The organism is Helicobacter apodemus (assembly GCF_003097575.1).
GTDB lineage: Bacteria > Campylobacterota > Campylobacteria > Campylobacterales > Helicobacteraceae > Helicobacter_D > Helicobacter_D apodemus.
The window spans coordinates 170,681-286,023 of the sequence record NZ_CP021886.1; the positions used below are offsets into that span (position 1 = coordinate 170,681).

Consider the following 115,343-nt stretch of genomic DNA (forward strand, 5'->3'; position numbering starts at 1 on the left):
TTGTTAGGATTTAAATAACTATAACCAAAGATTACTCCTTTAGTATGTCCTTTAGAAGTTAATCCTCCATTTAAAGAAGTATTACTCTTAGAGATATAAGGAAGCATAAAGGCTAAATGATTCTTATCTTTAGTTTCACTAGATCTAAGTAAAGCATCACTCCCTAAATTATCAAAGTTTGCATAAATAGCTCCTTCCTCATAAGCCTTATTAAAGTTAGAATACACATTAGCACTTCCTTGATTATGGATTAAATTCACCGCATTCATAGCATTACCCATTACAGCATTTACAAAGTTTGCTCTAGCTTGGGTATTACTAATGAGTGTTTTTCCTAATGCTGCTGCTGAAGTCTTAGCAGCATCAACAGAAAAGCTTAGAGTTTTACTTAAAGCATCAACATTAACATTAACACTAGGATCATTGGTTTTAAATTCTGCTTTAGCAAAGACTTTAGAATTAATCTCTGCAGGATTGCTTATATTAGTATCTTGAGAAGTATCAATATTAATAACATTTTTAGGATCTTGAACTAAAGAAGAGAGATTAGTAATATTTCCTGCATCAAAGGTAACATTAGAAACACTTACAACACTTAAATTAGTTCCTGTTATTTCTAAAGGTTTAACCTCTCCTTGAGAATTTGTAGAGACTAACCATTCTTCAACTTCTACTTTACCACTTCCATTGCTTTCTATTTTCGTAGTATCACTAACTTTACCTGTATTACTAATACTTAAACTACCACTTCCATTATTTTTAATATTAGCCCCTATACTAGCATTCCCTGTATTACTAAGGGAGAGATTTCCAGAACCAGAGTTAATAATATCTGATTGTAAGGTAGCATTCCCTTCATTTTTAATAACGATAGGAGCATTACCACTTACTTCAATATTTCCTGCAACCTTTGCATTATCAGAATTAGTAATACTAATAGGAGCATTACCACTAGCACTAACTCCACCTCCTAAAGTAGCATTCCCTTCGTTTTTAATAACGATAGGAGCATCTCCACTTACTTCAATATTTCCTGCAACCTTTGCATTATCAGAGTTAGTAATGCTTAAGGGAGCATTAGAGGAAGAAGTGATAGAGCCTCCTATGCTACTATTGCCAGAGTTAGTAAGGCTTAGGGCTACATTATCTTTAGCTTCAATACTTCCTGTAATATTACCATTACCAGTATTTTCTACACTAAAGTCTTTAACTTCATCAGAGAGTGTAATACTTGCTTGAATCTCTCCTGCATTAGAAATACCTGTTTTAGCTTCTATCTTTCCTGCTATTTCAATATTACCTGTGATATGGTTATTACGAGCTACTGCAATAGCTGCTCCATTCTCACTTTTTAGTGTTGCTCCTTTTTGGATTTCTATACCTTTTACTTCGGTTTTTTGACTATGGGTGTTAATGTTGATTGCATTTTTTTTAACTTCCATTACACTACCAAGAGCTAAAGTGATTTTGCCAATATCTCTTGGAGTGTTTATATTGTCGTAATTAAAGATTTTGATTCCATCTCCATTCTCTGATATTATCGTCCCTTTATTGATAATCTCTCCTATAAAGTTGGTGGCATCATATCTAATAACATCGTTTTTGGCTTTCATTACTCCTTCATTAACGATTTTGTCTATAGTGGTGTAAGACCAACCTGCTTCAACATAAATTCCAGTGCCTGGTGAATCTAAAGTCCCTTTATTTAAAAATGTTCCTATACTACCACCATATAGAAACAAAGAAGTTATAATTCCTTTGTTGTCATTATTAAGAGTTTCAATTTTAGCATCCGTGCTAAGACTTATACCATTTAGAGTTCCGCTATTCTTAAGATTTACTATAGTCGATCTTGTGGCAGACACGCTACGCATTATTAATCCCTTATTCTCAAAATTAGTAATGCTAGTCCCATTTAAGATATTAATCCCTACTCCTCTGTTACCCTCACTCTTAATAATTCCATTCTCACCATTAATAAAACTACTAATCGTAGCTTTATTAATATATACCGCATCCCTACCACTTGTCTCTTTAGCAAGAATAGTTCCTGTGTTGTTAAAATTAGTAATGGTAGTATTAGGTTGTAAAGCAATACCATAACCTTTAGAATCTATTATTCCACTATTGCTAAAGTTATCAATAGTTCCTTGAGTGATATTAAAGTTAAATTTACCAGTATTAGTATTAGTTATGGTTCCAATATTTTCAAAAGATTGGATAGAGCTTGTATTAATACTAATATTATGATTCCCACTCCCACTAATTAATCCTTTATTGGTAATACTCTCTATCGTAGCATTATTTTGAATATTGATAGCAAAGTTAGCATTTGTATTAGTAATACTCCCAGTATTAGTAATTTCTAAGTTTTTATATTCTTTAGTTTGTGAAGCAGAGATTTGTTTATTAGTAAGTGCTTTTGTTACTTTATTAGCATTAGTATCTGTTGTTGTATCTAAAGTATCATTATCTATTGCTACCCAATTATCTTTAGCACTAATACTATGAGGAATAGTTAATAAAACACTTGCACAGATTAAAGAGAGGAAAGAGGGGCTTAGAGATTTAGGATTTAATAATTTAAAATTAATATCTCTTATTTTAGGATTAGAATCTAATGTTTTAACATTAATCCTAGAGTATAGAGGTTTAAGATTAGAATTAGAATCTAAAAACTTAGGATTAAATAATTGAGAGATTAAACTTTGAGAATCTAAAGGTTTAGGATTCATAGCTTTTGTATTGAGATTAGAATCTAAAACTTTAGGATTTAAAAGTTTAGAATATTTATAATCAAAGTTCATATTTAAACTTTGAGAATCTAAAGGTTTAGGATTACTTTTAGAATCTAATGTTTTAACATTACTCTTAAAATCTAAGTTTAAAACATAATCTTTAACATTAACCTTGATAGTCTCTATAGGAGTATTATTGCCCCCCCCCCCAGAATTTATAATAGGGCTTACATAAAAAGATTTATTACTCATAATTTCTCCTTTTTTGCCCCCCCCCCCCCTAATATATATTATATTAGGAGATTTAGGCATTTTTACTATGTATTTGTCATAAGTTATTTTTAACATTTCTAGTATAGCATAAAATTTAAACTTTATTAAGTAATATTGGGATTATTGGTTGTATTAAATTTACGCAAGGATTTCTTTGTGTAATTTAGGCATTTTATGTAGTTAGGGATTTAATAACCTATTTAGCTTAAGTAAAGGTTAAAATAAACAATTCATTTTTATAGAAATCAAAAATTATAGCGAAGCTCTAAGCGGAATCTCTTTCGTTGTTCTTCTTGACTTTGTTTATTATCATCCCAAGCGGAAGTATTTTTTGTTTTTAATAAAATCTCTTTATCGCTTTTTGTATTTAACATAGCATAATACGCTGTAATTCGGATTTGTTTTGTATATTGGTAAGTGAGAATAGGTGTAATTTCTTGGAATTTGATTTGTGCATTATAGGTATCATTGCCTCTCCCTCTTTGGAATTGTGTTTTTCCATAAGCGTATTCTATTCCTACTTTTAAGTTTTTTGTGATTTCGTAAGTGGGATTAATATAGAAAAGATTTAATGAGTTACTTTCATTTCTAGCAGGGGTTTGTGTGCCGGTATTTGGTAGCATAGAAATTGTCATTCCTGTAGCAGAGTTTTCAAAAAAGATTCTCCCAATTGGCTCACTCATATAATAACCCTCGTTATCTAAAGAAACCGTGTAGCTATCTTGTGTGTTCCCCCAATACCCTATTCTTACTCTCAAAGGAATATGGAATTTATGGAATTTAGCGCCTAATTCTATCCCAAATAAATCCGCTTTGTTTTTGAATTTGTTAGTTTGTGGATTGAGTTTTTCATTATTGTAGAGAGGGTAGAGAATACTTGTATTGCTATTATCAAGATTTGCAAAAGAGTAAAATCCATTATAAAAGAAGATTCCTCTCTCCCAAGAGAGTTGTGTATAAAGTCCAGCTTTTAAGAGATCCTTAATGTGGAATCCCCAAATCTCTGTATGAAAATTTCCATATTTTGTTTGATAATTTCCTAATGTAGCTAAAGAAAAGAATAGTTTATCAATGGAGCGATTATCCCCAAGATACCCAATATATATATCATCAACACTCCAAGAATCAAAAATAGAAGCCATAAAAGTCCAATTTTGTATATCTGAATTTGTGATGATAGCTCCTGTTGCTCTATCGTGTAAAACATCGCTATATGGAGTGTTGAGAACCATTTTGCCTAGCTTAATGCTAGTAGTATCTGTAGGGGTTAGAGTCATATTGAAATTAGAAATCCCAAAGTGTGAATCTGCACCTGCTCCTAAACCTCTCCCTAGAAAAGCACCCGCTCCATTTGTGGGAGGGTTGGATTCTGGCAACCCTTTTCCGTGATTTACATTTTGTAAAGGATTGTGATAGAGCAATCCTAAATTAAAACTTATATTATTAACAGGAGCGGTTTTAAAATCAATCGCTGCTCGGTATTGATGCCTTGCCTTTCCATTTCCATTATTGTCTTTGATATTATTTTGATTTTCATAGCGATCATCGGTATAGCGATAACGCAACATCCCCCTAACATCTATATTTTTAATAGCACTTTGTAAATCTTGTGCTGGGCTTGTAGAAACTAACCCAATCCCTAATCCTAGAATTAATAAGAATTTTTTTGACACTTGAAACTCCTTAAAAACTTTTGAGGGGATTATATTGACTTACAGCTTAAGAAATAATATAATAATTATTATCATAAATTAAAAATGAATAGTGAGGTTTTAGAGATGAAATTTTTATGGCGATTATTTTTAGGGTTTTTAATGTTCTTTGGCGGAATTGCCTTTGCTAAAGAGGAGGTTATTGTTGATGTTTTGGGTAGGGAGGTAAAAGTTAATCTTCCAGCAAAACGCATTGCGTTAGGGTTTTATTATACAGATTATCTAGCAGTTGGTGGAGTCAAGGCATTAGATAATGTTGTGGGATTTTCTAAGTCTGTTTGGACAGATTGGACTCCAGCTAGTTGGGAAGTTTATAGTAAAAAACTCCCGCAACTTCATCGGTTAGAGGATTTTGGAGAAGTGGAAGTTGGGACATTTTCTATTGAAAAAGTGCTTTCTTTAAAACCTGATTTATTAATTTTGGCAAATTGGCAGTATCAAGTGTTAGAATTAGATTTAGAGCCTATTGAAAAGGCAGGGATTCCTATTGTGGTTTTAGATTATAATCGTGAGCTTGTGCCTTTGCATATCGCTAGCACTAGAATTTTAGGGAAAATTACGGGAGAGAATAAGAGGGCAGAGGAGTTAGTAAAATTTTATGAGGATATTGCTAATAAAGTTGCGAGTAGAATTGCTAAGGCAAATCTTCCTAAGCCTAGAATCTATATAGAATTTGGAAATAAAGGTCCTAATGAATACGGCTTTACTTATGGTAAAGATATGTGGGGTTCTTTGATTGATTTAGCGGGAGGGGATAATATAGCAGCTCCTTTTGTAGAGAAATGGGCACCTATTAATCCTGAACAAATTATCGTTTCAAATCCTGATGTTATTATGATTACTGGTAGAGAGACGGAATTGGAGAAAAACAAAGAATCTATGGTTATGGGGATTGGTATTAGCAATCAAGAGGTTTTAAGGAGATTAAACGCTTATAAGAAAAGGGCGGGGTGGCAATCCTTAAATGCAATTTCTAATAATCGTCTTTATGGTCTTTATATGGGGGCTTCTAGGACTTTAGCGGATGCGGCAATGATTGAATATATCGCTAAAGCTCTTTATCCAGATTTATTTGAAGATATAGACCCTATTCAAACTTACATTGATTATCATAAGAAATATCTTCCCATTGTTCCAGAAGGGACTTTTGGGATTAGGGCAAGTCAATAATAGAGTCTATTTATGTCTAAGCAAATTGAAGAAACTTTAAAAAATCATAGAAAAAGTGAATACCGCCGTTTGGTAATTATTCTTAGCTTTTTAGTGGTTGCTTTTATATCTTTGGTTTTTGATATTGTTACAGGTCCTTCTATGTTGCCTATTAAAGAAGTTTTTTTGGCTTTATTTCATCCCATTTTTCCACAAGAGGAGATTGATAAAATTTCTTTAATGATTGTGAATGATTTGCGGTTACCTATGGCATTAATGGCATTAATTGTTGGTGCAGCATTGGGGGTAGGTGGGGCAGAGATTCAAACGCTTTTAAATAATCCTATGGCATCTCCTTATACTTTAGGGTTAGCAGCCGCATCGGGGTTTGGAGCTTCTTTAGTGATTGCCTTTGGCTCTTTTGGATTGCCTTTAATTATAGCTGTGCCTTTGGGGGCTTTTGTAATGTCGATGGTTTGTGCGAGTATTTTATTTGGTTTTGCGGGTTTAAAGCAATTTAATTCCTCCTTATTGGTGCTTGTAGGGATTGCCTTATTATTTCTTTTTCAATCGCTCCTGTCTTTGGTGCAGTATGTATCTTCACCAGAAATTTCCCAACAGATTCTATTTTGGCTATTTGGAAGTTTGCAAAAGGCTAATTGGGTCAATGTAGTGGTTGTTTTTATGGTTACTTTTGTTTGTATTTTATTGCTTTTTAGGGATATTTGGGCATTAACTGCGTTGCGTTTAGGTGAGAGTAGGGCTATGAGTATGGGGGTAAATCTTAGTAGATTGCGTTTTAAGGTCTTAGTATTTGTTTCTATTATGACAGCTACGGCTATTAGTTTTGTCGGTGTTATTGGGTTTATTGGGTTGGTTGCACCCCATATCGCAAGAATCTTAGTGGGTGAAGATCAGCGATTCTTTTTGCCTAGTGCTATGCTAGTAGGGGCTGCTTTTTTATCTATAGCTTCTGTGCTTTCTAAAGTTATTATTCCTGGAGCTTTATTTCCTGTTGGGATTATTACCTCTTTTGTGGGAGTTCCCTTTTTCTTTTGGATTATTCTCTCAAAAAGGAAGTTGGTATGCTAGTTTTAAAGGATTTAAGTATTTATCGCGGTAAGTTTTGTGTGTTAGAGGATGCTAATCTTAGTTTGCAAAAGGGAAAGGTCTATGCACTCTTAGGTGCAAATGGAGCTGGAAAGTCTTCTTTGATGAAAGCAATTTTTGGGGAAATTAAGCATAAGGGCAAGATAAGCTTTGCAGGAGAGACTTTGAATTTTTTGCAACAATATACTTGGAGAAAATCCATTGGCTATATGCCTCAAGATAATAATGTCGATGTTAGCTTAAGTGTTTTAGAAGTAGTTTTATTAGGTTTAATGGATTCTTTGGGTGTTTATATAGAGGATGAGAAAGTGCGTTTAGCTGCTAAAATTATGCAAGAATTAGGCATTATTCATCTAGCCCAAAGGGATATTACGGATTGCTCTGGAGGGCAGAGGCAAATGGTGATGTTCGCACAAGTTTTAGTGAAGAATCCTAAACTCCTTTTGCTAGATGAACCCGTGAGTGCTTTAGATATGCGTTATCAATGTATCTTACTTAATTATGTGCGAAAATATACTATTAAAAAAGGTTTGATTACCCTAATGATTTTGCACGATATTTCTTTAGCGGCACAATTTGCTGATGAATTAATCGTTTTATCTGATTCTAAGATAGCAGCTAAAGGAAGTGCGAGATGTGTTTTAACGCAAGAGCTGATAGAAAAAGTCTATAAGGTTTTGGCAAATATCTTTTATGATGATAGGAATTTGCCTGTTGTGGTTGCTAAAGAAGCGATTTAATTTAAGGAGTTATTATGCGATTTATTGTATTGTTATTCGCAATATGTGTAGCCTATGCAAAAGATTATGAGGTGAAAATGCTAGATTTAGATAAACAGGGGAATACTATGGTATTTGAACCGGGGTTTATCCAAATACAACCCGGAGATACTATTACCTTTGTCCCAACGCATAAAACCCATTATGTGCAAAGTAAGTTAATCCCTGATGATGCGGAGCATTTTTTGAGTGGGCTAGATGAAAGAGCTACCTTTAAATTTGATAAAGAAGGGGTTTATATTTATGTGTGTCCTCCCCATCAAATGATGAATATGGTAGGTATTATTCAAGTAGGTAATGCGCTTAATATTCAAAAGATTAGAGATTCTGTGCCTAAGTTAGATAGGAGAGCGCAAGTTAATAGGGGGCGATTGATTGAATACGCAAAAGCTATCAAAGAGTAGGGATTATTCTTTTTTAATTGCTACTTGTGCTCAATATCCACAAGGCAATGAGGGGTTAGTGCAGCTAAAAATGGCTTTGGAGCAAAAGGGGTTTGCTTGTTGGTTGCAAAATTGGCAAGAAATACCCCTAGATTATTTAGATACTAAGACTATTATTCTACCTTTAGCCATTTGGGATTATTCCCTGCATTATTCGCTTTTTTTAGAATTTTTAGAGAAAATAGAAGAATCTTCTTTAAGGATTGTAAATCCTTCTGCATTGATTTTGTGGAATTTACAAAAAGATTATTTATTGGATCTACAAAAGAGGGATTTACCTATTATCCCTAGTTTGGCTCTTTATCCCCATACACCTTTTTGGGAGGAGAGGATAGGGCAAAAACAATGGAGCAATCCTGTTATTAAGCCTCTAGTTGGGCAAAGTGGAATGGGGGTAGTGCGATTCAATACACAACCTTTGAGGCAAATGGATTATCCCTTAGGGGCAATGGTTCAGCCCTTTATAGAGAGTGTTTATACACAAGGGGAAGTTTGTTTGGTGTTCTTTTGCCAAGAATACCAATACGCTATCCATAGGAAACCCGCTCCTAGTGAGTGGAGGGCTAATTCTCATTATAAGACAACTATTCACGCAATAGAACCTAGCGATCAATGGGTGGAGATTGCAAAAAAGGTCGTGGAAAATCTCCCTTTTAGGGCTTGTTATGTGCGTGTTGATTTGTTGCCCCAAGATAGTCAAAGAGCTTTGATTAGCGAAGTGGAACTCATTGAACCCTCTTTATATTTTGATTATTATCCGCAAACTTCTCTACAAAGTTTCATTACAAACCTTTTAGAGTTTTTAGGGGTGTAAAATCATTAATAGGTTTAAATTTATCTTCAATCCTTATAATGGGATTTAATAAGCCTAATAGAATATTGAACTTAACTATTTTAGGGTTTGTTATAAGGCTAGAATCCTTAGTGATTTATTGATTACAATAAAATTATAAAAAGGGGTTAATAAGTCAATAAGATTTTACAAACTTAATTTACCTTTAGTATTCAATGGCTTTAAGGGGATAAGATTGATTCTAAAGTGGCATGAATAGCCTTTTTAGGATAATAATTTATATAAGGTGGTATTTTATTTCAAAGTGCTAAATTGAGAAAGTGAGTAGGCTTGATTTTGTTTAAATGGTAATTTGTTTTTTGAAACACTTTGATTTAAAATGGAAATTAAGAAAGCTTTTTTCACAAAATATCACAAAATCAATCACAAAAACCCATCTAAAAAGCGATTTTAAAAGCGTATTAAAGCATTTACAAAAATCATTACAAATTTAGAGTGCAGGTTAAAGTAAGCTGCAACTTGCTTAGAAACTTCTAGTTTTATCCTCTAATTCTTATTGATTTATAATTATTTTATATAAAGTTTATTTTCTACGCATAATGCAAAGATTGCTATTATCTTTACCTAAAAAAGATTTGTTGATATGTTGTGTTTATTTCTAAAATATTACACACCTATCCTCTTGCACTTGCGGTTATACTCATATTGTTTAGAGACTTAGGGGAACTTTGGGTAATGGGATTTAAAATCGTTGAGAGTATATTATAGGCTCGTAAAAAATGATAAAAAATTTTGTATGAAGTTTCTAAAGTATGGATTTTAAAAGAGTTTTGAATATAGAAAATACATTTATAATTTATTTGAAGTGATAAAGTATATGGCAGAGAGGAAGGGATTCGAACCCTCGAAAGCTTGCACTTTACACGCGTTCCAGGCGTGCTCCTTCAACCACTCGGACACCTCTCTATATCCCCTCAAAAAAGGGGTAGATTATTTTATAGTTACCATTTTGCGACGCAAGTAGGCAATTTTGCTTTGAAGTGGGAGGTCTTTTGGGCAAACATCGTGACAGGCAAGTAAGCTCATACAACCAAACACACCATCATCATCGCCTACTAGCTCATAATAATCCTCATTGTTTCTTTCATCGTGTGGGTCAAGCATAAATCTCACAACACGATTAAGCCCTGCAGCCCCAACAAAGTCTTCACGCATTAATTTCGTCCCGCAAGCTGCTATACAACAACCACATTCAATACATCTATCAAGTTCAAAAATTTCTTGGGCTACTTCTGGTTCTACCCTTTCTTCTAGTTGGCTCATATGTTCCACGCTTTTTTCTTGTGCGTGAATCCAGCTTTCTACTCTTTTGCTCATACCATTAAACCAATTACCGGTATCCACAGATAAATCTTTAATAAGTTTAAAGGCAGGGAGTGGCATAAGGGTAATTACGCCATCGGGAAAGTCTTTAGTTAGGGTTCTACAAGCAAGTCTTGGGCGTCCATTAATCATCATTCCACAACTCCCGCAGATTCCAGCACGGCATACAAAGTCAAAGCTTAAATCGGGATCATATTGTTCCCTAATCATATTTAAGACAATAAATACGGTCATTGAATGTGCTTCTTGGAGTTTATACTCTACAAAATGGGGTTTTGAAACCGCACTATTTGGGTTAAACTTTAATACTTTAATTGTTAGCGTCCTACCGCTATTTTCTGTGGTTCCACTCATTGTTTATCTCCTATTCTTTCATTGCGGGTTTTATAATATGCTTGTAAATCAAAAGGCATTAATGCTTCTTGAATGGCATATCTGTCCTTTCCTTGTGCTTCCATATCAGAGCGTATTTTATCAATTTCTTCTTGTCTCCTTAGACTTTCTGGGTTTTCAATAATCATTCCCTTAGCACCATATCCGCGGAATCCCGGAGCAATTTCCATTGTCGCAATATCTAGGGACTCATAGGTGAGTGTTGGCAAGGTTTGATTGGGGTCTTCCCAAGAAGCTAAAGTTCTCTTTAACCAATTGACATCATCCCTTTTAGGGTAGTCTTCACGGCTATGTGCACCTCTTGATTCTGTCCTATCTAAAGCACCTTTAGCAACACAAAGAGCGATTTTAAGCATTTTTGGGACTCTATAGGCTTCTTCTAACTCTGGATTAGCTTCTAGTCGTTTGGTTTTAATTGCGATATTTTGGGAGCGGATATAGAGCTGCTCTAGCTCATCTACTGCTTCTTTAAGATGAGTCCCATCACGGAATATACCAACCTTTTCTCCCATAATTTCTTTCATTCTGTTTTTAATTTCAAAAACATTTTCTTTACCCTCACTAGCTAAAATGTTATTAAGGTAGGTTTGTTGTTTTTGGATAAATTCTTCCACCAATTTTGTTTCAATTGTGGCATAGGTGTTTTGGCAACTTTGTGCAAAATAATCTCCGATAATCATCCCTGAAACTACCGCTTCGCTGACAGAGTTTCCACCTAATCTATTAAATCCGTGTAAATCCCAACAAGCTGCTTCACCTGCAGAGAAAAGCCCTTCTAAGGCGGTTTCCCCTTTGTAGTTTGTGCGGATACCACCCATTGAGTAGTGTTGCATAGGCTTAACAGGAGCCCATTTTTCAGCAGGGTCAATTCCTGCAAAGCACTCACAAATTTCTTGCACATCTCTTAAATTCGTTTCGATATGTTGTCTGCCTAAGATAGAAATATCAAGCCATAAATGCTCTCCATAAGGAGATTGCACTCCTTTACCCTCTCGGATTCTTTGAATCATTCTACGTGCTACAACATCACGACTTGCAAGCTCCTTTTTTTCTGGTTCATAATCAGGCATAAAGCGGTATCCATCAACATCTCTTAATACCCCACCATCTCCACGACAACCTTCAGTGAGTAAGATACCACTAGGAAAAAGTGCGGTAGGGTGGAATTGCACCGCTTCCATATTGCCTAATTTTGCTACCCCTGTTTCAAGGGCGATGGCACTTCCTATTCCCTCACAAATAACAGCATTTGTAGTATCTTTATAGATTCTTCCATATCCTCCTGTAGCGATTAATGTGCCCTTTGCGACATAGCCGATTAACTCTCCTGTGATTAAGTCTCTTACAATCGCACCATAACATCGTTTATCCTTGTGGATAAGGGCAATGGCTTCTTTTCTATCGTGGATAGTAACATCGTGTTTTAAGGCTTCATTAGCTACTGCAAATAACATAGTATGCCCTGTCGCATCTGCTGTGTAGCAAGTCCTCCATTTTTTTGTCCCACCAAAATCTCTAGAATGGATTAAGCCATGCCGAAAATCTTCTTCTGTAATAGTTGTTTTTTGAGCGTTAATAATGGCGGTTCTGTCCCCTTTTTTGATTCTCGTCCAAGGGACACCCCAAGCAGCTAGTTGTCGGATAGCTTTAGGGGCAGTTGTAACAAACATTCTCGCTACTTTTTGGTCGCAACCCCAATCACTTCCCTTTACGGTATCAGCAAAGTGCAAATCCTCATTATCCCCATCACTCATTTTGGAGTTACCAAGACTTGCTTGCATACCACCTTGTGCGGCTGCAGAATGGCTTCTTTTTACGGGAATTAGGCTTAAAACAATAGTATTTAATCCCTTTGATTGACAAGCTACTGCAGCTCTAAGTCCTGCTAAACCTCCGCCAATTACTAGTGAATCGCAATATATAATTTTCATTTATAACTCCTCATTTTTTACCATAGAGTGTATGATCTAGAGTTTTCATATCTTCAATGCTTGTATTAGGGGATATATCTTGTGATAGCCCGATTTTTACATATGCCCCAAAGGTTAATAACCCAAGAGCGATAAAGAAAATACTCATACCCTTTTTGATATTTCTTAAAGTGTTTAAACCTAAGTTTTCAAACCAACCCCATTTTACACAGAGGCGGTATAAACCAATAGAGGCGTGTAATTCCACTGCAAAAAGTAAAAAGATATATAAAATCCAAAAATGCTGATGCACGAAGCGGTAAGCTGAAGCATTAGGTCCAATAGTATCTGGAGCTGTTAGCATCACAAATAAATGCACACTGGCTAAAAAGAATAATGCAAAGCCACTACAGGCTTGAATCCACCATAGTGATGTATCGCCGTGTTTCATTAGGGTTTTATGTGTTTTAAAAATACTGAATTGCTGAAAATTAATAGGAAATTTTCTTAATGCCAAAAAAGCATGGACAACAAAGGCTACAATCACAATTATTGCGACAATGCTAACGAGGAATGGTTGTTCTTTTTCTAAGAATACACTCCCTTCAAAAAATTTTGTTACTTTATACATAATTTCTTGACCCAATAAGATACTAGAGACAAAAAACATATGTGCTATCATAAAAAGTGCTAGAAATAAGCCTGTAGCACTTTGCCAAAAATCTAAACGCGCAGGAAGCTTGCTTTTTTTGCGCTCTGGAGTTATTTTTAAATAACCTTGGATAATTCCTTCATCATTTTGCATAAAATCCTCCCAAAGTGGAATATTTGAGTGCTTTCGCACGACATTTAGCTTAAAACTATAAAAACAGAGTATTATAAGACAAAATCAATTAAATTTTATTAAATATTTAAAATGTAGAGTGCAAAATTTATGTTTGTGTGGCTAGGGATGTTGATAAAAAATGTAACTTTTAAAGAAACTTAAAGGATAAAAAAGTATTATCCAGCTTGTTATAGATATTTGCATAGAAAAAAATTACTCTAAAGAATACGATTATATTTGTTAAGGAGATATTGTAATGATGCCTTTTAGTGATGAAGAATTATTAAAGCCTGTTGAGATTGTAATTGATAAAGTGCGTCCAATGTTAGTAGCTGATGGGGGAATGTAACTTTATTAAAAATTGAAGAAGGTAAGGTATATGTTCGTTTAGAGGGAGCCTGTAAAGGCTGTGCTAGTAGCTCTAGGACTTTGAAGTTTGGTATTGAACGGGCTTTAAAGGATGAGATTCACCCAGAAATAGAGCTTATTAATATCGCTTAAAGTAAAAATAATGGTTTATTACTGGAAAAATAAAATCAAAGAACACTTTATTAAACGGCGTTATTTAGAGGTTTTGAAAGATTGTTCTTATTTATATGCAAAAATTATAGCAGAGTTAGATTCTAAAATGGTAAAACAACAATCTAAACTCAATGAAATGAAAACCATTAAAGTGTTTTCTATGCTTGCAGATATGGCATTAGAGCACGAAGAGGAAGCAAGGGCTTTATTTGAATATTATCAAGTAACAAAAACAAAAAATAATTGGCAAGCTGAAGAGAGTATTATAGAGATGATTGGGAATTTTGATAAGAATCTCTGTGAGTTAAGTATGGTTATACAGAGTATTCAAGATATTGATATTGATAAAAATGATGGAATTTTGTATAAAGACTTTAAAGAATTAGAGAAAGATATTGGATTTAAGGAAGCTTTTGAAGATTTAATGTTTAGCTCTAAGATTATTTTTACCAATAAAAATGATTTTTTATATTTTGTTAAAAATCTTGTAAAGTTTGGTTATGAAGATATTGCGATGAATTATTTTGAAAATTCTGGCAGTTTTTTGTTTTTTGATAGAGATTTTTTAAATTTTTATAAAGAAATTTTACAAAATAGAAAGCATTAATGAAGTTTTTGCTACGAAACCCTAAAACCTTTTGTTTTATTAGTGATGATTCAAGGGAAGATTCTAAAGATTGTGCGTTTTTGGTTACACAAAGCTCTCAAAAATATTTGCAACACGCTAGAGAAAATGGTTTTAAAGATTTCTTGACACCGCAGGAGTTGGGGAAATATTTAGATTTAAATTTGAAAATTATTGGGATTACTGGCACTAATGGTAAAACAACAACTGCTGCGATGATTTATTCCATTTTGTTGGATTTAGGTTATAAAGTAGGGCTTTTAGGAACAAGGGGATTTTTTATCAATGAAAAGCAAAAGCGTCCTAAAGGCTTAACAACTCCTAGTCTTTTAGAGATTTATTCTGCTATTGATGAAGCGAGGTTAGAGAAATGTGAATATTTCGTTATGGAGGTTAGCTCTCACGCGATTATTCAAAATAGAATAGAGGGTTTAATATTTGATTTACGCATATTAACAAATATTACAAGCGATCATTTAGATTATCATAAGACTTTAGAAAACTATATTGCTACCAAAAATTCTTTTTTTATGAATCCTAATGATAAGAAGCTACTTAATAAAGATGAACCAAAAGCTCAATATGCCCTGCAAAATACGCTTACTTATGGGATTGAATCTAATGCAACCTTTAGCGTAAAAGCTTATAGTCTTAGAAATGGAATTACTGCACAAATTACCTATGGTAAAGAAGAAGCTACTCTTGATGTAGCTTTTTTTGGTAAGCATAATCTCTACAATGCTCTAGCAGCTATTGGGGCTGTTAAGATATTAGAGGATTTACCATTAGAGAGCATTATTGCTAAATTAGAGGGTTTTGGTGGGGTTAAAGGTCGTATGCAAGTGGTTAGTGAAAATCCACTTGTTATTGTGGATTTTGCGCATACAGAGGATGGAATGGAGAAAGTTTTTGAATCTTTTTTGCATAGGAAAATTGTTGTTGTTTTTGGTGCTGGAGGAGATAGGGATAGATTAAAGCGTCCAAAAATGGGTTTATGTGCGGCAAGATATGCCCATACACTTTACCTTACAAGTGATAATCCAAGAAGCGAAAATCCTTTGCAGATTATAGAAGAAATTTTATCAGGAATCCCCGAAGAGTTACGAAAAAAAAGGAATATTTATGTAGAAGAAAATCGTTCTTTTGCTATCAAAAAAGCCTTAGAAAATCTACAATTAGATGAGGTATTGCTTATCTTGGGTAGGGGTGATGAGAATTATCAAATTATTGGTGAGGAGACTTTAGAATTTGATGATTGCAAGGAAGTTGAAAAATATATCAAAAATAAAGTATTTTAGGGATTTATTGGGGTTTTATTGACTGGGATAGAGATAATTTTCTTTGACGAGTAATTCTACCACTTCTTTAAAGAGTGGAACGGCTGTCGTCGAAGCAAAATAGGCTTCTATTTCATTAGGTTCAAAAACACTAATGCCAATGGTGTATTCATTGCCTTTTGCGTCACTTACAAAGCCAAAAAATGAGCTATTATATTTGCGGACATATTTACCCCCCTGTGCTATATGTGCTGTGCCTGTTTTACCTCCTATGGTTAGCCCTTTAACTTGAGCACTTCTTCCTGTGCCTTCTTTGACGACTTTAATGAGCGTATTTTTAACTTCCATAGCGGTCTTATCGCTTAAAATTCTAAGGGGTTCTTGGTGTTTGAGTTTATAGCGGATTTGTTGAGGATCTTGTAAATATTCTACAATATAAGGATTATAAGCGATTCCGTGATTGACAATCGTGTTATAACCTTTTAGCATTTGCATAAAGGTCGTTCTTAAACCATAGCCATAAGAAACGGTTGCTTTATAAACTTCACTTCTAAATCGTCTTATATCCGGAATGGTTCCGTTTTTTTCATAAAGAAGATCAATGCCTGTTTGTTTTCCAAACCCAAAGGCTTGTAAGCTTTCATAATATTCTTGAGGTTCTAAACGTTGAGCGATTTTCGCCATTCCTATATTACTTGAGTAGAGCAAAATCTCCTCTACACTAGAGGATTGAAGTTTGTGTGTATCGGTAATATAGAAGTTGTGTAATTTATAACGTCCATTTTCTAAAAAAATATTTTCTGTGGGAGAAATGAGATTTTTATCTAATAAGATAGAATAAATAATAGGTTTTATAATGCTTCCAGGCTCATAAGAGTATTCAACGGCACTTGCATTTAAGGCAGGATAATCCTTTTTGGTAATGGCATTAGGGTTAAATCTAGCACTACTAGCTAAAGCGATAATTTTTCCACTTTTGCTTTCCATAATACCTACTAAGATTTCTTTTGCTCCTAATGCGATTTTATTTTTATCAGTTAGCCGTTCAATCTTTTTTTGGAGCTTTAGGGGAATACTTGAGATAATATCATACCCATCTATTCTATCTTGAAAATTAGAATCTTTGTTTAAAATCACATTAAAGCCAATATCTCTTTTACCTATCATTAATAAATCGTTAATAGGTTTTAATTCCTCATTAAAGCTTCTTTCAATTCCTTTAACTCCTGTTACACGAGTGATTCTCTTATCATTTTCTTTATAGATATAGCCTAGAATTGGCTCCATAGCATCATTATAGAGATAATCTCGAGATTCTCCGCTCTCAACAATGGATAATCCATATTTGAAAATATTTCCATTTTTATCTTCATAGGAGCGGAATACATTAAGTGTGTTAAGCTTGATATTGAGTTGTTTTAAGTAACTTGCACTTTTAGAATCAATATCATAAGAGAGGACAACATTCCCTTTTTCTTGGAGTTTTAATTCAATCTCATCGCGTGGAATTTTGCTATAAATAGAAAAAAGGCTAACAAATAAATCTTTTTTTTGAGGGTCGATATTGTAGGTATTCACAACGGCTTTATAGATTTTTTTGCTAGAAGCTAAGAGGAATCCATCACTGCTATAAATAGAACCTCTAATGGCACTTTCTATTTTTTTAGCTTGAAAGTTAGGGAGTTTTCTATCGGTGATAAGATGATAAAAGGTAGTGCCTAAAAAAAAGCAAAAACCCGCCCCTATACTAAGAAAAAGGAGTAGGATTTTTCCTGTTTTTTTAGAATCACAATTGTGCATTACATTTGAGTTTTAATAAGCTCTTTGTAAGCACTAATAGCTTTGTTTCTTACTTCTAGCATTAATTTCATACTATTTTCAGCTTTTCCTATAGCCACAGCGGCTTGGTGCAAATCTTTAATTTGCCCTGTTGCCATATCCGCCATAGCCTCTTCGCTAACTTTTTGGCGGGCATTGACTTCATCTACCGCTTCTTTTAACATATTCCCAAAAGTTTTATTTGAGGGGTTTAAATTATGGTTTGGCGATAGATTTGGGACATTTTGTAATTTTGATTCTAGCTTTTCTAAATCCATACCATATTTTTTAATTTCCATTTATATTCCTTTATGCTTGGAACATAGAAATAGCAGTGCTTGCCATATTTTTAGCACTTTGGAATGCAGCAACATTAGCTTGATAAGCTTTAGTTGCTTCAATCAAGTCTGCCATTTCCACGACAGGATTGATATTAGGATAGGCAACATAACCTTCCGAGTTGGCATCTGGATGGTTTGGCTCGTATTTCATTTTAGGTTGTGCGTCATCCCTGACAATCTTATCTACATATACGCTCATAAGCGTAGGTGTAGGCTCTAATCCTTTATCAAAAACATCCATTTCATCTAATGGATCTTCGTATTTTAGCAAATTATTACTTTTTTCATACTTTTGATTTAAAACTTTATCAAAATCAAAAGCCTTAAGCACTAATTCGCGTCTTCTATAAGGTCCGCCCTCATCAGTTCTTGTGGTATTTGCATTAGCAATGTTACTAGAGATTAAATTAACTCTTTGACGTTGTGCGGATAATCCATAGCCACTTATATCAAAGCTAGATAAAAACATTAAAAATCTCCTTAAATATTTCTTGAAGATTCAAGGGCGTAAGCATAAATTCCTGCTTGTTTCCTTAAAGCACCAACTAAAGCTTGATACATAATATCATTTTTTCCCATTTCGGTAGTTTCTATATCTATATCAACACTATTTCCATCATTTCTACTTAGGTGTCCATCACGATAAAAGATAGTTGGACGATTATTATTCTTATGTTCTAAAGGCAGGAGATGATTAGCATTGGTAATAGCGACTTTTAATTCTAGTTTTCTCTCACGATTAAATATTTCATCGGATTTTTTTGCTAGCATTTGTTCAAAATTTATATCTTTTGGGCGATACATAGGGGTTGAAATATTAGCAATATTGCTTGCAATCATATCTCTACGCAAAGCTCTATAATCGAGGGCTTCTTGTGCTAACTCTCTTGCTTGACTATAACTAAAAATACTCATTTTAAATCCCCTTTTAGAGATGAATAATATCTGTTTTTATGTAACCTAAGCAAGTATTATTCCAGTTTTAATAATACAAGTTTAAGCATAAAAACTATATCTTAACCTAAAGAAAAAAATTTTAAGAATCTAAGATAATTTTTAGGTTTGAGTGAAGTTAGAGAGTTCAAGCAATGGAGCAAAAATTAAAAGTTTCCCTAATCCAAATGCATAGTATCCCACAAAATGTTGAGGGTAATTTAGCACTTGCGTTAAATTTAGCCCAAAAGGGTGTTGAAAATGGTTCAAAACTTATCGTATTTTCAGAGCTTTTTGATAGTGGTTATTGCGTGGAATTAGAGGATTATAAATACGCAAGTGATTTTGAAAATTTTAAAGATTCTAAAACCTTGCAACCCCTTTTAAAGTTTTGCCAACAACATAAAGTCTATGTAGTAGGCTGTATCATTGAAAGAGATAGCAAACATAATACCTTTTATGATACCGCCTTTATTTTAAACCAAAAGGGCTTAGTGGGTAAATATAGAAAAATTTATTTGTGGGGGGATGAGAGCAGACGCTTTTGTAGGGGTGAAGATTATCCTGTTTTTAGTTTAGATTTTGGGGGCTTTAAAGTTAAAGTTGGTTTGCAGATTTGTTATGAGATAGGCTTTAGTGAAGGAGCTAGGATTCTAGCTTTAAAGGGTGCGGATATTTTGATATTTCCATCAGCTTTTGGAAGGGCAAGGCTTTATGCTTGGAATCTCGCAAGTAGGGCTAGGGCATTAGAAAATGGAGCTTTTGTTTTAGCGATTAATCAAAGTAAAAGCCAAAATAGTCAATTCACCCATCAAAAAATACATTTTGCTGCGAATTCTCAAGTTATTAATCCCCAAGGGAAGGTTTTAGCAAGAGCAAGAAAAAGCAATGAAGTTTTGATGTGTGAGCTTGATTTAGGAGAATGCACTAAACAAAGAAAAGCAATTCCTTATTTGCAAGATATTGATGTATCTTTGCAAATAAAAGCTCTACAAAGTTTAGATTAAACTTTGATTAAATAATTTAAGGAGTAAAAATGGCAAAAGAAATTTTAGTTGGTTATGGTATAGATATTGATGCAGTTGCAGGTTGGCTTGGAAGCTATGGAGGTGAGGATTCTCCTGATGATATTTCACGAGGATTATTTGCAGGAGAAGTTGGAATCCCACGACTTTTGGACCTCTTTAAAAAATATGATTTAAATACTACCTGGTTTGCACCTGGGCATTCTATTGAAACCTTTCCAGAACAGATGAAAATGATTGTTGATGCCGGGCATGAGATTGGAGCACACGGGTATTCACACGAAAATCCCATTGCGATGACTCCTAAGCAAGAGGAGGATGTTTTATTAAAAAGTATTGAACTTATTAAAGATCTAACAGGCAAAAAGCCCACAGGTTATGTCGCTCCTTGGTGGGAGTTTTCTAATGTAACCAATGAGCTTTTATTAAAACACGGAATTAAATATGATCATTCTTTAATGCATAATGATTTCACGCCTTATTATGTCCGCGTAGGTGATAAATGGACGAAAATTGATTATAGTGCAGAGGCAAAAGATTGGATGAAGCCTCTTATTAGGGGAGAGGAGACAGATTTAGTAGAGATTCCAGCAAATTGGTATCTTGATGATTTGCCCCCTATGATGTTTATTAAAAAATCCCCCAATAGTTTTGGGTTTGTTTCCCCCGTGATATTGGGCAGATGTGGATTGATCAATTTGATTGGGTGTATGAAAATATGGATTATGCGGTATTTCCTATGACTATTCACCCTGATGTAAGTGGTCGTCCGCAAGTGCTTTTAATGCATGAGAGGATTATAGAGCATATTAATAAGCACGAGGGTGTAAGGTGGGTTAATCTTAATGAAATGGCAGATGATTTTCTAAAAAGAAGCCCTAGAAAGAAATAAGGAGGCTTAAGCCCTCCTAATAGGAGATATTATGTGTGTTTTATGCGGAGAGTTGATTACTAATATACATTGGAGTGAGGGTGTAAGCTCTGATGAAAAAGAAGTGGTTGTAGGGGATAAGCAAAGAGATAGAATGCGTCAAAGATTGCAAAAGGTTCAAGTTGTGAATAAGGTTTTAAGCTTCTATGGTTTGCAACTAAAGGAGTGGAATGCTTCTAAATTTGTCTTAAGCGATAAAAAGGGAAATACCAAGATTATTAATCATTTAGGAGAACTTTGGGAGAGGGCAGATTCCCTAACTTCTAAAGATATTGATGTTTTAGATACAAAACTTTTGGGGTTTTTACAAGAACATTATGGCTAAGATACCACTTACTATTATCACAGGTTTTTTAGGAAGTGGTAAAACCACTTTTTTAAGTGAGATTTTACAGAACAATGCGGATAAAAAATTATCGATTATTGTTAATGAATTTGGTGAGGTAGGATTAGATAATACTATTTTAAACCAAGCCATTTATCACCTACAAGAAAGAACGATTTTATTGCAAGGTGGTTGTGTTTGTTGCAATAAACGCGAAGATTTGGTGCTTCAACTTAAAGAAATTTTAAATAATGCGGATATAGAGCATATTATTATAGAAACTACCGGACTTGCTAATCCCGCACCTATTATTTTTAGCCTTCTAACTGATAGTGTTTTGCAACACCACTTTTTTGTGAATGAGATTCTAACTTGTGTGGATTGTTTAAATGTATTTTCGCATTTACAGCAAGAGGAAGCAAGGCTACAAATTGCTACTTCTGATAAGATTGTATTAACTAAGCAAGAGCTTTTTGAGGGGGATTTTGAGGAGATTATAAATTGCGTTGCAAATCATAATGCCTTTGTTGAAATTCTGCCTAAAAATCGCATAGATTTTAAGGATATTCTAACCCCAAGAGAGACTAAACGTTTAATTCCTCTACAAAGGAATTTGCACCAAGATACTACTTATTCTCTCTCTATAAGTTTTCAAGGCTTTTTAGATTGGAGTGTTTTTAGTATATGGCTTAGTATGCTTTTATATAAATATGGTGAGAAAATTTTACGCTTTAAGGGTATTTTAGATACGAATGAGGGGTATCCTATCGCTATTAATAGTGTATTGCATATCATTCATCCACCTTTACACCTTAAAACTTGGGATAAAGAAAGAGGTTCGGAGCTAGTATTTATCTTTAAAGATATTCATAAAGAGGATTTATTGGAATCTTTTAAGGTTTTTGCGCGTTTATTGCAACAAAAAGTTGTGATTAGCATTCATTAGGTTTGTATTAAAAAGCTTATAAACTTAATCCCTTGTAAATTTATCCTCTTATGTTTAGTTCTTCTTGTGTATATGAGACTTGATAAATAAGTTTTTAATGGATTTAAAAATAATCTTTTGATAAAAAGCTAATTTAGCAAAAGAGCTATTGTAATTTAATGGTTTGTTATTTTTATATTTATTAAAAAATGTTAGAATTGCAAAGTTTTTAAGGAGAGAGAATGAAAGTGTTATTGTTACAAGATGTTAAAGGGTTAGGAAAAAAAGGCGAGATTTGCGAAGTAAAAGATGGCTATGGAAAGAATTATCTTATAGCAAAAAAAATGGCAGATTTTGCTACAAATACAGTAATTAATCGTTATAGGTCTGCACAAAAGAAAGCTTTAGAGATTGCCGCAGAAGAGAAAGCGTTAGTGGAAATGACCGCAAAAAAGATTGCAGAAATTACTTTAAAGATAAGTCAAAAGGTTGGTGCTAATGGCTCTCTTTATGGAGCAATTACTAAAGAGGATATTGCACAATCTTTGTTAGAAAATCACCACTTAAATATTGATAAAAAAACCTTAGAATTGAAAAATCCTATTAAATCTACAGGGGTTTATGAAGTTGAAGTTAAATTAGGGCAGGGCATTTGTGCTGTTTTAAAAGTGGATGTTGAGGGGATATAATGTTTAAAGCTACAACGATACTTGCATATAGGAATGAAAAGGGTGCAGTCATTGGTGGAGATGGGCAGGTAACATTTGGAAACTGCGTCTTAAAGGGAAATGCTACAAAGATTCGCTCCCTTTATCATAATAAAATTTTAAGTGGTTTTGCAGGTAGCACCGCTGATGCTTTTAGTCTTTTTGATATGTTTGAGGGGATTTTAGAAAACAAAAAAGGGGATTTATTAAAATCCGTAATAGATTTTTCTAAAGCCTGGCGTAAAGATAAATATTTAAGACGATTAGAGGCTATGATGATTGTTCTTAATAAGGAGCATATTTTTATCTTAAGTGGGACAGGAGATGTTGTAGAGCCAGAAGATGGTAGAATTGCAGCTATTGGAAGTGGAGGAAATTATGCACTTTGTGCTGCTAGAGCTTTAGATAAATTTGGTAATCCCTTAGAACCTAAAGATTTGGTTTTGGAATCTTTAAAAATTGCAGGTGAGCTTTGTATTTATACCAATGAAAATATCAAAATTTTAGAACTCTAAAGGGGATATTGTGGAAAAATTTGCAAATTTAACACCTAAAGAGATTGTTGCTTATTTAGATGAATATATTATCGGACAAAATGAAGCTAAAAAGGTCGTTGCTATAGCACTTAGGAATCGCTATAGGAGATTAAAACTTCCTAAAGAGATACAAGATGAGATTATGCCAAAGAATATTTTGATGATGGGTTCTACAGGTGTTGGAAAGACGGAGATTGCTAGACGAATGGCAAAGATTATGGGATTGCCTTTTATCAAAGTTGAAGCAAGTAAATATACAGAAGTAGGATTTGTAGGGAGAGATGTTGAATCTATGGTTAGGGATTTGGTGATTGCCTCTATTAATCTTGTTAAAGAGGAGTATCGCTTAAAAAATGCCGAGGATATAGAAAAATATGTTTTAGATAAAATCGTTCAAAAGCTTATTCCGCCTTTGCCAAAGGGTGCAAGTGAGCAAAAGATAGAGGAATATGAAAAAGCTGCTTCAAAGATGAAAATGCGTGTTGAAAAGGGAGAGATGGATTCTTTAAAAATCGAAATTGAAACCCCTAAACGCTCTTTAGAAATAGATGATAGCAACATGCCAGCAGAGTTTATTAAGGTGCAAGAGACAATAGCCAAAGTATTTGTTACTTCAAAAGAAAATCCCAGAAAAGAAGTTACTATTAAAGAAGCTAAAGAGATTTTAAAAATTGAAGCTAATGAAGCACTTTTGGATATGGAGAGTATCAAACAAGAAGGTTTAAAGAGGGCAGAGAGTAGTGGGATTATTTTTATTGATGAAATTGATAAGGTTGCGGTAAGTTCTAAATCCCAAGGCAGACAGGACCCTAGTAAAGAAGGGGTGCAAAGGGATTTGTTGCCTATTGTAGAGGGAAGTGTGGTAAATACAAAATATGGGAGCATTAAAACAGACCATATTTTATTTATCGCAGCGGGTGCTTTTAGCCTTAGTAAGCCTAGTGATTTAATTGCAGAATTGCAAGGAAGATTCCCTCTAAGGGTGGAGCTTGATAGTCTTGATGAAGAGGCTTTATATAAGATATTAACACAGACTAAAAATTCTATTTTACGTCAATATGAAGCACTCTTAGGGGTAGAGGAAGTTACTTTAAAGTTTGATGAGGAAGCCATTAGGGCATTAGCGTATTATTCCCAAAAAGCTAATGAAAAAACAGAGGATATTGGGGCAAGACGTTTGCATACAGTCGTAGAGCAGGTGTTAGAGGATATTAGCTTTGAAGCGGAGAAATACCAAGGTGAGGTGGTTAGTATTACCAAAGAATTGGTTAAAGAAAAGTTAGAAGAAATTGTTGCGAATGTTGATATGGCACGATATATTTTATAATATAGGAATAAATTGGATACTAAAGCAGGATTTATAGCGGTTATTGGACGTCCAAATGCTGGTAAAAGCACTTTTTTAAACACTCTCTTAGGGGAAAAATTAGCTTTAGTTTCACATAAGGTAAATGCTACAAGAAAAAGAATGAATCTAGTTTTTACTAAAGATGATGTGCAAATGATTTTTGTGGATACACCCGGGATAGATAAACAAAAAAAAATGCTTAATGCCTTTATGTTAAAAGAAGCTATGAAGGCTATGCAAGATTGTGATTTCTTGCTTTTTTTATCTCCTATTCACGATAAGATTAATTTTTATCAAGAGTTTTTAGAAAATATTGAGGATAAACCGCATATGCTATTATTAACCAAAGTTGATACAGCCTCTAAAGAAGAGATTCTAAAAAAAATAAAAGCTTATGAGAAGTATCAAGATTTCTATAAAGCACTTATCCCTATATCCTCTAAAGATAATGGAAGCTTAAAAAAGGTTATAGAGGTATTAGCTACATTTATGCCCAAAAATCCCTTTTATTATGATGATGCAATTCTAAGCCCTAATACTACAAGGGAAATTGTAAAGGAAATGATTAGGGAATCTTGTTTTAATAATTTAAGTGATGAATTACCTTATGAGAGTGATGTGATAGTGAGGACTTATCAAGAAAAGCTCAATATTGATTATATTAAGGCAGAAATTATTGTGTTAAAGCAGAGTCAAAAAGGTGTAGTCATTGGCAAGAATGCAACAACCCTTAAACGCATAGGAAAAGAAGCAAGAGGAACTATTGAAAAGTTTTTGAATAAGAAAATTTATTTAGAACTTATTGTAAAGGTGGTGCCAAATTGGAATAAACAAAAAGATAAACTTAAAAAAATTGGTTATAACTTTGAATATTGAAATGGAGATATTATGAGAATTATTTTGTTAGTTTTATTTGTAACATTTGTAGGTTATGCAAATCCCTATGAATGGATTGATATTTATCGCAATGGTGGCGTGAAAGCTTTAGAGAAAAAGATTGATGAAACTTTAAAAACCAAAGAATACTGGCAGGAAATTTTAAAGCAAAAAGATACCCGTTTTGGGTATTATGAGAATTTAAAATATTTATTTCTTGCCACTAAAGAAATACCTATATTAAAGCTCTATGAATTTGAAAATAATAAATGGCAAGAAAGATTAAAGGCTAATAGTTTAGTGGGTTCTAAAAAAGGTGATAAGTTAAAGGAAGGGGATTTAGCAACCCCTATTGGAGTTTATACCCTAAATGCTCGCTTAACGAATTTAGACCAATATTATGGACCTCTAGCTCTAACTACTTCTTATCCTAATCTTTATGACAAGCTACAAATGCGAACTGGTTATGGGATTTGGATACACGGAATGCCCTTAGATGGTAATAGAGAAAATTTAAATACAAGAGGATGTATTGCTATTGAAAATGATTTGTTAGTGGATGTGGATAAAATGATAGATTATAGAAAGTCTCTTTTAATCACTTTTGAGAATCAAATCAAAGAAGTCTCTAAAGAGGATTTAGCAACTATCTTAGCGGATTTATTTAGTTGGAGAGAATCTTGGATGAATAATGATGCTGAAGCTTATCTTTCTTTTTATGACGAGGAATTTATACGTTATGATAGACAAAAATATAAAGAATTTGCAGAAACTAAACGGAGAATTTTTAAGAAAAATGAAAGTAAAAGGATAGAGTTTAGCCAAATTAATATTTCCCCTTATCCCAATGATGAAGATAGGAATCTTTTTAGGATTAGTTATCGCCAAGATTATAAAGCGTATTTGGGTGGTCGTTTAAATTATTCCTCTAATGGAGCTAAAGAGCTTTATATTGAGTTAAAAAATGGAAAAATGCAGATTCTAGCAGAACAATAATGCTCTAAGGATATAATTTGCCCGCATTAGTGCGATATAGCGATGAGAGATTGTATTTTTTTGTTGATTGCTTAATTCCCCAAGAGTCTTTTCAAACCCTTGAGGGATAAACATAGGATCATACCCAAAGCCATTGCTTCCTTTGGGTGTTGCTATAACCTTTCCATACATAAATCCATGAACACTAAAATCCCCATAAAAACTGCTAATACCAATAGCAGCACAATAATAAGCTTGAGAAGTTTTTGTCGGTAGATTAGCAACTTCTAATAAGAGTTTTTTTAAATTGGCTTTATCGTCTCCACCGCTATATCTTGCACTATAAATTCCCGGAGTCCCTTGCAAAGCTTCTACACAAATTCCGCTATCATCTGAAAGGATAATGTCTTTTTGGGATAAAAGATTTTTTGTTTTTAGGGTTTGAAATATTGCTTTTGATTTAAGTAGAGCATTCTCTTGAAAAGTTGTGCCATTTTCTTGTATTTCAAAAGGTTTCACTAAAGAACTAAAAGCCATAATTTGAAGACTATCTTTATAAAGAGGTGTATAAATTTCTTGGATTTCTTGTAATTTGTTTGGGTTAGAAGTCGCTATAATTAATCGCATTTTATTCCTTGTTTATGGTATTTTAGATAAAATCCTAGCTTTTATTAGTATTTTAACAAAGTTGGTGAATTTTATGGTAAAGCAATCTTTATTAAAGCAGACAATCCCTTTAGGATTAATTATAGGATTCCGTTTTTTTGGATTATTTGTTGTTATGCCCCTTTTAGCCCTTTATACTTTGTCTTTAGAGGGGGTAACCCCAATTTTAATAGGAGTTGTTGTAGGTGGTTATGCGCTTACACAAGTGTTATTTCAAGTTCCATTTGGGATTCTTAGTGATAAAATTGGACGCAAAAGTGTGATTTTTATAGGGCTTTTAATCTTTGCTTGCGGCTCTTTTATTTGTGCAGTTAGTGATGATATTTTTATACTGGTTATAGGGAGATTATTGCAAGGTGCTGGTGCCATTGGAGGTGTTGTTAGTGCGATGATTGCAGATTTGGTAAAAGAGGAGAGTAGGACAAAGGCTATGGCATTAATGGGGGGATTATTTCTTTAAGCTTTAGTGCAGCATTAATCCTGGGACCTCTTTTAGGGGCAGCCTTTGGTGTTAAAACTTTGTTTGGAATTACCTCTATTTTAGCAATATTGGGTATAGCTATTTTAGTGTTGTTTGTGCCAAATGCTCCCAAAATAACCTATAGCTTTAATGCAAATGATTATAAAACTAGCCATATTTTAAAAAATAGAAATCTTCAAATTATGAATCTTACAAATTTTTTGCAAAAAGGTTTTATGACTCTAGCTTTTTTAATTATCCCTATTGCTCTTGTTAAAGCATTTGGTATGTCTAAAGATGAGCTTTATCAAATCTATATCCCTGCTGCTATTTTAGGGTTTTTAGCTATGGGACCAGCGGCTATTTTAGCAGAAAAAAAGGGCAAGTTTAAGAGTGTGCTAATCTTTGGTATTTTGTTATTTGTTTTAGCGTATTTTTTGATGTTGAGTTCTAATAAATGGGTTTTTATTGTAGGGATTTTAATATTTTTTATTGGTTTTTCTATGCACGAACCTATTATGCAAAGTCTTGCTAGTCGTTATTGTAAAGCACACCAAAAAGGAAGTGCTTTGGGGGTTTTTACTTCTTTTGGGTATTTGGGTTCTTTTGTAGGAGCACTTGTTGGGGCACATTTGTATGAATTTTTTGGAATGCTCTCTATTAGCATTTTTGTTGCGATAGTTTCTTTATTGTGGATTTTATCTTTTGTTTTTTTAGCTAACCCAACCTCCCAAAAGATGCTTTATTTACCTTTAAGAGAGGTTAAAGCATTAGAATCTTTAGCTGCACTTAAAGGGGTATTGGAATGGTATGTGAATGAGTGCGAATGTGTAGTTATTATTAAATATGATAAGCATTTAATATTAGAAGAAGAGATTGTGGCATTTATAAAGGCTGCAAATATAAGATAAGTTTTGCTACCATAGCTCTTAGGGTTTGATTGGAAGTAAAGATGAGGGATAAAGATTGGTTGATGTCAGAGTAGGGATTTTAGTTGTGAAATTAAGTTTTACCTTAAAGAGGAATTGTAGGATAAGAGTGTTTTAAGTGAGAAAGTAATGGATAAAATCAAAGAAAATATTGAAATTAGTAAAAAAATCCTGAAAATTACAGGAAGCACTAATGCGAAATTTAATCTTATCAAAGAGGGTGATAAAGTCCTATTGGGGCTTAGTGGGGGGAAAGATTCTATACTTTTAGCGACCCTTTTAGCGAGATTGAAGCAATATGCGCCTTTTGATTTTGCATTTAAAGCTTTGACGGTAGATTATGGTAGGGGTGGTGAATATGAATATATTTTTGAATATTGTGAGAAATTGGGAATCCCTTATGAGCTTTATCGAACAGATATTTATAAAATCTTAGAGGAGAATAAAAGAGAGGGGACTATCTATTGCAGCTTTTGCTCTCGTATGCGTAGAGGAGCTTTGTATTCTAAAGCCATAGAGGGAGGGTTTAACAAAATAGCCTTAGCCCATCATTTAGATGATGCTGCAGAGAGTTTTATGATGAATCTTAGTTATAATGGTGCTTTGCGTTCTATGCCACCTATTTATAAAGCAGAGAATGGCTTATATGTAATAAGACCTTTGATTTTTCTGCGAGAGAGACAGATTATTGATTTTATTGCAAAAAATAATATTTATATCGCCTCTGATTGTAATTGTCCTATTATGTGGCAGAGTGATGATAAAAAGCCTTATGCTAGAGAGAGGACAAAACAAATGCTAAAAGAGATGGAATCCCTTAATCCTGACTTTTTTACTTCTTTGAAAGTTGCTTTAGGGAATGTGCATTTAAAAAGTCTTTTTGATGAGAAGTATTTAGAAAGACAAGATAATTAGTGGGTTCTGAATATTGGAAATGTTTGGGGAATAATATGGATAGAAAAAAAATAGTTTATATAATAATGGATTTTAAAGAAGAAATAAAAAGAGTTACAAATTTTATTTCATTGTTAAGCAAACTTTAGAGAATAAAAACTTTGATAATCTATACTCGAGGGATTTTATTTATAAATTCTAAGATTCTTGCCCTCACTGCTTAAGATTGTTTTTGATAGGATAGGAAAGTATAAGTCTATGGATTTAATAAAGGCTTGTTTCTAGACCTTATGGATTTTTTATAAAAAGCTTTTTTGTTTGTGAAATTTAGGTTTTAATATATGGTTTATATTTATAGATAAGGATTAGGTATAAATATAAAGAAGCCTCAATTAAGATACCTATTTGATAAATAAAGTGAGTCATTTATTGAGAGTGTAAGAGTAATAAAGCGTAAGGATAAAGGCATTTGAATATAGTTATGAAGTTTTTTAGGCTTAAGAATTATCCTACAACTTATAAAAAAGGAGTTAATGGTTTCTTTGCTTTTGTTATTAGAGATTGTTTTGTTTAGCTTAAAAACAAGCAAGCAAACAAGGAACTTTGTTAATAAAGCTAGAATCTTACACTCGTTTGTGAGTTTTTAAGGTTTTTAGGGCTTAAGTCTTTAATACTTTTTAAGATTTTTTGAAATTTAGATTCTTAGTTTTTATTTATTAGGCAGAGTTTAGATGTAAGCATAAAAGGGATTATTATAGTGGTTGGAGGAATTTTTATTTTTATAGATTAATCTAGGGATTGATAGTAATATAAGGATAGTTTATTTTCCTATCAAAATATGGGAGTTTGGTTTGAGGTGTTATGAATTACAAATTCATAACAATATCTCTTGTATCCCGTGCTATCATTAATTCTTCATTAGTGGGGATAACACAAACTTTAACTTTAGAATCAGGAGTAGATACAATCCCTTCTTTACCTACGGTTTCTAAGTTTGCTTTCCCATCAAGCTTAATGCCTAAAAATTGTAAATGGGAGATAATCATTCCACGGATAAATTTCGCATTTTCTCCTACTCCTGCACAAAAGGAAATGGCATCTACGGTAGTTAATGCGGCTGTATAAGAACCAATATATTTTGCAACGCGGTAAGCAAAGGTTGCCCTAGCAAATTTTGCCTTTTCATTACCCGCTTCTTCTGCTGCTAATAAATCCCTAAAATCGCTAGATAGTCCAGAGATACCAAGCACTCCGGATTTTTTATTAAGGATATTCATCATCTCTTTAGTGCTTATATTTTCTTTTTGGCAAATATAATCAACAATAGCAGGATCTAAATCTCCACTTCTTGTTCCCATAATTAGCCCCTCTAGTGGCGTTAATCCCATACTTGTATCAATGCTTTTGCCATTTTCAATCGCACAGATACTAGAGCCATTGCCTAAATGGCAAGTGATGATTCTAGAGTTTTCTAAAGGGATATTTAGAAATTGTGCGGTTCTTTTAGAAACATAGCTATGACTTGTCCCATGAAAGCCATAGCGACGAATTTTATATTTTTCATAATATTCAGAAGGGATACCATACATAAAAGCTTTGGGAGGCATAGTTTGATGAAAAGCGGTATCAAATACTGCTACCATAGGAGTATTTGGCATTAGGTGCTGACAGGCTCTAATCCCAGATAGGTTTGCAGGATTATGCAAAGGTGCTAAATCTATACATTCTTCCATTTGTGTGATAACTTTATCATTAATAAGGGTTGATTTTGTGAAATATTCCCCTCCATGCACGGTTCTATGTCCTACGGCTTTAATTTCATCTAAGGAATTGATAACGCCAATTTGGGGGTCAATTAAAGTGTCTAAAACGATCTTAATGGCAACCTCATGGTCTTTCATATCGACTTTTTTAGAGAGTTTTTCTCCATTGGCTGATTTATAGCTAAACTCTCCCTCACTAATACCTATTCTATCACACATTCCAGAAGCTAAAACAGCCTCTGTATCAGCATTAATAATTTGGTATTTAAGGGAAGAGCTCCCACAATTAATAACTAAAATATCCATTTTTTCTCCTTTATTTTTGTTTGTCGGTAAATTTGTAACTTTTAATATATAGGTTTATCCTTTATTTTGTTGAGCTTGTAGAGCAGTCAGTGCAACAACTGCTACAATATCATCACTACAACAACCTCGAGATAAATCATTAACAGGTGCTGCTAGACCTTGTGTAATAGGTCCATAAGCTTCCGCATTACCTAGTCTTTGGGTGAGTTTGTATCCGATATTTCCAGAATCTAAGTCAGGGAATATTAAAACATTCGCTTCTCCTGCGATTTTGCTATGAGGTGCTTTTGATTTACCAATGCTTGGGACAATAGCAGCATCAAGTTGAAATTCACCATCTAATGCAATTTCTGGTGCTAGAGATTGTGCGATTTTTGTAGCTTCTATGACTTTATCAACATCGGGGTGTTTAGCACTTCCTTTGGTAGAGTGCGAAAGCATTGCTACAATAGGTTCTTTACCAACAAAGGTTTGGAAGTTTTTTGCAGAATCAATAGCGATACAGGCAAGCTCTTGTGCATTTGGGTTTTGCACCAATGCACAATCAGAAAATAAGAGGATACCATCTTCTCCATAATCGCGATTTGGAACTAACATTAAAAAGAAACTTGAAACAATTTTAGAATCTTTTTTTGTCCCTAAAATTTGTAAAGAAGCACGTAAAACATCCGCAGTAGAATTAATAGCTCCTGCAACCATTCCATCTGCTTTTTGTGTTTTAACTAAAGCTACCCCAAAATAAAGTGGATTTTCTAAGAGTAGAACCCTTGCAGATTTTTCACTAAGCCCTTTATGTTTTCGTAATTCTACAAAAAGTTCTACATAACTATCTAATTCGTCGCAGTATTGTGGCTCAATGAAAATTGCATTATCTAATTTTAAATGAGGGGCAGAGTTTTTTATGGTGTCTTTATTGCCAACTAAAATAAGGTTAGCAATTTTTTCTTCTAAAATCTTATGTGCTGCTTCTAGTGTTCTTATATCCGTTGTTTCTGGTAAGACTATGGTTTGCAGATTGCTTTTTGCCTTTTGTTTGATAGTGTTGAGAAAACCCATAACAAATCCTTATTTATATATTTAATTTGGTTGTAATATTGTAAAGTAAAAATTCTAAACATAACTAGCTAATGAGTAAAAAATATGCGATTTTATTTGGAATGTGTAAAATTTTCCCTTAAAACTTTTTGCTAGATTCAACCTTGGGTTAATTATTATGTATAAGATTATGTATAAATTTGTAACAAAATTCCTGCATAAAAGCTAAGTAATTCGTAATAAAAAAATCCCTAACACTTTTTTCACACAATTTTTATAAAGCGATAGAATCCGTTGTAATATTTTATATTATTAATGTTTTATAAGGGTTGATTAAAAGAAAATTCATTAGTAAAATCTGTGTTTTCTAATCTTTCTTCAGTTGATTTTCATTAATATTTCTAAGTAAGCCCAATAGATGTTTCCCTAATTTGTGTCGATGAATATTAGGCTTTCTTAAAATCTTCTCCTAATAAGAGAAAAGTCTATTAACTAGGAAAATTTTTCATTATTTAGAAAATAATGCTTTTTAAAACATCTTTTTTCCTTGTGTTATAAAGAATTGTTGCTTAATTTTTGCAATACTAATTCCTAATAGCACTTAAAAAATTCCCATTTTAGAGAAATAAGTGATAGATTTGAAGTTATCTTTGATGAATAAGATGAGGAATATTCTGTAAAATTTTAGTAAGTGTTACTTATTTTAATAGTTATGAGATATTTTTTGCTACAAAACTTGCTATATCTACAAGTCTCATTGAATACCCCCATTCATTATCATACCACGCTACGACTTTAAGTTGATTCTTATTAACAACTGCTGTGCAATCTGGAATTAAAATCGCACTATAAGGAGAGCCTATAAAATCACTAGAAACACGTTTATCTTCATCGACTAAGATAAGATTTTGCATTGTGGTTTTTGATGCTTTTAAAAAAGTTTCATTAATAATCTCTTTAGTAACTTCTTTTTCTACAATACAGGTTAAATCTACAATACTAACATCAGGAGTTGGTACACGGATAGCAAAGCCATTAAGCTTACCTTGTAGTTCTGGCATAACAAGCCCAATGGCTTTTGCTGCACCTGTTGAGGTTGGAATCATATTTAATCCCGCAGCTCTTGCACGGCGAAGATCTTTGTGTTTAGAATCAAGAAGATTTTGGTCATTAGTGTAACTATGGATAGTAGTCATTAAACCGCTTGTAATAGTAAAGTTTTCGTGTAGAACTTTTGCAATAGGTGCTAGAGCATTTGTCGTGCAGCTTGCATTAGAAATAATGGATTCTTGTTGGTAGGCTGTATGATTTACTCCATATACAAAGGTAGGTGTATCTGTTGCAGGAGCAGAGATAATAACCCTTTGTATCCCTCCATAAAGATGGGCGTTAGCTTTGTGAATATCATTAAAAGCGCCCGTGCATTCTATAACAAGTTTTGCACCATAATTCCCAAAATTTAATGCCTTAATATCTCTTGAGCTAATAATTTGGATATTTTTTTGTTTGCCAATATGGATTTTATCATCAGAGGCTTTTATGACTTCGCTGTTTCTATGCACGGAGTCATATTTGAGTAAATGGATAAGTGTATCAATAGGCATAGTGGTATTGATAGCAACAAGCTCTAAATCTTCTCTTTGTTCTAAAATTTTACAAACACATAAACCAATTCTTCCCGTTCCATTAACTGCTACTCTTAAAGCCATCTATTTCCCCTTATTAAAGCGATTTTCTATACTCATTATGGTAAATAAAATATCCTTTAAAACCAATAAACAAGACAATAAATGAATATTTTCCTTTAAAATGCTTGAAAAAGCCTAAATTTATGTTAGAATACTTGCCTAAAATTTAATTTTCGGAGGTTATTTCGGATGAATAAATCAGAATTTGTAGATTTAGTTAAGAATGTCGGTGAGTATGAGACTAAAAAAGACGCTGAAAAAGCTATTAGTGCTTTCGTAGCTTCTGTTGAAAAGGCTCTTTCAAAAAAAGAGAGTATTGAATTAGTCGGTTTTGGTAAATTTGAAGCAGTTCTCCAAAAAGGTAAAGAAGGCACTGTTCCAGGAACTAATAAAAAATACAAAACAAAAGATAAATTTGTTCCAAAATTTAAAGCTGGAAAAGGTCTTAAAGACGCTGTTGCAGCAGCAAAAAAATAAAAATTCTTCTTTTCCCTTTTTAGGGAATCTTCATTTATAATAATAACGATGTCCTCGTAGCTCAGCTGGATAGAGCACACGATTCCTAATCGTGAGGTCATGCGTTCAAATCGCATCGTGGACACCAAGTTTTATTCTATGGTGTTTTCGATAAAATCTTTGGTTGTTTTTACATTTTTAGTTTCTTTTGCTTAAAGGTTTAATAGTGAGTAAAGTTAGTGTCAGTCTTTTATAGGAGTATTTTAGTTATTTGTAGTGCTTATATTGCTTGGAGTTTTTCTTAAGTGGTATTAGATTTTAAATCTATGGAATGCAGTGTAGTTGTTAAAGGTCTTAGCCAAAGGGAGGTTAAAGCAGATGTAATGATACTTCCTATTGAATTTACCCAAACCCATTTAAATGTTCTTTATCAAAACTTAGATCAAGATTCCAAAAAAAATATGAATTTTTTAAAAAGAATGGTCTTTAAAGGAGAGGATATTAGTCTTTAATCTCTATAAATTATAGATAGATTAGGGAAACTTTATGAGCAAAATAAAAAAGTAACTTATGTTGGAGTAGGTAAGGTATTGTTTTATATTCAAGAAGTAGATTTAGGCAAGAAAACTTTGGGGGGTGTTTTTAAGTTTTGGTAAAGAGGGAATAGTTTAAAAATACAAGAGTATGATTTAGAAATATTTACACTAAGCTTAATGCAATTTAATATCTATGTAAGAGAGGCTGCTATGAAATTTGCTTTTAAAAGCTAATTAGGAAAAATTAAGAAAATCTTTCAAGGGCAATTTGGCATAACTAATCGTGATAAAATGCTCTTTATATTAAAACTAAGGGTGATTTTAACTATTAGATACTATCTTAAGGATTGATTTAATAAGCTTTTAGTAGAAAATTTGTGATAATTATAAAAATTTTTAAGTAGGGTTAAATTTTATGGTTATTAAAGGTGCTATGGTTTGTGATGCTAATGGAGAGCAAAGAGGTGATATTAGGATAAAAGAAGGAAAAATAATTAAGGTAGAGAGGAGCATTCTACCTCAAGCTAATGAAGAAGTTTTAGAGGTTCAAGGTTTGGTGTTAATGCCAAGTGCAATAGATTTAAATGTTCGTGTTCAAGATTCTATTTTTACAAAAGAAAATCTTTTGAAATTATCCGCTAAGGCTTCAGCTGGAGGCATTGGTTTGGCAGTTTTGATGCCAGATTGCAAGCCTCTTTTAAACACAGAGACAGGAATAGAGCTTTTAAATGCTCTAAAGAGTGATTTTAAGGCAAACATTGTAGGTGTTGTAGGCAGTAGAGGAGAAGAATTACAACAGGGTAAATACACTTTAGCTCCTCTATCAATTTTACATAAAAAGGGTGCGGTGGGTATTTATTCTCAATCTAGTGAAGATGGGAATTTATTGCGTAGGGCTTGCGAGTTTGCTTCAATGTTGAATATCCCTATGTTTTTTAATTGCGAAGATTCTTCTTTAAGCGCTAATGGGGTGATGAATGATGGTAAGCTTAGTGCTAGACTTGGACTGCCTTCTATTCCTGCATTAAGTGAAACTAAAGAAGTGGCAATGGTAAGTGAGATTGTTTGCTTTATGCAAGTAAGAGCAATCTTTAATACAATCGCAACAAATAGAAGTATAGAGATTTTGCAAGAAGCTAAAAAACGCAATTCTAGTATTTTTATCCAAACCTCTATCCATCACTTATTATTAACAGAGGATTTGTGTAATAACTATAACACTGCTGCTAAGATAAAACCCCCTTTAAAATCTGAATCCACTAGAATAAAGCTTATTAAAGCTGTGAAAAATTTAGAGATTGATTTAATTACTGCTTTGCAATCAGAAAAGTCCTTAGCACAAAAGGATTTAGCATTTGAAGAAGCTGCTTTTGGCGTGGATATGATTGAATATTTCTTACCGATGTGTTATAGTCTTTTTGTAAAAAGTGAGGGGATGACTTTAAAAGAGATGAGTAAAATTTTATCCCTTAATCCTGCTAGAGCTTTAGGTATGGATTCTCATAAGGGTTTAATTAAAGAAGGGTATGATGCGGATTTATTATTGTTTGATACCAAGCAAACACAAATTATTGATAATCCCAACTCTCCTTTTTGTGATTGGATTTTTAATGGTAAAGTTAAGCAGCTATTTGTAAATGGCAAAGCTGTATAAGGAGTAAAATATGGAAATAAAAATGATAGGAATCTCTGATAAAATTATGGAGTGGTTTATTAACTTTGCCCCTAATTTGGTGAGTGCTAGTTTAATTTTGCTCTTTGGTTATATTTTAGCAAAGCTTCTTTCAAAATATATTGCCAAAGTTTTAAAGAAAATTACAAAAGATGAAACTTTAGGAATCTTTTTTAAAAATGTTATTTTTGTGAGTGTTTTGTTATTGACTATTGTTACGGCTTTAACAAATCTTGGTGTAAAAACAACTTCTATTATCGCAGTTTTAGGGACAGCGGGTTTAGCTATTGCTTTATCTTTAAAAGATTCTTTGACAAATTTAGCTGCGGGTATTTTATTGGTTGTTTTGAGGTTTTTTAGTCGGGGGGATACCATTAGTGTGGGCTCTATTACAGGGAAAGTAGATTCTATTAATCTTTTTGAAACAAGACTTACAACTTTAGATAATCAGATGGTTATTTTGCCTAATTCTTCTATTATCTCTTCTCCTGTTACAAATATTAATGCTAACCAAACAAGGCGTATGGATTTGATTTTTGGGATAGATTATAAGAGTGATATATTACAAGCAAAGCAGGTTTTAGAGGGTATCTTTAAAGAAGATGAGATGGTATTAAATGACCCAGAACCTGTTGTTGGTGTCAATGCACTTAATGCAAGTAGTATTGACTTAGTCGTGCGTTTTTGGGTGAAAAGTGAGGATTATTTTAGGGCTAAGATAATCCTCACCCAAAAAGTTAAGATGGCTTTTGATGAGAAAGGCATTGAAATTCCTTATAATAAACTTGATATTAATATTAATCCTACACAACTTCCTAGTTTTAAAGATGGGCAATAATGAAGTTAATGGGTGCAGATTTTCTTTTAATATGTGATGAAAAATTTGAAATACTTAAAAATGCAGGAATCTTGTTTGATAAGAAGCAGATTTTAGAAATTGGAGAGTATGATAAACTTATAAAAAAATCCCCTCAAAATACACAATATTATAAAGAATGTGTTATAACTCCTGCCCTTTGTAACTTACATATACATTTAGAGTTTAGTCAAAACAAGGGAATTTTAAATTTTGGGAATTTTGGGAATTGGCTAGATAATGTGATTATTCATAGGGAGACCCTTATGGGTGGTGATTTGCAAGAAACTATGCAAAAAGAAATTAAACATTTGTTGCAAAGTGGGGTTGGATTTGTTGGTGCTATAAGTAGCTATGGGTATGATTTAGAGGCTTTAGCTAATAGCCCTTTAAGGGTTTTGTATTTTAATGAAGTTATGGGCTCTAAAGCAGAAATGGTAGATGTTTTATGCCAAAATGCCCTAACGCGTTTAAAGGCATCAAAAGATTTTGCTTCCGAGAAATTCCTTCCTGCATTGGCTATTCATTCCCCTTATTCTGTGCATTCTAAACTTTTTTCTTATATTCTTGCCTTAGCTAAGCAAGAGCATTTACCCCTTAGTATTCATTTTTTAGAATCTTATGAGGAGAGAGAGTGGTTAGAGCATAAAAGGGGTTATTTTAAAGATTTTTTTGAAAAGTTTTTTAATGTGAGAATGCAGCCTTTTTATAGTATTGAGAGTTTTTTAGATTCTCTTAAAGGATTGCAACCTTATTTTGTGCATTGTCTGCAAGCTACAAAAGAGGAGCTACAAAAGATTAAAAACTTAGGGGGATTCTTAATTTCTTGCCCAAAATCTAATCGGTTATTAAATAACACCTTATTGGATTTAAAACTTTGTGAAGAGCTAGGCATAAATCCTATTTTTGCAACCGATGGTAAAAGTTCTAATGATTCTCTCTCTCTTTTAGATGAATTAAGGGTAGCTTTATATGCTTATAAAGAATATGATGTAGAAGAGCTTGCAAAAATACTGCTTTTAGGCGTTACTTATTATGCGGGGAAGAGCTGTAATATGAAGGTAGGGAGTTTGCAAGTGGGCTATAAACCAGATTTTGCAGTGTTTAGGGTAGAAGCAAGAGAACAAATTGCCCTTTCTTTATTGTTACAAGCAAGGACCGCAGAGGCTTTGTATATTGCAGGAGAAGAGATTGATTTAGGGAGTGAAATATGAGCGTATTAAGTATTTTTAGGGAATATGATATTCGGGGTATTTTTGAAAAAGAATTAAATGAAGAAAATGCCATTAAGATTGGTTATTTATTGGGGGTAGAATTACAAAAGCAGGGTGGAAAGAATCTAGGTATTGGCTATGATGCTAGAGTGCATTCTAAACAAATTTTTGATTGGTTTTGTAGTGGAGTAGCTAGAAGTGGTGCTGTCCCTTATGGATTAGGAGAGATTCCAACCCCTGTTGGGTATTTTTCGCTTTTTTGTGATTTTAATGGGTTGGTTTTAGATGGCAATGTGATGATTACAGGTTCGCATAATCCCCCGCAATATAATGGCTTTAAAACAACTTTTTTAAAGAAGCCTTTTTTTGGAGAGGAAATTTATGCCCTAAAGGAGAAGTTTAATGCTCTAAAGCCTTTAGAGTTTATAGCTACAAAACCTAAAGAGTTGAATGTATTAGATAAATATGTAGAATTTTTAGCAAAAGAATTTAAGCATTTAGAGGGCTTTTGTATGCCGCTTTGTATTGATTGTGGAAATGGGATTGCGGGTATTGGGATTAAGAAGATTCTTGATAGATTACAAATTCCTTATGAGGGGCTTTATTTTGAACCTGATGGAAACTTTCCTAATCATCATCCAGACCCAAGCGAAGAAGAAAACTTAAAGGATGTTAAAAAAAGTATTGCTAAAAATGGAGGTATTGGGTTTGCTTTAGATGGTGATGGTGATAGGTTGGCAGTTGTTAGGGGAGAGAGGGTTTATAAAGGTGATGAATTAGCCATTATATTTGCCTATAAGATTCCTAATCCTGTTGTTATTGGGGAAGTGAAATGCTCTTTAAATATGTATGAAAGCATTAATAAGATAGGCAAAGCCATTATGTATAAAACCGGGCATAGTAACTTAAAAGTCAAATTAAAAGAAGCTAATGCTCATATGGCATTTGAAGTAAGTGGGCATATCTTTTTTAATGATAGATATTTTGGGTATGATGATGCTACTTATACGCTTTTGAGAGTTTTAGAGCTTTTAAAAGAGGAGGGGATGGAGTTTGATAGGGTTCTTGCTAGTCTCCCTAAGCTTTATGCAACTGATGAGATAAAAATACCAGCTTCTGATGAGGAGAAATTTCTACTTATGGATAAACTTAAAGAATCACTTAAAAATCCCCCTAAAGACTTTCCTGAAATAATAGATATTGTTACTATTGATGGTATTCGCGTGATTTTTAAAGAAGGGTGGGGGTTAATTCGGGCTAGTAATACTACTCCTATGCTTGTAACGCGTTTTGAAGCAAAAAGTCCTACACTCAAAGAGGTTTATCAACAAAAATTGCTAGAATTATTAGAAATAATTAAAGGATAAGTATGGAGACATTGACTTTAAAATCACCCTTTGATATGCATCTTCATCTACGCGATGGAGAGATGTTGGAAAATATTATAAAATATACCGCACAAAATTTTGCTTCAGCCTTAGTTATGCCAAATTTAGAATTGCCTATTGTAAGTGTGGATTTAGCAGTAGCGTATAAGCAGAGAATTTTAGAAGCTTGTAAGAAGCAAGGGATTGAGGATTTTATGCCCCTTATGAGCCTTTATCTTACCCCCTCCCTTACAGAGGTAGAATTAAGAAAGGCTAAAGAATTAGGGATTTTTATTCTAAAGCTTTATCCAAAAGGTGCTACTACAGGTAGCCAGAGTGGTGTTAAAGAAGTTTTGGATTCTAAGATTTTAGAGATTTTAGAGATTGCTGAGAGCTTGGGTATGGTCTTAAGTATTCACGGGGAGAGTAATGGGTTTGTTATGGAACGAGAGGTAGAGTTTCATCCCGTTTTTGAAGTTTTAGGTAAGAGTTTTCCAAAACTTAGAATTATTTTTGAACATTTAAGCGATTATCGCTCTGTTGCTTTAGTGGAAAAGTATGAGAATCTTTTTGCTACACTCACTTTGCACCATATGTTATTAAGTTTAGATAGTGTGGCTGGAGGTATGCTAAACCCGCATTATTTTTGTAAGCCTATTTTAAAAACTAAAAAAGATCAAGAAGCCCTTTTGCAAGTAGCCCTAAGCGGACATTCAAAATTTTCTTTTGGGAGTGATTCAGCTCCTCATTTAAGAAGCACAAAAGAGCAAAAGGGTGCAGCGGGTATTTTTAGCGCACCTATTTTATTGCCTCTTTTAGTGCAAACTTTTGAATCTAATAGGGCTTTAGAGAAATTAGAAACTTTTATAAGCTATAATGCTAGTAAAATTTATCAATTACCTTTAAGTAAAAAGAATGTTAGGTTGTGTAAAAAACCTATGATAGTCCCGCAGGAGTGCTATGGTGTAGTGCCGATGTTAGCTGGAGAAACTTTAGAGTGGAGTGTTGCGTAAATGCAAAAGATTGCGATTTATCCGGGAACTTTTGATCCAATTACCAATGGGCATTTAGATGTTATTAAGAGAGCTTCTTTATTGTTTGATGGATTAATTATTGCTGTGGCAAAATCAGAGAGTAAGAATCCTTTTTTTAGTATAGAGAAACGTTTTGCTATGGTCAATCTTGCTTTAGAGGGTGTAGAGGTTGGTTGTAAGGTGGAGGTATTAAGCTTTAATAATCTTGTGGCAGATTTTGCTAGGGATCAGGAGGCAAATATTCTCATAAGAGGTCTTAGGGCGGTAAGTGATTTTGAATATGAGTTACAAATGGGCTATGCCAATGCCTCTTTAAATGAAACTTTAGAAACTATTTATCTAATGCCCTCTTTACAAAATGCCTTTATTAGCTCTACGGTTGTTCGCTCTATTTTATTGCATAATGGAGATATTTCTCATTTGGTTCCAAAATCTGTTAGAGATTTTATTAAGGAAGATCAATGTATGTTGCCTTAGAGGGGGTTGATACAAGTGGTAAAAGCACACAAATACAGGCTTTAAAAAATATTTTTAAAGAAGCAGTTTTTACCTTTGAGCCAGGAGCAACAGAGATTGGGGAAAAACTTAGAGAGATTTTATTAGAAGATTCTATTTTTTTAGATAGTAGGGCGGAGATGTTACTTTTCTTGGCCGATAGAGCCGAACTTATTGCTAAGGTTATAAAGCCCAATCTTCATAAGCTTGTTATCTCTGATAGAAGCCTTATTTCTGGTATGGCTTATGCTAAAGACTTTGATTTGAGGGTTTTAAAAACCTTTAACCTTTTTGCTACACAGGGGATTTTACCCAATAAAGTTGTTTTTTTAGAATTACAAGAAGAGGAATTAAAAAAACGTTTAAGCCATAAAAAGAATGATAAGATAGAATTAAGAGGATTAAAGCAGCTCTTAGAATCTCAAAAAAGATTTAAATGTGTTATTCAGGATTTATCTTTGCAAGCTTTGATTTTAGATGGCTCTTTACCAAGAGAGGAAATTACGCAAAAAATTATCACTTTTATCGAGGAATAATGCGGTGTTTGCTCTGTGGCAAATGGTGTTTTAGCTTTCTTTGTTCTCTTTGTCGTGATAGAATTAATATCTTTCCAAAAATGCGTTATCTTCCTTTTAACTTTAGGGTTTATAGTTTTTATGAATATTCGCATATGCAGTATTTACTACAAGCAAAATATCATCTCATAGGGCATAGAATTTATGAGGTTTTATCCCATAGGGCAGTTGCTTATTTGCAAGATTCTTTAAAAGTTCCTTTTAATACTTATGGAGTGGGTGTTGATGATAAAATAGGTTTGAAAGGATATGCACATAATGCGATTTTTTTAAAACATTTAAAAAAGATAGGGATAAAACCCCTTTTTCATACCCTTATTGCAAGCAATGAAGTCTCTTATGCAGGGAGAGATTTAAAATTTCGTCAAGATAATCCAAGAGATTTTGTTTTATACAGGAATCTTAGGGGCAAGGAGATTATTTTAGTTGATGATATTATTACAACAGGATTGACACTTCAAGAGGCAAAAAGAAGCATAGAGGATGCTGGAGGTAGGGTGCTAATGGCATTTGTTTTAAGTGATGCTAGCACTTAATGGATGAGGGTTTTTTCTAACAAATCTAGCAATTTTATATCATTACCAAAACCTTGTTGGTAAATTACATAATTGGCTAAGACTTTTTTACCATAAGTTCTTGTCTCTTCATAGGGAATCATTTCCATACTATACCAAGGATCAAGGGGATTATTTTTCTTAAAAAGATAGTTTTTCTCTAAAAGCCTACGCGTAAATCCTGGTCCCCCATTATAGGCATAAGAGACAAAGAGGGGATGTTTAAATTCACGCACCAAAGGACGCGTGAAATATTCCGCATAGGGCACATTAATAGCAGGATTAAACATATCAAGGTAGCTAACCTTATCACTCTCTCCTAATTCTTTAGCAATGGCTGTTACATTAAAGGGCATAAGTTGCATAAGCCCTAATGCATAAGAAGTTGAGATAGCCGTGGGGATAAATAGGCTCTCTTGTCTCCCCAATGCGTATAAAAGAGCTTGTTGATCTGGAGAGAAGGCAGAAAAAACTTCTCTATAAGGCATTAAGAAATATTCTGTCTCTTGTTGTTTATTTAGCCAAATATAATGTGCTTTTGTATCGGCATAATTGACTTTTTCTAAAAGCTTAGCCTTATCTTGCGAAGTTTTATAAGAATCTCTAATTCTTTGCCATTCAAAAGGGTTTTGTGTATTCCATTGTGCAAAAGTATTGTTTGTATCTATATCACGAACAATTGTAAATTGAGCTTTAGCATTGGTAAGCTCTAAGCTTGCAAGGGAATAAATATCTAAAGTTTTAGATTGTGCTAGAGTGTCTAAATATTGCGTATCTTGGCTAATAAGATAAGCCCAAAAAATTCCGCGATTTTTATAAAAAGCATATTTTGCCCTTTGTGCAGAATGATTAAAAAACACCAAAGCTTCTTGATTTTTATTGTATTTTGCAGCATTTAATCCCAAATAAAAAGCAGCTTCAGCATCAATATAGGGTAGAATTTCTTGAGGGTTGATAGAAGTTAAGGATTTATTAAATTTTTGCATATTGGGATTTAAAATAGCCTGTCTTAAAACCTTTTGAAAGAGTTGGTTTTGGGCTTTGAGATAATCCTTTAAGATATTTGTAGGTAGGGGTTGATTGAGTTTATTGCGGTAGTTTGGGCTAACATTGAGGTAAAAATCTGCAAAGTTATTAGCATTAGTTTGTATTAGACGATTAAAAGCATTGCTAGAAGCAAGAATCTCTAGGTTTTTAGAGAGAGTAGAATGTGTGGTGGAGAGTTTTTTTGCTAAGTTTAGTAAGCTTTGTTTATCAAGAGATTCTGCTTTTTTGAGTGTAAGTGCATTAGCGATGCATTGGGAATCTTGTTTAAGGAGTGTTTGTAAATTCATTTGTTCACAACGCGTTTTATAGGAGAGTGCTTTATTATCCCCTTTTTTGTAATAAAGTCCAAAGAGTTGTTGGTTTTTTCTATTAGCAAGTTCATAGGCTTCAAAAGCTTCTTGGGGGGTAATATTTTGTTGTAAATAAAGCCAAATATAAAAATCACGAGAGATTCCATTGGGTTGTTGTTTGAGATAATCTAAAGTAATGGTGTTAGCATAAGTAAAGATAAAAAAGAAAGGGCAAAGGATAAAGAGCTTTTTCATTATTATTCCTTTAGAGACTTCTTGCGAGGCTAAAAAGTAATTTGATAAAAAATAAATTAATAAATTGTAAGACTAAAACTACAATAAGTGGAGTTAAATCTATCCCTCCAATAATAGTGGGGATAAGAGAGCGAATTTTTACATAAAGCGGTTCTGTGAGTTTATAAAGAATTTGCACTATGGGGTTATAAGGATCGGGTCTCACCCAAGAAATAAGAGCAGCAATAATAACAATCCAAACATAAATATTTATTATCATACTTAAAATTTGTGCAACTGCTTCAATAAAAGTTCCTAAAATCATCTTATCTCCTTAAAATATCTTGTAAAAAAAATCTTAAAATAGGGAATAAATCACTAAGTTCTGGTCCATTGCTGCAACCGGTTAATAAAAACCTTAGAGGTTTAAAAAATGCTTTGCCTTTAAGATTAGATAGTCGCATAGCTTCCTTTTTAAAATCCTCATAAGAAGTTTGTTGCTGATTACTAGTTTCTAGCATTGCTAAAAGGATATTTTGTAAAACAAGAATCTCTTCTTTAAATTCTGGATTTTCTGTTTTTAAAAGAAGTGATTTTTTCATAAAGATTCTATCAATTTTTTGACGCAATTCATTAAGCGTGCTAGATTCTTGTAAATAAAGCTTTGCTAAAGCCCCAATGCTTAAGTCTTTATAGCCTAAAAGTAGGGCTAAATCTTGTTCGTTACTAAGTTTAAAATGCTCACGATTTAAAAACTTTAATTTGTCTAAATCAAATCTTGCGGGAGCTTTAGCTATTTTAGAAATATCAAACCAAGCAATGGCTTCTTTTAGCGTAAAGATTTCTTGGGGAGTCTTATTTCCTATTAAAATTAAGTAATTAGCAATAGCTTGGGGTAAGAATCCCTCATCAAGTAGCCATTGCACACTTGAAGCATTATCGCGTTTGCTCATTTTTTTGCCTTCATTGTTTAGCAAAATAGGTAAATGTGCAAAGGATATATGCTTAGAGTAATTAAGGTATTGATGGATTAATATTTGTTTAGGCGTATTACTTACATGATCTTCCCCTCGTATAATATAATCTATATCATAGAGCATATCATCTGCAGCACAAGCGAAATTATAAGTTGGGGTTAAATCTTCTTTTAAGATAACAAAGCTATCAATCTCATCCCCTGCAAATTCTATATGTCCTTTAATAATATCTTGAAAATGTAGGGATTTCTTAGGGCTTTTTAGTCGGACAACAGGATTGTTGTTGCTTGCTTTATGCAGTGTAGCCCAGCTATCATCATAGCGAAAAGCTTGGTGTTTAGCTTTAGCTTCCTGCCGTTTTTGTTCTAAAAAATCTTTAGTGCAATAACAATAAAAAGCTTTATTTTGAGCGATTAAATATTCTGCTAATCGCCGATGATGCTCTAAGTTATGACTTTGATAGATAAGGTTGTCCCATTTAACCCCAAAAAGGGTAAGCAAGAACATAATATCTTTATCTTTATCTTTGATATTCCTTGCTGTATCTGTATCTTCAATCCTTAAAAGCAGCTTTTCATTTTTTTGTTGTGCTAAGATATAATTAAAAATGGCTACGCGTAAATTCCCTATATGCATATCACCCGTTGGGCTTGGTGCAAATCGAAGCATAGAATACCTTTTAGTATAAGCTTTATATTTCTTTAATATCTTGGGGATTCTACCATAAAGAAAATTACAAATTATTTTAGTTCGGGGAAAATTAGATTTTATGGATTCTTTTAAAGGAGGTATTTATTTTTTTAAAATGTAATGTTAAAATTCTAACGATAAACTTAAATAGGTCTTATAAAGAATTTATAGTAGGGAAGTAATGTATAGAATCTTATTAGTAGAAGATGATTTGGAAATGCAAAGATTGCTTATAGAATATCTTAAGCAAAGTGGTATGGAAGTAGTCGCTACAGATAATCCTAATAGAGCTTTAGAGATGCTAGAGAATAAAGAGAAATTTCATTTAGCGGTGTTAGATATTATGCTGCCCCAAATGGATGGTTTAGAGCTTTGTAAAAAAATACGCAAAATTAATGATTTGCCTATTATTATGTCCTCTGCTAGAGGGGATATTAGCAGTAAGGTTTTAGGCTTTGAATGTGGAGCTGATGATTATTTGGCAAAGTCTTATGAACCTTTAGAATTGATTGTGCGAATCAATGCACTTTTAAAACGTTATTCTACAAATGCTGTGATTATTTATAAGGATTTAGAGTTAGATACAATTAAGCATAAAGTGAGTTTGCAAGGTTATTTATTAGATTTAACTCCAGCAGAATTTGAAATTTTAAGTCTTTTGCTTACACATAAGGGGAAGCCTTATTCTAGAGAATCTTTAGCACAAGCTATTTCAAGCATTGATAGTAACTCTTCTTTACGGAGTATTGATACCCATATTAGAAACTTACGATTAAAACTAGGGGATGATGCTAAAGCTCCAAAATATATCCAATCTGTTTGGGGGATTGGGTATAAATTCTGTGAGTGAAAATGCAAGCAACTTCTAAATTCATACCTTCTTTATTTGTGCAAATTTATAGTTTATTTTGCATTTCTATGATTTTAAACGCTATGATTGCTTATTATTCTAGTTTAGCAAGTTTAAAGCAAAATGAGGAAAGCATTATTTCTCAAGTTGCCTTTTTAGCCCAGCAATCAATGATTGAATTTATTAATGGCAATACAACACTTGTAGAATCCTTTGTGAAATATTATGGGTTTTCAAGAATAGAAAATATGGAAGCTGATGCACATATTGTTTATGGTTATGGTAATAATTTAACTTTAATCAAGATTTTTAGATACCAAAAAAATTATGGTTTTATGTTGGAATATTCAGGGAATACCTATATCGCACAGAAAAATTTTTCTAAAGAATTTATTGGCAGTGATGCGAATTTATGGATATTGTTAGATTTTTTCGTTTTGGTTTTAACTTTTGCGATAATTTTAGCTATTTTACATCCTATGAAGATTTTGCGATTCTCTTTAGAGGAATTTACAAAAGGGAATTATAATATTAAAGTCCCCATTCCCAAAGAACCACAATTAGGACTCTTAGCAAAAAGCTTTAATACTATGACTATAAAGATTTCAAAGCTTATTATTACAAGGGAATTTGTTTTGCGTAATATTGGGCACGAGTTAAAAACACCGCTATCCAAAGCAAAATTAGCCCTAGAATTAATGCCACAAAATCCGCAAAAATCCATTGTTATTAAGTGTATTAGGAATCTTGATACGCTTGTTAGCCAAATACTCACTTTTGAGAAGGTTCAAGAGGGAGAGAATTTATTAGATAAAAAAGATTTTTTTGTAGAAACTTTAATCTTGAGAGTCTTAGAAACTTCATTTTTGCAAGAAGAAGATTTGGATTTAGAAATCTCTACAAACTTTAAAATTTATGGAGATTTAGATTTTTTAGCCATTGCTTTGAAAAATCTTGTTGAAAACGCGAAAAAATATAAAAGTGGCGGTAAGATTAGGGTTATTGCTAAAGAGAGTGAGAGAGGATTTATTCTAGCAGTTAGTAATCAAGGGCAGAGATTGCAAAGGGATATACAAGAGTATTTTGAACCTTTTTATAGGGATAAAAAGCACGAATTAATAGCAGGTTATGGACTTGGGCTTAGTATTGTTAGTAGGATTTTAGAATTGCATAATATGCAATTTATGTATGAATACCAAGAAAATCAACATATTTTTTATTTTTTAATGCCGAAGTTAAGCTAATGAAAGAATATATAGGGATAGATTTGGGGAGCAATTCTTTGCGGTGTGTGCGGATGAATAAAGATTTTGAGGTATTAGGGGAATATGAGGAGACTATACGCACTGCAGAGGGTTTAGAAAAGAATAAAGTCATAGGGGAAGCAGCGTTAGGGCGGATTATTAAAGCCCTAAAAAAGGCTAAGGAGGTTTTAAATATTACTCCAAATGATGAGGTCATAGCCCTTAGCACGCAAGCATTAAGGGAGGCTAAAAATAGAGATTTTATTTTACGCTCTATTAAAGAAGCGACTGCGATTAGCTTTCAGGTTATTTCTGGGGAGGAGGAATCTTTTATTACTTCTTTAGCACCACAAAGAGCGGTTTTAGCATTATCGCAAAAATCTTTGAAATACCAACAAGAATGTTTTTTACTTATTGATATGGGTGGGGCAAGCAGTGAATTTATTTTTTGCACCCCACAGGGAATCTTTGCTAAGAGTTTTGCTGTTGGGATTGTAAGTGTTAAAGAGCGGTATGGGAGCATAGAAAATCTTTTAGCTCATAAAGAGGAGATTATAAGCCCTATTAGGGATTTTATGCAACAAAACGCTAAAGAGGGCAGAGTGGCTAAATTTTTAGTGGCTAATAGCGGGACACCTACAAGTGTGTGTGCGATGAAGCTTGGGTTAAAGGTTTATGATAGTAAAAAGATTTTTGGGATGGAACTTCAAAGGAGTGATTTTGAGGAGCAATTACAGAAGTTTTTGTTGCTTTGCCAAGAGGAGAGGGAAACTTTGTGGGGAATTTTTAAGGCTGATGTTGTGCCTTTTGGGATTTTGTTATTCTTATCTTTTATGGAAGTTTTAGGGTCTAAGGAAGTCTTAGTAATAGATGAGGGTTTAAGGGAAGGTGCTGTGATGGCTAGAGTATATGGTAAGATTTAATCCACCCCTTAAGTAGTGGAATCTTGTTTTAAATCTTGATATTTTGCAGGAAGTTTCATCCAAGTTTTAGCGGATTTTTTAGTAATTTCTAAGGTGGCGTCCATTCCTCCTGCAAGTGAGAAAAGCCAAAATTTATGTGCATAGAGCCAATCAATTTGTTTAACTTGCCTATCAATAGCAGTTCTCATTGGACGCGTAGCGATTTTTGCAAATTCTAATTCTTGATGCACAATGTAAGATTGCACCGCATCAGAAAATATTTTAATAAATTTATCCTCTAAAAAGAGATTTTTTATATCATCAATTTCTTCTAATAACTTATCCATTTTTTTAAAATTGATTTTTTCTAATTCATTTTTTTTATTTAATTGCTCTAATTCTTCTGTCATTTGCACCACTTTTAAAAAGATCTTTTCAACAACTTTTTTCTTTTTATAGCCATAATCTAAAAAATCTTTAATTTTAGCTTTAATAAGTTTCTCGTTAGCTTTGATCTGTTCTTTTGTTGGGGGTTTTAAAGAAATTCTTTTTTTCTTATTTTTAGGAAGTAGTTCTAAGGCTTCTTTAAAGGGCGTTTCTTTAGTTCCTTGGATTCTAGCTCCACCTTCTGTTGCGTTGATAATCTCTAATTCATAGGGGGTTTCTGCAATATCTTTTTCAAAAAAGTTTAAAAACATTTTCCACACAGGAGTGGTTTCTACATATCCATCTCCTCCATAAGCTGGAATAAGGAGTTTTTCTGAAATATTTTCTTTTTGTTGGTACTGCTCCTCTTTTTCACCAAAGAGAGAGTTTTTGGAATGTGTTTTGCCCTCGGGTGAAAACGATAAATCTTGCCCTATAAAGATACATCGTTCAAATCGTGCTAATACAACAATTTCATAAGCCATATTTGCCGCACTCATACCAATCCCTGCATAACCATATTCTTTTAAATCAAAGAAACGGGTATAACCAAAGGGACGCATACTATAAGTTTTGATTCCTTGTGTAATGGCATTGGTAGTGGCACTATCAACGATACTTGTAATGGCAAAAATAATATCTTTTTGGGATTGTGGTGGTGTTTTACGATAAAAATCCGCAGTTAGTTCTACTCTTTCTAGGGTTGTTACAACATCGGGTTTAATGCCATATTTGGTTAAAATCGGATAAGAGGCATCCACACTTATAATAGTGATATAAGGGGCATATTCTTTTAAAAGGGGTAATTGTTTATGGAGTGATGGTCCTGTTGAAACAATTATTGCGGTATTAGTATTTTTGATATTATCAAGTAGCTCTCTAAAAGAGGGTGTGGTAATAAGTTCTGGAAGATTTAAAATATGGTGGTTTAATCCAATAAGTGCATCTGTTGAATCATTCCCTACAGAAATCACATGATGTTCAAAACTTCTTGTGATAATAGCGTTAATATCAAGGCATTCTTGAGAATATCTGCCATAATAGCTATTAAAAATATGTAAGTTATAAATCTTAGAATAAATCCATTGCCCATCTTTTACTAGATATTGGTCTAAAACTCCAAAATTGCTTGTTTTTGTCCAAAAAATCATTAATTTTTCACTTAAGATTTCTTCTTCAAAATCTGCAAAATTTAGTGCGATATAAAGGATTTCTAATTCCGGTTCAAAAATAAAAATTTTTTGGATATTTTTCTCGTGGAGTAAAAGTTTAAAAAAGATTCCATTTCCAATACCAAAAAAATACAAAAAAGGATAAAGTTTAAAGGGTTCAAACTCTTGTATTTTTTCTTGTGTTTCTACCAAAGGTTCTTTATGAAAAAGAGCAATTTTATTTTCTTTATCATAAATATTAATATTAAGGGGGTCTTTACCGATATAAACCTCATATTTTTTATTGGGTTCTAAGATTTCAAGCTGGGCTGCTAGGAGTGGATTTTTTTGATAAAGAGCTTTAAGGTTTTTTTCAAATCTTGGGTTGAGATATTTAGTCATAGGAATCCTTGGGTAGGGTGTCTAAGCTCAAAAGAGCTTAGGAGTTATTGTAAGAGTCTAAGAACATTTTGTTGTACTTGGTTAGCCTGTGCCATCGCGAAATTTCCTGATTGTGCTAGGATATTTGTTTTTGAGAAATTCGATGATTCTTCTGCAAAGTCTGTATCACGGATTTGAGATTCTGCTGCTTTAACATTAACTTGCGTTACGGTGATGTTATTAATAGTTACGACAAGTTGTTGTTGTACTGAACCTAAATCCGCACGAATTTTGTCTAAATGTTCTTGTGCAGATTGTGCCATATCCATAACCGCCATTGCTCCTATTAAGCTTGTAACTCCTGCTCCAATCCCATTAGCATTGACTACTCCCATAGAAGTATTAGCATTAGCTCCAATAGCCGAAGCGACATTGGCATTAAATTCCCCATTAACGCTTCTTAGATTAACTGTATATTGGGCTAATCCTGAATTTTGTTGAATATTTGCTGCACCAGAGTGAAGACCTACTTGGGAGAAATTTGTTCCAGAGACTAGAATATCTCTAGCGTTTAAACGAATAAGCGTTAAACGACCAACGATAGCGTGAGTTGTCCCTGAAATACCGGCAAATGAGCCTCCACCAATGATGGAAGAACCACTTGTTGCTCGCATAGAAATGGCTCTACCATCTCTACTTGTAAGTTGTAAAGCTCCAGAGATGCTTAAAGAGGCTTGAACGCCTGTTCTTTCTTTTTGGGCGTTAATGGCATTAATTAACCTTCCGTCATTATCATTTTTTTGAACATCATTAATATCCCCAATAGCAACTCCATTAATCACTAATCCTCTAATAGTCCCTGAACCAATAGCTTGTGCTCCTTGTCCTATAACTTTATGGGAAGCCCTAACGCCTAAAACATCCGAGTTTTTATTGATAGCTTCTGCTAAAGCCCCAATACCTGTTCCAGCACTTGTCGAAATCTTTATAGATTCTATAGAGTAATTATTAGTTCCATCAGTATTGAGGAATTTTAATGTAACTTCATTAAGGCTACCCGCACCCGCACTTACAGACATTTCCGCTGCTGTTTCATAGCGAACATGCCCTATTTTGTGGGATTGTGTTGGTTGAATAGAAGCTTTGACGGTTGTATTAGAATACGCCCCAATTTGGAATTCTTTATTAGTAAAAGCACCAGAGAGCATTTGCTGACCATTGAAGCTTGTAGTATTTGCGATATTGTCTAATTCTTCTAACAGACGTAAAATATCACTTTGAAGAGCGTTTCTTGTAGTGGTGGTTTGACCATCTTGAGCTGCTTGTGTAGCTTTGGCTTTAATGGTATCTAGAATCTTGATTTGCTCATCCATAGCCTTATCGGCAGTTTGAATCATACCAATGGCATCATTAGCATTTCTTGTTGCCTGTCCTAATGCTGATGCTTGAGAACGTAAGCTATCAGCAATTGCCATACCTGAAGCATCATCGGCTGCTTTATTGATTCTTAAACCGGTGCTTAATTTTTCAAGTGCTTCTGACATATTTCTGTTATTAACAATACCAGATGTATGTGCATTGAGTGCATTAACATTTGTATTTATCCTAAAACTCATTGTGCATCCTTTGCAAAAATATTTTTCAAAGGCATAATAAGCAATAGCCATTCCATTTTTTATTTTATTTCTATTTTTAGGCTATTGGCGGGATAATTATGAGAATTGACAAGAAGAAGTTTTAAGAAATTAAGAATTAAAGGAAGCATTATTAAAGTTTTGTTACAATATCGCAATTTTTACTAAAAATACAAAAATGGCAAGATTATCAATGCAAACACAAGAAATTCTCACTCGCTTAGAGGTAGCAACGAACAAACAAGAGTTAAAAGAAGTCTCAATGCTTATTCGTGCATTTGGGCAAGAATGGCAAAAAACATTAGATGTGGCAAAAAAAACGGAAATTATTACTCTTTTGCGGAATAAAGCTTTAGAAATAGTTTTATTAAAAGGTGATGTTTTAGAGAGAGATTTATTATGGGCTTATGGAATCTTTGATGAGGCTCTAAGGGATGAGAGATTTGATAAATATATACAAATGTGTATCCCTTATATAAGGGATACGAGCTTATCAGATTATGAGCGGCTTTTATTTATAGATTTTTTAAGTGTTGCTTATTTACTTAATGGACAAAGGGAGAAAGCCATAGAGAGCTTTTTTTCTAATATTATTTATTTAAGTATTCGTGAAAACTATATGATAGAACTAGACCCTTTTGTTACAAGCTTTTTATTTTATTATGAAGTTCCCATTGATTGGATTTTAAAATTACAAAGAGAAGCCTTAGAAGGGGAGTATTATTGGAGTTTAGATGATTTGCATAAAAAAAGTGTGTTTTTATGGAGTATGCATTGTTTTTGGAATGTGAAACATTATTTAAATAATCTTAAATGGATAGATAATTATCCTTGCTGGTTAGGAACTTTAAAAAAGTTTTTAGAGATGGGGAATCTTGATTTAGCGATGTATATGGAGTTTTATATTTACCATAAATTTGGAAATTCCGCACAAAATCAAGAAGATTGGCAACAATATAATGATGAGGTTATAAAACTTATTGAACCTTATTTTGTAGAATATGGTAAAACTTTGCCACAATGTAAAGAAAAAATCGATAATAGCAAGGGCAGAAAGATTCGCATTGGGATCTTAAAAGATAGAATTGTAGAAAATTCTCCTTATAAGGTGGAATATTCTTTATGTAAGGCATTAATGCAAGATGAAGCTTTTAGGAAAAAATATGAGATCGTTATTTTTTCTATGTCTTATATCCAAAAAAGCCAAGATTCTTTATCCATTATGCAAAGTTTTTGTGAAATAGGTATCCCTGTAATCTCCCCTGCTTTTAAGCTTATTAGCGAATATACTTATTATTACTCCCATTTGCAAAGGGCTATGCTTTTAAGACAAGCTATTCTTGATGAGGGGATTGATATTTTAATCTCTACGGTGGGTATGGACGCTAGTGATTTTGTATTTGCTACTAGAAGTGCGCCTAAGCAAATTTTTTGGAGTCATGGTAATGGTAGATATGATATAGTAGGTATTGATGAGAGAATGACCCATTGTGCTTTAGATGGAACCTATAAATTTGATTTAATTGCTGTGCCTATGGATAGAGACAAGTTTTATAATCCTCCACGAACCAAAGAGGCAATAGATGCAGAAAAAGCTAAATATCCTATTGCAAGAGATACCATAGTGCTTGGAGTTATTGGAAGGCTTGTAAAGGTCGATAGCGATAGATATCTGCAATGTATCGCTGAAGTGATGAAGGAGCATTCTAATACTATTTTTATTGCAGCAGGCACAGGGAATATCCCAGTAATGAGGGAGAAAGTAGAAAAACTAGGTATTAGTGAGAGATTTTTTATGCCCGGCTTTGTAGATCCGCATATTTATGGGCATATTATTGATATATTTTGTGATACTTTTCCATTAGCACAAGGAGAGAGTTTAAGTGAGTTTATGACAAAAGGAAAGGCGTGGATATGCCTTGATTTAAGAGGATATTATGATAAATTTCAAGAGCAAAAATATCCTCAAGAGCTTGTAGATTTAAAATATTCTACTAAAGTTTTAACTTATATTAAAAATGTGGATGCAATAGATGAGAATTTAAAAAATTTCAGGGAATTATTGGATTTAGATGATATGGTATTACTTTACCATAAGAAAAATCGATCAGTATTATCAAAACTCCCAAAGTTAAAATGTGAAATTTTAGAGGTTGAAGATGATTGCAATGTTGAAATTTTAACGGATATAACTTTAGAAGTTAAGGAAAAGTCTCTTGATCTTGTTGGGAGTGTGTGGGTATTCGTCAAAAAACCTATTTTTAGGCTCTTACCTTATTATAAAGATAGTGAAATTTATAATGATCTTTATGCGGTATTTCTTCCTAAATATCCTGATATTTTTGAAGAAGATGGCGGTAATAGTGCAGGCGTATTTCGTCAAACTTTTGCTTATACTCCCCACCAATATATAGAGTTTTTATCCTCATTGATTGATAATTCTAAACTTAGGAATAAGATTGCAAAAGCTATTGCTATAGAGTTACAAGAACTGCATAGGGTTCAGCAAATACTTAGTGCTAAAGATTTTCAGAATATTTTAAAATGAGACAAAAATATTTTCTTTTTTATTGAGAGTTATGGGTAGAGTTTAGAATATCCATAAAAGGTAGGGGATTTGTTTAGCAAATCCCTGGTGTTATTGGATTACTCCACAAGCTATTCTTGCTCCACCACCACCAAGTTTAGCTGGGTAGTCATGATGGTTATCTCCCCCAACATGCACCATTAAAGCATGATTTTTTAATTCTTCGAGTGTCTTGATTTTTGGCGATAAAACAGGATTGGTTGCTTTACCATCTTTATCAACATAGAGTGCTGGTAAGTCTCCTTTGTGTCCTTTGTCGTCCCAAGGAAACGAATGCTCTCCTGTTTTTTTAGGGTCCCAATGCCCTCCTGCTTTCAAGCCTAAGCCTTTTTCTGTTGCTCCGCAATCTGGTTTTTCATGTACATGGAAACCATGCAAACCAGGTTCTAAATTTGTTAGATTTGGATAGAATGCGACACCATATTTTGTTTGCACAGCTACAACTTCGCCTATTGGTGTACTTCCACTTTTATTGAGCATATCTAATTTGATAGTAATATGTTTAGAATCTTTTGGATTAAACATTTCTGTATTTTCTGCAAAGAGTAAAGTTGTTGCTGCCAAAGAGATAAAAATCATTTTTTTCATTAATAAATTCCTTATAGTCATATAATTTTAAGTCCGAGATTCTACAGAAAAATATATTAATTATTTCTGAAAATCTTGTTTTATTTCCTCTATTGAAATTTAAGATGATACATTTAGTAATATGTTAAAATATACAATAATAAATAAAGTTATTAATTTTAGCTATAGCTAAGGGGTTAATTTAGAGACTAGTTGAGACTTACTTTTTGTAATTATATGGTATAATTAAAACGCTTGAAGTAAAATTATTATGAACTGTAGAGAGTATTTATTTAATATTTTTAACAGATATTAGGTGAGATATGATTCAATCTTTTCCTTCTCGTATTGTTTTAGAGCTTACCCCGCTTTGTAATCTTGCTTGTTTTATGTGTCCTAGACATTATATAGGCGATAAAGATGGATTTATGGAGGAAGGTCTTTTTAAAAAATTGATTGATGAAGTTGTTGTAGAGAACCCAAAAGCAACTATTCTTCCTTTTTGGAGGGGGGAGAGCTGTTTGCATAAGAAGTTTTCTATACTCTTACAATATGCTATAGACAAGGGTTTAAAGATACATTTATCTACCAATGGGCATTTTATGAGTAAGGAAAATTGTAAAATATTTTATCAATGTGAATTTATAACTTTTAGTATTCATACAGACATTGGATATAAAAATGCTTTGTTTCTAATAGAGAATAAGCCTAAAAATTGTCAAACGACTTTTCAAATCTCTTTTGTGGATACTGAAAAGACAACCAATAAATATCTTGATGAATGTGCTAATAGCTCAATTTTACTCGGTTTTGATAGTATTAGATTGTATAAGCAGCATACTATTGATGGAGAGTTTGGAAAAACTCAAAAAGAGAGAGGCAAAAAGCGTCATTTTTGCCCAAAATTAGTGCATACTTTCGTTGTAAGTAGTGATGGGTATTTTAGTCGTTGTAATCATATTTGGGAAACTTGTAGAGAAATTAATTTGAATGAGTCTAGTATTAAAGAAGTGTGGCATAGTGAAGTTATGAAAAAAATACGAGAGGAATACCCAGATTCAAAATGCTTTCCTTGTGATCAGTGGAGTGGGCATACTTGTGGTGAGGTGTGGAATAAGAAAAATGGGCAAATAGTGCATAAAGTTTTTAATTAATAAAATTAATACATAAAGTAGATTGATGATTAGTGTTTTGTATTTTTTTATGAATAATATAGTGATTCTCTTTCATTCCAAGTTATTGTATATCAAGAAAAAATTCTTGAGCTTTTTGTTGCACTATTGAGGATATTTATGTATGGATATACAGACCATAATTGTATCTTAAATGAGTGGATGCAGAGACTAGTTTCTAGCAATCTACTGATGGAGTGTGGTTCTATTGCTACGAGTATTTTTAAAATTTTGTATTTTCTTAAAATCCTGTGTCGTATTACAGGATTAAATTGCTATAACAATAGGTATTGTGGGTATGTAATAAATGGAGTTTTTGTGAGTAATCAATGGATATTAGTTGATTTTGATAGAAAGATTTTTGTAGTGGATTTACAAAATCAATATTTCTCTTTAAAAGATATTATTTTAAATGGTGGATTTTCTTCAAGTGAGCTTAAGTCTATATGTATAGGTAGTATTTCAAGTATCGGTATGGCTTATCATATTATACAAAAGAGTTATTTGCAAAATAATGGTTTTTTCGCAGGATTTTATAGTTTAGAGTTTTCTAAAAACTTAAAGGATTGGTATAGTGAGTATAATGTGTTTATGAATTTAGAGAATCCTATCTATGAAATGTTTGTGTGATGATGTGCAAAATCCTTTTAAGAATCGTTATATTGAAGAAAGATGAGAGATAAAAGTCTTACTGTTAAAGATTTTAAAAAAAAGGAATTTTAATAAAATTTTATGGAGAAAAAATGAAGATCCCTATTAGTAAGCCTTACTTTGATGATGAAGAAGAGAAAATAATAATAAAACCTTTGCAAAGCGGTTGGGTTGTGCAAGGTCCTTTTGTGAAAGAATTTGAAGAAAAATTTTCTGCCCATACAAAAATACCTTATACAGTTGCTTCTAGTAATTGTACTACGGCTTTGCATTTGGGATTGATAGCATTGGGAATTAAAAGGGGCGATAAGGTAATAGTCCCTTCTTTTACTTATGTAGCTTCTGCAAATGCTATCGAATATGTTGGGGCTACTCCAATTTTTTGTGATATTGATTTAAGAAGTTTTAATTTGGATATTCAAAAGCTTGAAGATATTGTTGTTAATAACACTGATATCAAGGCTATAATGCCTGTGCATCTTTTTGGATTATGTGCAAATATGCCTAAAATTATGGAGCTAGCTAAGGAATACAAGCTAAAAGTTATTGAAGATTGCGCCTGTGGCTTTGATTCTTGGATTGGGACGAAACATAGCGGAAGTTTTGGTGATTGTGGTTGTTTTAGCTTTCATCCTAGAAAAGCAATTAGCACAGGTGAAGGAGGAATGCTAGTTACTGGTATTCAAACTCTTGCAGAAAAAGCAAGATGTTTAAGAGATCATGGAGCAAGTAAATCAGACTTAGAGCGACATCTCCAAGAAGGTGGTTCTTTACTTCCTAATTTTAATATCTTAGGTTACAATTATAGGCTTACTGATATGCAGGGGGCTTTGGGTGTAGCACAAATGAATAAGGCACAAAAGATTATGCAAGCTAGAAGAAAAATCGCACAATGGTATAATGAAGCTTTAGCCGATTTTCCTTTATTGCTTTTGCCGCAAACGCCAGAAAATTTTAAACACAGCTATCAAAGTTATGTAGTTCTTTTTTCCCCTTCTTATGAGGGATTAACCTTAGAAATGATTGCTAAATATAATAAAAAAAGAAATATTTTTATGCAAAAATTAGAATCTTTAGGGATTTCTACAAGACAAGGCACACACGCAGTGCATACCTTAAAATATTATTGTGATAAATATTATTTTAAAGAGGATGACTACTTGACTTCTTTAGCGGCTGATAGGCTCTCTATATCTTTACCATTGTATCCACAAATGAGTGAGAGTGAGTTTGATTATTTAATAAATTCATTCAAAAAGGTATTTGGTTAATGTGTGGCGTTGTTGGAGTAGTTTCTTTAAAGCACAAAACTATTAAAACCAATAATCTTGTAAAAATGGTTAATTTACTTAAGCACAGAGGTCCAGATGATGCAGGTTATTTATTTTTTCATACAGGATTGCATCATAGTTCGAAAATTTCTTTTTATCAGGCTTTTAGTGATGAGAAGTTCAAAACTCTTTCTCCTCTTTTGCCTCCTATTCAGGAAGCTATGAGTGTTAAAGAGATTAATGCTCACGATTGGGATATTTTTCTTGGGCATCGTAGATTATCTATTATTGATACGACTCCTGCAGGGCATCAGCCAATGAGTGATTTGTCTAAAAATCTTTGGGTGAGTTATAATGGAGAAATTTATAATTTTAAAGAAATTCGCACAGAGTTAGAGCAATTGGGTTACCAATTTTATACGCAAAGTGATACAGAAGTTATTATTTATGCCTATGCCAAATGGGGGATTGAGTGTATTAATAAGTTTAATGGAATGTTTGCTTTAGCACTTTATGATAATTTTGCTAAGAAGTTTTTTTTAATACGCGATAGGTATGGAATTAAGCCTCTTTATTATCAATTAGATAATGAAAACAATTTAATCTTTGCTAGTGAGAGTAAGGCTATTTTAGCTTATTGTGAGAGTAATCCACAAGTAGATTGTGAGGCACTTTTGGAATATTTTACTTTTCAAAATATTTTTACTAATAAAACTTTTTTTACGGATATTAAATTACTTGAAGCAGGACATTATTTAGAGATTGATTTGCGATCAAAAACTTTGATAAAAAAGTGTTATTGGGATTTTTGTTTTGAGAGTTGTTGGAATTTAAAGGATGAGAGAGAGTATATTGTTGAGCTAGAGCGACTATTTATTTCAGCTATTAAAAGGCAGTTACAAGCTGATGTCTTAGTTGGGGGTTATTTAAGTGGAGGTATTGATAGCAGTAGTATTTGTGGAGTTGCTTCAAGGTTTTTACCTTATTTAAATACTTTTTCTATTGGTTTTGATTTAACTTCTGCAAGAGGGATAGAACTTGGGTTTGATGAAAGGGAGATTAGCGAATACCTTTCTTACTTGTTTAAAACAGAGCATTATGAGATGGTATTAAAAAGTGGTGATATGGAGAGATGTTTAAGGGATTTTACTTATCATTTAGAAGAGCCTAGAGTTGGGCAGAGTTATCCAAATTTCTATGCAGCGAAATTAGCGAGTAAGTTTGTGGGTGTTGTGCTATCTGGTTGTGGTGGAGATGAGTTATTTGGGGGATATCCTTGGAGATATTATAGAGGGATAAAGAATAAAGATTTTAAACATTATGTTGAGGAATATTATCTTTTTTGGCAAAGACTTGTTCCTAATAGTCAATTAAAAAAACTTTTTGCTCCTATTGCTAATAAAGTTAATAGTGTATGGACAAGAGATATTTTTGAAAATATCTTAAAAGGAGCAAATGTTAATCCCTCTTGCGAAGAAGAGTATATTAATAATTCCTTATATTTTGAATCAAAGACTTTTTTGCACGGGCTTTTAATGGTGGAAGATAAACTCTCTATGGCACATTCTTTAGAGGTTAGAGTTCCATTTTTAGATAATGATTTGGTGGATTTTGCACAAAAGATTCCTTTATCGTTGAAATTGTCAAATTTTGAGGATGTAAAGAAGATAGATGAAAATAATTTAATGCAAAAAAGACAAAATCGCTTTTTGCAAACTAAAAATAATAAAATGATTTTTAGAAAAATGGCTAGTGCGTTTATACCAAAAGAAGTTGTAGAAGGGGCAAAAAAAGGCTTCTCTAGCCCAGATGGAAGTTGGTTTAGCGGAGAGAGTATAGATTTTGTTAAACAGAAGTTATTTTGTAAGGATTCTTTAATATTCCATTATTTAGATTATAAAACTTGTTATAATTTAATTAATGACCATTTAGAAGGAAAGCAGAATTATCGTTTGCTTATTTGGTCTTTATTGAATTTTAATGAATGGTGTCAAATTCATTTAGGAGAATATAATGCTTGAGGATATTTTTAGGGACAAGGTAGTTTTTAATGGGAACTTTGTTAATTTGCTTGATGAGATTAAAGAATATAATCAATTGCAAACTGCAGATGTTTTTAGTGAAAAGTGGGTAACTTACAATAAGGATGTGAAAGAAAAGGAGCAGCAAGCCTTATGGGATTTTCAAAAGCAATGGTATCTAAAGCTTTATGGATTTAAGGATGAGCAAGATTTAGCATCTTTTTTGCAACAACAATCTATAGTTTTTGATGCCGGTTGTGGATTGGGTTATCTTTGTGAATGGTTTGCATCTTTAGCACCACAAACGCTTATTGTTGGAATGGATATTTCTGATGCCATTAGTGTCGCAGCACAGAAATATAAAAGCATTCCTAATATTTATTTTATCAAAGGGGATATTGCTAATACACCTTTTAAAGACGGGGTGATTGATTATGTAAGTTGTCACGCAGTTATTATGCATACACAAAAGCCCGAAGCAACCTTTTGTGAGCTTTCACGAATATTAAAAGAATCTAATGCTAGTCGGGGGGGGGGGCATTTTGCTTGTTATGTTTATGCCAAGAAAGCCTTGCCGCGTGAGTTAGTGGATGATTATTTTAGAGTTAAATGTAAAGAACTTTCTTATCAGGAATTAAGAGATATGAGTGAGCAATTAAGCGAGCTTGGGAAGAGATTACAAGCATTGAAGGTGGAGTTTGAATCTCCAGCAATTCCATTACTTGGTATCAAAGGAGGGAAATACGATATACAGCGATTTATTTATTGGAATTTTTTAAAATGTTTTTATAATGAGGAATTAGGTTGGGATACTTCGGTAATAACAAATTTTGATTGGTATTCACCAAGTAATGCTAAACGTTATACACAAGAGGAGTTTCAACAAATGGGAGTAGAGAATAATCTTGAATTATTGCATTTTCACGTCGAGGAGGCTTGTTTTGGAGCAAGATTTGCGAAATACTAGATTAAAAAAGATTTTAAGAATTTTTTCTTTTTTGCGATATCAGAAAAAAGTTGCTTATAATCGTGTTTTGCCTGTGAGTGAGTATTTTAATGATAGAATAATAAAGGCTAGAAATTTAGGTTGGGGAGAGGGAAGTAGCTGTTATGATAATGTATATATTTTTGGAGATGTAAAAGTGGGAAAGAATACCTTTGTGGGACCTTTTTGCATCTTAGATGGGAGTGGAGGATTAGAGATTGGAAGTTTTTGTTCTATTTCTGCTGGAGTGCATATTTATACGCATAATAGTGTGAAATGGGCTTTTAGTGGGGGAGAAAAATCTTATGAATATGATCTTGTTGTCATTGAAGATCATTGCTATATAGGTCCAAATGTTGTAATAACACAGGGTGTCAGAATCTCTAAAGGAGCAGTTGTTGGGGCGTGCAGTTTTGTAAATTGTGATGTTCCACCTTATACAAAAGTTGCTGGGATCCCAGCAAAAAAGATAGGAGAATCTAAAAATATGGAATGCAGAAATTTTAAAGAAGAGTTTAGCGGGGGGGGGGGTATTTAGAGACTTTTGTAGCACATACCCTCTTGTTGCGTAGGAGGGTGGCGTGAAAGAGCAGTTGTCTTATATTTTTTTTGGAACTACATATTTTAGTAAAGCTATTTTAGAAAACCTTTTAAAAAGGGGCTATTTACCTAAAGCAATTTTTTCTATCCCTGAATATTTTTCTATTTCTTATGCAAAAGAGAAAGTAAGAAATTGTCATTTTTTTGATTTTTCTTCTTTAGCTAGAGAGTATGATGTCCCTCTTTATTGGGTTGAAAGTCCAACAAATACGCTTTTATCCTATAAAAATAAAATTAAAGATTATTCTGTTGATTTTTTTCTAGTAGCTAATTGGTATTATAAAATTCCTTATCAGATCTATTCTTTAAGTAAAATGGGGGCATTTGGATTTCATAATTCGCTTTTGCCAAAATATGCCGGTGGTGCTCCATTGGTATGGGCAATAATAGAGGGTGAGAGAGAAAGTGGTGTTACGCTCTTTAGGATGAATGAAGCAATGGATTGTGGTGATATTATCCATCAAAGAAGTTTTGTTATTGATTTTGAAGATAGTATAGCTGAGGTGTTAAAAAAAGCAGAAAAACTTGCGATAACAATGAGTTTAGATTTATTTTCTAAGCCTATTACCTTTACTAAGCAAAAGGGTAAAGCAAGGTATTATCCGCAAAGAACATTAGAAGATGGTGAGATTGATTTTAGTTTAAATGCACAACAGCTATATAATTTTATTCGTGCTCAAAGCTCTCCTTATCCCGGAGCATTTATTAAAACCCGTGATGGCAAAAGATTAGTCATAGAAAAAGCATATATTGATTCTAAAATTTTTAATAATACTGATGATTCTGCGGGGGGGGGGGCAATCTAGCATTTATTTGTCCCCCTCTTGTAGCTTAGGGGGATTTTATGAAAGTGCCTAATTTTATTATCGGCGGTTCTTCAGCTAGTGGAACGAGCTTTCTTTATGAACTCCTCATTCAACATCCTGAAGTTTATTTACCAAAACAGAGGATCCCAGAACCTCATTATTATTATAAAAGTTGGGAATATGTTAAGGGGATAAAATGGTATTTAGATTATTATTTTAGCGATGCAACAGAGGATAAAATCGCAATAGGAGAACGATCCTCTTCTTATCTCTATGGTGGTAGAGAAGTGGCACAAAGAATTGCTAAAGATTTTCCTAAGATGAAATTTATTTTTATGTTAAGAAACCCGATACAAAGAGCGTGGGCTAATTATCGCTTCACTGCTTTGCAGGGCTTAGAAACTATGAGTTTTAAAGAGGCTCTTATTAATGAAAAGACAAGGATAAAGAATACTCAAGGCATTTGGAGAGAAATTGCTCCTTATGATTATACAGGAAGAGGATTTTATGCTAAACAACTCAAGGAATTTTTAGAATTTTTCCCAAAAGAACAAATTTTATGTATCAAATCTGAAGTTTTATCCAATGCTAATCTTGCTCCTTTAACTCAAGTTTATGAGTTTTTAGGATTAAAGAATAAGGGTTTTGTTCCCTCTTATGCTCCTAATTATACGAGCTTAAGTGTGGTTGATGTGAAATTACAAAAAGAGCTTAGAACATATTTCGGGGATGCAAACTTTATGCAGCTAATGAATTCTATCCGCAAAGAAGAAGTTATTATTGATAATGGAGAGCAAAGGGAAAGATTTTCACAACTAAAAAATAATATTAAAACTATAAAAGAGGATATCCCAGAAGGGTGTGTGGAATTCCTACAGGGAGTTTTTGGTGAAGATATTAGACTTTTGGCAAAACTTGTTGATTTTAATGTGAATGATTGGTTAAATCCAACCTCCGAATCTGCGGGGGGGGGGGCAAATAGAGGTGTAGATACATACACTCTCTTAGTTTGTCAAAATAAGAGGCTAATATGCAAATTAGCCTCTTAAATGCTGCATTTGCTTCGAAGTATAATGACTTTTTGAATCGTTGTGATTGTGCTATGATGTATTATTCTCTATCCTTTAAGAGGCTATTGGAGGATGTTTTAGAATGTAAATCTCATTATTTAATGGCAATTAATAAAGATAGGATTTGTGGGATTTTGCCCTTGATGTTGAGAGGAGGTAAATATGGTGAAGTTTTGAATTCTTTACCATTTTTTGGGAGTAATGGGGGAATCTTAGCAGATAATGATGAATCAAGAAATAGGCTTTTAGAGGTTTATAAGGAGTATTCAAGAGATTTTGCAAGCTCTACTTATATCACTAATCCCTTGGAAGATTTAATTTTTCAAACTTACACTAAAAATACTCAAATACGTTATACCCCCTTATTATATGATTTTATTGATAGCAGGATTGGACAAATAACTCCTTTATTGCCAGAACAAGAGTTACTAAAAAGCTTTGCTGCAAGTGCTAGAAGGAATATAGCTAAAGCCCTTAGGAGTGGAGTTAGTGTCAAGTTAAGTCAAAATTTTGAATTTCTTTATCAAACACATTTTTATAATATAACAAGCATTAATGGTATCCCTAAGCCAAAAGAGTTTTTTAAAAGACTTTTAAAGTATTGCAATGACAAAGAATATAAGCTTTATGTAGCGGAATTTCAAGGAAGGGCTATTGCTGCACTTTTATGCTTCTATTGTGGTAATGTAGTGGAATATTATACACCCGCTTTACTTAGTGAATATCGCACATTACAAGCATTGCCTCTAATTATTTTTAGAGCAATGAATGAAGCGTATGATAAGGGATATAAATGGTGGAATTTTGGTGGCACTTGGGCATTGCAAGATGGAGTTTATAGGTTTAAATCAAAATTTGGCACTTGTGATAGGATTTATTATTACTACACGTTATTGAACAATAAAGATATTTTAAATTCTTCTAAAGAGGAATTATTAGCGGAATATCCTTATTTTTATGTGCTACCTTTTAAATGTTTAGGCGAAAAGTATGGAATTAGAGAGTAAAAAACTGGTATGACAATGCGCTTAAAATATATGGCATTGATAGTAAGAGTGTGGGGTGGAAGCGTAAAGATTTCCAAAATTTGTGTTTTTCAAAATTTTTGCGGGTTATATCCTATGAAAATAGACTGTGGGGGGAGGGGTGGATATGGTGCTTTGTATGGATTTATGCGGAATAAAAATATATCTTTAAAAAAATATTTTGGTTATGATATATCTGAAGTGATGATAAAAGTAGCTAATGAATTTATACAAAAGCATAATCCGGGAAAAATGCGAAATTTTTGGAAAATAATCTTATTACACATTATGCAGATTATTATATAACTTCGGGAGTTTTTAATATTTTTGATGATCAAGAATTACAATGGAGAAATTATATTTTAGCGGAGGTCCATAATATAAATGAGAAATCTTACAAAGGTTTTAGCTTCAATATGCTTACAGATAGGGTGGCTTTAGAGGTGAAAATTTGTATTATGCCAACCCTTGTTATTATTTTGAAATTTGTAAAAAATATTTTTCTAAAAAAGCTATTTTATTACACGACTATCCTTGATTTGAATGGATAATATTAGTATTTAAAATAGGGAGTTTTATGAATATTGGGTTTTTTTGCACAGGAAATGGCTCGTTTTTTAAGTTTATTTACCAAAATAGGAATTTATTGGATAATGTAGATAATATCTTATTGTTTTCTGATAGGGAATGTGGAATGATGTCTGATTTTAGGGATTATTCAAAGGCTAAGATATTTTGTGCAACAGATTCTAGAAAATTTGAAAGCTTGGCATTAAAGTGGTTGATGGCTAACAGGGTAGATTTTATTTTTTTATCTTGTTGTAAGATTTTGCGGTATAAATTGTTGGAGTATTTTGGTGAAGAGGATAAGAAAATGTTTAATTGCCATCCTTCATTGCTCCCTAAATATATTGGTTTGAGGGCATTGCAAAGATCCTTTGAAAGTTGTGATGAGATTTATGGGGCTACTATTCATTATGCAACAAAAGAAGTTGATAGCGGAGAGATTGTAGCAAGATGTGCTTTAAGAAAGAGTGATACGGATTTTTCAAGCTTTAGGCATAGGCTCTTTGTTAATCAAGCGGTTTTATATTTGGATTTTGTTTTAAAAGTATCTTTAGGAAATGATTTTAAGGGCTTAGAGAGTTTTAATAAGAGTGCTTTAGGTTTTACTCCCTCTTTATCTTTAGATTGTAAGAATGTGAAATTTTTTAATCCCTTAGATTACAAATTATTGATAAAGGAAAATAATGAATAAAGTTGCACTTATACAAGAAATTATGTTTAATTGGGAAGTTTATTCTATGAATGAGATAAAAGCTATGGCGGAGGGATTGCCATTGAAATTGTTACGTTATTTGGGTTGCGAACACCCTGATAATAGAATGAGGAAGATATTTTTTAGACTTAGTAATGTCTCTGTGGGGGGAGGGGCAGTTATTAATAGAGGATTAATGATAAGTGATAATTATGAACCTTTGGTTGTTATAGGTGATAGGTGTGCACTTGCAACAAATATAACTATTATTGCAGATTCAAACCCTAATAATAGCCTTTTAAAGGATTTAAAGAGTGTTAAAAATTGCATTTTTTCTAAGCCAGTAATTTTAGAATCAGATGTTTGGGTTGGCGCAAACGCTATAATTTTAGGTGGTGTTAGGATTGCAGAGGGTAGTATTATAGGAGCTGGTGCATTAGTCAATAAAGATACAGAACCTTATAGTGTTTATGCAGGAGTTCCCATAAGAAAACTTAGAGGTTTAAAAGATTAAAAGGAGAGTAAAATAGAGTAAGATATCGTAATAAAATTATTGATTGTATTTTAAAAATATTAGTATTGCTTCTAGGCAATTAAGGCTTAGGCTTGAGATTTTTATTAAGAAATTCTTGATATAATGCTAAAGCGTAATGTTTTATAGGGAGAGAATTAAGTTTATGAATTTTGGATTAGTAAGTGAGATTAATCCCTCTATACCTCATTCTTTTTTAAAACCTTTTTTAACTTTTGATATTGATTGGGCAAGTGATGCGGTGCTAGAATATTGCATTGATATTTTAGAGCAGGCTAATGTCAGGGTAACTTGGTTTGCTACTCATCAAACCCCATTGCTTGATAGAATAAGAGAAAATCCATATTTTGAACTTGGCATACACCCTAATTTTAATCCTTTATTGGAGGGAAATTTTTGTTATGGGAATCATTACGCTAAAGTGTTGGAATATTATTTAAACATTGTTCCAGAGGCTAAGGTTATGCGTAGTCATTCTTTGGGAGTTTCTAGTAGAATCTTAATGGAAGCAAAGGTTATGGGAATAACGCACGATTGCAATCTTTGTATCCCAATAGTAGCGGGGGGGGGGGATTAATTGAACCTTTTGTGAATTGGGATAAGCTTATTCGATGTCCCTACCATTGGGCAGATGATGTAGCTTGTATGTATGAAGATAAAATTGATATTTGTAGTATCAGGGGAGATAACTATTTTATGTTTGGATTCCACCCTATTCATATTTTTTTAAATACTGCTTCTTTAGAACAATATGAAAACGCTAAACCTTTTATGAAGGATACTCAAAAGTTAAGAGAAAAATGTGGGAATTCCTTAAATGGTGCTAAGAGTGTTTTAGAGAGGTTACTAGGGTGAAATATCTTTTTATTGATTCTATGTCTCGCACTGGGACGTCTTTACTTTATCAGCTGCTTTTTGGACATAAGGAGATTTATTTTGCCCCTTTTAGAATCCAATTTGTTTGCTCAAAGCCTTTTGGATTCCCTTTGAATGCCGCAAGAATGGATAAAGAGAACTTCTTTCATGCCTTAATGCATAAAACAACCATTATTGATAAAAAGGGATTGTGGCCAGATATTACGACAGAAACTTTAGCAAAGTTATTTCCCCACAAGCTAGATCCTAAGAATCTTATTTTAGGAGATACTCCTTTAGAGAGTGCTATTAAGACTATTCATCATCTTTTAGATTTAGAATTTCCAGAAAAAACTTCTTATTATTGTCTGCACGATGATCACTCTTATATGCTTGGTAGTCAGGTATTTTTACAATATGATTGCAAGATTCTCACTACACTTAGGAATCCTATTGATATGATAGCTTCTAAGAAAAATATGCTTGTAATGTATGTCTATGGGCAAAAAAATCCGCATAATTTTTCATTGAAGAAACGAGTCTTAAGAGATGAGGCATTAAGAGCTGTTTTTTCTTGGTGGGTGGCAAGTTATGAGAGGGAGAAAAAGTATCCTATTATTTTTTCCGCCCTTAAAAATAAACAAACTCGCCCAAAAGAAATGCAAAAAGTTGCGGAGTATTTGAATATCTCCTATGATAGTGTTTTAGAAAGTGAGGCAGTAGAAATCAATAAAGAAGGTTATTATAACGAGCTTTTAGCCAATGGAAGCTCTATAAGCACCATTGAATATCTTAGTAGAGGAGAAATTAAACAACAAATTAGCAATAAAAGCGATTCCCTCACATTAGAGGAATTAAAATATCTTCAAGAGATATTATCTAATGAAGTAGAATTTTTAAGTTTAGATTCTTGGAGGGTATTACAAGATACCCGCTTGGAAGCTTGGATTAAATCTTATCAAACTAAAAAAACAGAGGAGTTATTTATGCAATATAGTGCCTTAAATTATGGTCGAGCAAATGCTAAAGACGCATTTGTTGAGGCGGGGGCATTCTTATTAGAATAGTTCTCATTGCTTTTAATTAATTACGTGTGCATAATAAAAGGTGGTAGTTTAGATAGTGAGGATTATTACTAGGGAATATTTGCTTATAGATATTAACACTAAAGTTAAGCAATGTTGGAATGGATAGGGTAAAAAGAATTTTATATGTTTTTACAGAGTTTCTAAGGCTTTTAAGCTAAAACAAAGATTATATTCTCCAAAACAATCCCAAGGATGTTTTAAGCTTTTATCTTACAGAAAATCAGATTAAAATCTCTGTTTTTATTACACTCTATTAGAGATAGATTGGCTGATAGATTTGGTTTGAGGATAACTTATATGAAGGATATTGACAACTAGAATCCTGCGGGGTGAGAGTAAAATTTATGCAGCAGAATGCAGCGACCAAATGTTTTAGAGTTTTTGCAAACTTGTAGGGCTGAAATATCGGTTTTGGTAGTGAGGGATGCTGTATTTGCGAAAATGGTCGATATAGTGTAGATGCAGACTTAAAGGGATTCTTTGTAGGAGAATATTTTGGAGAATGTGGAGTTTATGAAATACTTGCAAGAAAAAGGTGAAATGTGGATTTAATAGCTATTTTGTTGATTATGTGTTTAGGAAGTTTTTGCATATTTTTATTCATTGTTAAGAATATGGATTATCCTTATGGCGGGAGTGATCACGCCTATCATTTTAAACTCATAAAATTTATTAAACAAAATAAGCATTATTTTGTCTCTAACTTTAATGTTTTTAATCAACACCTTGTAGTTTGTCCCCAACTTTATCATTGGATTTGTTCGTTTTTTAGTGATGAATTTTTATTACGTAAGGCGAATTGGATTGGCTACACATTAATGGGATTAATGATTCTTAGTTTTAATGGATTTATTTATCTTTGTGCATTTTATTTGGATTTAGAATTGAATTTTTTAGAAATTTTATTAGCTAATCTTCTTTTCATTACCTTACCTATTGCTTATGTGATATGGAATGCTAAATTTATGGGGCTTTCTGCGAGGGCTTTTGGGTTATTGCTAGTCTATGGATATCTTTTTAGCTTATATTTTTATTTGCTCTTTGGGGGAGTAGAGTTATTTGTGGTAATTTTGCTACTGGTTTTTTGTTGTCTTTTAGGGAGTCAATTTGCTTATCAGTTTGTTTTATTTTCTAGTATTTTTATTGCTATTTTATCTTCAAGTTATGAGATATTGTTATTGATACCACTTAGCGTTATTGTATTATTTATTTTTAATTATTCCTATGCTTTGAGATTTTTTAGCACACAATTTCATCATAAAAGAAATTATGCCAAATTTATGATAAAGGATTGTCATTTTAAAGCTCGTTTTAGTATTTGGAGGGATTTTGTTTATGATTTTTGGGTTAAAAAGGATAAGAATTATTTATTAAATAATCCCGTTTTTGAAGTACTTATTGGGGCTTTTGCTGCTTGTTTGGTGTTAGTTGGTTATTGGTGGGTTGGGGATTCTTCTGAAAAAGAGATTTGGATAATGTATATTTTGTTATCTTCAAGCTTTTTTGCGTTTTTGGTTACTTCTTTAAGAGTTGCACGATTTTTAGGAGAACCACAAAGGTATATTGAATTTGGAATCCCTTTTGCCAGTCTTTTATGTGTGCTTTTGTTTCCTTTATGGGTAAATTTGCTTTTGATTGTTGGCAATATTTTGGTGCTTTTATGGTATATAAGAAATTCGCAATTTCATCGTCAGTTGCCAGAGCATATTAAGATTCGTGAAGAATTAATCACTTATTTACAAAATAATTTTAATAAGGAGTATAGCCATTTATTAAGTAATGATCACGAGATCGCAAGACATTTTTATATTACTTCTTATGAACCACATATGCCTAATTATTGTAAGTTTTATAAGAATAGAGAGGATTTTTTGTCTAATTATTATCAAGGAGATTATCATAGAATCTCTCCGCAATATCTCTTAAATGAGATGAAATTATGCCAAAGAGGCACATTAATTCTTTATACAAATTTATTGAAATTTTATAGCGAAGATGCTCTAATACCAAATTTGGGAGATACGCAATTAATTTATCTCACAAATATTGGAAAATTTAAAATTTTTAGATTTCAACCCCAATCTCATCTTTAAGGATCAATAATGCAAATCTTTATCTTAAACTTTAAAAGAAGTAAAGTTCATTCTGTTATTGAAGCTTTGCAATTATCTAACTTAGTAAGTAATGCTCATACATTAAAAGAAATTTCTATCAATGATTTCTTTGATGATTCTATGTATTCAACACTTAAAGAAGTAGAGTTTATAAATTCTAATCATCATTCTCTAGTCGGGGGGGGGGGGCATTAATAGTGTCTTTTAATTATCCTTTATTAGAACAAAGAGAAAAAGATTTTGCCAAAGACTTTTTTAAAACTGCTCTAAATTCTAAAGAAAATCTCTATTATTATCCTAAACCTAATACCTATACAGAAGTTGATGATTTTGCCCTTTTTTCTTTAAGAGAAAACATTACAAGTGAAAATCTAAAAATAGAATCCCTTTATAGAAATAATCTAATCCATAGAGACTTAAGAGGAAAACTCCATACCTTTTTAAGAAAAGAAAAAAACATTGATTCTAAAATCCTCTCTAAGAAATTCTTTTATGAATCTAGAAAACTTTTTAATTGCTCTTTTACTTGGAGTGAATATAAAGTCTCACAAGAACAACTCCAATATGATTTAATAGATAAGGTAGAGGAGTTTTATCCTGCACCTTCAGAAATAAATATTGCTATTACTAATGAGTGTAATTTAAAATGTATTATGTGTTTGTTGCATGCTAAAGAACTCCAAAAAACTCATAAGACAAACTTCTTTAAACAAAAGCAAGTTTTAGGGGAAGATAAAGTCTATGAAATGTTAGAGTATGCCGGTAAAAAGGGTGTTTTTAATGTTTCTTTTACCGCAGCTGGAGAAGTGTTGCTTGATGATAGGATTTTTTCTTTTGTCGCTTTTGCTAAAGATTTAAAAATACCTCTTATTTCTTTAGTAACCAATGGAACTTTGCTAGAACAAAAAGGAATAGAGCTTTTAAAAGCTGGATTAAACAGAATGACAATTAGCATAGATGGAGCTACTAAAGAAACTTATAAAAAGATTCGAGGAACGGATTTAGAAAAAGTAGAAAGAGGCGTTAGAAAATGTGTAGAGTATGCAAGAATCCTTAATAATCAAGGAGCCGATATTGAGTTTGAGGTAGCTTGTGTTTTGGTTTTTGATGAAATGAGCTCTCAAGAACAAAAAGAGCTTTATTTAAGTAAATGGAGTGATTGTAGAGATGTGGTGAAACGTATCACCTTCAATGAGTTAGCAACTTTTGATGAAAATGGTCAAGATACAAGAAATAATGCGGTGATTGATTATCATAAAAGAAGTGTTTGCATGTTTCCTTATCAAAGAATGATGATAAATCCTTATGGGGATGTGAGTGTATGTTGCACGATGAGTTCTAGTGCTTATCATTATCCTTTTAGCATTGGCAATGTGTATCAAAATCATTTAGAGGAAATTTGGAGGGGCGAGGGTATTTCGATTTTAAGAAAGGAAAATTTGGAGAAACATTTTACAGAATTCTCTATTTGCTCACGTTGTAATGAGTGGGCATATAATGATTTTACCCAAGAAGAAATGCCACAGGCAAAAGAAAAAGTTTTATATATAGAATAGGAGTAGGTATGCAATGTATAGTGTGTAGAGATAAAACTAAATCTTTTGAAGTTGGAGTTTTGAAAAATTTAGGATTAGAGGTGGTTAAAGAATATGAAGTTAGCACCTTTTTTAGTTTAGAGACCTACAAAGCGGTGATAGATTCTAAAATGCTTAATATCCCTTTGGTAGGGATTTTTTATGAAGAGCATCAAGGTGTCGATGGGAGGGGTGTTATACAGAGATTTTTAGCTAAAGCAATGGAAGGTAAAGAAAATCTTTATTATTACCCTAAGCCTAATATTTATTTGCAAGTGGATAGTGTTGCACTTTTTGTGCTTTTTAATGGGCATACTCCCGAGAGATTGTTAATAGAGATATTTTATAAAGAGCAATTGCTTCCTACTCAATATCGTAATAGTCTCCATAAGCACTTAGCTCAAGCATTGAATTTTTCTTCAAAAAGAATTACTTTGGAGGGGAGACCCCTTAGTAATCTCTCAAAAGATTGGAAATTTTTTGAAGATAATCTTGTAAATACCTTAGATATAACTACTCGAGTTAAGGAGTTTTATCCCGCTCCTGTGCATATCAATTTAGGAACTATTAATAAATGTAATTTAAAATGTTCCTTTTGCTTCTTCTTTGCTCCAGAATATGTGCAAACACACACAACAGATTTTTTTAAAGAATATAGAATTTTAGATGAAAAGATTGTTTATGCCATTATGGATTATTCCGCAAAACACGATAGCATTATTGATTTGGTAGGACCTTGTGAAATGCTTGTGGATAAGAGGATTCCAGATTTTATTAGATATGGTAAAGATGTGGGTGTGCGATGGATTTCGATGACGACTAATGGCTTATTGCTTGATGAGGAAATGGCGGATAGACTTTTGGAATCTAGGCTAGATTCTTTATCTATTAGCATTGATGCGGCGACTCCTGAAACTTATGCAAAATCAAGGGGAGGGAATTTTGAAAAGCTTGTTAAAAATGTTGAATCTTTTTTAGCAAAGATTGAAAAGCGTAATGTGAATATTTATATTACCCTATCGATTATCTTGCAAGGTGGAGCACAGGAAGAAGTGGAAATGTTTAAACAGAAATGGTCAGCTTATAAGGCGGTGAATGAAATTTATGTGCGGAATCTTGTAGAAAAAAACAATGAAGGAATGGAAGTTAGTCACGATAGAAATTTTGATACTTCTTGCCGTTATACTTGTCAAAAACCCTGGGATGAGATTCATATTAATCCTGATGGAGGTGTTATGCCTTGTTGCACTATGGCTGGAGCTATTGGTTGGGAAAATAAAGTTATGGGAAATCTTTATGAAGAGAGTATGGATTCTATTTGGAACAATCTCATTACACAAAAAATGCGTTTAGATTTAATTAAGGGGGATTTTAAGGAGTGGAAGATTTGCAAGGATTGTCAAGAGTGGTCTTATCGCAGTATCGAACAAGAGAATGGAGATGTGGTTTCACCTTGTATTGAATTTGTAAAGATTAATTAACTCTTGACATTACAAAGGTGAGTATTTATAATTTCATTTTTTTTAAGGAGAATTCTTTGTTTAGTTTGCCTATGCGTTATGAGAATATTCGAGAAGTGCCTTATCCTTATAAGGGTATGTGTGCTATCTCTAGTGATGCAGAATATACTAGTCAAGAAATCTTAGATTGGCTCATTGCTTACCTCAATACCGATGAGAAGACACCTTTAGGCTATGGTGTGGATTTAGATTTTGCAGCAAGTATTTTTTTCTATTCAGATAATCCTTTGCATACTTCTATTTACGATTCTTTGCAGGTAGATTCTAAAGAAACTCCTTATGCTAATGTTTTAAGAGATTATATAAAATGCGGATATATTGATACTAATCACGCTTTTGGAGATTTTAATATTCATCATAATTTTGATAGAGCCCACGCCCTCAAGGTTTATGAAATGCTTTCAAAGTATTCTTTAAGTTTGCCAATTTTTACTAATCACGGCAATGGAGAGCCAAAGGCTATGCAACATAACATAGGGTTTGCCCCTCATCATAATGGAAGCAATCCGGATTCTATAGCTTATCATACAGACTTATTCTCTGCGGGGGGGGGGGGGCATTTATATGGAGTGATGATTGGGTAATTGAAAAATTTCCAAGAATCTCTCTAACAGGCAATATCACTTCTACTCAAGATGGGAGACAGTTAGGCTCTTCTACTATTTTACAAAAACTATTTTGTGGTGATGGGGATTATTATTTCTTTACCCGCTATCGTTCTACAGGATGCATTGCACCTACTTTTCAAACTTTCAATTACCAAATCCAAAGCATAGATTGGGAGACTTTTTATAATCAATCTTGCGTAGTGATTTTCTATCAGCATTTTGGTAGTTTTTATGTAGCAAATGCTAAAAATATTCCAACAACTTTAGAACTTCTTAAAAAATTTCCTTTTTATTTAACAGGCTTTAAGTTTTTAAAAGAAGAGCAAGAAAAGGGAAATTTGCTTGTTTTAAAGACTTCAAAATTATTGCGTTATTGCAAGATGTATATGAGTACAAAAGCAGAATCTCTCCTAGAAGATAATCAACTAACTTTAACCTTACATAATTATGAAAATATTGAAGATCTTAGTTTTTTTGATGGTTTAACCATTTATGTCGAGAATTACAAAAATATTGCTTTACAGTGTTTTTATAAAGATAAGCCTTTGAAATTTGTTTATAACGGATTAGATGCTAGGGGCAAATATTCTATCACTTTAAGATAGTGAGCAAGGAGAATACTATGGAATGGGATAAGGAAATAGAGATTGAATGGGGCGCTCCAGAGTTATTTGAAGTATTAGGAGATGAGTATTCTAGACTCTTTGCTATTGCCGAGCTATCTCCTAAAGATACCAATAGAAATGTTTTTTCTAGTAAGTTTGGAAGGGGGCAGAAAAACTATATAAAACGCATAGAGGCTTTAGGTTTTGTCGGTAAAGAAAAAGTATTGGACGCAGGTTGTGGTATGGGGCAATGGACTTATGTTTTATCTCAATATAACAAGACTGTTGTTGGAGTGGATTGTAGCGAGCATAGAATCAATATTGCCAAATATCTTAATAGGAAAAGGGATAATGTAAGCTTTTTGCAAGAAACCTTAGAAAATTTATCTTTAGCTCCTCAATCTTTTGATGCTATTTTTTGTTATGGCGTCTTTATGTTTACCGATATGCAAAAGAGTTTAGCGGCTTTTAAAAGGATTTTAAAACCTGATGGGATTATCTTTTTAAACTTTAATGATATTGGGCATTATGTGCATAGAATCCTTCATCACACTTTTGAAGTAAAAGATGAAAAGCTTGTTGAGCAGTATTTGCAAATGATTGCTAATTATTATAAGGGGTATTATAGAAATTCCTTAATGACCTTAGAGAAAATATCAGAATTTTTGGGGGTTTTAAAGATGGAGATTGTCTATAAAGGTTATGATGGAGAGTGTGCCAAATTACCCTTTTATCGTGAAGAGTTTTTTAACTTTTCTTATATAACAGAAATATTGATAAAAAATAAGTAAAGGAAGCAAAAGTGGTAATTTATGGAGCAGTGAATCAAGAAAACAAGAAAGAGTTAGAGCAGAATCTAAGAAGAGAGATTCTTATAAAACCAATCGTATCAATTTGGGATTTAGAGGTTTTAGAATCTATTTATGGAGATTTAAAGAATAAAAAATCTGTTTTTGTTATTAATCCCGCTTTTGATTTTTTTGATATTGATGTGTTTTGTGAATTTGTAATGCAATCTCTTAAAGGAGGGAGAAATATTTATTTTGTACCTCAAATTAATCCAGATTATTTTATTAAAGAACCTTTTTGGTTTTTTATTACTTCTTTAGATTCTGTTGCAAACTTTTTAGTGGAATCTCTTTATCTTAAAAAGTCCATTAATACAGATTTTAGAAATTTTTTACATAAAAGCTTTCGGGGGCATAGCATTAGCAGGGTAGATATTCCTAAATATTTGACAAATTTAAGTGAGAATTGGGAATGTTTTTTTGCTCAAGATTTTTCTAAAGATTTCTTTTTAAAGTATTCAGATGTTTATTTCCCTCATCCTCAAAATGTGCATATTGCTATCTCCAATCGTTGCAATTTAGAATGTGTGATGTGTCCTTACCATGCTAAGGAATATAGAAGCTTGCAAACAAGTAATTTTTTTGAGAAGAATCTCTTTATGCAAACACAGGATTTTGAAAAGATTGCAAAATATTGTGGCGAAAATAAAATTTTTATGCAGTTTGGGCAGCTTGATGAACCCTTTATTCATCCTAAGTTTTTTGAGTTCTTGGATATTGCCAAAGATTATGGTGTTGAGAATATTAATATTACAACTAATGGAACTTTGTTAAATAAGAAAAATGCAGAAAAGATTGTTCAATCCAATATCAACCATATCACCTTTTCTTTAGATGCTATTGATAAGGAGAGCTATAAAAGAATAAGGGGCTATGACTATGATACGACAGTGGCGAATATCCAATATTTAATTGATTTATTAAAAACCGCTAAGAAAAAGACTACTTTGGGAGTATGTTTTATCCTCCAAGGAGAGAATGATCAAGAGAAGAGCACGCAGTTTTTAGAATATTGGCTTCCTTTGGTTGATAAAGTTAAATTTCACCAACTTAGTGAATTTGAAGTTGATGAAAATGGTAGTTTTGTTACCAAACACCAAAAGCAGTTTAGGGAATATAAGCAAAGGCATGCTTGTTCCATCCCTTGGCAGGTTTTATTTATTACTCCAGATTTGAAAGTAACCTTTTGTTGCAACAGTATGTCAGTTTATTCTACTTCAGGACTAGTCTCGGGGGAGGGGGCAATAATTGGAGATTTGAGGATACAAAGCTTAGAAGAGATATGGAAGGGGGATTCTTTAATGCGGCTTAGGAGAGAGCTTTTAACCAATAGTTTTCAAGATTTTAAAATCTGTGAAAAATGTTCTTTATGGTCAGGCGGAGAACCTAATATAGAAATTGATCAAATTGCTAACTTAAGAGTTAAAAAAACTTATACGGAGTGTGAGATTATCTATGAAAAAGAATAAAAAAATAGCATTGTTTGGAAATTCTAATAATAACTTTTTCGCTCTTGCGAGATATTTGCGTGCTACGGGTGGAGGGGGATATAATGTGGATTTGTTTTTATGCAATAATGAATTACCGCATTTTCATCCTTCTTGCGATAGCTATTCTTTGGATTTTATTCATTATACTTTTTTGTTGCCTTTTGGGAATTTGTATTGGTTTTTAGATGAGATTGAATCCCTTAAGAAAAATAAGGAACTTTTAAATCATATAAGAAATTATGATGTTATTTTTGCAAATGGTTCCTCTGTGGCTTATTTGAGTTATTTTGATATTCCTATTGATTTTTTTGTCCCTTATGGAATGGATTTGGTGAATTATCCCTTTTATGTAAAGTCTGCTAATCCCAGTCATAGAAAACATTTGGATTCTTTTAGTTTTTATCAAAGTAAAGGTATTAAAGAATCCAAAAAACTTCTAAGCACTGAGGATATACTTAATGTAGCTGCCTATGAAAAATCTATTATGCAATTAGATTTGGTCTCTAAAGTGGTAACCTTTAAAACTTTTCCTTATATTTATATGGAGTTTTATCAAAGAGAGGTTATACCAAAGTTTTTTAATTCTTCTTATTGGGCAGAGGATTTTTATTCCTTAACTAAAGATTCTCAATTTGTTGTTTTTCATCATGCAAGGCATTCTTGGAAGAGTGTTCGAGAAGAAGGGAGACGCGTAGCAGATAAGTGTAATGATAAGGTATTGCAGGCTTTTGCTACTTTTGTTAAAGATACTAAGAAATATAAGCCTAAGCTTTTAACCTTTGAATATGGTAGTGATATTGATTCAAGTAAGCAAATGGTCAAAGAACTTGGAATACAAGATTATGTCCAATGGCTACCCATTATGAATCGTAAAGATATTATGGTGGGTCTGTATTATGCTTCTTGTGCTACGGGTCAATTTCATATTGGCTGTATTGGTGGAGGAGTTCAAAGTGAGGCTTTAGTCGCCTCTGTTCCGCTTGTTCATTATGTTAATCCTCTAAGGTATGATTTAAACGAAATTTATCCCTTTATCCAAGCAAAAGAGGTTGAAGAGATACAAAGAGGATTTGAATCTTGCCTTAAAGATCCTAAGAAATATCAACAAATGGCTAATGATGCCTTTAAGTGGATGCAAAGAGAAATGCTTTTGGCGGTAAATGGTATTTGCGAATTAATAGAGGATAAAAAAATGATATAATTTTTCATTCTTTTTTACAATGGAGAGTAGAATTTGAGACTTTTTCTTGCGATTTTTCTACCTTTTGCAGTATTCTTTACTATTGGTCGTCCTATTGCTGGTATTATTTGTTTAATTCTTCAATTTACTTTAATAGGCTGGTTTCCATCAGCACTTTGGGCAATTTATGCATTAAGTCAATACAAGACAGATCAAAAGATTAAAGATTCTTTAAAAAATAAAGAATAAGGTTTATCTAAATTTACTTTTTCTTCATTACCCTTTTATAAAACTCACATTATAATCCCAAGTTTTATTAAGGGAGTATTCAATGTGTCGTATTGTAGGTGGCTTGGAGTTTAAAGGCAAGAGGGGGCTTTTAGATTCTATAGAGAAAATGCGTGATTATATGAGCACTGGAGGACCTGATGACTTTGGGCTTTATACGCAAGAATATTGCAATCTTGCTTTAGGACATAGACGACTTTCTATTATTGATTTAAGCGGTTTTTCTCATCAACCTTTTGTGAGCAAGGATGAGCGTTTTGCTTTAGTATTTAATGGAGAGATTTATAATTATAAGGAAATTGCCAATAAGCTTGTCAGTGAGGGGGTGAGATGTGAAGCCTTTAGCGACACTGAAGTTTTGCTACAAAGTTTTGCACATTGGGGTGTTGAATGTGTGAAAGAGTTTGAGGGAATGTTTGCTTTTGCGATATGGGATAATTTAGAGCAAAAGTTATATTGTTTTCGCGATAGATCTGGAAGTAAGCCTCTTTATTATTATTTTGATGGAGAGAGGTTTTTGTTTGCTTCAGAGCTTAAAGGAATCTTATCTTACCCCTATTTAAAAAAGTCCATTAATAAAGAATCTTTAAGTTTATTTTTAAGTTTTGGGTATATCCCTGCACCTCATTGTATCTTAGAGTATTGTTTTAAACTTGAGGCAGGGAGTTATCTTGTTGTGGATAAAGAAGCTAATATCGTAAAAGGAGCTTATTATCATCCAAAAGATTTTTATCTACAACCCTGTGATTTTACTTGGGATAGTTTTATTTCTGCTTTACAGACAAGTATTGCTTATAGAATGGTGAGTGATGTTCCTGTGGGTGTGCTTTTAAGCGGTGGGGTGGATTCTTCTTTGGTGTGTGCGGTGTTGAAGGATTTAGGATATAGCTTTGAGAGTTTTAGTATGGGGTTTGTAGAATCTAGTTTTGATGAGAGTTCTTATGCTAGGCAAGTAGCAGATATTTTAGGGATTACTAATCATCAATTTATTTGTCATTTGGATGAAGTGAGAGGATTGATAGAGCAATTGCCTTTTGTTTATGATGAGCCTTTTGGTGATGTTTCTGCCCTACCTACAATGCTTTTAGCAAGCAAGATTGCAAAAACTCATAAAGTAGCCTTAAGTGCTGATGGCGGAGATGAACTTGGCATTGGTTATGAGAGATATTTTTGGAGTATGCAACGATGGAAGCAATACCGCTATTATAGGAAGTTTAAAGTTGGCTGGATTTTGGATTTATTTCCTGCAGATTTTATTGTAGATTTATTCTCAAAATTTGGTATTTCTATGGGTATTGATAAGTTTTTACGCATTAAAAACCAGCTTAAAGCCAAGAGTTTTTTAGAGCATTATAAAGTGGAAATTACACATTTTAAAAAAGAAGACTTATTACTTAATCATCTTCCTTTTAAGTTAATAGGAGAGGGATATTCTTGCCTAGATACTTATACGCAGATGAGTTATTTTGATTGGTGTCATTATCTAAGTGAAGATATTTTAACCAAAACAGATAGGGCTAGTATGCATGTTGGATTAGAAATTAGGGAGCCTTTGTTGGGAAGAGAATTTGTGCGTTTTATGCAAGGGATTCCCATGAAATATAAAGTTTGCAATGGAGAAGGAAAGATAGTGTTTAAGAAATATTTAGAAAAGTTTTTTCCACATTCTTTAATCTACCGTTCTAAGATGGGGTTTGGTGTGCCTTTGGAAGCTTGGATGAGAGGAGATTTGAGGTATTTATTAGAAGAGGTTTTAGACTATGCAGAGGATTATTTAGATACCCTATTTATTAATAAGTTATTAAGCTCTTTTGATGCTAATAGAAGAGTGGATTTTAGTAAGATTTGGTATATTTATGTCTTTTGTGCATGGAGAAAACAATGGAATATCTAAAAAAGTTTGAAACTATAGATTTGGGGAAGGGTTGTTACATTTACCCAAAAGGAGGTTGTGCAGAGATTTTAAGCAATATCTTAAAAGATTGCAAAAGAGATCTTATTTTAAAGTTTCTTGATGATAAGGATAGTGTAAATAATCTTGTAGCCAAACAAGAAGAGATTAGACAAAGTGGGGAGTATGTGTTAATCTGTGCGGGTGATGTGCAAGATGAGCTTGTTTTAAAATGTGAGGATTTAGGACTTAAATACCTTGATGGGAGAGAATTTATTGCTTCTTGTTTAGGACGGCAAATCCTCTTAGAGGCTTCGGGGGGAGGGGCAAAATTTGAACTTTTAGAAAATGGGGGGGGTTGCGTATTTTTGATAATTTATGGATTACCCATTATTATTTCTTTTATGACCTCTTTGTATATTATGTCTCTCCCAAATGTTTAGAAGCTTTAACCCAATGTGTGCTTCAATATACCTTGAGTATTAAGGAGGCTTTATTGCAAGTTGGATTTAACCTTGAAGTTTCCTATGGCATTAGCTTAAATTATGCTCCCCATACTCATAAAATAGCGACATTTATTCATAAAGATATTCCTATAGAGTGGTATTTTGGGAGTTATGAATATTATCTTGAACACAAGCAAAAGGTTTTAGGGGATAGAGTGTTAATAGCCCCTTGGATTTTAATAGATTTCTTTGTTAGTAAAAAGGTTGCTTTATTCCTCTCTGGCATTGTTCCTAAGCTTTCTTGTGAGAAAAAAATAGTTATTGGAATGGGGCATAGTATCGCAGAAGCGTTTATGTTTTTTCCCAAAGCTTTAAAACAAGAGTATTTGCAGCAATATATTGGTTATTATTTCTTAGGTTTTGATTATTATTTGGCTATTGATAGAGCTTCTTTAAAAGCCTATGAAAGTATTTTTCAATCTGTTGGGGTAAAAACTAAGGCTATCGCTGGAGGCTCTCCAAGGTTGGATTTAAAGCTAGAACAATCTTGTGCTTTAAGGAGTATAGAGCAGTTTTTATTTATCCCTAGATTAACTAAACCTTATGAGCTAATGGGAATTATAAAAAGGCTTTTAGAGTTGGGTAAAAAAGTCCTTTTTCGCCCACATCCTGCTTATAGAGGTTATTACCAATGGGTCGGGAAGCAAAACCCTTATGCTTGCTTGGAGGTGTTTTTATCTTATGCGGGATTTAGCTTTGATGAGAGTGAGAGTATCACCTTAGATAGTCTTTCTAAGAGTATTGTAATTACGGATAATTCCTCACTCTCTTATAGTGCCCCTTTAAGCTCTTTAAAACCTGTGATTCTTTATGCTCCTCCTAAGAAAGAGTTTGATTTAAGGGTTTGTAACTTCGATTGTTCTTTTGTGAATCCTCTTTTGCATAGAGTAGCTTTGAATGAATTAGAATTTATGCAGGTAGCCTTAAGGTTAGAAGAGGAATTAAAACAAAGCGGAGAGCTGATAGCCCAAGAGATTTTGCAGTATAAAGAGGCAAATATTTTTTATCCTAAAGCCTCTGCTTTAGAGATTGCAAAACTCTTAATGTCCCTTTTAAAAAGTTGATTATGCTAAAATGCAAGGAATTTTATATTTAAGGGGTTAGGCTATGAAAATAACCTTTCTCATTGATGTTATGAGACGCGGGGGAGCGCAAAAGATTCTTAGTCTTATTTTGGATATTCTCTCTTGCAATGGTTTTGAAGTGCAGCTTGTAGTGCTTAAAAAAACGCAAGATGTAATGGAGATTCCTAATATTAAAGTGTTTTATCTTTTAGGAAGCGAAAAAGAGCCTTTGTTGCCTAATAGTTTTTTGCTTTTAGAATCTTTTAGCAATATCGCTAAAGATTGTGATTTAATTGTTTCTTTTATGGATTTTATTACCAGCTATTATGCAGTTTTAGGGGCAAAAATCCTCTCTAAGCCTTATTATATTTTTGTACGTTGTGAGCCTTCTTTTGTAGAAAATAACTTTCCACAAAGTGGTATTAATCATACTTTATATGCAATGTGTTTGCAAGGGGCTTTAAGGGTCGTGTGTAATTCTAGGGCGAGTTGTAAGGATGTAGAGAGGAATTTTGGGGTTTTAAGGACTAAGATTGATTTACTTTATAATCCTATTGATACTGCCAAGATTATGCGTTTAAGCCAACAAGCCTTAGAGTTTCCTAAGCAAGAAGGGGAGGTTTTTTGTTTTGCCATTGGAAGGTTACACGCACAAAAGAATTATTTAACACTTCTACAAGCCTTTAAGGCTTTGCCTAATTTTATCAAACTTTATATTTTAGGTGAGGGGGAGCAAAGGGAGGAGATAGAGGCTTATTTGCAGACTCACCAAATGCAAAATGTAATTTTGCTAGGATTTAAGGAGAATATCTATCCTTTGTTGAAAAAAGCCGATATTTTTATACATACTTCATATTACGAGGGCTTCCCCAATGCAGTTTTAGAGGCGGCTTCTTTAGGACTTCCCCTTTTGTTATCTAATATCCCAACGCATAAAGAAATTTTTGAGGACAAAGCTTTGTTTTTTGACCCTTATAATGCAGAAGAACTTTGTGAAAACCTTAAGGGTTTGATAAAAAATACAGCTTTATTAGCAAAGCTAAAAAAACAAAGTTTTGAAGCACTTAAGCAATATTCTATGGAATCTTTTAGCAAGGAAGTATTGAGGATTTTTCAAGAGGCTAAAACTGCATTGGGGAAGCCCTCGTAATATGAAGTATGTATAAAAATATCGGAAAATCTTAAAACTGCATTGGGGAAGCCCTCGTAATATGAAGTATGTATAAAAATATCGGAAAATCTTAAAACTGCATTGGGGAAGCCCTCGCTATATGAAGTATGGAGAAAAATATCGGAAAAATCTTTAAATAATGCAGAAATCACAAGTAATAAAGCCCTGAATATAAGAGGAATGAATATTAAAAACAAATCTTTTGCCCTTAAGTAAGCTTTGATAATGCCTTAGGGTTTAAATTTTTTTGATGCAACAATGTATTATAATTTCGGTTTTTATTAAGATTTTAGGAGACCTTATGCCCTTTTATGGAAAGAAAATAACTTTATCGTGGTTTTATTTTGCTATTCTTAGTGCCCTTTTTTTTACTTGTATGAATTTTAATTTTTTTATGCAAACTTATCAACATTTAGACCCTAGTTCTTCTTTGTTTTTAAAAATATCCTTACTTCTAGTTTATTTTGCTCTAGCCCTTAGTCTTATATCTTTATTGTTTTTTTTGCATTTACATAAGCCTGTGCTAATTGTCTTGGTATGGATTGCTTGCCTTAGTGCATATTTTATGTCCTTTTATGGGGTGGTGATTGATAAGGATATGATAGATAATGTTATGAAAACTGATAGCCAAGAAGCTTTTGGTTTAATCTCTCCTAGTTTATTGATTTTTATCTTGGTTTTGGGGGTGTTGCCTACTTGGTTTATCTTAAAGGTAAATGTTGCTTACCCTAGAACCCTAAAGGGGAGATTTTTCTATCCCTTGCTAGGTTTTTTTATGGCATTTCTTTTCGCACTTGGAATCTTTTATTGGCATAGCCAAACACTTATTCCATTCTTTCGGAATTATAATTTTCTAAGAATCTATGAAACACCTTTGCGACAAATTTATTCTGTTGTGTTGTATATCAAAGGGGCTTTACCCGCAAAGGAGTTTGAAGTTATTGCTAAAGATGCGGCTTTGAAGCCTGATTCTAAGGAGCAGTTAATGATTTTGGTAGTAGGGGAGACTGCAAGGGCTGCTAATTATTCTTTAGACAATTATGTGATTAATGATACGAATGCTTATACCAAAGAAGAATCTATTGTGTATTTTGATAATTTTTATTCTTGTGGGACTTCTACTGCTATTAGTGTTCCTTGTATGTTTTCAGATTATAAAAGGGAGAATTTTTCAAAATCTACTTATTATCGCGAAAATGTTTTAGATATTTTGCATAAAGTTGGAGTGAATGTTGTGTGGATAGGTAATAACTCTGGTGGGTGTCAAGGTGTTTGTAAAAACTTAGAAAGAGTAAAAATCTTAAAAGAGCCTTATGATGAGGTATTATTAGTAGAGGTATTAGAGAATCTTAAGGGGTTAGAGAAGCAAAACCTTATTATCGTGCATTTGCAAGGCTCTCACGGACCTACTTATTACCAACGTTACCCTAATGCTTTTAAAAAGTTTCTACCCACTTGCGATACTAATGAGCTCCAAAAATGCACCCAAGAGGAGCTTATTAATACTTATGATAACACCTTGCTTTATACAGACTATATTCTAAAATCTTTAATTGGTATGTTAAAGGAGTATCCAAACTATGAAACGAGTTTGATTTATTTATCAGATCACGGAGAGAGTTTAGGTGAAAATGGGATTTACTTGCATGGAATGCCTTATTTTATAGCCCCAAAAGAACAAATTCATATCCCTTTTATGTTCTTTAGTAATAATTCATCGCTTATGCAAATCGCACAATCCCGCAAAAGTTTGCTTCTATCTCAAGATAATATTTTTAGCACTTTGCTTGGGTATTTTGGTGTAGAGAGTGAAGTTTATAAGAGTGAAGATGATTTATTCAGTATGGATTTTGAAGGACAATGATGAAGCCTAAATACCATTTTTTAGCGAATGCAAAATTTGCCTTAGAAGGAGTGTTGGCAATGCTTAAGCAAGAGGCAGCTTTCCGCATTGAATTAGCAATCATCATTCCTGCTGTGATTATAAGCTTTTTCCTGCCGCTAGATTTAATAGAGCATTTGTTTTTAATAGTGGTGCTGTTTTTGATACTTATCTTAGAGGCGGTTAATTCTAGCATGGAAGCTTGTATAGACTTAATCACCCCCAACTTCCACCCCCTAGCCAAAATCGCTAAAGATTGTGCGAGTGCTGCAGTTTTCTTTAGTGTGCTTTTAGCCCTTTTAGTTTGGGGAGTTATTTTATTTTCTTTATGGGGTTATTAAAACATTAGATAATTTCTGTGATAAATTTGCGTTTTAATTCCCATAAAAGAATTATCTTAAGTGAGAGGTGGGAACCCTTAGTTTGTAAGCAAACTTTTCCCAACCACTACGATAATTTCTGTTAGGGGATTAAATTAAACCTTTAAAATCTCTAAACCATTAAAATTCTTAAATCTTAGTGTTAAACTTTTAAATTTTATAAGTTTCAATGAAATAAAGCTTTAGTTTAACCCTAAAGTATTAAAAGAATATAATATTAAAATTAGCATTCAATTCTTAAAAACCCTCAAAAGTGTAGTATAATCACACTTTTATTGTAAGGATTGTATTCTAACTATCTACCATAAACCCACCTACCCTAAAAATAGATTTTATAAACTCTTTGTTTATCTTAAGGTAGTAGGTTTAGGTTGTAATGAATTTTTATTTAAAAACACACAAAATTAAAAAGGACAAAACTATGCAACTTTTTATTTTAAACTTTAAAAGAACAGGCGTTAGTAATATCATAGAAACTTTAGGCTTAACATCTCTTATAAAAACCCTACAAGACTCTCATCAAATTCCTACCTTAGATACTAATACTGCTATTAAAGAACACTCTATTCCTAATTTCTTTAGTGAAGAACTTTATAATATCTTAAAAGAAGTAGAGTTTATAAATTCTAATCATCATTCTCTAGTCGGGGGGGGGGGGCATTAATAGTGTCTTTTAATTATCCTTTATTAGAACAAAGAGAAAAAGATTTTGCCAAAGACTTTTTAAAAACTGCTCTAAATTCTAAAGAAAATCTCTATTATTATCCTAAACCTAATACCTATACAGAAGTTGATGATTTTGCCCTTTTTTCTTTAAGAGAAAACATTACAAGTGAAAATCTAAAAATAGAATCCCTTTATAGAAATAATCTAATCCATAGAGATTTAAGAGGAAAACTCCATACCTTTTTAAGAAAAGAAAAAAACATTGATTCTAAAATCCTCTCTAAGAAATTCTTTTATGAATCTAGAAAACTTTTTAATTGCTCTTTTACTTGGAGTGAATATAAAGTCTCACAAGAACAACTCCAATATGATTTAATAGATAAGGTAGAGGAGTTTTATCCGTATCCTATCTATGTCAATATTGCTACTTTAAATATCTGTAATTTAGAATGCGTAATGTGTCCTATGTTTTCCCCTATATTAAAAGACACTATACAAACAGACTTTTTTAAACAAAAACAAGTTTTAGATGAGAGTGTTGTTTATAGGGTGATTGACTTTATCGCCCAAAATACCATTCAAACTACTGCCATAGGATTTATTGCACTAGGAGAGCCACTCCTTGATAAAAGAATGCCAAAATTTGTAAGTTATGCAAGAGAGAGAGGGATTGATTTAGTTACTTTAACAACCAATGGCACCCTTTTAGAACAAAAAGGCATTGCCCTCTTAGATGCAGGATTAAACAGAATGACCATAAGTATAGATGGAGCCACCTCTGAAACTTATAAAAAGATTCGAGGAACGGATTTAGAAAAAGTAGAAAGAGGCGTTAGAAGATGTGTAGAATACGCCAGAATATTAAACAATAAGGGAGCAGATATTGAATTTAATCTTAATTGTGTGCTAGTCAATACAGAGATTGAAAAAGAAAAAGAACTTTATTTGAGTAAATGGAGTGATTGTAGGGATGTGATAACCAATATTTATTTTACTCATATGGTAATTTTTGATAGTGAGGGTGTAGATACGAATAAAAAACAAAGTGCCATTGCTTATAATCAAGCTCATACAGAGATTTGCTCTTTGCCTTGGCTTGGAATGCAAATGGATTGTTATGGAGATGCTTATGTGTGCTGCATTATGCAAGATAGCACCTTTTATAATAATAAGATTTCTATTGGGAATGTGGTCGAAAATACGCCTCAAGAAGTGTGGAACTCTGCTAAGGCTAAAGTTTTAAGGAAAGAAAGTTTAGAAAATTCTTTTTTTACCTTTAAACTCTGTGCTAATTGTGGGGAAAAATACCGAACATTTTTTAAAGAAGATGGCAGTGCTTTAGAGATTAATATAAGTGAAAGATACTAATGTGTTCAATTTGTGGGATTTATGGGAAGAGGGATTATACACCAACTCTTGAAAAAATGATTGCAGCTATGGACTTTAGAGGTCCAAATGGGTGCTTTAGCTATGTAGATAAAGGGTTTTATGGAACAAGTAATCGCTTAAGCATTAATGATTTACAATGCGGCACACAGCCCTTTAGCAATGTAGATGGTAGTATTGTCGTTTTTTTTAATGGAGAGATTTATAATTATAAGACTTTAAAGGAGGAATTACAAAATGATGATATAGAGTTTTTTAGCCATTGTGATGGGGAGATTCTTCCCTTTATGTATCAAAAGTATGGAATAGAAGGTTTTAAACTCTTAGATGGAATGTTTGGGATAGCTCTTTATGATAAGAATCTCCGTAAAATCTTTTTAGTAAGAGATATTGCAGGAGAGAAGCCCCTTTATTATCTTCATCATCAAGAAATATTTGCTTATAGCACTTTAATCACTCCTTTGCGTGAAGTTATAAAGCCCACTTTAAATCATCAAGCCATTTGGGATTTTCTCACTTTTGGATTTATCCCGGAGCCTCAAAGCATTTATCAAGAAATTGTAAGTCTGCCTAAGGGAAGTATTTTAGAATTTGACTGCCACGATTTAACTCTTAAGATTAAAGATTTTAAAGAAGATTGTTTGAAAATCCACCAAGTAAGTTATGAAAATCCTATTTTAGCCACTAAAGAGCTTGTTAGTAAAAGTGTGTATGATAGATTATTGGGCGATGTGAAAATTGGTGCTTTTTTAAGCGGTGGGCTTGATAGCTCCATAGTTTCTGCTCTAGCTTGTAAGGAGATAGCAGATTTTCATACCTTTAGCATTGCGTTTTGTGAAGGTTATGATCCTCATAGTGCTTTTGTGAATGAAAGTGCATTTTCTCAATTAGTGGCAAAACATATTGGTTCTAAGCATTATGAGTTGCAAATTAACGCCAAAGATTTTCAAAAGGAATTAGAATCTTTTATTCAAAGTAGTGATCAGCCCTTTGGTGCTATTTCAGGGATTGGGATTAAACTTTTAGCAAGGATGGCTAGAGAGCTTGGAGTAAAAGTTCTTTTAAGCGGTGATGGAGCCGATGAAAATTTTGGCGGTTATGCTTGGTATCCAAAATTGCGTTTTAATAATCCTCAAGCCATTACTCCACAAAAGCCTAAAGGTTGGCATTACTATGCCTTTGAAGAAGAAAAGAAAGCTTTATTCTCTGAAGATTTTTTTGCAAATATGCAAAGCTCTTTAAGATATTTTCCTACTTCAGATTCTTTGCCTTTAGCGTTTATCGCTTTTGATAGAGAGTTTTACTTGCCTTATGAAATGATGGCGAAGCTTGATAGGATGTGTATGAGTGAGAGTGTGGAGGGGAGGGCTTGTTTCCTCTCTCCTGCTATTTTAGCCTTTATACAGAGTTTAGATTATGAAACTTTGCTTTTAAAGGGTGAAAAATGGCTTTTAAAAGAAGCATTTAGGGAACTTTTACCCCAAGAGATTTTAGAGAGAGAAAAGCACGGATTTAATGCCCCTATTGATTATTGGATGAAAAAGGATTGGTTGTGGCTCTTAAAAGAATCCTTAAGTGCTAAGAGTGCTTTAAATCGTTATGGAATGTTAGATAAAGGTGCTAGTGAGTTTATGCTTAAATTGCTCTTTTCCTCTCAAGTAAGAGTTGGGAATATCGCTTTTTATTTAGTGGTATTGAATTTATGGCTAGAAAATCTATCTTGATTTTAGCAGATCTTACAAGCCCTTTAATGGAAGCAAGGATTAAGATGTTAGAAAACTTACCTTATAAAAAATATATCTTGCATAATGCGAATAACCAATCACTTAGCCCCCAAATCTTAGAATCTTATGCAAACTTTATTATTTTAGAACACCCTAAAATAAATTCTACTACAATCCGTTATTTTTATAGCTTCTTTTATACTTTCTATCTCCTACTTACTCTAAACCCAAAACTTATTGTCGTGCATTGGGCTAGCAGGCTCTACCAAAATATCCCCTTAAGTCTTTGGGGCAAAAGAGTAATCGTGCATACAATGGGAGGGGATATTGATAAAACACAAGATTATTGGGGTAAGAAAAAATTTTTTGTCGATAGGCTTTTAAAGGCTGCTCGGGTTATTTCCGTGAAATCTGTCTTTATGCAAGAGATGCTACAGGGACATAATAGTGAACTAAAGGATAAAATTATGCTTCTCTCTTGGGGGTAGAAGAGAGATTTTATCAGAGTATAACAGGGGTTTCTAAGAAAGCTATGCAACAAAAACTTTTTGGAAGAAATTTTGATTTTTTGTTTTTTTCTATTCGAGCTTTCAAGCCTTTCTATCAGCAGAGGGAAATTGTAGAGGCTTTTATAAAATATTTTGGCAAACAAAGCAATATTGGTTTATTGCTCCCAACATTTAATCAGGATATAGAATATTTTAAAGAAGTCTCTAGTTCTTTTACCCCTAATATCTTTATCTATAATATTCCTCATAGCCAAATGCATAATTATCTCTTTGCGGTGGATTGTGTGATTTCTTATAGCAAAAGTGATGGAATCTCCCAATCACTTATGGAATCTCTTTGTGCTAAGAAATGGATTATTGCCAATAAATTACCTAACCATTCTATGTTTTTAAAGCATAAAGAAAATGCCTACTTGGTGGATAATATAGAGGAATTGCAAGAAGCTTTTGTAAATATACAAAGAAGTATTTTAAAGCCTTACTATGATGAAATTTTAGATTGTAAAGCCCAAAAAAAGCGTTATCTTTCTATCCTTAAAGAATACTTTAATGTCGCTTAATATGGTAATATTTGATTTATTTTTTAAAGAGAAGTGAAATGGTTAAAGAGCATTTGGAATATTTAGTTTGTCCTGCTTGTAAAGGAAATTTAAAACTTCAAAAAGAGGTTTATGAGGGAGATTTCATTAAAGAGGGTTTGTTAAGTTGTGATTGTGGCAAGGAGTATTCTATCGTGAATTTCATCCCTCGATTTGTACCAAAGAGTAATTATGCGGATAGTTTTGGCTTTGAATGGAATATGCATAAAAAAACGCAATTTGATAGTGAAAGTGGTGTGGAGGCAAGTAAAAAAAGATTCTATGAAGAAACAAAGTGGAATCCTAAAGAAGGGGGTATTATTTTAGAAGCAGGTTGTGGTTCTGGGAGATTTACTCCTTATGCTCTGCAAGTAGCGGAGAGAGAGGGATTATTGATAAGTTTTGATTATTCTAGTGCCGTTGATGCTGCACTCGTGGGGAATCCCTTGAGTAAAAATTTACTTTTTTTGCAAGCTAATATCTATGAACTTCCCCTTAAAGAGGGGATTATTGATAAATGCTTTTGTTTTGGTGTGTTGCAACATACGCCTAGTGCAAAAAAAGCTATTTTATCTTTAGTGAGGAGTTTAAAGAATGGAGGAGAGTTTGTGTGCGATCATTATCCTTTTAATTGTAACACTCTCTTTAACACTAAATATTGGGTTCGTCCTATCACGACAAGAATCCCGCATAAAATGCTTTATAATTTTGGAAGAAAATATATCAATTTTATGTGGCCGCTTTTTAAGTTTAACCGCAAGTTTTTTTCTCCCAAACGTGCTAATAGGATTAATTGGAGGCTTTTAATTCCTGATTATAGTAATGAGAGATTAAGTGAAGAAAAACTCAAAGAATGGGCTTATTTGGACTTTTTTGATATGTTAAGTCCTAAGTATGACCGCCCAATTTTAATGCAAACTTTTTATGATTATTTGCAAGAATCAGGGTTAGAAAATATTTGGGTTAAGAAGGGTTATAATGGCTGGGAAGGAAGAGGGAGTAAATCTTGAATAAGAAATTTGGAATTGTTGGCGTTGCAGGATATGTTGCACCACGGCATTTAAGGGCTATAAAAGAGACTGGAAATAAGCTTGTTTGTGCTTTTGATCCTAATGATTGTGTGGGTATTATGGATAGTTATTTTCCTGATGCAGATTTTTTTACAGAGTTTGAGCGATTTGATAGACATGTAGATAAATTGCGTAGAGCTGGTAATGGGCTGGATTATATTTCTATTTGTTCTCCTAATTATTTACATGATAGCCATATCCGTTTTGGACTTAGAAGTGGCGTAAATGTTATTTGTGAGAAGCCCTTAGTATTGAATCCTTGGAATATTGATGCGTTAGAAACAATAGAAAAAGAGACAGGTAAAAAAGTCTATAATATTTTACAATTAAGATTGCATCCAAGCATTATTCACTTAAAAAATGAAATTACCAATGTTTTACAAAAGCAGCCTAATAAAATTTTTGAGGTTGATTTAACTTATATCACCTCTAGGGGGAAATGGTATTTTATTTCTTGGAAAGGAGATGTTGCTAAGAGTGGAGGTATTGCTACTAATATAGGCATTCATTTTTTTGATATGCTTTTATGGATTTTTGGCGATGTGAAAGAAAATATCGTAAATATTTTAAATGCTAATAGTGCTGGAGGGATTTTAGAGCTAAAAAACGCAAGGGTGCGATGGTTTTTATCCGTAGATTCTGCTAATCTTCCAAAGGAAATTTTAGAACAAAATCAACGCACCTTTAGAGTCATCTGCATAGATGGTAAAGAAATAGAATTTAGCGAGGGCTTTACAGATTTACATACGCAAAGCTATAAAGAAGTTTTGAGGGGTAATGGGTTTGGATTAAAAAATGCTAAAGATTCTATAGAGTTGGTGCATAAAATTAGAAATGCTAAAACTATAGGTTTAAAGAGGGAATATCATCCCTTTTGTAAAAAAGTTTTAACAAGATAATATTGATGGATACAACGAGTTTTATTCACCAAAGTTCTATTGTTGATGAGGGGGTTTCTTTAGGCAGTGGTTGTAAAATTTGGCATTTTACTCATATCCTTTCTGGAAGCATTATTGGCAATCATTGCTCCTTTGGACAAAATTGTGTCGTGGGTCCTAATATAAAAATGGGAAATAATTGTAAAGTCCAAAATAATGTAAGCATTTATGAGGGTGTTGAATGTGAAGATGATGTGTTTTTGGGTCCTTCGATGGTTTTTACAAATGTTATAAATCCTCGTGCCTTTATTAACCGTAGAGAGGAATTTAAAAAAACACTTTTGAAAAGGGGATGTTCTATAGGGGCTAATGTTACGATTGTGTGTGGAGTGAGTATTGGAAGATATGCGTTTATTGGTGCTGGAAGTGTTGTGATAAAAGATGTGCCTGATTTTGCATTGGTTGTTGGGAATCCTGCAAGGCAAATAGGCTGGGTTGATAAGGCTGGTTTGCGTTTGGAATTTGATAAAAATGGCATTGCAAGAGATAGTTTTGATAATACTCAATATAAATTGAATCATTCTACTTTAGAGGTTATTTATGCAGATTGATTTTGCTAATTTAAAAGAAACACATAGACATTATCAACAAGCAATAGAAGAATCTATTTTAAAAGTTGCAAGAGAAGCAAATTATATTATGGGTGAGGAGGTAAGTAAGCTTGAAGAGGAATTAGTAGATTTTATTGGTGGAGGCTATGCTATTACTTGTGGAAGTGGAAGTGATGCTTTATTGTTAGCTTTGTTGGCTTTAGGGATAAAGTCAGGAGATGAGGTTATTACGACACCTTTTTCTTTCATTGCTACTGCTGAGATGATTGCACTACTTGGTGCAAAACCTGTTTTTGTTGATATTTCCTTAAAGGATTATAATCTTGATGTTCATCTTATTGAGCATAAAATTACTGCTAAAACAAAAGCTATTTTAGCAGTTAGTCTTTATGGGCAACCTCCCCAGTTAAACTTGCTAGAAGCAATGGCAAGAAAATATAATCTCAAACTTATTTTAGATGGTGCTCAAAGTTTTGGAGCAGAGTTTTTAGGAAAAAAAGATTCTTTGTATGGAGATATTGCTACAACAAGTTTCTTTCCGGCTAAACCTTTAGGATGTTATGGCGATGGTGGGGCAGTTTTTACAAAAGATAAAGCCTTGGCTTTAAAAATAGCTAGTTTAAGGATACATGGACAAAAAGAGCGTTATGTCCACCAGTATATTGGCATTGGTGGGAGATTAGATGCTTTACAAGCAGCTATTTTACGCGTAAAATTAAGAAACTTTAAGGAAGTCATACAAAAACGCAATTTTGTAGCCTTGCAATACGCAAAATATTTAAATAAAGATTCTTTAGTATTGCCAAAGATTTTGGAGGATAGAACTTCTACTTTTGCCCAATATACTATTAGGGTAAAGAATAGAGCTAAACTTATCTTAGAGCTTAAAAATATGGGGATTCCAACGGCTATTCATTATCCTTTGGGACTGCATTTGCAAGAATGCTTTAGAGGATTGGGGTATCAAAAAGGTGATTTTTTAGTTTGTGAGAGAGTAAGTCAGGAGGTTTTAAGCTTACCAATGAATCCCTATCTTAGCGAAGAGCAAATACAATGGATTACTCATAATATTAATCAAAGGATTTAAAATGCAAAAAGTTTTAATTTATGGATTTGGTTGGAGTGGGCAGAGTATGCTTGAGTTGTGCTTAAAGTTAGGTTTTGAGTGCAGAGTTGTGGATGATGGATTGAATCTTGCCTTTACAAGAAATGATGTTTTTATAGATTCTAAAGAGCTTAATACGCAGACTTTTGATATTTATTTTATTTGTTGTGTAAGTGAGGAGGTGCGTAATATAATTCTCCAAAAACTTATAGGGTTTAATATACCAAAAGAGAAAATAAAATTTATACAAACTTATATCTATAAGCCACAAATGGCGTTTTTGTTGAAAAAATATTTTTCTAATGCAAAACAAACTTTGCAAGAGTGGCTAAAAGAAAGTCAAGATATGCCTGATTTTCACTGCAAATTGCAAAAAATGCAAGAATCTTATTTTGAAAAAAAAGCTATTAGTTCTCAAAATTTATTAGAGTGGAGAAATCAAGTTGATAGCCTAATACCTCATCAAACTATATTTTCTAAGATTTATCAAAGCACTTTTATAAAGAGCAAATTAGACCATATTGCCTATCCGGGATTTAGTATAGGAATTTCTATCCATAAGAGCGAGGATAAGGATTTTTATTTTGTTAAAAAAATAGATTTTAAAAGCCTTATTAATCGTCCTAAGCATATCAAACTTATTGCTTGTTTTGGGAATAGTGCTTTAAGGGTAGAATATCTCCCTTATGAGGAGAGTATTACAGCGTTTTTGCAAAAAGAAGTTGGGGATTCTTATATTGTTTTAAATTTTGGTGTTACTGGTTATACGATTTATGAGCAGCTTATGCTTTATAATGCCTTATGTTTTGAGCTAAAGCCTGAACTTGTCATAAGCTTCTTTTTAGGAACAGATTTTCGCACGGGTTTGATTAGCTGTGATGTGTTGGTAAAAAAACATAAGATTCTTTATTCTCCTTGGTGGAATGAGGGAGATTATAAAAAAACTATTCAAAGTGAAATGCCTTTATTCTCTGAAATGGGAAATAATCCAGAAGCGGTGAATGCAAATATCGTATTTGGCGATATTAATGCAGCCATTAAAATGCGACTAGAGCAATTTAAAGCCATTGTTAGTGCGGGGGGGGGGGCATTTCTTGCCTTTATCCAGCCCCTATTACCTTGCAAGTTAGAATGGAGCGAAGAAGAAAAAGTTATGCGGCATAAGGAAATAGAGATTTTAAATCACGCAACCGCTTTTCAAAATATTTTGATTCCAAAAATACCCGATATTATCAAAGGATTTAAAAAAGAGGTGCAAGCATTGGATTATATTTTTGATTTAAATGAAGTCATTGCACAGAGTAAAGAATCACTTTTTACTAATCATTGGATTCATTGTAATGCAAGAGGTAATGAGATAATTGCTAAAGAGGTTTTAGAGATTTTAAAAAAGAGAGGAATGATAGAGGGTGTGTAGTATTTGTGGAGGGACTTACCCTTTAGAGAATATCAAAAGGGCTTCTAGGGCTATGATTCATAGAGGACCTGATTTTAGCGGAGAATATGAGGATTTAGGGATTGCTTTAGCCCATAATCGCTTAAAAATCTTAGATTTAAATCCTCAATCTAACCAACCTTTTACCTCACCCTTTTGTCCGCATTTGGTATTGGTGTTTAATGGAGAGATTTATAATTATGTAGAGATTAAAGAGGAGTTAAAGAGGCAAAATATCCCCTTTTTTACTCAAAGCGATACCGAAGTTTTACTCCATAGTTTTGCCCACTTGGGGGAGAAATGTTTGCAGAAATTCAATGGCGATTTTGCTTTTGTGATTTACAACAAGAGGGATAAAAGCCTTTTTTTAGCCCGTGATAGATTGGGTAATAAGCCTTTGTTTTATGCGCTAGAAAAAGGAAAGATTCTTTTTGCTTCCGAGATTAAAGCCTTTTTAGCCCTTAAAAATTATCCTTTTGACTTAGAGGAAGTCTCTAAATGGCTTTTATTTGGTAATGGGGATTTAAAGAGGAGTATTTATGCGGGTATTTATAACTTCCCTGCTGCACATTATGGGGTTTTTAAAGCGGGTAAATTAGAGATAAAAAAATATTGGAATCTTGAAATAAAACCTACAAAATCCTCTTTAAGTGAATCATTGGAGGAATTACAATTCCTTTTGCTTAATGCCCTAGAGATTCGCCTAAGGGCTGATGTGCCTATTGCAATGTGTGTTTCTGGAGGGATTGATAGCTCTATTTTGGCTCATTTGGCACTTAAATTAGGGAGGGATGTTAGATTCTTTGGGGTAAGTTTTAAAGGTTTAGAGGGTGATGAGCGTAAATTTATCCAACAATTACAAAGCGATGTAAAACAAGAAATTACATTAATTACCCCTAGTATAGAATCTATAAAAAGAGATTTTAAGAATCTTATTAACGCTCAAGATGAGATTTTTAGGAGTTTTTCACTTTATCCTCAATTTTTACTCTTTAAAACTCTTTCTACTTCTTGTAAGGTGGTGCTAGGAGGGCAGGGGGCTGATGAGTTATTTGGGGGTTATTATCACCATGTAGGACGTCTGCTTTATCATTCCTTTAAAGAATTCCAAAATCGTATTAGAATCTATGGGAATGAAGCCTTTAAGGAGTATAATTTTGGACTTAAATGTGCTTTAAAGGATTCTTTAAAGATGAAGCTTTTTAAAGAAGACAATAAAGAAAATATCAAAAAACTGCAAAATTTGGATTTGCCAATCCCTTCTTTAGAACCTTTATTGGAGAGATTTTTACCGGATTTTAATCAAGGCTTATGGGCAGATACTATTACGTTTAATTTGCCTCATTTATTGCGTTATGAGGACAGAAACGCAATGGCTCATAGTGTGGAAAATCGCACACCTTTTACGGATTTTAGGGTGGTGGAATTTGCTTTTTCTTTGCAAGATTCTTTGAAATTTCAAAAGGGTTTTAGTAAATATCTCTTAAGGGTTTTATTAGAATCTTTAGGGAGTAAAAAACTTGCTTGGAGGAAGGATAAAATGGGTTTTGGTGTGCCAGAAAAAAGATTTATGGATACCTTAGGATTAGCTTACCAATCACTTTTTGATGTAAGGGTGGCTATTTTTGAGGCTTTAAGGAGGGGTAGATGATATGGATTGATGTAGCAACGCCAAAATATGCAATGTTTTTTATAGGTATGATTAAATCTTTAGAGAAAAGAGGTTATCAAGTTTTGGTAACTACAAGGTATGCTCCTAATTATACAGAAGCAAAGCAAATTTTAGAGATTCATAATATCCCCCATATTGTACTTGGTGAGTATGGGGGTGCCACTTTGTTGGAGAAGTTTGAAGCAAGGATTTTTCGCCAAAAGGAGATTTTAGATCTTTTTCGTACAAGAGGAGTGCCAAAGGTTCTAATTTGTGGGGCTGTCGTTGATAGTGTGCAGGTGGCTTATGGAATAGGGATACCAGTTGTTAATATCTATGATACTCCAGCTTTCACGAGAGCTGGGGATGATAGCTGTCCTAAAGAGCTAACCGCCGTTGCGAGGCTTACCTTGCCGTTTTCTTCGTTATTTTTCTATCCCTTTATTTTCCCTAAAGAATTAATGCTAAGGTTTGCTTTAGATGAAAACCAAATTGAATCTTATCCTTTTATTGATGTAGCATTATGGATAAATGCGATTAAAAAAGATTCTAAAAATGATTTTAGAATTCGTTATGGATTAGATATTTCTAAGCCTACGATTTTAGTTAGAGAAGAAGAGTATAAAGCCCATTATGTTAAAGAGCAAATTCCTACAATTTATGAAGTAATTCCACTTTTAAAACAGGGATTAGATGCTAATATCGTGATTATGCCCCGCTATGAGAAAGAACTTTTGATGCGTGATTTTGGAACTTATGCTACGATTTTAGAAGAGAAGCTAAAGCCAGAGGAGTTTTATCCTTTTTTGGATTTGTTTATTGGTGGTGGAGGGACTATGAATTTAGAGGCAGTTTGTTATGGGATTCCTACCATTTCTACCCGCTCTATTTGGCTTATCCATGACCAATATTTAATCAGCAATCATTTAATGTTTTGGAGTCAAGATGCCAAAGAGATTATAACAATTGCTAAAAAAATGATAGGAAAAAGAGTGGATTCTAAGAGTTATTTTGTCCGTGGGGAATGTAATTTTAATCATATTATTGAAAGGATTGAAAAGGAGTTTTTATGTTAGGAGTCGCACTTTTAGGCTGTGGCAGAATTGCATCAAGGCATGCAGAATTACTAAGTAAAGGAGAGATTACAGGGGCTTCTTTGGTGTGCGTGTGCGATAGTGATGTTAAGAGGGCTAGAGCCTTTGGAGAGAAATATCAAGTTCCATTTTTTCAAGATTTAGCCTTAATGATGGAGAAGCATTCTTGTGAAATTGATATTGTCTCTATACTAACTCCTAGTGGATTGCACGCTAAAAATACTTTGGAGGTTGCAAAATATAAAAAACATATTATTGTTGAGAAGCCCATAGCCTTAACTTTAGAAGATGCCGATAAAATGATAGAGGCTTGTGATAGGAATAATATTCGGCTTTTTGTCGTGAAGCAAAATCGTTTTAATTTGCCGGTGCAAAAATTAAAAGAGGCATTAGAGTTGGGAAGATTTGGGAAGCTTGTTATGGGAAGTGTGAGGGTGCGTTGGTGCAGGGACGATGCTTATTATAAACAAGATTCTTGGCGTGGAACTTGGGCTATGGATGGAGGAGTTTTTACCAATCAAGCCAGCCATCATATTGATTTATTGGAATGGATGATGGGGGATGTGGAGAGTGTTTTTGCTAAGGCTAGAACTGCTTTGAGTGATATAGAGACTGAAGATACAGGAGTGGCGGTTTTGAGATTTAAAAGTGGTGCTTTAGGGATTATTGAGGCGACAACTGCAACGCGTCCTTTTGATTTAGAGGGTAGTATTTCTATTTTGGGAGAATTGGGAAGTGTCGAAATTGGAGGATTTGCGGTCAATGAAATTAAGCATTGGAATTTTACACAACCTTTGCAGAGCGATAAAGAAGTTATGGAGAAATACTCTACTAATCCTCCTAATGTCTATGGGTTTGGGCATAAGGAGTATTACCTAGATGTAATAGATTGTATTAAAAACAATAAAAAAGCCTTAGTGGATGGATTAGAAGGTAGAAAGAGTTTAGAGCTTATTATTGCTATTTATGAATCTATTGAAACAGGCAAGGAAGTGTTTTTGCGATTTCAGCCGCAAAGATGTAAATTGGGGCATAGCAAGTGAAAAAAGTCGTATTTTTAGGTGCAAAGGAAATTGGTAGAAAATGTTTAACAGAGTTGTTTGCTAGGCAAGAGGAGTTAGGCTTTACACTTCTTAGTGTAGGGACTTCCCCTAAAGGAGAGGGGGTAAGGGAATTTTGTATGCGGCATAAAATCTTGATGATTGCGGATTTAGATGAGCTTTTAAGCTTAGATTTTGACATACTTTTTTGTGTGCAATATCACCAAATCTTAAAACCCCAACATATTTTTTGCGCTAAAGAAATCGCTTTTAATCTCCATTTAGCACCCTTGCCAGAATATAGAGGGTGCAACCAATTTTCTTTTGCGATTTTTAATGAGGATAAAGAGTTTGGCGTAAGCATTCATAAAATAGATGAGGGGATTGATAGTGGAGATATTGCCTTTGAGAGACGTTTTAAAATCCCTCCTGATTGTTTTGTTGATGAGTTAGTAGCATTAGCTAATGCCTATGGGTTGGAACTTTTTGTTAATGCTTCGGGGCAAATGATAAAAGGAGAATATCATTTAACCCCACAAAAAGACATTTATGCCACCAGAAGGGAATTTCATCTAAGGAATGAAATTGATGCCTTAAAAGCGGTGAATCTTAACTCCTGCGGGGGGGGGGAGGGCTTTAATTGAAAAAATTATTAGAGCAACCGCAATGCCCGGATTTGAACCCCCCTATTGTCTCATTAAAGGGCGGAAATTCTACTTCATATCAGCTGATAAAAAGCCAGATTCGGGAAGTTAAAATGGGGGAGAATGTGAAAATTATAGAGCCTTGTAATCTCTATGAGTGCTACCTTGGGGATAATGTTTTTGTAGGTCCTTTTGTAGAGATTCAAAGAGGAGTGAAAATAGGGGCAAAAAGTAGAATCCAAAGCCATAGTTTTTTGTGTGAGTTAGTGAATATTGGGGAATCGTGCTTCATAGGGCATGGGGTAATGTTTATTAATGATTTATTTACAGAGGGCAAACCCGCAAATGGGGATTTTACAAAGTATAAAGAAACCAAAATTGGTAATCGTGTAAGTATTGGTTCTAATGCAACCATTCTACCGGTGGAGATTTGCGATGATGTGGTGATTGGCGCAGGGAGTGTGGTTACAAAAAATATTACCAAAAAAGGTATTTATGCAGGGAATCCTGCACGATTTATAAGGGAGATTTGATGGATTTTGCGGATATTTCACAAGTTATAGAGCAGAGGCGAGAACAATTAAAACAATCTCAAGATGTGGTAGAGGTTATAGACTATGGAGCCGGGAGTTCTAATGCAAATAGAAGCAAGGAGCAAATGCAACAGGGTGTTATTTCGCAAATCCCCCTTGCTTCTTTAGCTTCTATTGGTGTTAAAAAAGAAAAAGCCCAGCAGATTTTTGAAATTTTTAAAACTTTAAAACCTAAGAGGATTTTAGAGCTTGGAACTTGTTGTGGGTTTTCTAGTGCTTATATGGGGTTTTTTGCCCCTAATGCAAAAATTTATACCATTGAGGGAAGCCCTAATATCGCTAAGGTTGCTAAAGATTCCCATAGGGTATTTGGATTAGATAATATTAAAGTTTTAGTAGGGAGATTTGATGAGGTGTTACCTAAGTTATTAAAAGAAATAGATTTAATTGATTTTGCTTTTGTTGATGGACATCACGATAAGTTTGCGACATTGGCTTATTTTCAAGAAATTTTACCCTTTATGGCTAGGGGAGGGGTTATGCTCTTTGATGATATTGCTTGGAGTGCAGGGATGAAAGAAGCGTGGAGAGAGGTTTTAGCACACAACAAGCATAAAAGATTTCAAGATTTTGGTTGGATGGGGGCTTTATGGTTGTAAAGTTTTTAGATTTAAAGAAGCAATATTTAAGCATTAAACAAGAAATTGATTCCGCAATTTTTAGGGTGATACAAAATAGTGCTTTTATAGGGGGTGATGAGGTTTTATGCTTTGAAAAAGAGTTTGCAGAATTTCTTGGGGAAGGGGTAAAAACTCTTGGTGTAGGCAATGGGACAGATGCGTTAGAAATAGCTATAGAATCGTTAAATCTCCCTCAAGGCGGGGAAGTATTAATACCCGCTAATACCTTTGTAGCAACTGCTGAAGCAGTGGTTAGGAATGGTTTAAAAGTTGTTTTTGTGGATTGTGGGAGAGATTATACTTTAGATATTGGTGATTTAGAATCTAAAATAACTCCTGCTTCTGTGGCGATTATTGCTGTGCATTTGTATGGGCAAAGCGCAAAGCTTAATGAGATTTTAAATCTTGCTAAGAAGTATCATTTAAAGGTTATTGAAGATTGTGCGCAAAGTCACGGGGCTACTTATAATGGACGCAGGGTCGGGACATTTGGGGATGTTGGGGCATTTAGTTTTTATCCGGGTAAGAATCTTGGTGCTTTTGGTGATGGGGGAATGATTGTTAGTAGGGATTTTGATTGTTTGCAGAGGTGCAGGGAGATTGCCCATCACGGCGGGTTAAGTAAGTATGAGCATCGTATAATAGGGAGAAATTCTAGGCTTGATGGGATGCAAGCTGCGATTTTGCGGGTGAAGTTAAAGTATTTAGAATCTTGGAATGCAAGACGAAGAGAGATAGCAGGATTGTATTTAGAAGGGCTAGGGGATATGCTAGATATTGCTTTGCCAGAGGTTAAAGAGAATTGCATTTGTGTGTGGCATTTGTTTGTAATTAGGACTCTAAAGCGGCAAACTTTAATGGAGGTATTGCGTAAAAATGGCATTGAATATGGTTTGCATTATCCTCTATCCTTACCCAATACACCTGCTTATGCACCTTTTGTGAAAGGAATAGAGTGCAAAAATGCTACTTGTTGGGAAGATGAAATATTATCCCTGCCAATGGGAGAGCATTTAGAGGATAAAGAGGTGCAAAAAGTAATAGAAGTGCTAAAGGATACCCTATGTGGGTAAGGAATGGTTATGGGGCTGTGCTTTGGCTTTGTGGTTTAGCAGGAAGTGGTAAAAGCACTATTGGGAAGGCTTTGTATGCAGAGATACACCAAAGAATCCCAAATGTTGTGTATTTAGATGGTGATGAATTGCGGGATTTATTAGGGGAATATGGTTATAGTAAGGAAGAGCGTATAGAAGTGGCACTAAAACGTTCAAAGTTTGCGAAATTCTTAAGTCAGCAGGGATTAGTGGTGGTAGTTACGACTATTTCTTTATTTGATGAAGTTTATAAATACAATAGAGCCACCCTTCAAAATTATTTTGAAGTGTATATTGAGTGTGAATTACAAGAGCTTATCAAAAGAGACCAAAAGGGACTTTATAGTAAGGCATTAAGGGGTGAAGTCAAAGATGTTGTAGGCGTAGATATATCTTTTGATAAACCTTGTGCGGATATGGTGGTAGAAAATACCAAGAAAGAGAATCTTAACTCTAATATCCAAAAGATTTTAAAAATTTTTGAATGAAAGTTTGATAAATACTTAAATCTATCCAAAAAGCATAATTTTAATTTTACTTCCTATATCCCTATTTCTATAAGAATCGTAAAATTTCACAAATAATAAAAATGACCTCACTTCACTAATTAAAATAAAACAATAGAGTAAGTAAAAATAAAACTCTAACTACTTATTTAAACCTCTAAACTTTAATCTTTTTAACCTGCTTATTTTTTATACTTAAACTTATACTCTCTATACTAAACCTTAAAGAGAACATTAAAAAGAAAACAATTTGCGTTAATAACACTTAGAATAATTAAAAATAGACAAAGATTATAAAGAGCAAGGTTAGTTAAGTTTAAGCATAGAGAGTAAGGATAAGTAGGGGTTATGTGTGGATATAGTGTAGCGACTGGTTTTTTAATCTTTATTTTTGATATGCTGTGTGGGTGTAGTGTGTTAATCTTTATCTTTGTTGTGTATGAGAGCAACTAAGAGTAAATAACACTAAATAATGTTAAATTAAAACAACCCAACCCTAACCAATACTAACTAATACTAAACAATACTAACCAAACCTACCTAAGCATTACCACTTAAAAGAGCTAAACAATCCTAACCAAAACTAACAACCTAACTAAGTAAAACCAAAACTCATTAACCCCTTAAAGATAAAAGAATCTTAATAGGGCTACCCAACAACCTAACAAATACTAACCAATACTATAAGGGTAAGTGAGCATAAGTGGTAGTGTGTGGTGAGTAATCGTTATTTTTTTTTGGTGGGGGGTGTGAGAGCAACCAAACCCAACTAAATAACCAAACAAACTAAACCTAACAATCCTAACCAAAACTCATTAACCCCTTAAAGATAAAAGAATTTTATAAAACCTACCTAAACATTACTACCTAAAAGAGCTAACCAATACCAAACAACCCTAACCAACCAAAGAATAACCAAAGAATAACCAAAACTAAATAAAGCCCTTAAGGGATAAAGTAAATAACACTAAACAAACCTAAGTCTTAACAAACCAATCCTAAATAAGAATAACTCAACACTCAACCAAAACCAATCCTTAAGAAATAAAGCAAGTAATACTTTATAGAGAAGTTAAACCCTTATCCTTGATAAACCCTTTTAAGGTTTAAACTCTATTAAACCTAACCCTACAATAAACTTTAAAAGAATAATAAATAACCAACAAAAGATTCAAATAGAAAATTCAAACAAAACTTAAGCTTTCAAAGAAATAACCTACTAAAACTTTATAAGAACTAATAATCCTTACTCCCTTATTATTTTTTATCTTTGCTATGCTGTGTGGGTATGTTATGTTAATCTTCATCTTTGGTTTAGTGTGGTTTTTAATCTTTATTTTTGTTGTTGTGTGAGTAAGATTAAATAAAAGTAAATAACACTAAACAAACCTAAATCTTAACAAACCCTAACTAAGATTCATTAACTCTTTTAAGATAAAAAATATAAAAGAGTATTTTTAATTACTCTTGCCACTTAAACCCCTTAACTTTATTAAATCTATGAAAACTTATTAATTTATTTATTAAAAATCTTATTAAACCCTACAATAAACTTTAAAAGAATAATAAATAACCAACAAAAGATTCAAATAGAAAATTCAAACAAAACTTAAGCTTTCAAAGAAATAACCTACTAAAACTTTATAAGAACTAATAATCCTTACTCCCTTATTATTTTTTATCTTTACTATGCTGTGTGGGTATGTTATGTTAATCATTATCTTTAGTGTAGTGTATTAGCTCTAGTGGATAGGGGTTTTAGTTATTTAGTGGGGTGTAGTGTTGGCTGTTCTTTTTAGGCATTTTTATTTAGTGTAGTAGCTAGGTTTTTACTTTATTTTTATTGTGTGCTGTATGTTGGGGAGGAGGAGGGATAAGTATTATCTTTGGTGGGGGGTATGAGAGCAACTAAAGAGTCAATAAAGCTTAGTGCTTTTATTGTCTCTTAATCTTTGTCTCTTTTTGATTATTCTAAATGTTATTAACGCAAATTGTTTTCTCTTTAATATTCTCTTTAATATTTAATAGAGAGAGTATGGCTACCTATAAAACGCCATTTTAAATCAAAGTTTTTCCATTTAAAAACGAAGCGGTTTGATTTAAAATGGAAAAAATCAGCAAACATTAAGCTTATAAAACTTGCTATTTAAAGAAGAAAAATCAATATTAATTACTTCTTCTATGGAATATCTCTAAAAAACTTAGAGAGCAAGAGAAATATAAGATTTTAAAGTTCTATAAAGTTAATGTATCTTTTTTTGGGAGGGGGATTAATGAATTTATTTATCCCTCATATTTAGGGTGAAATTCTCTTTTTGGGAAGTTTAAATACGCTGTTGGTGATGCAGGATTTAAATAGCTTAAATCTCCTAAGATATTAAAGACATAAATATTATGCATAAATATATTAATGTTTGCTAATGTGGTTGTTGGTATAGCAATGGTTTTTGGTTGTTGATAGATTTGTGGTTGGTTTTGTTGTAATAGTTTGAATATGGCATCAGATTGCATTATTAGCTCATATAATGGATAAATCATTTCTTTAATATAACTCTTATTGCCCTCTAATAATTTCCGTTGTATTTCTTTGTCTTGATTAATCAAGAAAGAAAATTTACTACTTAGCACCAATCTGTATCCCCAATATTCTTTGTCTTGAATAAATAATATCCCCTCATCTGCTAATCTTTTGATATTGAGGTATAAAATATCGACATCCTCATTAAATAAATTAATAAGTTGTTGTGTCTTGAGATCTAATTGCGGGCTGGGAAAAATTATCATTCCATTAAGAGGCAAATAAACATTTTTGTATGCGTTAAAAATAATAAACTTATCCAAAAGACTTGCTTCTTTTAGTATTGTTTTTAATCTCTTAATTTCTTTCTTTTCTTGCATGTAAGGATTTAGCCAAGCCCCAAAGAAAGCTCCCGCTAAAGTTCCACAAACGCCAATTAAACCAATCCAAATGCTAGAATCCATTACCTCTCTTTATGTTTTTGGTTTGAAATTTTATCTAATTTCTTTTGAGCTTCAAATGAGTCCACTGCTCCTATTGCTTCTTTAGATTTTATTCTCCTGTACAAGAGGGCATTTATTACAAAGTCCAAATTTGAAAGAGTGAGTAACTTTGAACTGCATAAAATGATAGTTTGCGTTTTAAAGAGGTTTGATTTAAAATGGAAAAAATCAACAAATATTAAGCTACAATCCTTGCCATTTTAAAAAGCATTTAAACAACATTTAAAACCTTTTTAAACTCTAATTTTTGCATTAAAACTTTCATTTCAAAATCAAATTTCATCTTTAATCCTTTTTTATATTAAAATCCTTTTAAAACAAAAGAGTAAAAGGTGCTAATATGGATATGGAAGAAGTCATAGAAAAGCTAAAAGATATTCTTGCAAGTGAAGGACAGACGAGCATTAAAACCATTGATGTGGCAAAGGCACTAGGGATACACCCTGATACTTTTAATTCTATGAAATTTAGAAATTCCATTCCCTATAAACAAATACTCAATTTTTTACAACAAAGGCAGATAAATATAAATTTTTTCTTTTATGGGAGTTCTCCTAAAGAGAACCTAGAATGTGAGGACAAATATAAGATTCTAAGACTCTATAAAGTTAATGCAACTTTGGGTGGCGGCGGAATTAATGAGTTTGTAAAGTATAAAGAGATAATAGTAGATAATACACTGCTAGATTTCTTTAAAGTTAAAGATTGTGAGTTTATAACAAGCTTTGGGGAATCTATGGAACCTATAATTAAAGATGGATCTATTTGCTTAATTGATAAAACAAAACCCTTTAAAGATAAAGGCATTTATGTTATTAATACAAGAGAGGGACTTTTCGTCAAGCAAGTCTTAAAAATTAGCCTTAAACTGCATTAGAATCGCTTCTCTCACTAAGATAAGCCACATTTCTACCACTATACACATCTATTATAGAGAGAATACTTGGGCGTATTTGCTTTCCATCATTATCTAGCACAATGGCATCTAGCGGAGAGCTGTCTATTTGCCATAATTGATTAGGCAAGGTATATAAATCCCTTTGCATTCCATAGGCAGGTTCTTTATAAGAGTCTGTTTTATCTGTGCCATAAGTGATAAGCGTGTATTCTAAAGAATTTGCTTTGAGGTAGGAATCCAAAAAGCGATTAAGAGTATTTAGTGAAAATAAAGGAGGAATCTCACATTTAAGGAATTTCTCATAAGAATAACCTTCAACATACAAGTGTGCAATGATATGTAGCTCTCTCCATAACTGCATCTTATTAAGGTATCCACTCCCCATTACTCTCCACATTTTTACGGCTTCAACTTGTGCCCAAGCAGGGAGTGAAGTTGTGCCTGTCTTTGCAACGCCTCTTTTATCACTTAAGCCACTTAAGCCTTGTGTTTTATATTTTCTAGCCCAATCAAAAAGCTTCCCTTGTGTGAGCTTTAAGGTAGAATCCTCCTTATTTTTAAGCACAAGGAAGTCTGCTACTCTAATTCCTGAAGCTTTTGCACTCTCATAGTCTATTAAGATTTTTTCTCTGTGCTTTGCTTGGGCTTTTTGATTAGGGGTGAGGTTATGCCAAGTAGTGCAATTCTCTTTAAGTGATTTTGCGTTAGTAGTTTCTACTGCGTCATTATGAATGCTTTTTATTTTAGCGTAGCAAATCTCATCACTGCGCAAATCCATACTCTCGCATACAGGAGCTTCTCCTACCCCACCACCAAAACAATCATTCCTACAAGAAGTGGAATCACTACTCCTAGTAGTATTACAATCACACTTGCTAATGTGATTAGTCCTTCTGTGGTGTAAAATTTCTGTCTTATTTTGTTTAATTTCTGCTTCATCCTGTTTAAGGGTTTTATAGGTTTCATCTTTATCTCCTTTACAATCCAATGTTATAGAATCCTTAGATTCCATAACATTAGATTGTGCGACTTCGTCATTGTTGGATTCCACCACTTCTTCATTGCTAGGGCTTTGCTTAAAGCTTTTCATACTCTCATTTACCCTTGCGGTTTCCACTACCTCACCCATTTCCTCTAGCACATACTTTATAGGATAGCCTTTTTCTAGGGCTTCCACTTGTGCGGAAGTTAAGGGGGTGTTCCAGATTTGGAGGACTTTACCTGCGTTGCCGCCCCTTAAATTATTTTTATAGGATATAGGAAATATTTTGCCTATAAATTTACAAATTTTTTTGCCTTTTTGGTTAGCTCTTTTAGCCGATTTATAAATAGTAAAAACATTAATGCCATACTTTTCCGCAAACTCTCCACTGCTTATCCATTGTCCCATTTTACACCACTTCTTTAAATACTTTAGCCATATAACCTTGCTCAATCATTGCATCACAGACTTCATTGGCTTCTTTTAAGCTGTCGCAGAAACGAACAAAATCCTCTCCATTTTTATCTATATAAACCACAACGAAACCACCTACCATTATGCAACCTTGAATCCCTCTTTTTCTAAAAGCTGTCTTAACTCCTTGGCTCTACCTCTTATGCCTTTAATTTTACCAGCAGACATATCATAAATGATAAAACAATCAGTATCACTCAAACCTTTAGATTTACACCAAGTGCGTAGCTTTACACCTTTTTTGCTCATTTGTCGGGTAAGACAAGTAAAATCTTTTCGTGCTTTTTTATCTTTCATAGTTATGCCTTTACTTTTATGTTATAATACACTTAACCACCCCACGAGGGAGTGGAGAAAGTGATTATAACTCTAGTTTGAAAGAGATTCTTAACTTCCAAACTTTGAAGCTTTACAACCACCTTTTTATACTTTAAAACTCGCATTTTAAAGCTCCAAAAGTGATATTCTTCCCACCCACCAAAACCACTTTTAGGTTTTTTATCTTTTTATGATAAAATTCACTTAAAAGTAATGTAATTATAGGCAAATTTTTTCTTATTGTCAAGTGTTTAGGAAAAAAATATCCTATTATTTAAAAGGTTTTTGTTTATGTTGAAAGAAATACGAGAAACTAAAGGAATTACACAAATACAACTAGCAAAAATGCTCGGCGTTTCAGAGAGAACCATAAGAAAATACGAGCAAGAAGAAGATAGTATGCAGGTGGGAATGTTTAAAAAAATAATGACTGCTTTAGATATGTCTAGCAATAGTCCAGCAATACTTCAAAAAGTGTCCAGCAATACTTCAAAAAGTGTCCAGCAATCCCCAAAAAACACAGAAATAATATCCAGCAAGGGTGTATCTCTGCCCCAAACCTTAAACGATGATATTGTATCCATTCCCTTTTACGAGGATATAACAGCAAGTGCAGGAAGCGGGGCATATAATGAAGCAGAAACAGCAGAGCAACTAAACTTCCCCAAATCCTTTTTACGCCAATATTTCGGCATTGTATCTTTTAATAATTTATCTATTATTATAGGAAAGGGCGATTCTATGTATCCCACATTGCCTAAAAATTGCTATCTTTTAGTGCAAAATGGAAGTGTTAGTGATGGAGAAATTTGTATTACTAGGATTGAAGATGAACTCTATGTTAAACGCCTCCAAAAACGCCCAAAATTAAAGCTTCTTAGCGATAATAAAGCCTACGACCCAATAGAATTAGAGGGAGAGAACTTTGAAATTATAGGACGCGTGGTAGGCTATTTCAAAAAAACTACACTTTGAGAATGTCTCTTAGGCTTCTAATGATTTTGTGATGATTTTTGTGAGTGTTTTTAATAGCGTTTAATACGAGGTTTAAGCCACTTTTTTAAGGGCATTTTGTGATTGATTTTGTGATGTTTTGTGAAAAAATAGCCATTTTGTGAAAAAATCTAAACTTAATTTTCCATTTTAAATCAAAGTATTTTTAAGCACAAATTGCCATTTTATCGCACTTTAAAGCACTTCACTTTTAAAATTTGCACTTTGAAATAAAACTACCCCCTATACTACCTTTCCCCTACCACATATAATTAAACTTCCCATACCCTGTATGCATAGTGGTATTCTTAGTCCCATTCATTCCATAGTTAGAATTCTTAAGTAGGGATAAGGATTAAACCCTACCACATATAATTAAACTTCCCATACCCTGTATGCATAGTGGTATTCTTAGTCCCATTCATTCCATAATTTAAAGAGAAATAAAAAGCATCATTTAAAGGAATAACTAAAGTAGTCCCTAAAGCATATTCTAAATTATCTAATTTACTCTCTCCTCCTCCATAATACCCTATATTAGAATATCTCCCTTTAGGATTATCTACATTAGGATTCATAGTCCAATCTACTCCTGCATACACTAAAGTCTTAAAATGTTTATGCCAATCACTATAAAAAGAAAGAGAGGTTTTAGTTTTAAATAAATTCATCTTATGGGTATAATTGCGTCTTGTAATAGTATTGATGGCATTACTCATCGTATAAGCTTTAGAATATCCTCCATTATAACCTAAACCTATCTCTGGAGTTAAAGTATGCTTAGTATTAAGCTTAATATTTATCCCCATATTAACATTAGCATCATAAGCATAAGATTTAGGTTCTCCTTTAAATTCTGTTTGTCCTACCCTTTCAGAAATATCATTTTGTATTAAACCAAATTGTGAAGAGAATTTAGAAAAGAGTTCATAATCTTTATAATTAAAAGGATGATAATACCTAACTCCTGCATAATAGGTTCTATTATTTAAAGCTAGAATATCTGAAGGATAAGTTTTAGAACTAAAATCATCATATCCTCCATAAATCCCATAAATATCTTTATTGTTAGGATTTAAATAACTATAACCAAAGATTACTCCTTTAGTATGTCCTTTAGAAGTTAATCCTCCATTTAAAGAAGTATTACTCTTAGAGATATAAGGAAGCATAAAGGCTAAATGATTCTTATCTTTAGTTTCACTAGATCTAAGTAAAGCATCACTCCCTAAATTATCAAAGTTTGCATAAATAGCTCCTTCCTCATAAGCCTTATTAAAGTTAGAATACACATTAGCACTTCCTTGATTATGGATTAAATTCACCGCATTCATAGCATTACCCATTACAGCATTTACAAAGTTTGCTCTAGCTTGGGTATTACTAATGAGTGTTTTTCCTAATGCTGCTGCTGAAGTCTTAGCAGCATCAACAGAAAAGCTTAGAGTTTTACTTAAAGCATCAACATTAACATTAACACTAGGATCATTGGTTTTAAATTCTGCTTTAGCAAAGACTTTAGAATTAATCTCTGCAGGATTGCTTATAGTAGTATCTTGAGAAGTATCAATATTAATAACATTTTTAGGATCTTGAACTAAAGAAGAGAGATTAGTAATATTTCCTGCATCAAAGGTAACATTAGAAACACTTACAACACTTAAATTAGTTCCTGTTATTTCTAAAGGTTTAACCTCTCCTTGAGAATTTGTAGAGACTAACCATTCTTCAACTTCTACTTTACCACTTCCATTACTCTCTATTTTCGTAGTATCACTAACTTTACCTGTATTACTAATACTTAAACTACCACTTCCATTATTTTTAATATTAGCACCTATACTAGCATTCCCTGTATTACTAAGGGAGAGATTTCCAGAACCAGAGTTAATAATATCTGATTGTAAGGTAGCATTCCCTTCATTTTTAATAACGATAGGAGCATCTCCACTTACTTCAATATTTCCTGCGACCTTTGCATTATCAGAATTAGTAATACTAATAGGAGCATTACCACTAGCACTAACTCCACCTCCTAAGGTAGCATTCCCTTCGTTTTTAATAACGATAGGAGCATCTCCACTTACTTCAATATTTCCTGCAACCTTTGCATTATCAGAGTTAGTAATGCTTAAAGGAGCATTAGAGGAAGAAGTGATAGATCCTCCTATGCTACTATTGCCAGAGTTAGAAATATTTAAAGGACTATCACTAGCATTAGAAATAGAACCACTTAGACTTGCAGCAATCGTTGTAGTAGTTCCATTACTATTTGTTACAACTCTATCTTCATTTTTAATATCTCCTTTAAAGTCTGCCCCTTTTTGTATCTCTATATTTCCTGCTATATTTCCTCCTTGATTTACAATACCTCCTTCTACCTTAGCATTACTCCCCATTATAATATTTCCACCCATTTCAGAGCTATTAGTAATAGCTGCTTTACCACCCTTTAGTGTTCCTTGAATATCAACATTACCTGTAAATTTATGTTGTGGGTCTGCATCAATTGCAATGGCTGAATGATTATCTCCTCCTTGTAGGATTCCTCCTTCTTTGATAATAAGGTTTCCTATGGAAGGCAAAGTATTCCTTCCACCAATTCTTAAGCCATCTTCTCCTGCCTTTAAGAGACCTCCATTTTCGATAGTGATGTTTTCAATCTTTGTATTATAAGGCCTACCTCCACCATTGAAAAAAGTAATAATATTTTTCTTAGCCTCTATAGTGCCTGAAACTTTGAGATTTTTTATAAAACCTGTTTCAATCAGAATTCCATAATTTCCACCTTTAATGGTTCCAGAGTTATTGAGATTTTCAATGGTTGGAATACTTGCGTAAGTAGTAGTCAATATACCCGCTTCCGCATTATTTGTTAATTCAATTAATCCTTTGTTGTCAATCGTAGCGATATAGGGAATGTCGTTACCATAGCCACCTACTATAAAAATTCCTACTTTCCCACCTTTTAATGTTCCTGTATTGAGGATAGTTTCTATATTAGACTTATTTTTGACAGAGATAGAGGCACTTATCTCATCAGTATATATATTACCTGTATTCTTTTCAGTCTGTATTAATCCCTTATTCTCAAAATTAGTAATGCTAGTCCCATTTAAAATATTAATCCCTACTCCTCTGTTACCCTCACTCTTAATAATTCCATTCTCACCATTAATAAAACTACTAATCGTAGCTTTATTAATAAATACCGCATCTCTACCACTTGTTTCTTTAGCAAGAATAGTTCCTGTGTTGTTAAAATTAGTAATGGTAGTATTAGGTTGTAAAGCAATACCATAACCTTTAGAATCTATTATTCCACTATTGCTAAAGTTATCAATAGTTCCTTGAGTGATATTAAAGTTAAATTTACCAGTATTAGTATTAGTTATGGTTCCAATATTTTCAAAAGATTGGATAGAGCTTGTATTAATACTAATATTATGATTCTCACTCCCACTAATTAATCCTTTATTGGTAATACTCTCTATCGTAGCATTATTTTGAATATTGATAGCATAGTTAGCATTTGTATTAGTAATACTCCCAGTATTAGTAATTTCTAAGTTTTTATATTCTTTAGTTTGTGAAGCAGAGATTTGTTTATTAGTAAGTGCTTTTGTTACTTTATTAGCATTAGTATCTGTTGTTGTATCTAAAGTATCATTACCTATTGCTACCCAATTATCTTTAGCACTAATACTATGAGGAATAGTTAATAAAACACTCGCACAGATTAAAGAGAGGAAAGAGGGGCTTAGAGATTTAGGATTTAATAATTTAAAATTAATATCTCTTATTTTGGGATTAGAATCTAATGTTTTAACATTAATCCTAGAGTATAGAGGTTTAAGATTAGAATTAGAATCTAAAAACTTAGGATTAAATAATTGAGAGATTAAACTTTGAGAATCTAAAGGTTTAGGATTCATAGCTTTTGTATTGAGATTAGAATCTAAAACTTTAGGATTTAAAAGTTTAGAATATTTATAATCAAAGTTCATATTTAAACTTTGAGAATCTAAAGGTTTAGGATTACTTTTAGAATCTAATGTTTTAACATTACTCTTAAAATCTAAGTTTAAAACATAATCTTTAACATTAACCTTGATAGTCTCTATAGGAGTATTATTGCCCCCCCCCCCAGAATTTATAATAGGGCTTACATAAAAAGATTTATTACTCATAATTTCTCCTTTTTTGCCCCCCCCCCCTAATATATATTATATTAGGAGATTTAGGCATTTTTACTATGTATTTGTCATAAGTTATTTTTAACATTTCTAGTATAGCATAAAATTTAAACTTTATTAAGTAATATTTAGGATTATTTTAACTTTTAATTAACTTTTAATTTTTGGTTTTTAAAGGAGCAGGGTGGGGTAAGCTAATTAGGGTATAATACTTTATTTTTAAAGAGTGCTTATGTTGATTTTGTTAGGATCTTGGATTAACTAAATTCTTATAGAGGTTTTGTTTAGGGTTGGTTAAGCCATAGTTTGGCAGTTTGTTTTAATCTTTCTAGGTTATCACTTGCAAAAAAGGTTATTTTTGTAGGGTTTGTGGTGGGCTTTAGGGGATATTGCTTTTGTAGATATTGCATAATCGAGTCTCCTGAATGGATAAGTAGGGGTTTGTTGTCAAAATATTTTGCTATGGATTTGGCGATAAGTGGGAAATGGGTGCAACCTAAAATAATAGCGTCTGGATTGTTTGGGTAGCTTTTGAAATAATAGTGCATTGTAGAATTTAAAATCTCTCCTTCAAAAATCCCCTCTTCTACTAGGGGAACAAAGAGGCTTGTAGCTAGTGCGGATAGGTTATGATAGCCTCGCTTTTGTA

106 protein-coding genes, 2 tRNA genes and 4 pseudogenes (2 of these 112 running past the window's edge) are annotated in these 115,343 nt (G+C 33.0%); 86 read left to right on the forward strand and 26 right to left on the reverse strand.

What is annotated here, in order from left to right:
- Nucleotides 1-2,990, reverse strand: partial view of an autotransporter outer membrane beta-barrel domain-containing protein gene (locus CDV25_RS00845; protein ID WP_108910362.1) — the 5' portion only. It extends 703 nt beyond the left edge of the window; the window shows 2,990 of its 3,693 coding nt (coding positions 1-2,990); the start codon lies at nt 2,988-2,990; its stop codon lies off the left edge, out of view.
- 266 nt (nt 2,991-3,256) lie between these two features.
- The gene (locus CDV25_RS00850) at nt 3,257-4,684 is read right to left on the reverse strand and encodes a major outer membrane protein (RefSeq protein WP_162550380.1); all 1,428 of its coding nucleotides are present in this window, start codon (nt 4,682-4,684) and stop codon (nt 3,257-3,259) included.
- A gap of 105 nt (nt 4,685-4,789) precedes the next feature.
- On the opposite strand from CDV25_RS00850, the gene CDV25_RS00855 reads away from it, so the two are divergent.
- The 5 genes from CDV25_RS00855 to CDV25_RS00875 are packed head-to-tail and all read left to right on the forward strand — an operon-like array spanning nt 4,790 to nt 9,018.
- On the forward strand, nt 4,790-5,893 hold the full coding sequence (locus CDV25_RS00855; protein WP_108911793.1) for an ABC transporter substrate-binding protein: 1,104 nt from the start codon (nt 4,790-4,792) through the stop codon (nt 5,891-5,893).
- Nucleotides 5,894-5,905: 12 nt separating this feature from the next.
- Nucleotides 5,906-6,964, forward strand: a complete 1,059-nt coding sequence (locus tag CDV25_RS00860) for a FecCD family ABC transporter permease (protein WP_108910364.1) — start codon at nt 5,906-5,908, stop codon at nt 6,962-6,964.
- Nucleotides 6,958-7,722 carry an ABC transporter ATP-binding protein gene (locus tag CDV25_RS00865; protein ID WP_108910365.1) on the forward strand — a complete coding sequence of 255 codons (765 nt, stop codon included), beginning with the start codon at nt 6,958-6,960 and terminating at the stop codon, nt 7,720-7,722. Before CDV25_RS00860 ends, CDV25_RS00865 begins: the two co-directional genes overlap by 7 nt.
- Nucleotides 7,723-7,736: 14 nt before the next feature.
- Nucleotides 7,737-8,165, forward strand: coding sequence for a plastocyanin/azurin family copper-binding protein (locus CDV25_RS00870; protein ID WP_108910366.1), 429 nt, complete (start codon nt 7,737-7,739; stop codon nt 8,163-8,165).
- Nucleotides 8,137-9,018, forward strand: coding sequence for an ATP-grasp domain-containing protein (locus tag CDV25_RS00875; RefSeq protein ID WP_108910367.1), 882 nt, complete (start codon nt 8,137-8,139; stop codon nt 9,016-9,018). Before CDV25_RS00870 ends, CDV25_RS00875 begins: the two co-directional genes overlap by 29 nt.
- 857 nt (nt 9,019-9,875) lie before the next feature.
- Here the strand turns inward: CDV25_RS00875 and CDV25_RS00880 are convergent.
- The 4 genes from CDV25_RS00880 to CDV25_RS00895 all read right to left on the reverse strand — a co-directional run bounded on the left by CDV25_RS00880 (nt 9,876) and on the right by CDV25_RS00895 (nt 13,488).
- Nucleotides 9,876-9,963: transfer RNA gene (locus CDV25_RS00880), tRNA-Ser, on the reverse strand.
- A gap of 24 nt (nt 9,964-9,987) precedes the next feature.
- Nucleotides 9,988-10,734: a fumarate reductase iron-sulfur subunit gene (locus CDV25_RS00885; protein ID WP_108910368.1), complete on the reverse strand. Its 747-nt coding sequence runs from the start codon at nt 10,732-10,734 to the stop codon at nt 9,988-9,990.
- Complete coding sequence (locus tag CDV25_RS00890) at nt 10,731-12,704, reverse strand: fumarate reductase flavoprotein subunit (RefSeq protein ID WP_108910369.1); 1,974 nt, start codon at nt 12,702-12,704, stop codon at nt 10,731-10,733. The genes CDV25_RS00885 and CDV25_RS00890 overlap by 4 nt, the downstream gene beginning before the upstream one ends.
- 10 nt (nt 12,705-12,714) lie before the next feature.
- On the reverse strand, nt 12,715-13,488 hold the full coding sequence (locus CDV25_RS00895) for a fumarate reductase cytochrome b subunit (protein ID WP_108910370.1): 774 nt from the start codon (nt 13,486-13,488) through the stop codon (nt 12,715-12,717).
- Between the two features lie 277 nt (nt 13,489-13,765).
- On the opposite strand from CDV25_RS00895, the pseudogene CDV25_RS00900 reads away from it, so the two are divergent.
- The 3 genes and pseudogenes from CDV25_RS00900 to CDV25_RS00910 all read left to right on the forward strand — a co-directional run bounded on the left by CDV25_RS00900 (nt 13,766) and on the right by CDV25_RS00910 (nt 15,954).
- Nucleotides 13,766-14,010: pseudogene (locus CDV25_RS00900) on the forward strand (NifU family protein).
- Nucleotides 14,011-14,020: 10 nt separating this feature from the next.
- Nucleotides 14,021-14,638 carry a hypothetical protein gene (locus CDV25_RS00905; RefSeq protein ID WP_108910371.1) on the forward strand — a complete coding sequence of 206 codons (618 nt, stop codon included), beginning with the start codon at nt 14,021-14,023 and terminating at the stop codon, nt 14,636-14,638.
- Nucleotides 14,638-15,954 carry a UDP-N-acetylmuramoyl-L-alanyl-D-glutamate--2,6-diaminopimelate ligase gene (locus CDV25_RS00910; protein WP_108910372.1) on the forward strand — a complete coding sequence of 439 codons (1,317 nt, stop codon included), beginning with the start codon at nt 14,638-14,640 and terminating at the stop codon, nt 15,952-15,954. The genes CDV25_RS00905 and CDV25_RS00910 overlap by 1 nt, the downstream gene beginning before the upstream one ends.
- Before the next feature lie 15 nt (nt 15,955-15,969).
- Here the strand turns inward: CDV25_RS00910 and CDV25_RS00915 are convergent, their stop codons facing one another.
- The 4 genes from CDV25_RS00915 to flgB are packed head-to-tail and all read right to left on the reverse strand — an operon-like array spanning nt 15,970 to nt 19,007.
- Nucleotides 15,970-17,733, reverse strand: a complete 1,764-nt coding sequence (locus CDV25_RS00915) for a peptidoglycan D,D-transpeptidase FtsI family protein (protein WP_108910373.1) — start codon at nt 17,731-17,733, stop codon at nt 15,970-15,972.
- Nucleotides 17,733-18,050 carry a flagellar hook-basal body complex protein FliE gene (fliE, locus tag CDV25_RS00920; RefSeq protein WP_108910374.1) on the reverse strand — a complete coding sequence of 106 codons (318 nt, stop codon included), beginning with the start codon at nt 18,048-18,050 and terminating at the stop codon, nt 17,733-17,735. The genes CDV25_RS00915 and fliE overlap by 1 nt, the downstream gene beginning before the upstream one ends.
- 10 nt (nt 18,051-18,060) lie before the next feature.
- On the reverse strand, nt 18,061-18,561 hold the full coding sequence (gene flgC, locus CDV25_RS00925; RefSeq protein ID WP_108910375.1) for a flagellar basal body rod protein FlgC: 501 nt from the start codon (nt 18,559-18,561) through the stop codon (nt 18,061-18,063).
- An 11-nt stretch (nt 18,562-18,572) separates the two neighbouring features.
- Nucleotides 18,573-19,007, reverse strand: a complete 435-nt coding sequence (flgB, locus tag CDV25_RS00930; RefSeq protein ID WP_108910376.1) for a flagellar basal body rod protein FlgB — start codon at nt 19,005-19,007, stop codon at nt 18,573-18,575.
- A gap of 173 nt (nt 19,008-19,180) precedes the next feature.
- Here flgB and CDV25_RS00935 point away from each other — a divergent pair, with 173 nt between their 5' ends.
- From CDV25_RS00935 to CDV25_RS00975, 9 genes and pseudogenes are all read left to right on the forward strand, one after another.
- Complete coding sequence (locus tag CDV25_RS00935; protein WP_108910377.1) at nt 19,181-20,032, forward strand: carbon-nitrogen hydrolase family protein; 852 nt, start codon at nt 19,181-19,183, stop codon at nt 20,030-20,032.
- Between the two features lie 29 nt (nt 20,033-20,061).
- Nucleotides 20,062-20,942 (forward strand): annotated as a pseudogene (locus CDV25_RS00940) (polysaccharide deacetylase family protein).
- A 31-nt stretch (nt 20,943-20,973) separates the two neighbouring features.
- The gene (locus CDV25_RS00945; protein WP_034552558.1) at nt 20,974-21,306 is read left to right on the forward strand and encodes a hypothetical protein; all 333 of its coding nucleotides are present in this window, start codon (nt 20,974-20,976) and stop codon (nt 21,304-21,306) included.
- Nucleotides 21,299-22,252 carry a CobW family GTP-binding protein gene (locus CDV25_RS00950; protein WP_108910378.1) on the forward strand — a complete coding sequence of 318 codons (954 nt, stop codon included), beginning with the start codon at nt 21,299-21,301 and terminating at the stop codon, nt 22,250-22,252. Before CDV25_RS00945 ends, CDV25_RS00950 begins: the two co-directional genes overlap by 8 nt.
- 221 nt (nt 22,253-22,473) lie before the next feature.
- On the forward strand, nt 22,474-22,920 hold the full coding sequence (gene rplI, locus CDV25_RS00955) for a 50S ribosomal protein L9 (protein ID WP_108910379.1): 447 nt from the start codon (nt 22,474-22,476) through the stop codon (nt 22,918-22,920).
- Nucleotides 22,920-23,453 (forward strand): ATP-dependent protease subunit HslV, encoded by a 534-nt coding sequence (hslV, locus tag CDV25_RS00960; RefSeq protein WP_034552549.1) that lies wholly within the window; start codon nt 22,920-22,922, stop codon nt 23,451-23,453. The genes rplI and hslV overlap by 1 nt, the downstream gene beginning before the upstream one ends.
- A gap of 7 nt (nt 23,454-23,460) precedes the next feature.
- Nucleotides 23,461-24,801, forward strand: coding sequence for an ATP-dependent protease ATPase subunit HslU (hslU, locus tag CDV25_RS00965; RefSeq protein WP_432805898.1), 1,341 nt, complete (start codon nt 23,461-23,463; stop codon nt 24,799-24,801).
- Nucleotides 24,802-24,813: 12 nt separating this feature from the next.
- A complete protein-coding gene (gene era, locus CDV25_RS00970) occupies nt 24,814-25,698 on the forward strand; it encodes a GTPase Era (protein ID WP_108910381.1) in 885 nt (294 codons plus the stop codon).
- Between the two features lie 12 nt (nt 25,699-25,710).
- Nucleotides 25,711-26,694 (forward strand): L,D-transpeptidase family protein, encoded by a 984-nt coding sequence (locus tag CDV25_RS00975; RefSeq protein WP_108910382.1) that lies wholly within the window; start codon nt 25,711-25,713, stop codon nt 26,692-26,694.
- On the opposite strand, the gene rdgB is transcribed toward CDV25_RS00975, so the two are convergent.
- A complete protein-coding gene (rdgB, locus tag CDV25_RS00980) occupies nt 26,680-27,300 on the reverse strand; it encodes an RdgB/HAM1 family non-canonical purine NTP pyrophosphatase (protein ID WP_108910383.1) in 621 nt (206 codons plus the stop codon). The two genes, CDV25_RS00975 and rdgB, sit on opposite strands and share 15 nt — an antisense overlap.
- 73 nt (nt 27,301-27,373) lie before the next feature.
- On the opposite strand from rdgB, the pseudogene CDV25_RS00985 reads away from it, so the two are divergent.
- Nucleotides 27,374-28,710 (forward strand): annotated as a pseudogene (locus CDV25_RS00985) (MFS transporter).
- Between the two features lie 147 nt (nt 28,711-28,857).
- Nucleotides 28,858-29,643, forward strand: coding sequence for a tRNA 2-thiocytidine biosynthesis TtcA family protein (locus CDV25_RS00990; RefSeq protein WP_239056375.1), 786 nt, complete (start codon nt 28,858-28,860; stop codon nt 29,641-29,643).
- An 845-nt stretch (nt 29,644-30,488) separates the two neighbouring features.
- Here CDV25_RS00990 and CDV25_RS00995 read toward each other — a convergent pair.
- The 3 genes from CDV25_RS00995 to gap all read right to left on the reverse strand — a co-directional run bounded on the left by CDV25_RS00995 (nt 30,489) and on the right by gap (nt 34,435).
- Nucleotides 30,489-31,691 (reverse strand): acetate/propionate family kinase, encoded by a 1,203-nt coding sequence (locus CDV25_RS00995; protein WP_108910384.1) that lies wholly within the window; start codon nt 31,689-31,691, stop codon nt 30,489-30,491.
- Nucleotides 31,692-31,745: 54 nt separating this feature from the next.
- Nucleotides 31,746-32,747 carry a phosphate acetyltransferase gene (pta, locus tag CDV25_RS01000; RefSeq protein WP_108910385.1) on the reverse strand — a complete coding sequence of 334 codons (1,002 nt, stop codon included), beginning with the start codon at nt 32,745-32,747 and terminating at the stop codon, nt 31,746-31,748.
- 689 nt (nt 32,748-33,436) lie between these two features.
- Nucleotides 33,437-34,435 (reverse strand): type I glyceraldehyde-3-phosphate dehydrogenase, encoded by a 999-nt coding sequence (gene gap / locus CDV25_RS01005; RefSeq protein ID WP_108910386.1) that lies wholly within the window; start codon nt 34,433-34,435, stop codon nt 33,437-33,439.
- Between the two features lie 168 nt (nt 34,436-34,603).
- Here gap and CDV25_RS01010 point away from each other — a divergent pair, with 168 nt between their 5' ends.
- The 11 genes from CDV25_RS01010 to CDV25_RS01060 all read left to right on the forward strand — a co-directional run bounded on the left by CDV25_RS01010 (nt 34,604) and on the right by CDV25_RS01060 (nt 43,155).
- Nucleotides 34,604-34,891, forward strand: coding sequence for an HU family DNA-binding protein (locus CDV25_RS01010; protein WP_108910387.1), 288 nt, complete (start codon nt 34,604-34,606; stop codon nt 34,889-34,891).
- Nucleotides 34,892-34,941: 50 nt separating this feature from the next.
- Nucleotides 34,942-35,018: transfer RNA gene (locus CDV25_RS01015), tRNA-Arg, on the forward strand.
- A 157-nt stretch (nt 35,019-35,175) separates the two neighbouring features.
- Nucleotides 35,176-35,382, forward strand: coding sequence for a hypothetical protein (locus tag CDV25_RS01020; protein ID WP_108910388.1), 207 nt, complete (start codon nt 35,176-35,178; stop codon nt 35,380-35,382).
- Nucleotides 35,383-35,821: 439 nt separating this feature from the next.
- Nucleotides 35,822-37,060 (forward strand): amidohydrolase family protein, encoded by a 1,239-nt coding sequence (locus CDV25_RS01025; RefSeq protein ID WP_108910389.1) that lies wholly within the window; start codon nt 35,822-35,824, stop codon nt 37,058-37,060.
- Between the two features lie 10 nt (nt 37,061-37,070).
- A complete protein-coding gene (locus CDV25_RS01030; RefSeq protein ID WP_108910390.1) occupies nt 37,071-37,916 on the forward strand; it encodes a mechanosensitive ion channel family protein in 846 nt (281 codons plus the stop codon).
- Nucleotides 37,916-39,148 carry an aminofutalosine deaminase family hydrolase gene (gene mqnF / locus CDV25_RS01035; protein WP_108910391.1) on the forward strand — a complete coding sequence of 411 codons (1,233 nt, stop codon included), beginning with the start codon at nt 37,916-37,918 and terminating at the stop codon, nt 39,146-39,148. The genes CDV25_RS01030 and mqnF overlap by 1 nt, the downstream gene beginning before the upstream one ends.
- Entirely contained in the window at nt 39,145-40,515 is a 1,371-nt protein-coding gene (locus CDV25_RS01040) for a phosphomannomutase/phosphoglucomutase (RefSeq protein ID WP_108910392.1), read from the forward strand. The genes mqnF and CDV25_RS01040 overlap by 4 nt, the downstream gene beginning before the upstream one ends.
- 2 nt (nt 40,516-40,517) lie before the next feature.
- Nucleotides 40,518-41,528, forward strand: a complete 1,011-nt coding sequence (pyrC, locus tag CDV25_RS01045) for a dihydroorotase (protein ID WP_108910393.1) — start codon at nt 40,518-40,520, stop codon at nt 41,526-41,528.
- On the forward strand, nt 41,529-42,026 hold the full coding sequence (gene coaD / locus CDV25_RS01050; protein ID WP_034554711.1) for a pantetheine-phosphate adenylyltransferase: 498 nt from the start codon (nt 41,529-41,531) through the stop codon (nt 42,024-42,026). It abuts the gene before it with no gap.
- A complete protein-coding gene (gene tmk, locus CDV25_RS01055; protein ID WP_108910394.1) occupies nt 42,011-42,580 on the forward strand; it encodes a dTMP kinase in 570 nt (189 codons plus the stop codon). Before coaD ends, tmk begins: the two co-directional genes overlap by 16 nt.
- Complete coding sequence (locus tag CDV25_RS01060) at nt 42,580-43,155, forward strand: ComF family protein (RefSeq protein WP_108910395.1); 576 nt, start codon at nt 42,580-42,582, stop codon at nt 43,153-43,155. Before tmk ends, CDV25_RS01060 begins: the two co-directional genes overlap by 1 nt.
- Here the strand turns inward: CDV25_RS01060 and CDV25_RS01065 are convergent.
- The 3 genes from CDV25_RS01065 to gltX are packed head-to-tail and all read right to left on the reverse strand — an operon-like array spanning nt 43,152 to nt 46,390.
- Nucleotides 43,152-44,765: a lytic transglycosylase domain-containing protein gene (locus CDV25_RS01065; protein WP_108910396.1), complete on the reverse strand. Its 1,614-nt coding sequence runs from the start codon at nt 44,763-44,765 to the stop codon at nt 43,152-43,154. The two genes, CDV25_RS01060 and CDV25_RS01065, sit on opposite strands and share 4 nt — an antisense overlap.
- A gap of 10 nt (nt 44,766-44,775) precedes the next feature.
- Nucleotides 44,776-45,069, reverse strand: a complete 294-nt coding sequence (locus CDV25_RS01070; RefSeq protein WP_108910397.1) for a YggT family protein — start codon at nt 45,067-45,069, stop codon at nt 44,776-44,778.
- A 1-nt stretch (nt 45,070) separates the two neighbouring features.
- Nucleotides 45,071-46,390, reverse strand: coding sequence for a glutamate--tRNA ligase (gene gltX, locus CDV25_RS01075; RefSeq protein WP_108910398.1), 1,320 nt, complete (start codon nt 46,388-46,390; stop codon nt 45,071-45,073).
- A gap of 202 nt (nt 46,391-46,592) precedes the next feature.
- Here gltX and CDV25_RS01080 point away from each other — a divergent pair, with 202 nt between their 5' ends.
- From CDV25_RS01080 to CDV25_RS01090, 3 genes are read left to right on the forward strand one after another with little or no spacing between them, the layout of a single operon-like run.
- Nucleotides 46,593-47,261, forward strand: coding sequence for a response regulator transcription factor (locus tag CDV25_RS01080; RefSeq protein ID WP_108910399.1), 669 nt, complete (start codon nt 46,593-46,595; stop codon nt 47,259-47,261).
- Between the two features lie 2 nt (nt 47,262-47,263).
- Entirely contained in the window at nt 47,264-48,505 is a 1,242-nt protein-coding gene (locus CDV25_RS01085; RefSeq protein WP_108910400.1) for an ATP-binding protein, read from the forward strand.
- Nucleotides 48,505-49,428 (forward strand): Ppx/GppA phosphatase family protein, encoded by a 924-nt coding sequence (locus CDV25_RS01090; protein WP_108910401.1) that lies wholly within the window; start codon nt 48,505-48,507, stop codon nt 49,426-49,428. The genes CDV25_RS01085 and CDV25_RS01090 overlap by 1 nt, the downstream gene beginning before the upstream one ends.
- Before the next feature lie 8 nt (nt 49,429-49,436).
- On the opposite strand, the gene CDV25_RS01095 is transcribed toward CDV25_RS01090, so the two are convergent.
- A complete protein-coding gene (locus tag CDV25_RS01095; protein ID WP_108910402.1) occupies nt 49,437-51,386 on the reverse strand; it encodes a motility associated factor glycosyltransferase family protein in 1,950 nt (649 codons plus the stop codon).
- A 44-nt stretch (nt 51,387-51,430) separates the two neighbouring features.
- Nucleotides 51,431-52,981 (reverse strand): flagellin B, encoded by a 1,551-nt coding sequence (locus tag CDV25_RS01100; RefSeq protein WP_108910403.1) that lies wholly within the window; start codon nt 52,979-52,981, stop codon nt 51,431-51,433.
- A 211-nt stretch (nt 52,982-53,192) separates the two neighbouring features.
- On the opposite strand from CDV25_RS01100, the gene CDV25_RS01105 reads away from it, so the two are divergent.
- A complete protein-coding gene (locus CDV25_RS01105; protein WP_108910404.1) occupies nt 53,193-55,547 on the forward strand; it encodes a glycosyltransferase family protein in 2,355 nt (784 codons plus the stop codon).
- Nucleotides 55,548-55,637: 90 nt separating this feature from the next.
- On the opposite strand, the gene CDV25_RS01110 is transcribed toward CDV25_RS01105, so the two are convergent.
- Complete coding sequence (locus tag CDV25_RS01110) at nt 55,638-56,174, reverse strand: superoxide dismutase family protein (RefSeq protein ID WP_108910405.1); 537 nt, start codon at nt 56,172-56,174, stop codon at nt 55,638-55,640.
- A gap of 302 nt (nt 56,175-56,476) precedes the next feature.
- Between CDV25_RS01110 and CDV25_RS01115 the strand changes: the two genes are divergently transcribed.
- From CDV25_RS01115 to CDV25_RS01360, 50 genes are all read left to right on the forward strand, one after another.
- A complete protein-coding gene (locus tag CDV25_RS01115; RefSeq protein ID WP_108910406.1) occupies nt 56,477-57,307 on the forward strand; it encodes a radical SAM/SPASM domain-containing protein in 831 nt (276 codons plus the stop codon).
- A gap of 138 nt (nt 57,308-57,445) precedes the next feature.
- Nucleotides 57,446-57,955, forward strand: a complete 510-nt coding sequence (locus CDV25_RS01120) for a hypothetical protein (protein ID WP_108910407.1) — start codon at nt 57,446-57,448, stop codon at nt 57,953-57,955.
- Between the two features lie 113 nt (nt 57,956-58,068).
- Nucleotides 58,069-59,247: a DegT/DnrJ/EryC1/StrS family aminotransferase gene (locus tag CDV25_RS01125; protein WP_108910408.1), complete on the forward strand. Its 1,179-nt coding sequence runs from the start codon at nt 58,069-58,071 to the stop codon at nt 59,245-59,247.
- Entirely contained in the window at nt 59,247-61,268 is a 2,022-nt protein-coding gene (asnB, locus tag CDV25_RS01130) for an asparagine synthase (glutamine-hydrolyzing) (RefSeq protein ID WP_108910409.1), read from the forward strand. Before CDV25_RS01125 ends, asnB (CDV25_RS01130) begins: the two co-directional genes overlap by 1 nt.
- Nucleotides 61,261-62,235, forward strand: a complete 975-nt coding sequence (locus CDV25_RS01135; RefSeq protein ID WP_108910410.1) for a class I SAM-dependent methyltransferase — start codon at nt 61,261-61,263, stop codon at nt 62,233-62,235. Before asnB (CDV25_RS01130) ends, CDV25_RS01135 begins: the two co-directional genes overlap by 8 nt.
- On the forward strand, nt 62,210-62,791 hold the full coding sequence (locus tag CDV25_RS01140; protein ID WP_108910411.1) for an acyltransferase: 582 nt from the start codon (nt 62,210-62,212) through the stop codon (nt 62,789-62,791). The genes CDV25_RS01135 and CDV25_RS01140 overlap by 26 nt, the downstream gene beginning before the upstream one ends.
- A 43-nt stretch (nt 62,792-62,834) precedes the next feature.
- Nucleotides 62,835-63,659 carry a methionyl-tRNA formyltransferase gene (locus CDV25_RS01145; RefSeq protein WP_204161852.1) on the forward strand — a complete coding sequence of 275 codons (825 nt, stop codon included), beginning with the start codon at nt 62,835-62,837 and terminating at the stop codon, nt 63,657-63,659.
- A 38-nt stretch (nt 63,660-63,697) separates the two neighbouring features.
- Nucleotides 63,698-64,708, forward strand: coding sequence for a sulfotransferase family protein (locus CDV25_RS01150; RefSeq protein ID WP_108910412.1), 1,011 nt, complete (start codon nt 63,698-63,700; stop codon nt 64,706-64,708).
- A complete protein-coding gene (locus CDV25_RS01155) occupies nt 64,690-65,736 on the forward strand; it encodes a peptidoglycan bridge formation glycyltransferase FemA/FemB family protein (RefSeq protein WP_108910413.1) in 1,047 nt (348 codons plus the stop codon). The genes CDV25_RS01150 and CDV25_RS01155 overlap by 19 nt, the downstream gene beginning before the upstream one ends.
- Before the next feature lie 9 nt (nt 65,737-65,745).
- Nucleotides 65,746-66,060: a hypothetical protein gene (locus tag CDV25_RS01160; protein WP_108910414.1), complete on the forward strand. Its 315-nt coding sequence runs from the start codon at nt 65,746-65,748 to the stop codon at nt 66,058-66,060.
- Nucleotides 66,018-66,305, forward strand: a complete 288-nt coding sequence (locus CDV25_RS01165) for a hypothetical protein (protein ID WP_108910415.1) — start codon at nt 66,018-66,020, stop codon at nt 66,303-66,305. Before CDV25_RS01160 ends, CDV25_RS01165 begins: the two co-directional genes overlap by 43 nt.
- Before the next feature lie 26 nt (nt 66,306-66,331).
- The gene (locus tag CDV25_RS01170; protein ID WP_108910416.1) at nt 66,332-67,012 is read left to right on the forward strand and encodes a formyltransferase family protein; all 681 of its coding nucleotides are present in this window, start codon (nt 66,332-66,334) and stop codon (nt 67,010-67,012) included.
- A complete protein-coding gene (locus CDV25_RS01175) occupies nt 67,005-67,526 on the forward strand; it encodes an acyltransferase (protein ID WP_108910417.1) in 522 nt (173 codons plus the stop codon). The genes CDV25_RS01170 and CDV25_RS01175 overlap by 8 nt, the downstream gene beginning before the upstream one ends.
- A 163-nt stretch (nt 67,527-67,689) precedes the next feature.
- Nucleotides 67,690-68,121 carry a polysaccharide deacetylase WbmS family protein gene (locus CDV25_RS01180; RefSeq protein ID WP_108910418.1) on the forward strand — a complete coding sequence of 144 codons (432 nt, stop codon included), beginning with the start codon at nt 67,690-67,692 and terminating at the stop codon, nt 68,119-68,121.
- Nucleotides 68,079-68,399 carry a polysaccharide deacetylase WbmS family protein gene (locus CDV25_RS01185; protein ID WP_162550382.1) on the forward strand — a complete coding sequence of 107 codons (321 nt, stop codon included), beginning with the start codon at nt 68,079-68,081 and terminating at the stop codon, nt 68,397-68,399. The genes CDV25_RS01180 and CDV25_RS01185 overlap by 43 nt, the downstream gene beginning before the upstream one ends.
- Complete coding sequence (locus CDV25_RS01190; protein WP_108910420.1) at nt 68,396-69,466, forward strand: sulfotransferase domain-containing protein; 1,071 nt, start codon at nt 68,396-68,398, stop codon at nt 69,464-69,466. The genes CDV25_RS01185 and CDV25_RS01190 overlap by 4 nt, the downstream gene beginning before the upstream one ends.
- Before the next feature lie 563 nt (nt 69,467-70,029).
- On the forward strand, nt 70,030-71,580 hold the full coding sequence (locus tag CDV25_RS01195; protein WP_108910421.1) for a hypothetical protein: 1,551 nt from the start codon (nt 70,030-70,032) through the stop codon (nt 71,578-71,580).
- Nucleotides 71,581-71,589: 9 nt separating this feature from the next.
- A complete protein-coding gene (locus CDV25_RS01200) occupies nt 71,590-71,796 on the forward strand; it encodes a hypothetical protein (protein ID WP_108910422.1) in 207 nt (68 codons plus the stop codon).
- Nucleotides 71,797-71,798: 2 nt separating this feature from the next.
- A complete protein-coding gene (locus CDV25_RS01205) occupies nt 71,799-73,157 on the forward strand; it encodes a radical SAM/SPASM domain-containing protein (RefSeq protein WP_108910423.1) in 1,359 nt (452 codons plus the stop codon).
- Between the two features lie 8 nt (nt 73,158-73,165).
- Complete coding sequence (locus tag CDV25_RS01210; protein ID WP_108910424.1) at nt 73,166-74,656, forward strand: radical SAM/SPASM domain-containing protein; 1,491 nt, start codon at nt 73,166-73,168, stop codon at nt 74,654-74,656.
- Between the two features lie 56 nt (nt 74,657-74,712).
- On the forward strand, nt 74,713-75,279 hold the full coding sequence (locus CDV25_RS01215) for a hypothetical protein (protein ID WP_108910425.1): 567 nt from the start codon (nt 74,713-74,715) through the stop codon (nt 75,277-75,279).
- A gap of 224 nt (nt 75,280-75,503) precedes the next feature.
- The gene (locus tag CDV25_RS01220) at nt 75,504-75,908 is read left to right on the forward strand and encodes a hypothetical protein (protein WP_108910426.1); all 405 of its coding nucleotides are present in this window, start codon (nt 75,504-75,506) and stop codon (nt 75,906-75,908) included.
- A gap of 17 nt (nt 75,909-75,925) precedes the next feature.
- Nucleotides 75,926-76,699, forward strand: a complete 774-nt coding sequence (locus CDV25_RS01225; protein WP_108910427.1) for a class I SAM-dependent methyltransferase — start codon at nt 75,926-75,928, stop codon at nt 76,697-76,699.
- 11 nt (nt 76,700-76,710) lie between these two features.
- Nucleotides 76,711-78,225, forward strand: a complete 1,515-nt coding sequence (locus CDV25_RS01230) for a radical SAM/SPASM domain-containing protein (RefSeq protein ID WP_108910428.1) — start codon at nt 76,711-76,713, stop codon at nt 78,223-78,225.
- Nucleotides 78,212-79,447, forward strand: coding sequence for a hypothetical protein (locus CDV25_RS01235; protein WP_108910429.1), 1,236 nt, complete (start codon nt 78,212-78,214; stop codon nt 79,445-79,447). Before CDV25_RS01230 ends, CDV25_RS01235 begins: the two co-directional genes overlap by 14 nt.
- 33 nt (nt 79,448-79,480) lie before the next feature.
- Nucleotides 79,481-79,675, forward strand: a complete 195-nt coding sequence (locus CDV25_RS01240; RefSeq protein WP_108910430.1) for a YqaE/Pmp3 family membrane protein — start codon at nt 79,481-79,483, stop codon at nt 79,673-79,675.
- An 82-nt stretch (nt 79,676-79,757) separates the two neighbouring features.
- Entirely contained in the window at nt 79,758-81,608 is a 1,851-nt protein-coding gene (gene asnB, locus CDV25_RS01245) for an asparagine synthase (glutamine-hydrolyzing) (RefSeq protein ID WP_108910431.1), read from the forward strand.
- Entirely contained in the window at nt 81,596-82,048 is a 453-nt protein-coding gene (locus tag CDV25_RS01250) for a hypothetical protein (RefSeq protein WP_108910432.1), read from the forward strand. The genes asnB (CDV25_RS01245) and CDV25_RS01250 overlap by 13 nt, the downstream gene beginning before the upstream one ends.
- Nucleotides 82,049-82,101: 53 nt before the next feature.
- The gene (locus CDV25_RS01255; protein ID WP_162550384.1) at nt 82,102-83,175 is read left to right on the forward strand and encodes a hypothetical protein; all 1,074 of its coding nucleotides are present in this window, start codon (nt 82,102-82,104) and stop codon (nt 83,173-83,175) included.
- Between the two features lie 43 nt (nt 83,176-83,218).
- Complete coding sequence (locus CDV25_RS01260; RefSeq protein ID WP_108910434.1) at nt 83,219-84,325, forward strand: glycosyltransferase; 1,107 nt, start codon at nt 83,219-83,221, stop codon at nt 84,323-84,325.
- Nucleotides 84,326-84,647: 322 nt separating this feature from the next.
- The gene (locus tag CDV25_RS01265) at nt 84,648-86,210 is read left to right on the forward strand and encodes a phosphoethanolamine transferase (protein ID WP_108910435.1); all 1,563 of its coding nucleotides are present in this window, start codon (nt 84,648-84,650) and stop codon (nt 86,208-86,210) included.
- Entirely contained in the window at nt 86,210-86,569 is a 360-nt protein-coding gene (locus CDV25_RS01270) for a diacylglycerol kinase (RefSeq protein WP_108910436.1), read from the forward strand. Before CDV25_RS01265 ends, CDV25_RS01270 begins: the two co-directional genes overlap by 1 nt.
- Before the next feature lie 460 nt (nt 86,570-87,029).
- A complete protein-coding gene (locus CDV25_RS01275) occupies nt 87,030-87,272 on the forward strand; it encodes a hypothetical protein (RefSeq protein WP_108911796.1) in 243 nt (80 codons plus the stop codon).
- Between the two features lie 2 nt (nt 87,273-87,274).
- Nucleotides 87,275-88,642 carry a radical SAM/SPASM domain-containing protein gene (locus CDV25_RS01280; protein ID WP_239056376.1) on the forward strand — a complete coding sequence of 456 codons (1,368 nt, stop codon included), beginning with the start codon at nt 87,275-87,277 and terminating at the stop codon, nt 88,640-88,642.
- Nucleotides 88,642-90,384: an asparagine synthase (glutamine-hydrolyzing) gene (asnB, locus tag CDV25_RS01285; RefSeq protein WP_108910438.1), complete on the forward strand. Its 1,743-nt coding sequence runs from the start codon at nt 88,642-88,644 to the stop codon at nt 90,382-90,384. The genes CDV25_RS01280 and asnB (CDV25_RS01285) overlap by 1 nt, the downstream gene beginning before the upstream one ends.
- Before the next feature lie 44 nt (nt 90,385-90,428).
- On the forward strand, nt 90,429-90,872 hold the full coding sequence (locus tag CDV25_RS01290; RefSeq protein WP_162550386.1) for a hypothetical protein: 444 nt from the start codon (nt 90,429-90,431) through the stop codon (nt 90,870-90,872).
- A 44-nt stretch (nt 90,873-90,916) separates the two neighbouring features.
- Nucleotides 90,917-91,453, forward strand: coding sequence for a glycosyltransferase (locus CDV25_RS01295; protein ID WP_162550388.1), 537 nt, complete (start codon nt 90,917-90,919; stop codon nt 91,451-91,453).
- A gap of 38 nt (nt 91,454-91,491) precedes the next feature.
- The gene (locus CDV25_RS01300; protein ID WP_108910441.1) at nt 91,492-92,481 is read left to right on the forward strand and encodes a methyltransferase domain-containing protein; all 990 of its coding nucleotides are present in this window, start codon (nt 91,492-91,494) and stop codon (nt 92,479-92,481) included.
- Nucleotides 92,475-93,440 (forward strand): Gfo/Idh/MocA family oxidoreductase, encoded by a 966-nt coding sequence (locus CDV25_RS01305; protein WP_108910442.1) that lies wholly within the window; start codon nt 92,475-92,477, stop codon nt 93,438-93,440. Before CDV25_RS01300 ends, CDV25_RS01305 begins: the two co-directional genes overlap by 7 nt.
- Before the next feature lie 5 nt (nt 93,441-93,445).
- On the forward strand, nt 93,446-94,030 hold the full coding sequence (locus CDV25_RS01310; RefSeq protein ID WP_108910443.1) for an acyltransferase: 585 nt from the start codon (nt 93,446-93,448) through the stop codon (nt 94,028-94,030).
- Nucleotides 94,020-95,117 (forward strand): DegT/DnrJ/EryC1/StrS family aminotransferase, encoded by a 1,098-nt coding sequence (locus CDV25_RS01315; RefSeq protein ID WP_108910444.1) that lies wholly within the window; start codon nt 94,020-94,022, stop codon nt 95,115-95,117. Before CDV25_RS01310 ends, CDV25_RS01315 begins: the two co-directional genes overlap by 11 nt.
- 1 nt (nt 95,118) lies before the next feature.
- A complete protein-coding gene (locus CDV25_RS10390; protein ID WP_239056377.1) occupies nt 95,119-96,552 on the forward strand; it encodes an SGNH/GDSL hydrolase family protein in 1,434 nt (477 codons plus the stop codon).
- Entirely contained in the window at nt 96,545-98,221 is a 1,677-nt protein-coding gene (gene asnB, locus CDV25_RS01325; RefSeq protein ID WP_108910445.1) for an asparagine synthase (glutamine-hydrolyzing), read from the forward strand. Before CDV25_RS10390 ends, asnB (CDV25_RS01325) begins: the two co-directional genes overlap by 8 nt.
- Nucleotides 98,218-99,297 carry a DUF354 domain-containing protein gene (locus tag CDV25_RS01330; RefSeq protein ID WP_108910446.1) on the forward strand — a complete coding sequence of 360 codons (1,080 nt, stop codon included), beginning with the start codon at nt 98,218-98,220 and terminating at the stop codon, nt 99,295-99,297. The genes asnB (CDV25_RS01325) and CDV25_RS01330 overlap by 4 nt, the downstream gene beginning before the upstream one ends.
- A complete protein-coding gene (locus CDV25_RS01335) occupies nt 99,291-100,358 on the forward strand; it encodes a Gfo/Idh/MocA family protein (protein WP_108910447.1) in 1,068 nt (355 codons plus the stop codon). The genes CDV25_RS01330 and CDV25_RS01335 overlap by 7 nt, the downstream gene beginning before the upstream one ends.
- Nucleotides 100,355-100,999: a formyltransferase family protein gene (locus CDV25_RS01340; RefSeq protein WP_108910448.1), complete on the forward strand. Its 645-nt coding sequence runs from the start codon at nt 100,355-100,357 to the stop codon at nt 100,997-100,999. The genes CDV25_RS01335 and CDV25_RS01340 overlap by 4 nt, the downstream gene beginning before the upstream one ends.
- A gap of 113 nt (nt 101,000-101,112) precedes the next feature.
- Complete coding sequence (locus tag CDV25_RS01345; RefSeq protein WP_108911798.1) at nt 101,113-101,532, forward strand: acyltransferase; 420 nt, start codon at nt 101,113-101,115, stop codon at nt 101,530-101,532.
- Nucleotides 101,532-102,191, forward strand: a complete 660-nt coding sequence (locus CDV25_RS01350) for an O-methyltransferase (protein ID WP_239056378.1) — start codon at nt 101,532-101,534, stop codon at nt 102,189-102,191. Before CDV25_RS01345 ends, CDV25_RS01350 begins: the two co-directional genes overlap by 1 nt.
- Nucleotides 102,182-103,285 carry a DegT/DnrJ/EryC1/StrS family aminotransferase gene (locus CDV25_RS01355; RefSeq protein WP_108910450.1) on the forward strand — a complete coding sequence of 368 codons (1,104 nt, stop codon included), beginning with the start codon at nt 102,182-102,184 and terminating at the stop codon, nt 103,283-103,285. The genes CDV25_RS01350 and CDV25_RS01355 overlap by 10 nt, the downstream gene beginning before the upstream one ends.
- Nucleotides 103,276-103,794, forward strand: coding sequence for an adenylyl-sulfate kinase (locus tag CDV25_RS01360; RefSeq protein ID WP_108910451.1), 519 nt, complete (start codon nt 103,276-103,278; stop codon nt 103,792-103,794). The genes CDV25_RS01355 and CDV25_RS01360 overlap by 10 nt, the downstream gene beginning before the upstream one ends.
- A 2,301-nt stretch (nt 103,795-106,095) precedes the next feature.
- Here the strand turns inward: CDV25_RS01360 and CDV25_RS01365 are convergent.
- A complete protein-coding gene (locus tag CDV25_RS01365; RefSeq protein WP_108910452.1) occupies nt 106,096-106,794 on the reverse strand; it encodes a hypothetical protein in 699 nt (232 codons plus the stop codon).
- A gap of 379 nt (nt 106,795-107,173) precedes the next feature.
- On the opposite strand from CDV25_RS01365, the pseudogene CDV25_RS01370 reads away from it, so the two are divergent.
- Nucleotides 107,174-107,689: pseudogene (locus CDV25_RS01370) on the forward strand (S24 family peptidase); the annotation flags it as partial.
- Between the two features lie 7 nt (nt 107,690-107,696).
- On the opposite strand, the gene CDV25_RS01375 reads toward CDV25_RS01370, so the two are convergent.
- From CDV25_RS01375 to CDV25_RS01380, 3 genes are read right to left on the reverse strand one after another with little or no spacing between them, the layout of a single operon-like run.
- Complete coding sequence (locus CDV25_RS01375; protein ID WP_108910454.1) at nt 107,697-109,121, reverse strand: hypothetical protein; 1,425 nt, start codon at nt 109,119-109,121, stop codon at nt 107,697-107,699.
- Nucleotide 109,122: 1 nt separating this feature from the next.
- Nucleotides 109,123-109,269: a hypothetical protein gene (locus tag CDV25_RS10075; protein ID WP_162550389.1), complete on the reverse strand. Its 147-nt coding sequence runs from the start codon at nt 109,267-109,269 to the stop codon at nt 109,123-109,125.
- Nucleotides 109,269-109,484 (reverse strand): hypothetical protein, encoded by a 216-nt coding sequence (locus CDV25_RS01380; protein ID WP_108910455.1) that lies wholly within the window; start codon nt 109,482-109,484, stop codon nt 109,269-109,271. Before CDV25_RS01380 ends, CDV25_RS10075 begins: the two co-directional genes overlap by 1 nt.
- A gap of 312 nt (nt 109,485-109,796) precedes the next feature.
- Here CDV25_RS01380 and CDV25_RS01385 point away from each other — a divergent pair, with 312 nt between their 5' ends.
- Nucleotides 109,797-110,480, forward strand: a complete 684-nt coding sequence (locus CDV25_RS01385) for a LexA family transcriptional regulator (protein WP_239056379.1) — start codon at nt 109,797-109,799, stop codon at nt 110,478-110,480.
- Nucleotides 110,481-110,860: 380 nt separating this feature from the next.
- Here the strand turns inward: CDV25_RS01385 and CDV25_RS01390 are convergent, their stop codons facing one another.
- Together CDV25_RS01390 and murI are read right to left on the reverse strand one after the other, a co-directional pair.
- Nucleotides 110,861-114,688 carry a hypothetical protein gene (locus tag CDV25_RS01390; RefSeq protein WP_108910457.1) on the reverse strand — a complete coding sequence of 1,276 codons (3,828 nt, stop codon included), beginning with the start codon at nt 114,686-114,688 and terminating at the stop codon, nt 110,861-110,863.
- Nucleotides 114,689-114,978: 290 nt separating this feature from the next.
- Nucleotides 114,979-115,343 carry the end of a glutamate racemase gene (gene murI, locus CDV25_RS01395; protein WP_108910458.1) on the reverse strand. The gene runs 415 nt beyond the window's last position, so the window shows 365 of its 780 coding nt (coding positions 416-780); its start codon lies beyond the right edge, outside the window; it ends in the stop codon at nt 114,979-114,981.

Excerpts from the sequence above, each read along its gene's own strand:
- CDV25_RS00855 (WP_108911793.1), top strand. The coding sequence starts at position 4,790 with ATGAAATTTTTATGGCGATTATTTTTAGGGTTTTTAATGTTCTTTGGC.
- CDV25_RS00860 (WP_108910364.1), top strand. The coding sequence starts at position 5,906 with ATGTCTAAGCAAATTGAAGAAACTTTAAAAAATCATAGAAAAAGTGAA.
- CDV25_RS00865 (WP_108910365.1), top strand. The coding sequence starts at position 6,958 with ATGCTAGTTTTAAAGGATTTAAGTATTTATCGCGGTAAGTTTTGTGTG.
- CDV25_RS00870 (WP_108910366.1), top strand. The coding sequence starts at position 7,737 with ATGCGATTTATTGTATTGTTATTCGCAATATGTGTAGCCTATGCAAAA.
- CDV25_RS00885 (WP_108910368.1), bottom strand. The coding sequence starts at position 10,734 with ATGAGTGGAACCACAGAAAATAGCGGTAGGACGCTAACAATTAAAGTA.
- CDV25_RS00890 (WP_108910369.1), bottom strand. The coding sequence starts at position 12,704 with ATGAAAATTATATATTGCGATTCACTAGTAATTGGCGGAGGTTTAGCA.
- CDV25_RS00895 (WP_108910370.1), bottom strand. The coding sequence starts at position 13,488 with ATGCAAAATGATGAAGGAATTATCCAAGGTTATTTAAAAATAACTCCA.
- CDV25_RS00905 (WP_108910371.1), top strand. The coding sequence starts at position 14,021 with ATGGTTTATTACTGGAAAAATAAAATCAAAGAACACTTTATTAAACGG.
- CDV25_RS00910 (WP_108910372.1), top strand. The coding sequence starts at position 14,638 with ATGAAGTTTTTGCTACGAAACCCTAAAACCTTTTGTTTTATTAGTGAT.
- CDV25_RS00915 (WP_108910373.1), bottom strand. The coding sequence starts at position 17,733 with ATGCACAATTGTGATTCTAAAAAAACAGGAAAAATCCTACTCCTTTTT.
- fliE (WP_108910374.1), bottom strand. The coding sequence starts at position 18,050 with ATGGAAATTAAAAAATATGGTATGGATTTAGAAAAGCTAGAATCAAAA.
- flgC (WP_108910375.1), bottom strand. The coding sequence starts at position 18,561 with ATGTTTTTATCTAGCTTTGATATAAGTGGCTATGGATTATCCGCACAA.
- flgB (WP_108910376.1), bottom strand. The coding sequence starts at position 19,007 with ATGAGTATTTTTAGTTATAGTCAAGCAAGAGAGTTAGCACAAGAAGCC.
- CDV25_RS00935 (WP_108910377.1), top strand. The coding sequence starts at position 19,181 with ATGGAGCAAAAATTAAAAGTTTCCCTAATCCAAATGCATAGTATCCCA.
- CDV25_RS00945 (WP_034552558.1), top strand. The coding sequence starts at position 20,974 with ATGTGTGTTTTATGCGGAGAGTTGATTACTAATATACATTGGAGTGAG.
- CDV25_RS00950 (WP_108910378.1), top strand. The coding sequence starts at position 21,299 with ATGGCTAAGATACCACTTACTATTATCACAGGTTTTTTAGGAAGTGGT.
- rplI (WP_108910379.1), top strand. The coding sequence starts at position 22,474 with ATGAAAGTGTTATTGTTACAAGATGTTAAAGGGTTAGGAAAAAAAGGC.
- hslV (WP_034552549.1), top strand. The coding sequence starts at position 22,920 with ATGTTTAAAGCTACAACGATACTTGCATATAGGAATGAAAAGGGTGCA.
- CDV25_RS00975 (WP_108910382.1), top strand. The coding sequence starts at position 25,711 with ATGAGAATTATTTTGTTAGTTTTATTTGTAACATTTGTAGGTTATGCA.
- rdgB (WP_108910383.1), bottom strand. The coding sequence starts at position 27,300 with ATGCGATTAATTATAGCGACTTCTAACCCAAACAAATTACAAGAAATC.
- CDV25_RS00990 (WP_239056375.1), top strand. The coding sequence starts at position 28,858 with ATGGATAAAATCAAAGAAAATATTGAAATTAGTAAAAAAATCCTGAAA.
- CDV25_RS00995 (WP_108910384.1), bottom strand. The coding sequence starts at position 31,691 with ATGGATATTTTAGTTATTAATTGTGGGAGCTCTTCCCTTAAATACCAA.
- pta (WP_108910385.1), bottom strand. The coding sequence starts at position 32,747 with ATGGGTTTTCTCAACACTATCAAACAAAAGGCAAAAAGCAATCTGCAA.
- gap (WP_108910386.1), bottom strand. The coding sequence starts at position 34,435 with ATGGCTTTAAGAGTAGCAGTTAATGGAACGGGAAGAATTGGTTTATGT.
- CDV25_RS01010 (WP_108910387.1), top strand. The coding sequence starts at position 34,604 with ATGAATAAATCAGAATTTGTAGATTTAGTTAAGAATGTCGGTGAGTAT.
- CDV25_RS01025 (WP_108910389.1), top strand. The coding sequence starts at position 35,822 with ATGGTTATTAAAGGTGCTATGGTTTGTGATGCTAATGGAGAGCAAAGA.
- CDV25_RS01030 (WP_108910390.1), top strand. The coding sequence starts at position 37,071 with ATGGAAATAAAAATGATAGGAATCTCTGATAAAATTATGGAGTGGTTT.
- mqnF (WP_108910391.1), top strand. The coding sequence starts at position 37,916 with ATGAAGTTAATGGGTGCAGATTTTCTTTTAATATGTGATGAAAAATTT.
- CDV25_RS01040 (WP_108910392.1), top strand. The coding sequence starts at position 39,145 with ATGAGCGTATTAAGTATTTTTAGGGAATATGATATTCGGGGTATTTTT.
- pyrC (WP_108910393.1), top strand. The coding sequence starts at position 40,518 with ATGGAGACATTGACTTTAAAATCACCCTTTGATATGCATCTTCATCTA.
- coaD (WP_034554711.1), top strand. The coding sequence starts at position 41,529 with ATGCAAAAGATTGCGATTTATCCGGGAACTTTTGATCCAATTACCAAT.
- tmk (WP_108910394.1), top strand. The coding sequence starts at position 42,011 with ATGTATGTTGCCTTAGAGGGGGTTGATACAAGTGGTAAAAGCACACAA.
- CDV25_RS01060 (WP_108910395.1), top strand. The coding sequence starts at position 42,580 with ATGCGGTGTTTGCTCTGTGGCAAATGGTGTTTTAGCTTTCTTTGTTCT.
- CDV25_RS01065 (WP_108910396.1), bottom strand. The coding sequence starts at position 44,765 with ATGAAAAAGCTCTTTATCCTTTGCCCTTTCTTTTTTATCTTTACTTAT.
- CDV25_RS01070 (WP_108910397.1), bottom strand. The coding sequence starts at position 45,069 with ATGATTTTAGGAACTTTTATTGAAGCAGTTGCACAAATTTTAAGTATG.
- gltX (WP_108910398.1), bottom strand. The coding sequence starts at position 46,390 with ATGCTTCGATTTGCACCAAGCCCAACGGGTGATATGCATATAGGGAAT.
- CDV25_RS01080 (WP_108910399.1), top strand. The coding sequence starts at position 46,593 with ATGTATAGAATCTTATTAGTAGAAGATGATTTGGAAATGCAAAGATTG.
- CDV25_RS01085 (WP_108910400.1), top strand. The coding sequence starts at position 47,264 with ATGCAAGCAACTTCTAAATTCATACCTTCTTTATTTGTGCAAATTTAT.
- CDV25_RS01090 (WP_108910401.1), top strand. The coding sequence starts at position 48,505 with ATGAAAGAATATATAGGGATAGATTTGGGGAGCAATTCTTTGCGGTGT.
- CDV25_RS01095 (WP_108910402.1), bottom strand. The coding sequence starts at position 51,386 with ATGACTAAATATCTCAACCCAAGATTTGAAAAAAACCTTAAAGCTCTT.
- CDV25_RS01100 (WP_108910403.1), bottom strand. The coding sequence starts at position 52,981 with ATGAGTTTTAGGATAAATACAAATGTTAATGCACTCAATGCACATACA.
- CDV25_RS01105 (WP_108910404.1), top strand. The coding sequence starts at position 53,193 with ATGCAAACACAAGAAATTCTCACTCGCTTAGAGGTAGCAACGAACAAA.
- CDV25_RS01110 (WP_108910405.1), bottom strand. The coding sequence starts at position 56,174 with ATGAAAAAAATGATTTTTATCTCTTTGGCAGCAACAACTTTACTCTTT.
- CDV25_RS01115 (WP_108910406.1), top strand. The coding sequence starts at position 56,477 with ATGATTCAATCTTTTCCTTCTCGTATTGTTTTAGAGCTTACCCCGCTT.
- CDV25_RS01120 (WP_108910407.1), top strand. The coding sequence starts at position 57,446 with ATGTATGGATATACAGACCATAATTGTATCTTAAATGAGTGGATGCAG.
- CDV25_RS01125 (WP_108910408.1), top strand. The coding sequence starts at position 58,069 with ATGAAGATCCCTATTAGTAAGCCTTACTTTGATGATGAAGAAGAGAAA.
- asnB (WP_108910409.1), top strand. The coding sequence starts at position 59,247 with ATGTGTGGCGTTGTTGGAGTAGTTTCTTTAAAGCACAAAACTATTAAA.
- CDV25_RS01135 (WP_108910410.1), top strand. The coding sequence starts at position 61,261 with ATGCTTGAGGATATTTTTAGGGACAAGGTAGTTTTTAATGGGAACTTT.
- CDV25_RS01150 (WP_108910412.1), top strand. The coding sequence starts at position 63,698 with ATGAAAGTGCCTAATTTTATTATCGGCGGTTCTTCAGCTAGTGGAACG.
- CDV25_RS01155 (WP_108910413.1), top strand. The coding sequence starts at position 64,690 with ATGCAAATTAGCCTCTTAAATGCTGCATTTGCTTCGAAGTATAATGAC.
- CDV25_RS01160 (WP_108910414.1), top strand. The coding sequence starts at position 65,746 with ATGACAATGCGCTTAAAATATATGGCATTGATAGTAAGAGTGTGGGGT.
- CDV25_RS01170 (WP_108910416.1), top strand. The coding sequence starts at position 66,332 with ATGAATATTGGGTTTTTTTGCACAGGAAATGGCTCGTTTTTTAAGTTT.
- CDV25_RS01175 (WP_108910417.1), top strand. The coding sequence starts at position 67,005 with ATGAATAAAGTTGCACTTATACAAGAAATTATGTTTAATTGGGAAGTT.
- CDV25_RS01180 (WP_108910418.1), top strand. The coding sequence starts at position 67,690 with ATGAATTTTGGATTAGTAAGTGAGATTAATCCCTCTATACCTCATTCT.
- CDV25_RS01200 (WP_108910422.1), top strand. The coding sequence starts at position 71,590 with ATGCAAATCTTTATCTTAAACTTTAAAAGAAGTAAAGTTCATTCTGTT.
- CDV25_RS01210 (WP_108910424.1), top strand. The coding sequence starts at position 73,166 with ATGCAATGTATAGTGTGTAGAGATAAAACTAAATCTTTTGAAGTTGGA.
- CDV25_RS01225 (WP_108910427.1), top strand. The coding sequence starts at position 75,926 with ATGGAATGGGATAAGGAAATAGAGATTGAATGGGGCGCTCCAGAGTTA.
- CDV25_RS01235 (WP_108910429.1), top strand. The coding sequence starts at position 78,212 with ATGAAAAAGAATAAAAAAATAGCATTGTTTGGAAATTCTAATAATAAC.
- asnB (WP_108910431.1), top strand. The coding sequence starts at position 79,758 with ATGTGTCGTATTGTAGGTGGCTTGGAGTTTAAAGGCAAGAGGGGGCTT.
- CDV25_RS01250 (WP_108910432.1), top strand. The coding sequence starts at position 81,596 with ATGGAATATCTAAAAAAGTTTGAAACTATAGATTTGGGGAAGGGTTGT.
- CDV25_RS01260 (WP_108910434.1), top strand. The coding sequence starts at position 83,219 with ATGAAAATAACCTTTCTCATTGATGTTATGAGACGCGGGGGAGCGCAA.
- CDV25_RS01265 (WP_108910435.1), top strand. The coding sequence starts at position 84,648 with ATGCCCTTTTATGGAAAGAAAATAACTTTATCGTGGTTTTATTTTGCT.
- CDV25_RS01270 (WP_108910436.1), top strand. The coding sequence starts at position 86,210 with ATGAAGCCTAAATACCATTTTTTAGCGAATGCAAAATTTGCCTTAGAA.
- CDV25_RS01275 (WP_108911796.1), top strand. The coding sequence starts at position 87,030 with ATGCAACTTTTTATTTTAAACTTTAAAAGAACAGGCGTTAGTAATATC.
- asnB (WP_108910438.1), top strand. The coding sequence starts at position 88,642 with ATGTGTTCAATTTGTGGGATTTATGGGAAGAGGGATTATACACCAACT.
- CDV25_RS01290 (WP_162550386.1), top strand. The coding sequence starts at position 90,429 with ATGTTAGAAAACTTACCTTATAAAAAATATATCTTGCATAATGCGAAT.
- CDV25_RS01295 (WP_162550388.1), top strand. The coding sequence starts at position 90,917 with ATGCAACAAAAACTTTTTGGAAGAAATTTTGATTTTTTGTTTTTTTCT.
- CDV25_RS01300 (WP_108910441.1), top strand. The coding sequence starts at position 91,492 with ATGGTTAAAGAGCATTTGGAATATTTAGTTTGTCCTGCTTGTAAAGGA.
- CDV25_RS01310 (WP_108910443.1), top strand. The coding sequence starts at position 93,446 with ATGGATACAACGAGTTTTATTCACCAAAGTTCTATTGTTGATGAGGGG.
- CDV25_RS01315 (WP_108910444.1), top strand. The coding sequence starts at position 94,020 with ATGCAGATTGATTTTGCTAATTTAAAAGAAACACATAGACATTATCAA.
- CDV25_RS10390 (WP_239056377.1), top strand. The coding sequence starts at position 95,119 with ATGCAAAAAGTTTTAATTTATGGATTTGGTTGGAGTGGGCAGAGTATG.
- CDV25_RS01330 (WP_108910446.1), top strand. The coding sequence starts at position 98,218 with ATGATATGGATTGATGTAGCAACGCCAAAATATGCAATGTTTTTTATA.
- CDV25_RS01335 (WP_108910447.1), top strand. The coding sequence starts at position 99,291 with ATGTTAGGAGTCGCACTTTTAGGCTGTGGCAGAATTGCATCAAGGCAT.
- CDV25_RS01345 (WP_108911798.1), top strand. The coding sequence starts at position 101,113 with ATGGGGGAGAATGTGAAAATTATAGAGCCTTGTAATCTCTATGAGTGC.
- CDV25_RS01350 (WP_239056378.1), top strand. The coding sequence starts at position 101,532 with ATGGATTTTGCGGATATTTCACAAGTTATAGAGCAGAGGCGAGAACAA.
- CDV25_RS01355 (WP_108910450.1), top strand. The coding sequence starts at position 102,182 with ATGGTTGTAAAGTTTTTAGATTTAAAGAAGCAATATTTAAGCATTAAA.
- CDV25_RS01360 (WP_108910451.1), top strand. The coding sequence starts at position 103,276 with ATGTGGGTAAGGAATGGTTATGGGGCTGTGCTTTGGCTTTGTGGTTTA.
- CDV25_RS01365 (WP_108910452.1), bottom strand. The coding sequence starts at position 106,794 with ATGGATTCTAGCATTTGGATTGGTTTAATTGGCGTTTGTGGAACTTTA.
- CDV25_RS01375 (WP_108910454.1), bottom strand. The coding sequence starts at position 109,121 with ATGGGACAATGGATAAGCAGTGGAGAGTTTGCGGAAAAGTATGGCATT.
- CDV25_RS10075 (WP_162550389.1), bottom strand. The coding sequence starts at position 109,269 with ATGGTAGGTGGTTTCGTTGTGGTTTATATAGATAAAAATGGAGAGGAT.
- CDV25_RS01380 (WP_108910455.1), bottom strand. The coding sequence starts at position 109,484 with ATGAAAGATAAAAAAGCACGAAAAGATTTTACTTGTCTTACCCGACAA.
- CDV25_RS01385 (WP_239056379.1), top strand. The coding sequence starts at position 109,797 with ATGTTGAAAGAAATACGAGAAACTAAAGGAATTACACAAATACAACTA.
- CDV25_RS01390 (WP_108910457.1), bottom strand. The coding sequence starts at position 114,688 with ATGAGTAATAAATCTTTTTATGTAAGCCCTATTATAAATTCTGGGGGG.